The 114,256-nt window shown below is 59.6% G+C and carries 104 protein-coding genes and 2 pseudogenes (2 of these 106 cut by a window edge); 51 read left to right on the forward strand and 55 right to left on the reverse strand.

Going from position 1 to position 114,256, the window contains the following annotated elements:
* The 8 genes in view from xrtB to epsA are tightly spaced (at most 46 nt apart) and all read right to left on the reverse strand, a layout consistent with a single transcriptional unit that may run on beyond the window.
* Window positions 1-821: the 5' portion of an exosortase B gene (gene xrtB / locus U5L73_RS06275; RefSeq protein ID WP_322561541.1), read on the reverse strand. Its footprint begins 76 nt before the window's first position; 821 of the gene's 897 nt are visible here — the first part of the coding sequence; the start codon lies at window positions 819-821; its stop codon lies off the left edge, out of view.
* Window positions 822-829: 8 nt separating this feature from the next.
* Window positions 830-1,681, reverse strand: coding sequence for a chain length determinant protein tyrosine kinase EpsG (epsG, locus tag U5L73_RS06280; protein ID WP_322561542.1), 852 nt, complete (start codon window positions 1,679-1,681; stop codon window positions 830-832).
* Window positions 1,678-3,054 carry a chain length determinant protein EpsF gene (gene epsF, locus U5L73_RS06285; protein ID WP_322561543.1) on the reverse strand — a complete coding sequence of 459 codons (1,377 nt, stop codon included), beginning with the start codon at window positions 3,052-3,054 and terminating at the stop codon, window positions 1,678-1,680. Before epsF ends, epsG begins: the two co-directional genes overlap by 4 nt.
* 15 nt (window positions 3,055-3,069) lie before the next feature.
* The gene (gene epsE / locus U5L73_RS06290) at window positions 3,070-3,873 is read right to left on the reverse strand and encodes a polysaccharide export protein EpsE (protein ID WP_322561544.1); all 804 of its coding nucleotides are present in this window, start codon (window positions 3,871-3,873) and stop codon (window positions 3,070-3,072) included.
* Window positions 3,874-3,919: 46 nt separating this feature from the next.
* Window positions 3,920-4,888 carry an EpsD family peptidyl-prolyl cis-trans isomerase gene (locus U5L73_RS06295; RefSeq protein ID WP_322561545.1) on the reverse strand — a complete coding sequence of 323 codons (969 nt, stop codon included), beginning with the start codon at window positions 4,886-4,888 and terminating at the stop codon, window positions 3,920-3,922.
* 12 nt (window positions 4,889-4,900) lie between these two features.
* Entirely contained in the window at window positions 4,901-6,100 is a 1,200-nt protein-coding gene (gene epsL, locus U5L73_RS06300) for an XrtB/PEP-CTERM-associated polysaccharide biosynthesis outer membrane protein EpsL (protein ID WP_322561546.1), read from the reverse strand.
* Between the two features lie 3 nt (window positions 6,101-6,103).
* Window positions 6,104-7,525, reverse strand: coding sequence for an undecaprenyl-phosphate glucose phosphotransferase (locus U5L73_RS06305; protein WP_322561547.1), 1,422 nt, complete (start codon window positions 7,523-7,525; stop codon window positions 6,104-6,106).
* Window positions 7,518-8,321, reverse strand: coding sequence for an XrtB/PEP-CTERM-associated transcriptional regulator EpsA (epsA, locus tag U5L73_RS06310; RefSeq protein WP_322561548.1), 804 nt, complete (start codon window positions 8,319-8,321; stop codon window positions 7,518-7,520). Before epsA ends, U5L73_RS06305 begins: the two co-directional genes overlap by 8 nt.
* Window positions 8,322-8,652: 331 nt before the next feature.
* Here epsA and U5L73_RS06315 point away from each other — a divergent pair, with 331 nt between their 5' ends.
* The 3 genes from U5L73_RS06315 (at window position 8,653) to U5L73_RS06325 (ending at window position 11,906) form a co-directional block, all read left to right on the forward strand.
* The gene (locus U5L73_RS06315; RefSeq protein ID WP_322561549.1) at window positions 8,653-9,756 is read left to right on the forward strand and encodes an NDP-sugar synthase; all 1,104 of its coding nucleotides are present in this window, start codon (window positions 8,653-8,655) and stop codon (window positions 9,754-9,756) included.
* 25 nt (window positions 9,757-9,781) lie between these two features.
* Entirely contained in the window at window positions 9,782-11,230 is a 1,449-nt protein-coding gene (locus tag U5L73_RS06320; RefSeq protein ID WP_322561550.1) for a mannose-1-phosphate guanylyltransferase/mannose-6-phosphate isomerase, read from the forward strand.
* Between the two features lie 154 nt (window positions 11,231-11,384).
* Window positions 11,385-11,906 (forward strand): FxDxF family PEP-CTERM protein, encoded by a 522-nt coding sequence (locus tag U5L73_RS06325; protein WP_322561551.1) that lies wholly within the window; start codon window positions 11,385-11,387, stop codon window positions 11,904-11,906.
* Between the two features lie 83 nt (window positions 11,907-11,989).
* On the opposite strand, the gene U5L73_RS06330 is transcribed toward U5L73_RS06325, so the two are convergent.
* A complete protein-coding gene (locus tag U5L73_RS06330) occupies window positions 11,990-12,919 on the reverse strand; it encodes a polyprenyl synthetase family protein (RefSeq protein WP_322561939.1) in 930 nt (309 codons plus the stop codon).
* Between the two features lie 208 nt (window positions 12,920-13,127).
* Here U5L73_RS06330 and rplU point away from each other — a divergent pair, with 208 nt between their 5' ends.
* From rplU to proB, 4 genes are all read left to right on the forward strand, one after another.
* Window positions 13,128-13,439, forward strand: coding sequence for a 50S ribosomal protein L21 (rplU, locus tag U5L73_RS06335; protein ID WP_087496570.1), 312 nt, complete (start codon window positions 13,128-13,130; stop codon window positions 13,437-13,439).
* A gap of 11 nt (window positions 13,440-13,450) precedes the next feature.
* Window positions 13,451-13,708 (forward strand): 50S ribosomal protein L27, encoded by a 258-nt coding sequence (gene rpmA, locus U5L73_RS06340; protein WP_087496571.1) that lies wholly within the window; start codon window positions 13,451-13,453, stop codon window positions 13,706-13,708.
* A 73-nt stretch (window positions 13,709-13,781) separates the two neighbouring features.
* Window positions 13,782-14,870 carry an Obg family GTPase CgtA gene (gene cgtA / locus U5L73_RS06345; RefSeq protein WP_322561552.1) on the forward strand — a complete coding sequence of 363 codons (1,089 nt, stop codon included), beginning with the start codon at window positions 13,782-13,784 and terminating at the stop codon, window positions 14,868-14,870.
* A 79-nt stretch (window positions 14,871-14,949) separates the two neighbouring features.
* Window positions 14,950-16,086: a glutamate 5-kinase gene (proB, locus tag U5L73_RS06350; protein ID WP_322561553.1), complete on the forward strand. Its 1,137-nt coding sequence runs from the start codon at window positions 14,950-14,952 to the stop codon at window positions 16,084-16,086.
* 35 nt (window positions 16,087-16,121) lie between these two features.
* On the opposite strand, the gene U5L73_RS06355 is transcribed toward proB, so the two are convergent.
* The gene (locus U5L73_RS06355) at window positions 16,122-16,643 is read right to left on the reverse strand and encodes a CNP1-like family protein (RefSeq protein ID WP_322561554.1); all 522 of its coding nucleotides are present in this window, start codon (window positions 16,641-16,643) and stop codon (window positions 16,122-16,124) included.
* Window positions 16,636-17,262: an RNA pyrophosphohydrolase gene (locus tag U5L73_RS06360; RefSeq protein ID WP_322561940.1), complete on the reverse strand. Its 627-nt coding sequence runs from the start codon at window positions 17,260-17,262 to the stop codon at window positions 16,636-16,638. Before U5L73_RS06360 ends, U5L73_RS06355 begins: the two co-directional genes overlap by 8 nt.
* A 91-nt stretch (window positions 17,263-17,353) precedes the next feature.
* Between U5L73_RS06360 and U5L73_RS06365 the strand changes: the two genes are divergently transcribed.
* Both U5L73_RS06365 and U5L73_RS06370 read left to right on the forward strand, forming a co-directional pair.
* Entirely contained in the window at window positions 17,354-19,096 is a 1,743-nt protein-coding gene (locus U5L73_RS06365) for a proline--tRNA ligase (RefSeq protein ID WP_322561555.1), read from the forward strand.
* On the forward strand, window positions 19,093-19,737 hold the full coding sequence (locus tag U5L73_RS06370; protein WP_322561556.1) for a lytic transglycosylase domain-containing protein: 645 nt from the start codon (window positions 19,093-19,095) through the stop codon (window positions 19,735-19,737). Before U5L73_RS06365 ends, U5L73_RS06370 begins: the two co-directional genes overlap by 4 nt.
* Here U5L73_RS06370 and U5L73_RS06375 read toward each other — a convergent pair.
* Together U5L73_RS06375 and grxD are read right to left on the reverse strand one after the other, a co-directional pair.
* Window positions 19,734-21,608 (reverse strand): putative bifunctional diguanylate cyclase/phosphodiesterase, encoded by a 1,875-nt coding sequence (locus U5L73_RS06375; protein ID WP_322561557.1) that lies wholly within the window; start codon window positions 21,606-21,608, stop codon window positions 19,734-19,736. The genes U5L73_RS06370 and U5L73_RS06375 overlap by 4 nt on opposite strands.
* 71 nt (window positions 21,609-21,679) lie before the next feature.
* Window positions 21,680-22,006 carry a Grx4 family monothiol glutaredoxin gene (grxD, locus tag U5L73_RS06380; RefSeq protein ID WP_322561558.1) on the reverse strand — a complete coding sequence of 109 codons (327 nt, stop codon included), beginning with the start codon at window positions 22,004-22,006 and terminating at the stop codon, window positions 21,680-21,682.
* Window positions 22,007-22,121: 115 nt separating this feature from the next.
* Here grxD and U5L73_RS06385 point away from each other — a divergent pair, with 115 nt between their 5' ends.
* Entirely contained in the window at window positions 22,122-22,598 is a 477-nt protein-coding gene (locus U5L73_RS06385) for an FKBP-type peptidyl-prolyl cis-trans isomerase (protein WP_313875366.1), read from the forward strand.
* A gap of 168 nt (window positions 22,599-22,766) precedes the next feature.
* Complete coding sequence (gene leuA, locus U5L73_RS06390) at window positions 22,767-24,506, forward strand: 2-isopropylmalate synthase (RefSeq protein ID WP_322561559.1); 1,740 nt, start codon at window positions 22,767-22,769, stop codon at window positions 24,504-24,506.
* Here leuA and U5L73_RS06395 read toward each other — a convergent pair.
* The 5 genes from U5L73_RS06395 to prmC all read right to left on the reverse strand — a co-directional run bounded on the left by U5L73_RS06395 (window position 24,503) and on the right by prmC (window position 27,586).
* Window positions 24,503-25,663, reverse strand: coding sequence for a DUF4268 domain-containing protein (locus U5L73_RS06395; RefSeq protein WP_322561560.1), 1,161 nt, complete (start codon window positions 25,661-25,663; stop codon window positions 24,503-24,505). The genes leuA and U5L73_RS06395 overlap by 4 nt on opposite strands.
* Entirely contained in the window at window positions 25,660-26,061 is a 402-nt protein-coding gene (vapC, locus tag U5L73_RS06400) for a type II toxin-antitoxin system tRNA(fMet)-specific endonuclease VapC (protein WP_322561561.1), read from the reverse strand. Before vapC ends, U5L73_RS06395 begins: the two co-directional genes overlap by 4 nt.
* Window positions 26,061-26,294, reverse strand: a complete 234-nt coding sequence (vapB, locus tag U5L73_RS06405) for a type II toxin-antitoxin system VapB family antitoxin (protein WP_322561562.1) — start codon at window positions 26,292-26,294, stop codon at window positions 26,061-26,063. Before vapB ends, vapC begins: the two co-directional genes overlap by 1 nt.
* A 48-nt stretch (window positions 26,295-26,342) precedes the next feature.
* Window positions 26,343-26,681: a zinc ribbon domain-containing protein YjdM gene (locus U5L73_RS06410; RefSeq protein ID WP_322561563.1), complete on the reverse strand. Its 339-nt coding sequence runs from the start codon at window positions 26,679-26,681 to the stop codon at window positions 26,343-26,345.
* Between the two features lie 71 nt (window positions 26,682-26,752).
* Window positions 26,753-27,586, reverse strand: coding sequence for a peptide chain release factor N(5)-glutamine methyltransferase (prmC, locus tag U5L73_RS06415; RefSeq protein WP_322561564.1), 834 nt, complete (start codon window positions 27,584-27,586; stop codon window positions 26,753-26,755).
* Between the two features lie 189 nt (window positions 27,587-27,775).
* On the opposite strand from prmC, the gene U5L73_RS06420 reads away from it, so the two are divergent.
* Window positions 27,776-29,740: a methyl-accepting chemotaxis protein gene (locus tag U5L73_RS06420; RefSeq protein WP_322561565.1), complete on the forward strand. Its 1,965-nt coding sequence runs from the start codon at window positions 27,776-27,778 to the stop codon at window positions 29,738-29,740.
* Window positions 29,741-29,946: 206 nt separating this feature from the next.
* On the opposite strand, the gene prfA is transcribed toward U5L73_RS06420, so the two are convergent.
* A complete protein-coding gene (gene prfA / locus U5L73_RS06425) occupies window positions 29,947-31,068 on the reverse strand; it encodes a peptide chain release factor 1 (protein ID WP_322561566.1) in 1,122 nt (373 codons plus the stop codon).
* A 148-nt stretch (window positions 31,069-31,216) separates the two neighbouring features.
* The gene (gene hemA, locus U5L73_RS06430; RefSeq protein ID WP_322561567.1) at window positions 31,217-32,476 is read right to left on the reverse strand and encodes a glutamyl-tRNA reductase; all 1,260 of its coding nucleotides are present in this window, start codon (window positions 32,474-32,476) and stop codon (window positions 31,217-31,219) included.
* 76 nt (window positions 32,477-32,552) lie between these two features.
* On the opposite strand from hemA, the gene U5L73_RS06435 reads away from it, so the two are divergent.
* Together U5L73_RS06435 and U5L73_RS06440 are read left to right on the forward strand one after the other, a co-directional pair.
* Entirely contained in the window at window positions 32,553-32,822 is a 270-nt protein-coding gene (locus tag U5L73_RS06435) for a hypothetical protein (protein ID WP_322561568.1), read from the forward strand.
* Between the two features lie 45 nt (window positions 32,823-32,867).
* Window positions 32,868-33,530 carry an HAD family phosphatase gene (locus tag U5L73_RS06440; protein ID WP_322561569.1) on the forward strand — a complete coding sequence of 221 codons (663 nt, stop codon included), beginning with the start codon at window positions 32,868-32,870 and terminating at the stop codon, window positions 33,528-33,530.
* Here U5L73_RS06440 and U5L73_RS06445 read toward each other — a convergent pair.
* The 5 genes from U5L73_RS06445 to ugpB form a co-directional block, all read right to left on the reverse strand.
* Window positions 33,517-34,332 (reverse strand): glycerophosphoryl diester phosphodiesterase, encoded by an 816-nt coding sequence (locus tag U5L73_RS06445; protein ID WP_322561570.1) that lies wholly within the window; start codon window positions 34,330-34,332, stop codon window positions 33,517-33,519. The genes U5L73_RS06440 and U5L73_RS06445 overlap by 14 nt on opposite strands.
* Entirely contained in the window at window positions 34,329-35,363 is a 1,035-nt protein-coding gene (gene ugpC / locus U5L73_RS06450; RefSeq protein ID WP_322561571.1) for a sn-glycerol-3-phosphate ABC transporter ATP-binding protein UgpC, read from the reverse strand. Before ugpC ends, U5L73_RS06445 begins: the two co-directional genes overlap by 4 nt.
* A 49-nt stretch (window positions 35,364-35,412) precedes the next feature.
* Window positions 35,413-36,264, reverse strand: coding sequence for a sn-glycerol-3-phosphate ABC transporter permease UgpE (gene ugpE, locus U5L73_RS06455; RefSeq protein ID WP_322561572.1), 852 nt, complete (start codon window positions 36,262-36,264; stop codon window positions 35,413-35,415).
* Window positions 36,264-37,151: a sn-glycerol-3-phosphate ABC transporter permease UgpA gene (gene ugpA, locus U5L73_RS06460; RefSeq protein ID WP_322561573.1), complete on the reverse strand. Its 888-nt coding sequence runs from the start codon at window positions 37,149-37,151 to the stop codon at window positions 36,264-36,266. Before ugpA ends, ugpE begins: the two co-directional genes overlap by 1 nt.
* Before the next feature lie 62 nt (window positions 37,152-37,213).
* Window positions 37,214-38,533 (reverse strand): sn-glycerol-3-phosphate ABC transporter substrate-binding protein UgpB, encoded by a 1,320-nt coding sequence (ugpB, locus tag U5L73_RS06465; protein WP_322561574.1) that lies wholly within the window; start codon window positions 38,531-38,533, stop codon window positions 37,214-37,216.
* A gap of 199 nt (window positions 38,534-38,732) precedes the next feature.
* Between ugpB and U5L73_RS06470 the strand changes: the two genes are divergently transcribed.
* The 15 genes from U5L73_RS06470 to U5L73_RS06540 all read left to right on the forward strand — a co-directional run bounded on the left by U5L73_RS06470 (window position 38,733) and on the right by U5L73_RS06540 (window position 54,821).
* Window positions 38,733-42,683, forward strand: coding sequence for an FAD/FMN-binding oxidoreductase (locus U5L73_RS06470; protein ID WP_322561575.1), 3,951 nt, complete (start codon window positions 38,733-38,735; stop codon window positions 42,681-42,683).
* A 9-nt stretch (window positions 42,684-42,692) separates the two neighbouring features.
* Window positions 42,693-43,106 carry a DUF971 domain-containing protein gene (locus tag U5L73_RS06475; protein ID WP_322561576.1) on the forward strand — a complete coding sequence of 138 codons (414 nt, stop codon included), beginning with the start codon at window positions 42,693-42,695 and terminating at the stop codon, window positions 43,104-43,106.
* Between the two features lie 77 nt (window positions 43,107-43,183).
* Entirely contained in the window at window positions 43,184-43,915 is a 732-nt protein-coding gene (gene ubiE / locus U5L73_RS06480) for a bifunctional demethylmenaquinone methyltransferase/2-methoxy-6-polyprenyl-1,4-benzoquinol methylase UbiE (protein WP_322561577.1), read from the forward strand.
* 25 nt (window positions 43,916-43,940) lie between these two features.
* Entirely contained in the window at window positions 43,941-44,957 is a 1,017-nt protein-coding gene (locus U5L73_RS06485) for a Tim44 domain-containing protein (protein WP_322561578.1), read from the forward strand.
* Window positions 44,958-44,991: 34 nt separating this feature from the next.
* The gene (locus U5L73_RS06490) at window positions 44,992-45,540 is read left to right on the forward strand and encodes an SCP2 sterol-binding domain-containing protein (RefSeq protein WP_322561579.1); all 549 of its coding nucleotides are present in this window, start codon (window positions 44,992-44,994) and stop codon (window positions 45,538-45,540) included.
* On the forward strand, window positions 45,537-47,102 hold the full coding sequence (gene ubiB / locus U5L73_RS06495) for a ubiquinone biosynthesis regulatory protein kinase UbiB (protein WP_322561580.1): 1,566 nt from the start codon (window positions 45,537-45,539) through the stop codon (window positions 47,100-47,102). The genes U5L73_RS06490 and ubiB overlap by 4 nt, the downstream gene beginning before the upstream one ends.
* 52 nt (window positions 47,103-47,154) lie before the next feature.
* Complete coding sequence (locus U5L73_RS06500; protein ID WP_322561581.1) at window positions 47,155-47,478, forward strand: FmdB family zinc ribbon protein; 324 nt, start codon at window positions 47,155-47,157, stop codon at window positions 47,476-47,478.
* A gap of 18 nt (window positions 47,479-47,496) precedes the next feature.
* Entirely contained in the window at window positions 47,497-48,141 is a 645-nt protein-coding gene (locus U5L73_RS06505; RefSeq protein WP_322561941.1) for a DUF502 domain-containing protein, read from the forward strand.
* 48 nt (window positions 48,142-48,189) lie between these two features.
* Window positions 48,190-50,004, forward strand: a complete 1,815-nt coding sequence (gene aspS / locus U5L73_RS06510) for an aspartate--tRNA ligase (RefSeq protein WP_322561582.1) — start codon at window positions 48,190-48,192, stop codon at window positions 50,002-50,004.
* A gap of 75 nt (window positions 50,005-50,079) precedes the next feature.
* The gene (gene nudB, locus U5L73_RS06515) at window positions 50,080-50,580 is read left to right on the forward strand and encodes a dihydroneopterin triphosphate diphosphatase (protein WP_322561583.1); all 501 of its coding nucleotides are present in this window, start codon (window positions 50,080-50,082) and stop codon (window positions 50,578-50,580) included.
* The gene (locus tag U5L73_RS06520; protein WP_322561584.1) at window positions 50,577-51,326 is read left to right on the forward strand and encodes an endonuclease/exonuclease/phosphatase family protein; all 750 of its coding nucleotides are present in this window, start codon (window positions 50,577-50,579) and stop codon (window positions 51,324-51,326) included. The genes nudB and U5L73_RS06520 overlap by 4 nt, the downstream gene beginning before the upstream one ends.
* Complete coding sequence (gene clsB, locus U5L73_RS06525; RefSeq protein WP_322561585.1) at window positions 51,320-52,537, forward strand: cardiolipin synthase ClsB; 1,218 nt, start codon at window positions 51,320-51,322, stop codon at window positions 52,535-52,537. The genes U5L73_RS06520 and clsB overlap by 7 nt, the downstream gene beginning before the upstream one ends.
* An 84-nt stretch (window positions 52,538-52,621) precedes the next feature.
* Complete coding sequence (folE, locus tag U5L73_RS06530; protein ID WP_322561586.1) at window positions 52,622-53,341, forward strand: GTP cyclohydrolase I; 720 nt, start codon at window positions 52,622-52,624, stop codon at window positions 53,339-53,341.
* A gap of 4 nt (window positions 53,342-53,345) precedes the next feature.
* The gene (locus U5L73_RS06535) at window positions 53,346-53,768 is read left to right on the forward strand and encodes a BLUF domain-containing protein (RefSeq protein ID WP_322561587.1); all 423 of its coding nucleotides are present in this window, start codon (window positions 53,346-53,348) and stop codon (window positions 53,766-53,768) included.
* A gap of 216 nt (window positions 53,769-53,984) precedes the next feature.
* Window positions 53,985-54,821: a DUF429 domain-containing protein gene (locus U5L73_RS06540; protein ID WP_322561588.1), complete on the forward strand. Its 837-nt coding sequence runs from the start codon at window positions 53,985-53,987 to the stop codon at window positions 54,819-54,821.
* Between the two features lie 23 nt (window positions 54,822-54,844).
* Here U5L73_RS06540 and U5L73_RS06545 read toward each other — a convergent pair whose 3' ends face one another.
* From U5L73_RS06545 to gpmA, 5 genes are all read right to left on the reverse strand, one after another.
* Window positions 54,845-55,681: a MinD/ParA family protein gene (locus tag U5L73_RS06545; protein WP_322561589.1), complete on the reverse strand. Its 837-nt coding sequence runs from the start codon at window positions 55,679-55,681 to the stop codon at window positions 54,845-54,847.
* The gene (locus U5L73_RS06550; RefSeq protein WP_416221264.1) at window positions 55,681-56,475 is read right to left on the reverse strand and encodes a GGDEF domain-containing protein; all 795 of its coding nucleotides are present in this window, start codon (window positions 56,473-56,475) and stop codon (window positions 55,681-55,683) included. The genes U5L73_RS06545 and U5L73_RS06550 overlap by 1 nt, the downstream gene beginning before the upstream one ends.
* A 98-nt stretch (window positions 56,476-56,573) precedes the next feature.
* Complete coding sequence (locus tag U5L73_RS06555) at window positions 56,574-57,335, reverse strand: molybdopterin-synthase adenylyltransferase MoeB (protein ID WP_322561590.1); 762 nt, start codon at window positions 57,333-57,335, stop codon at window positions 56,574-56,576.
* Window positions 57,336-57,342: 7 nt separating this feature from the next.
* Window positions 57,343-58,779, reverse strand: a complete 1,437-nt coding sequence (locus U5L73_RS06560; RefSeq protein ID WP_322561591.1) for a S41 family peptidase — start codon at window positions 58,777-58,779, stop codon at window positions 57,343-57,345.
* Window positions 58,780-58,892: 113 nt separating this feature from the next.
* Window positions 58,893-59,636, reverse strand: a complete 744-nt coding sequence (gpmA, locus tag U5L73_RS06565) for a 2,3-diphosphoglycerate-dependent phosphoglycerate mutase (protein WP_322561592.1) — start codon at window positions 59,634-59,636, stop codon at window positions 58,893-58,895.
* A 104-nt stretch (window positions 59,637-59,740) separates the two neighbouring features.
* On the opposite strand from gpmA, the gene U5L73_RS06570 reads away from it, so the two are divergent.
* The 5 genes from U5L73_RS06570 (at window position 59,741) to U5L73_RS06590 (ending at window position 63,450) form a co-directional block, all read left to right on the forward strand.
* Entirely contained in the window at window positions 59,741-60,148 is a 408-nt protein-coding gene (locus tag U5L73_RS06570; protein WP_313875396.1) for a rhodanese-like domain-containing protein, read from the forward strand.
* Window positions 60,149-60,179: 31 nt separating this feature from the next.
* Window positions 60,180-60,473: a glutaredoxin 3 gene (grxC, locus tag U5L73_RS06575; protein ID WP_322561593.1), complete on the forward strand. Its 294-nt coding sequence runs from the start codon at window positions 60,180-60,182 to the stop codon at window positions 60,471-60,473.
* A 20-nt stretch (window positions 60,474-60,493) separates the two neighbouring features.
* Window positions 60,494-61,750, forward strand: coding sequence for an IS256 family transposase (locus U5L73_RS06580; RefSeq protein WP_322560989.1), 1,257 nt, complete (start codon window positions 60,494-60,496; stop codon window positions 61,748-61,750).
* Window positions 61,751-61,914: 164 nt separating this feature from the next.
* Window positions 61,915-62,370, forward strand: a complete 456-nt coding sequence (secB, locus tag U5L73_RS06585; protein ID WP_313875397.1) for a protein-export chaperone SecB — start codon at window positions 61,915-61,917, stop codon at window positions 62,368-62,370.
* Between the two features lie 54 nt (window positions 62,371-62,424).
* Window positions 62,425-63,450, forward strand: coding sequence for an NAD(P)H-dependent glycerol-3-phosphate dehydrogenase (locus tag U5L73_RS06590; protein WP_322561594.1), 1,026 nt, complete (start codon window positions 62,425-62,427; stop codon window positions 63,448-63,450).
* Here the strand turns inward: U5L73_RS06590 and cphA (U5L73_RS06595) are convergent.
* Entirely contained in the window at window positions 63,447-66,026 is a 2,580-nt protein-coding gene (gene cphA, locus U5L73_RS06595; RefSeq protein WP_322561595.1) for a cyanophycin synthetase, read from the reverse strand. The two genes, U5L73_RS06590 and cphA (U5L73_RS06595), sit on opposite strands and share 4 nt — an antisense overlap.
* Before the next feature lie 8 nt (window positions 66,027-66,034).
* Window positions 66,035-68,209, reverse strand: a complete 2,175-nt coding sequence (gene cphA / locus U5L73_RS06600; RefSeq protein WP_322561596.1) for a cyanophycin synthetase — start codon at window positions 68,207-68,209, stop codon at window positions 66,035-66,037.
* Between the two features lie 181 nt (window positions 68,210-68,390).
* Between cphA (U5L73_RS06600) and U5L73_RS06605 the strand changes: the two genes are divergently transcribed.
* From U5L73_RS06605 to U5L73_RS06615, 3 genes are all read left to right on the forward strand, one after another.
* Window positions 68,391-70,649 (forward strand): ABC transporter ATP-binding protein, encoded by a 2,259-nt coding sequence (locus U5L73_RS06605; RefSeq protein WP_322561597.1) that lies wholly within the window; start codon window positions 68,391-68,393, stop codon window positions 70,647-70,649.
* A complete protein-coding gene (locus U5L73_RS06610) occupies window positions 70,646-71,137 on the forward strand; it encodes a DUF1854 domain-containing protein (protein ID WP_322561598.1) in 492 nt (163 codons plus the stop codon). Before U5L73_RS06605 ends, U5L73_RS06610 begins: the two co-directional genes overlap by 4 nt.
* 158 nt (window positions 71,138-71,295) lie before the next feature.
* On the forward strand, window positions 71,296-72,267 hold the full coding sequence (locus U5L73_RS06615; protein WP_322561599.1) for a porin: 972 nt from the start codon (window positions 71,296-71,298) through the stop codon (window positions 72,265-72,267).
* Window positions 72,268-72,349: 82 nt separating this feature from the next.
* Here U5L73_RS06615 and U5L73_RS17290 read toward each other — a convergent pair whose 3' ends face one another.
* The 7 genes and pseudogenes from U5L73_RS17290 to U5L73_RS06640 form a co-directional block, all read right to left on the reverse strand.
* The gene (locus tag U5L73_RS17290) at window positions 72,350-72,565 is read right to left on the reverse strand and encodes a DUF1569 domain-containing protein (protein WP_416221265.1); all 216 of its coding nucleotides are present in this window, start codon (window positions 72,563-72,565) and stop codon (window positions 72,350-72,352) included.
* Window positions 72,546-72,698: pseudogene (locus U5L73_RS17295) on the reverse strand (DUF1569 domain-containing protein); the annotation flags it as partial. The pseudogene U5L73_RS17295 and the gene U5L73_RS17290, both read right to left, overlap by 20 nt.
* Before the next feature lie 147 nt (window positions 72,699-72,845).
* On the reverse strand, window positions 72,846-73,670 hold the full coding sequence (gene panC / locus U5L73_RS06620; RefSeq protein ID WP_322561600.1) for a pantoate--beta-alanine ligase: 825 nt from the start codon (window positions 73,668-73,670) through the stop codon (window positions 72,846-72,848).
* Window positions 73,671-73,676: 6 nt separating this feature from the next.
* On the reverse strand, window positions 73,677-74,579 hold the full coding sequence (gene panB, locus U5L73_RS06625; protein WP_322561601.1) for a 3-methyl-2-oxobutanoate hydroxymethyltransferase: 903 nt from the start codon (window positions 74,577-74,579) through the stop codon (window positions 73,677-73,679).
* A 104-nt stretch (window positions 74,580-74,683) separates the two neighbouring features.
* A complete protein-coding gene (locus U5L73_RS06630; protein ID WP_322561602.1) occupies window positions 74,684-75,532 on the reverse strand; it encodes a ScpA family protein in 849 nt (282 codons plus the stop codon).
* 62 nt (window positions 75,533-75,594) lie between these two features.
* The gene (locus U5L73_RS06635; protein ID WP_322561603.1) at window positions 75,595-75,801 is read right to left on the reverse strand and encodes a DUF3460 family protein; all 207 of its coding nucleotides are present in this window, start codon (window positions 75,799-75,801) and stop codon (window positions 75,595-75,597) included.
* Between the two features lie 60 nt (window positions 75,802-75,861).
* A complete protein-coding gene (locus tag U5L73_RS06640) occupies window positions 75,862-76,194 on the reverse strand; it encodes a hypothetical protein (protein ID WP_322561604.1) in 333 nt (110 codons plus the stop codon).
* Window positions 76,195-76,291: 97 nt separating this feature from the next.
* Between U5L73_RS06640 and nadC the strand changes: the two genes are divergently transcribed.
* Both nadC and nadA read left to right on the forward strand, forming a co-directional pair.
* On the forward strand, window positions 76,292-77,161 hold the full coding sequence (gene nadC / locus U5L73_RS06645; RefSeq protein WP_322561605.1) for a carboxylating nicotinate-nucleotide diphosphorylase: 870 nt from the start codon (window positions 76,292-76,294) through the stop codon (window positions 77,159-77,161).
* Window positions 77,161-78,264: a quinolinate synthase NadA gene (gene nadA, locus U5L73_RS06650; RefSeq protein ID WP_322561606.1), complete on the forward strand. Its 1,104-nt coding sequence runs from the start codon at window positions 77,161-77,163 to the stop codon at window positions 78,262-78,264. Before nadC ends, nadA begins: the two co-directional genes overlap by 1 nt.
* 18 nt (window positions 78,265-78,282) lie before the next feature.
* Here the strand turns inward: nadA and rbsD are convergent, their stop codons facing one another.
* The 6 genes from rbsD to U5L73_RS06680 form a co-directional block, all read right to left on the reverse strand.
* Window positions 78,283-78,687: a D-ribose pyranase gene (gene rbsD, locus U5L73_RS06655; RefSeq protein WP_322561607.1), complete on the reverse strand. Its 405-nt coding sequence runs from the start codon at window positions 78,685-78,687 to the stop codon at window positions 78,283-78,285.
* On the reverse strand, window positions 78,684-79,643 hold the full coding sequence (locus U5L73_RS06660; protein ID WP_322561608.1) for a ribokinase: 960 nt from the start codon (window positions 79,641-79,643) through the stop codon (window positions 78,684-78,686). Before U5L73_RS06660 ends, rbsD begins: the two co-directional genes overlap by 4 nt.
* A complete protein-coding gene (locus U5L73_RS06665) occupies window positions 79,643-80,668 on the reverse strand; it encodes a LacI family DNA-binding transcriptional regulator (RefSeq protein ID WP_322561609.1) in 1,026 nt (341 codons plus the stop codon). Before U5L73_RS06665 ends, U5L73_RS06660 begins: the two co-directional genes overlap by 1 nt.
* A 15-nt stretch (window positions 80,669-80,683) precedes the next feature.
* On the reverse strand, window positions 80,684-81,658 hold the full coding sequence (locus U5L73_RS06670) for an ABC transporter permease (RefSeq protein WP_313875413.1): 975 nt from the start codon (window positions 81,656-81,658) through the stop codon (window positions 80,684-80,686).
* A gap of 36 nt (window positions 81,659-81,694) precedes the next feature.
* On the reverse strand, window positions 81,695-83,272 hold the full coding sequence (locus U5L73_RS06675; RefSeq protein ID WP_322561610.1) for a sugar ABC transporter ATP-binding protein: 1,578 nt from the start codon (window positions 83,270-83,272) through the stop codon (window positions 81,695-81,697).
* A gap of 108 nt (window positions 83,273-83,380) precedes the next feature.
* On the reverse strand, window positions 83,381-84,334 hold the full coding sequence (locus U5L73_RS06680; RefSeq protein WP_322561611.1) for a sugar ABC transporter substrate-binding protein: 954 nt from the start codon (window positions 84,332-84,334) through the stop codon (window positions 83,381-83,383).
* A gap of 312 nt (window positions 84,335-84,646) precedes the next feature.
* Between U5L73_RS06680 and U5L73_RS06685 the strand changes: the two genes are divergently transcribed.
* Window positions 84,647-86,230, forward strand: coding sequence for a methyl-accepting chemotaxis protein (locus U5L73_RS06685; RefSeq protein ID WP_322561612.1), 1,584 nt, complete (start codon window positions 84,647-84,649; stop codon window positions 86,228-86,230).
* Here U5L73_RS06685 and chrA read toward each other — a convergent pair.
* The 6 genes and pseudogenes from chrA to U5L73_RS06715 all read right to left on the reverse strand — a co-directional run.
* The gene (chrA, locus tag U5L73_RS06690) at window positions 86,208-87,569 is read right to left on the reverse strand and encodes a chromate efflux transporter (protein WP_416221280.1); all 1,362 of its coding nucleotides are present in this window, start codon (window positions 87,567-87,569) and stop codon (window positions 86,208-86,210) included. The two genes, U5L73_RS06685 and chrA, sit on opposite strands and share 23 nt — an antisense overlap.
* Entirely contained in the window at window positions 87,566-89,179 is a 1,614-nt protein-coding gene (gene nadB, locus U5L73_RS06695) for an L-aspartate oxidase (protein ID WP_322561614.1), read from the reverse strand. Before nadB ends, chrA begins: the two co-directional genes overlap by 4 nt.
* A gap of 44 nt (window positions 89,180-89,223) precedes the next feature.
* Window positions 89,224-90,897: a SulP family inorganic anion transporter gene (locus tag U5L73_RS06700; protein ID WP_322561615.1), complete on the reverse strand. Its 1,674-nt coding sequence runs from the start codon at window positions 90,895-90,897 to the stop codon at window positions 89,224-89,226.
* 117 nt (window positions 90,898-91,014) lie between these two features.
* Window positions 91,015-93,189, reverse strand: a complete 2,175-nt coding sequence (gene metG / locus U5L73_RS06705) for a methionine--tRNA ligase (RefSeq protein ID WP_322561616.1) — start codon at window positions 93,187-93,189, stop codon at window positions 91,015-91,017.
* Between the two features lie 398 nt (window positions 93,190-93,587).
* Window positions 93,588-94,400 (reverse strand): crotonase/enoyl-CoA hydratase family protein, encoded by an 813-nt coding sequence (locus U5L73_RS06710; protein WP_322561617.1) that lies wholly within the window; start codon window positions 94,398-94,400, stop codon window positions 93,588-93,590.
* A 580-nt stretch (window positions 94,401-94,980) separates the two neighbouring features.
* A pseudogene (locus U5L73_RS06715) lies at window positions 94,981-96,999 on the reverse strand (FAD-dependent oxidoreductase); the annotation flags it as partial.
* Between the two features lie 138 nt (window positions 97,000-97,137).
* On the opposite strand from U5L73_RS06715, the gene U5L73_RS06720 reads away from it, so the two are divergent.
* A complete protein-coding gene (locus tag U5L73_RS06720; protein WP_322561618.1) occupies window positions 97,138-97,674 on the forward strand; it encodes a PadR family transcriptional regulator in 537 nt (178 codons plus the stop codon).
* A gap of 1,284 nt (window positions 97,675-98,958) precedes the next feature.
* Here the strand turns inward: U5L73_RS06720 and U5L73_RS06725 are convergent.
* Window positions 98,959-99,570: an FMN-dependent NADH-azoreductase gene (locus tag U5L73_RS06725; protein ID WP_322561619.1), complete on the reverse strand. Its 612-nt coding sequence runs from the start codon at window positions 99,568-99,570 to the stop codon at window positions 98,959-98,961.
* Window positions 99,571-99,685: 115 nt separating this feature from the next.
* Here U5L73_RS06725 and U5L73_RS06730 point away from each other — a divergent pair, with 115 nt between their 5' ends.
* Window positions 99,686-100,621 (forward strand): LysR family transcriptional regulator, encoded by a 936-nt coding sequence (locus tag U5L73_RS06730; RefSeq protein WP_322561620.1) that lies wholly within the window; start codon window positions 99,686-99,688, stop codon window positions 100,619-100,621.
* Window positions 100,622-100,634: 13 nt separating this feature from the next.
* On the opposite strand, the gene U5L73_RS06735 is transcribed toward U5L73_RS06730, so the two are convergent.
* The 3 genes from U5L73_RS06735 to U5L73_RS06745 form a co-directional block, all read right to left on the reverse strand.
* Window positions 100,635-100,844, reverse strand: a complete 210-nt coding sequence (locus U5L73_RS06735; RefSeq protein ID WP_322561621.1) for a hypothetical protein — start codon at window positions 100,842-100,844, stop codon at window positions 100,635-100,637.
* 18 nt (window positions 100,845-100,862) lie between these two features.
* Window positions 100,863-101,276 carry an excalibur calcium-binding domain-containing protein gene (locus U5L73_RS06740; protein WP_322561622.1) on the reverse strand — a complete coding sequence of 138 codons (414 nt, stop codon included), beginning with the start codon at window positions 101,274-101,276 and terminating at the stop codon, window positions 100,863-100,865.
* Window positions 101,277-101,367: 91 nt separating this feature from the next.
* Window positions 101,368-102,645 (reverse strand): patatin-like phospholipase family protein, encoded by a 1,278-nt coding sequence (locus U5L73_RS06745; protein WP_416221266.1) that lies wholly within the window; start codon window positions 102,643-102,645, stop codon window positions 101,368-101,370.
* 140 nt (window positions 102,646-102,785) lie between these two features.
* Here U5L73_RS06745 and apbC point away from each other — a divergent pair, with 140 nt between their 5' ends.
* The 9 genes from apbC to U5L73_RS06790 all read left to right on the forward strand — a co-directional run.
* Window positions 102,786-103,877 (forward strand): iron-sulfur cluster carrier protein ApbC, encoded by a 1,092-nt coding sequence (apbC, locus tag U5L73_RS06750; protein ID WP_322561624.1) that lies wholly within the window; start codon window positions 102,786-102,788, stop codon window positions 103,875-103,877.
* A gap of 15 nt (window positions 103,878-103,892) precedes the next feature.
* Entirely contained in the window at window positions 103,893-104,840 is a 948-nt protein-coding gene (locus U5L73_RS06755) for a LysR family transcriptional regulator (RefSeq protein ID WP_322561625.1), read from the forward strand.
* 110 nt (window positions 104,841-104,950) lie between these two features.
* Window positions 104,951-106,492 (forward strand): methyl-accepting chemotaxis protein, encoded by a 1,542-nt coding sequence (locus tag U5L73_RS06760; RefSeq protein ID WP_322561626.1) that lies wholly within the window; start codon window positions 104,951-104,953, stop codon window positions 106,490-106,492.
* A 139-nt stretch (window positions 106,493-106,631) separates the two neighbouring features.
* Window positions 106,632-108,260, forward strand: coding sequence for an OFA family MFS transporter (locus U5L73_RS06765; RefSeq protein WP_322561627.1), 1,629 nt, complete (start codon window positions 106,632-106,634; stop codon window positions 108,258-108,260).
* Window positions 108,261-108,287: 27 nt separating this feature from the next.
* Window positions 108,288-109,031, forward strand: a complete 744-nt coding sequence (mobA, locus tag U5L73_RS06770) for a molybdenum cofactor guanylyltransferase MobA (RefSeq protein WP_322561628.1) — start codon at window positions 108,288-108,290, stop codon at window positions 109,029-109,031.
* A gap of 157 nt (window positions 109,032-109,188) precedes the next feature.
* Window positions 109,189-111,480, forward strand: coding sequence for an FdhF/YdeP family oxidoreductase (locus tag U5L73_RS06775; RefSeq protein ID WP_322561629.1), 2,292 nt, complete (start codon window positions 109,189-109,191; stop codon window positions 111,478-111,480).
* Complete coding sequence (locus U5L73_RS06780; protein WP_322561630.1) at window positions 111,477-111,734, forward strand: HTH domain-containing protein; 258 nt, start codon at window positions 111,477-111,479, stop codon at window positions 111,732-111,734. The genes U5L73_RS06775 and U5L73_RS06780 overlap by 4 nt, the downstream gene beginning before the upstream one ends.
* Window positions 111,724-112,533 carry a formate dehydrogenase accessory sulfurtransferase FdhD gene (fdhD, locus tag U5L73_RS06785; protein WP_322561631.1) on the forward strand — a complete coding sequence of 270 codons (810 nt, stop codon included), beginning with the start codon at window positions 111,724-111,726 and terminating at the stop codon, window positions 112,531-112,533. Before U5L73_RS06780 ends, fdhD begins: the two co-directional genes overlap by 11 nt.
* A gap of 83 nt (window positions 112,534-112,616) precedes the next feature.
* Window positions 112,617-114,256 carry the 5' portion of an ABC transporter permease gene (locus tag U5L73_RS06790; RefSeq protein WP_322561632.1) on the forward strand. The gene runs 877 nt beyond the window's last position, so the window shows 1,640 of its 2,517 coding nt (coding positions 1-1,640); the start codon lies at window positions 112,617-112,619; the stop codon falls past the right edge of the window.

The raw sequence follows: 114,256 nt of genomic DNA on the forward strand, positions 1-114,256 counted from the left end.
ATGATCAGCAACAACGCACTTAAAAACAAAACCATGCCCGCAAAACCGTGCAAAAAGCCCTGGCCTGCCTCGTCGCCAAAGTGGTAGGTGATCAGGCTCAGCGCCATGACGCGGATCACATTGGCGGTAAATGAAATGGGCACGATTAATATTGCAAGGCCTACGTTACGAAACAATGAATCGCGCCGCACCAGGTTCAAATACAGCAGGCCCAAGGCCTCCAGGGTCAGCAGGGTGTGCAGGCCGGCGCAGGCGTCTGCCACCAGCAGCATGTATTGCCCGATTTGCAAAATCACACCACTGCGGCCAATCGGGTAGCCCACCCAAAACAACACATGCTCGGCCACATAAGACACAGCCATTTTCATGGGCATGGTGACGGTGTCCACCACCGCGCCGGGCAGCGGCACCATAAACAACATAAAGAACAAGGCAAACCACTGGGCCTTGAGCGCCTTGGGGCCGAGGTTGAGTAATGCAATACCAATCAGCAGCCAAATGACCGAGCCGATTTCAAAAATCAAAATGTCTTGCGAGCGGCCTAGCGCATACAGCAGCAGCCCGAGCACAAATAGGGGCCAACCCCAGGCGCTGGGTTGCTCGCCGTGGCTGGCTTCCAGCATGGCGGGCCAGTTGCGGTAAATCAGCCAGCACGATATGCCCAGCACGATGGGCCCGTGCATTTGCTCGTCTTTTGCCCAGATGCCGGTAAACAAGTCATACAGGCTGGGCAGGTACAGCACCGCCAGCCCCAGCACGGCAGGTAGCCAGGCCAGCAGCTGCGCAGGCAGCGCGGGTTTGCCTGGGTTAACAGGGTTCATGGCAGGGCTCATGCGTCGTTAAGCACCGAGCCCACCAGCGCAACACCGCTGTCTTGCAGGCGGCGGGCCAGTTGGGTGGCGCGGGGCACCAGGCTCACATGCTGGCGCGCCACCAGCAGGGCGGCACCGGCGCGGGCGGCGGTGATTTCGGCATCGGCAAAGTCGCTGCCGGCGGGGGTGTCGATGATGATCACATCAAACTGCTGGCAGGCTGCGCGCAGCAAGTCGCCAAACGCGGGGCGGCCTAGCAGCTCTTGCGGGTTAGGCGGTGTGGCGCCTGCGGGCAGCACGGCCAAGCCAGGCAAGCCGGGTATGAGCTGTGCAGACTCCAGGCCCGCGCGGTTGGCCAAAATGGCCGATAAGCCCGCACTTTTGCCCAGCTTAAACAAGGCCTGTTGCCCGCGCTCGGGCTTGGAGCGCATGTCTGCATCAATCAGCAATGTGCGCTCGCCTTGTTGGGCAAACACAATGGCTAGGTTGGCGGCTACAAAGCTGCGGCCTTCGCCATTGCCGGGGCTCACGATGGCCATGACTTTGCGGGCGGGGTCGGTGTTAAACCAGCGTAGCATGAGCTGGCTGCGCACGGCGCGCAGGTTTTCGCCCACGCGGCTAAACGGCTTGTAGGCGGCTACCAGCTCGGGGCTAACGGTTTGGTCTTGATCGCTGAGGTACGAGTAGTCAAACTGCTTGCTGAGGGCAAAGTCGATGTCGTCTTTGCTGAGCACCTTGAGGGCGAGGGCGGCCTCGCCAAACTGCACTTGGTCTTTGCGCTGGCGCTCGACGACGCGGGCTGCGTCTTCTACCGTCAGGCGGCCGGTGGCAACCAAGATGTCGCCAATGGTTTTGGTGCTGTTGTTCATGCCCGTACTCCAATGGCGGTGCGTTTAAACATGCCCGATGCCGAGCTGATGGCGCCCAGCACGGGTAGCTCCAGGGCCTCGACCAGGTCGTCGGTAGAGCGCACACGGCGGTTCATCAGCTCTAGCAGCAGTGCCAGGCCCACACCCAGCAAGGTGCCCAAAAACACAGACACCAACACGTTGATCAGCACCCGGGGTTTAGAGGGAGAGGGTGGTGGGCTTGCGGGGTTGAGCACCGCAATATTGGTTTGGTTGGTTTGGCTCTCGATGTTGGTTTGCGAGGCGCGTTGGCTCACGATCTCAAAGGCGCGCTGGGCGGACTCGATGTCGCGGCGCAGCACATTGAGCTCGTCGCGCTGTTTGTTGAGCTCCAGCACACGGGCCTTTTGGGCAGCCAGGGCGCCTTGCAACTGGGCCTCGCGCTGCTTGCCCACTTGGTAGGTGGTGTCGATAGACGCGGTGATTTTGCGGGTCTCGGCGTCGAGCTGGGCCTTGAGTGTGGCGAGCTCGGCTTCGCTGCGCAAAATTTGCGGGTGGTTTTTGCCAAGGTTGCCGCTGGTCTCGGTAATGCGGGCTTCGAGGCGGGCAATGTCGGCTTTCAGGCCGTTGATGAGCGGGCTTTGCATGACCTCGGCCACGGTGTCGGCCTTGGTGTTTTGGCGCTTGCTTTGGCTGTCGGTGGTCATGGCTTGCACGCCGGTGAGCTGGCTGCTGGTCTCGTTGAGCTTGGCGGTTTCAAAGTCCATGCGCTCGTCGGCCGAGGTAATGCCGTTGGCCTGCTGGTAGTCGCTCAAGGCTTGCTGCGCAGCCTCGAGGCGGCCACGGGCGGTTTTGGTTTGCTCTTCAAAAAACGCTGCAAACTGGCGGGCAGGGGCTACACGCAAATCAAGGTTCACATCCATATACGCTTGGGCAAACGCGTTGGCAATGGCAGCTGCAAACTCGGGGTCGGCGCCGGTGTAGTTGATGTTGATGACGTTGCTCTCGCGGCTGGGCTTTACGTCTAGGCTTTTTTGCAACGCAGAAGCCAGCCAGTCGCGCAGCAGGCCTTTGCCTTGGGTGGCTTCTTGCCACTGGGCTTGCACGGCGGGGCTGCTTTCCATGCGCAGGTTTTTGACCACGGCTTGGGCTACGCGGTCGCTGTTGATGATGTCGACCTGGGTGGCCATGTAGCCGGGCGCCATCATGCCTTGCAGCATGAGGCCGCTGACGGGGTCGGGCGAGCGCACATCGACCACCACCGCCGCACTGGCGGTGTATTGCTTGGGCAGGTACAGGCTCACGGCCACGGTGGTGGCCACGGTGAGCGCAAAGGCCAGCAGGGCGATCATCCAGCGGGCCCGCAGGATGAGCAGAAATTGTTGGAGTGTCATGGTCTGGGGGCCGGTTTAGAAAATGCTTTCTTTGACGTAGAGCACGTCATTTGCCTGCACAGCGTCGGTCAGCTGGGGCTCGATTTGTTGCACGCTGCCGTTGGGCAGTTTGCGGTGCAGGCGCAGGCGCTTTTCAGAGCCACGGGCATTGGGGCCGCCGCCTTGGGCTAGGGCTTGCATGATGGTCATGTCGCGCTCAATGCGGAACGAGCCGGGGCGCTGCACTTCGCCATAAATAAAGAACACCGGTGCGCGGTGCACATAAATGGTGTCGCCGCCCTGCAGCAGCAAGTTGTCTTGGGTTTTGTTGCCCAAGAAGATGTTGGGGATATCAATTTCTTTGCGGAAGGGCTTGCCGTCGCGCACGCCACTCACAACCACTACGTCGTCGCCGCTGTTGGTGGCGCCGCCGGCGTTGGCCAGCATGTCGCTCAAGCGGGTGTTGACGGTCTCTAGCGGAAAGCGGCCGGGGCGCGCCACTTGGCCCAGCACCGAGACCTGGTTACCACGGATCTGGATGAGTGCAATGTTGACCTGCGGCTTTTGAATAAAGCCACCGCTTTGCAGCGCGTCGGCAATTTTCTTTTCCGCTGCGGCAACCGACAGGCCACCCAAGGGCACAGCGCCAATCAGCGGGTAGGTGATAACGCCGCTCTCGGAGACGCGGGTCTCGATGGTGAGGTCGGGGTTTTGGAACACTTGCACCCGGATGGTGTCGCCCGCGCCCAGCGGGTAGTCGGCTTTGCCGTCTTGCGCATGGGCCGCAAACGCACCCAAGGCCAGCAGGCCGGCGGTCAGGAGTTGGAGAAGCTTGTTCATGGTGGGGGAAACCTCGGGTGGCAGAGTGTTACAGGGCCGCGGGGGCTTATTTCAGGCCGGAGACGCCTTTGTCGATGACGGCTTTGGCCTTGTCATCCACAGCGGGGGCGAGCACGGGCTCTGCGGGCATTGCGGGTGCCGCGGCAGCGGCGGGGGCTGTTGTGGCTGCAGCGGCTTTGTCAAATTCGCCCATGTAGCTGATTTTGGTGTTGCTGCGCAGCTGCTTGATGTTGGCGGCCACGGCCTCGCCGGCGCGCTGGTTGGTCAAAAACTGCTCGATGCGGGGCAGTGCAGCCGCCTCGGGCACCGCCGCTTGCTGCGACGAAACCACCCGCACCATGGTGACGGCCTGGGGTGCCTCGATCACGGTGGCTTGGCCGTCTTTGAGGGCGTGGATTTTGGGCAGCACGTCCAGCGGAATTTGCTCTGCCGCGCGGGTGGCACCACCGCCGTTGAACTGGATGTTTTTGGCCTTCAAGGCGGCGGCCATGTCTTCGGCGCTCTTGCCGGCGGCTACCATTTCTTTGAGGGTGGCGGCTACGCCGGGCGCGTTGGGGGCCACAATTTCTTGCACATTGAAAATGCGGCGCTCGCTGAACAGCTGGGGGTTGCTGGTGTAGTAGTTTTTGATGTCTTCAGGGGTGGGTTTGGCCACACCGGCGCTGATTTGCTGAATATAGGCACGGGCCAGGATGTCGCGGCGGGCGGCTTCGATTTGCGAGACGACGTCGGGCGAGCGGTTGAGCTTGTTTTCGGTGGCCTGGTCAACCGCAAGTTGCTGGTCGATCAGTTTCTCTAGCACTTCGCGGCTCATGGCTTGCACTTGCTCGGGGTTGGCGCCGTTGGTGTTGGTGCGGCTCAAAACCTGGTTGATTTGGTGTACCGAGATTTCTTCGCTGCCGACTTTTGCGGCCACTTGGGTGGCGACTTTTTTGTCTTGCTTGTCGCCGCAGGCGGCCAGGGTCAGGGCGATGGCGGCTGCCAACACGGTGGCGGTAAAGCGTGTGGTGTTCATGGTGCGGTCCGGTTAGTAAGTGAGTTGTGCGGTAAAGAACAGCATGGTGCTGTCGTAATCGAGGTTGGCCTGGTTCGCGCCACGGCTGCTGTGCTGCACGGAGGCGCTGAGGGCCAGTTGGTCGAGGGCTTGCCAGTTCACCGACAAGGTGGTGTCGCGGGTGATGTCTTGGCGGTTGCTGCTGGCCGTGGTGCTGGGGCTACCCAGGTAGCTGCGTTGCGCCCAGTCGTTTTTCAGGCGCAAGCCGACTTTGGGGCTGATTTGCCAGCCGGCGGACACGCTGAGTTTGTCGGTGCTGCTGTAGTTGCTGTTGCTGGTGGCATAGGCATCGAGCGTGTGGCTGATGCTGGTGCTGAGGCTGGTTTTGCCGGTCAAGGCCCAGTCCACACCGGCGCCGAAGTTAAAGCCGTTGTAGTCGCGCTGGCTGTAGCGGGGGTGGGTGCGGTTGATGTGGGTCAGGTTGGCGTTGACCGTGCTGCCGGTGCCCATGAGCCAGCGCAGGCGCAGGTCGTTGTCGAGCTGGGTGTATTGGTCGTCAAATGCGCCGGCGTTGGGCACCGCGCGGTTAAGGTAGCCGCCTTTGTTGGTGCGCATCACGTAGCTCAGAGCGCTGCCGGTGGCAAACTGGTAGCGTACGCCCGCGTCTACCGCGTTGGTGGTGAAGTCGCTGCCGGTGATCAGGCCGGCTTGGTTTTCTTGCCGGGTGGTGCTGGCACCGGCAAGCAGGCGCCAAGGCCCGTCGAGCGCGTAGCTGGCGTCAAAGCGGGTGGTGGTGTCCAGCCGCAGGTTGCGCTGGCGAGAGCTGTTGGAGTCGGCAAAGCTGTTGAGGGTTTCGCGGCGGTCGGTGCTCAGTTTGCCGGTTACCTTGGGGGTAACGGCCCACTCCCAGGCGGCGGCATAGTTGTTGGCTGTGAAGTTGAGGTAGCTGAAGTTTTGGTAGCTGTAGTCCACCAGGTTCAGGTTTACCGACAGGGTTTGCAGGCTCTGGCGGGTGTTAAACCCGAGGCCCACCGTCGTGATGCCGATGGTTTCAGCGCCGCTGCTCTTGCCGATGGTGTTTTGCAGGTTAGTGCTGGACGGCAGGCGGAAGAGGTTGCTGTCGGTTTGCACCGTGTAGCCGGCGCTCAGGGTCAGCGGGTCTTGCTGCGAGAAAACCGGGGCCGAGCCCAGCAGTGCCAGGCTGGCTGGCAAGAGTAAAAAATGGCTGCGCATGGGTTAATAGGCCCGTTGGTCTTTGGCCACCAAGCGCACGGTGCGCAAGATGATGTGAATGTCTAGCCGCAAAGACCAGTTGCGGAGGTAGTCGAGGTCGTAGTCGATACGGCCTTGCATTTTGTCGAGGGTGTCGGTTTCTCCGCGGTAGCCGTTGACCTGCGCCCAGCCTGTGATGCCGGGTTTGACCTTGTGGCGGACCATGTAGCCCTTGATGAGTTTGCGGTACAGCTCGTTGTGAGCCACTGCATGGGGGCGGGGGCCCACAATGCTCATGCGGCCTTGCAGCACGTTGATGAACTGGGGCAACTCGTCCAGCGAAGTTTTGCGCAAAAAGGCCCCTAGGGGCGTGATGCGGCTGTCGTTTTTGGTGGCTTGGGTGACAACGCCGCCGTCCTCAGTAACGCTCATGGAGCGGAATTTGTAGACCAGAATTTCTTCGCCATCCAGGCCGTAGCGGCGCTGCTTGAAGATGATGGGCCCGGGCGAGGTGAATTTGACGGCGGCCGCAATCGCCAGCAACACAGGTGCAATCAGGGTCAGAATGCCGATCGAAAACACAATGTCGCTCAGGCGTTTGACGATACCGTTGGTCCCGCGGAAGGGGGTTTCGCAAACCGAGATCACAGGCATGCCGCAAACGGCGCTGGGCTGACCTTGGATCAGGTCTGTGACAAACATGTCGGGCACAAAGTAAATAGAAGCGGTGGTGTCTTTGAGCTCGTCGAGCACCTGCAAGATCCGGGGCTGGGACGCCATAGGCAGCGACAGGTAAATGACCTGAATGCGGTTGCACTTGGCAAGGTTGGCCAACTCATCGAGTTTGCCGAGCAGCGGGACCGGGGCGCTGGCGTTCAGGCGGTCGGTGCTGCGGCTGTCGACAAAGCCGGCAAGCTCGACCCTGGAGTAGGGGGAGCTTTTGAGTTTGTCGGCCAGGGCCAGGCCCTGCTCGTTCATGCCGACGATCAATGCGCGTTGCTTGGGGCCTTGCAGGCTGATGATGAGCGGGGCAGCAAAGCGCAGGCCAAAGGTGAGCGCAATTTCAGTTGCAGGCGCTGCCCACAGCCAAGCGGTCAGGGCTTGCAGGTCGAACTGGCGGATATAGCCGGTGGCGTAGCCGGTGAGCCCGAGCAGGGCAGCGATCCAGGCCCAGTTAAAGCAGATGTCGAGCAGGCTGCCCGCTTTGCTGGCTTGCAGGCGGGGCTCGCCGGGGAAGGTGAGTGCAAACGCGAGCACTGCTAGCAGCAGGTAGGCGGGTGGCACGCTGCCTTCAAACCAATAGGCCAGCATCCAAAGCGAGCCTACCAGCGCGGTGGGGCACAAGCAGGTCTCGAGGATGCCAAGCAGGTTGTCACGGCCCATAGAGGCGTGCTCGGCGCTGCGGTTGAACTCTGCCGCTGAAAAAGTAATGTGGGCTTTAGACATGGTTGACCCATGCCCGGAATTTGCCCACTGCTTGGGCGCGGTTGGAGACGTCGAGTTTCTTGAAAACTCGCTGCATGTGGTTTTTGACGGTGAACGCGCTGATGTCAAGAATGCTGCCGATTTCGGGGTTGGTTTTGCCCAGGGCGACCCATTTGAGGATCTCGGCTTCGCGCTCGGTGAGGACATCGGGCTCGGGTGTGTTGTTTTCCGCTGCGCTGCTCACAAGTGCGGGCGAGGCGGAGCCGGATTGGTGTGGCAGGTGTTCGACTTGGCGCAGCGCTGTATCTATATAGGGCAGGACCATGGCCATGGCGTTGCGCTCGATGTCGGTGAACTGGCTGCGGGCGCTGAACACGACATACAGGCAGTCATGGCTGCCGCGCTCGTCGGTGATGCCGTGAATGGTGGCACTGCGCATTTTGAGCAATGCGCCGCCCAGCGCGCTCTTCAGGCTGAACTCGTCGAGCGAGAAGCCGGACTCGCCCGCGTTGAGGCTGAAAGGCTTTTTGCCGAATTCGCCCCAGCGCTTGAACAAGTTCACCAGCAGCGGCGACAAGAGCTCCGAATGCGCTGCCTGCGAGCGCACACCCGACAGGGCTGAAATGATGTCGTGCTGCACATGGCCGCTGCTGAAGTCGCCCCAGGCTGCAATCAGGATGTCGTGCGGCAGGTATTTCTGCATGTCGCCCTGCAGCCAGATGAGCATGTCGAAATGGCTGCGCACCTCCACCGAGTGGGTGACCACGCGGTGGTAGTGATGGAGATCCTCGGTAGAGAGCGAGGGCAGCAAAGACATTTTTTGTAACTAAATAACCGAGGGTTATTGCTAGGGTGACAGCGAAGCCGCGATGTTACGTAGTCCGAATGACTAGGCACATCCCCCAAATGGGTGAATTCGCTACTTTTTGACAATCGAAGTTCGATCGGCGTGAAAAAATTCACACTTACCCGGAGAATTTTGGCTTTTGTGTGGGTTTTGTATCACTTCGCGAGGCGGTGATTCACTGTCGTACCAAGCTAAGAGGCAAGGGAATGGGCCCGAAAGAGCTATGCCCGACCTATTACACTTTTGGGCTGTACAGCGCGCGCTCTGTGGAGCGGGTTACATCAGATCACGGGAGTAAAAAATGGCAAAAGGAATGATCCTGGCTGCAGGCCAGGGCACACGGGTCCGCCCGCTCACCAAAGACTTGCCCAAACCGATGGTGCCGATTTTGGGCAAGCCGGTGATGGAGTATTTGATCGAGCACCTGGCCCGGCACAACATCCGCGAAATCATCATCAATGTGGCCTACCACCACCAGCGGATTGAGCAGTATTTTGGCGATGGCAGTCGCTGGGGGGTGGAGATTGCCTACTCCTACGAAGGGGTGCGCGAGCATGGCGACATATTGCCCCGCCCGATGGGCTCGGCTGGCGGTTTGCGACGGATTCAGGATTTCAGCGGTTTTTTTGACGAAACCACCTTGGTGCTGTGCGGGGATGCGCTGATCGATCTCGACATTACCGCCGCCATTGCAGAGCACAAAGCCAAAGGCGCGCTGGCCAGTGTGGTGGCACTGGAGGTGCCGCTGCAGGAGGTGGAGAACTACGGCATGGTGGTGGCAGACGAAGATGGGCGGATTCGCTCGTTTCAGGAAAAGCCGAAGCCGGAGGACGCCAAGTCCACCTTGGCCAGCACTGGCATCTACATCTTTGAGCCCGAGATCCTGGAGAAAGTGCCCAAGGGCAAGGTCTACGACATTGGCTCGGAGCTGTTTCCGCAGCTGGCGGCAGATGGCTCGCCGTTTTATGTGCAGAACCGGCCATTTCACTGGATTGATATCGGTCGGGTGAGCGACTATTGGACGGTGCTGCAGCGGGTGCTCAAGGGTGAGGTAGAGAACATGCCGATGCCCGGCAAAGAGATTAAGCCGGGTGTGTGGGTGGGTTTGAACACCAACATCCCATGGGACAAGGTGCGGATTGAGGGGCCGGTGTATATCGGCTCTAGCGTCAAGATCGAAGAGGGGGCCACGATCATCGGGCCGGCCTGGATCGGGCACGGCAGTGTGATCCGCTCGGGAGCGCGCATTACCCGGGGTGTGTTGTTTGAGTACACCCGTATTGCGCCGGATATGCACTTCCACGAAATGATTGTGTCGCGCTTGTATTGCGTGAACCGGCACGGCGAGACGCTGTACGCCGGGGATGACACCTCCCGCATGCGCTGGGGCGATGCGCGGGCCTGATTTTTTTAATTTTGAAAGTTTGACTATGTTGATTCAACCAGTAGTTTTGTCGGGCGGCTCTGGCACCCGCTTGTGGCCTTTGTCCCGCGAAAAATACCCCAAACAGTTGTTGCCCTTGATTGGCGACGATTCGTTGTTGCAGGCTACGGTGCGCCGGGTCGAGGGCATAGCCGGCGTCGAGCTGGCGGCCCCGATGGTGGTGTGCAACGAGGAGTACCGTTTTGTGATTGCCGAGCAGATGCGCCTGATGGGCAAGCCCGGTACTGTGGTGCTGGAGCCTTTGGGGCGAAATACGGCTCCAGCCCTTACTATTGCTGCGCATGCCGCTATTAAAAACGGAGCAGATCCTGTGTTACTGGTGATGCCGGCGGACCATGTGATCATGAATGGCGCGGCGTTTCGGGCGGCGGTAGTGAAGGGTGCACAGTTGGCGCAAGCCGGTGCGGTAGTGACCTTTGGTATTACCCCGGATGCCCCTGAAACGGGCTACGGCTATATCCAGTCGGGGGCAGATTTTGGGGTTGATGGTGCCAAGCAAATTGCGCGTTTCGTGGAAAAACCCGATTTGAAGACCGCACAAGCGTATCTGGACGAGGGCACTTACTCGTGGAACAGTGGCTTGTTCATGATGAAGGCGTCGGTGTGGCTGGCGGCCATGGAGCGCTGCCGCCCCGATATTGCCCAAGCCTGTGCTACCGCGTGGAGCGAGGGGCGCACAGACGGTGAGTTTGTGAGGGTGGGCAAAGAGGCTTTCAGTGCTTGCCCCAGCGACTCGATTGACTATGCCGTCATGGAGCGCCTGGCAGGCCAGGGTGGCGCGGTGCCGGCTGGTTTGCCGACAGGGGTGGTGCTACCGCTCTCTGCCGGTTGGTCGGATGTAGGTGCTTGGGAAGCGCTGTGGAACGTGCTGCCCAAAGACGACGCAGGCAATGTGGCCCAAGGCGACGTGCTGATGCAAGACAGCCGCAACACCTTGGCCTTGTCTGAAGGGCGGCTGATTGCGTGTGTGGGTGTAGACGATTTGATTGTGGTTGAGACTGCGGATGCAATTTTGGTCGCCCACAAAAACAAAACCCAAGATGTGAAGAAAATTGTGGACCGCCTGAAGCAGGCCGGCCGTAGCGAAGGGCAGGCACACCGCAAGGTATTCCGCCCATGGGGCTGGTACGACAGCATTGACCATGGTGAGCGCTTCCAGGTCAAGCGCATTGTGGTGAAGCCGGGTGCGGCTTTGTCGCTGCAGATGCACCACCACCGCGCTGAGCACTGGATTGTGGTGAGCGGCACCGCCAAGGTGACGGTGGGCGAAAAAACCTTGCTCTTGTCTGAGAACCAGTCCACCTACATTCCGCTAGGGGCCACACACCGTCTGGAGAACCCGGGCAAGCTGGAGCTCGAAATGATTGAGGTGCAGTCGGGCAGCTACCTGGGTGAAGACGACATCGTGCGATTTGAGGATGTGTACGGTCGTTGACGATAGGGTGGGTCAAAAAGTGTGACTTTTTTCACGTTTTTGACGATCTTGTAGTCGGATCGGACTATCGATTGATTGGCGGATGTTTTTGATAATGTGAGCGCGAGCAACGGCTAATTCTGTCGCTGTCGCACTCAACATTACAGGGATAAACATGAACTTCAAAAAAACTAGCTTGGCTTTGGCCATTGCTGTGTCCGCCTTGGCAGCCGGTTCCGCACAGGCTGCTACCAAAAACGCTGGCTTGATCAGCGATAGCTACTCCACCGTTTTCAATGTCGCCCCAGGCGTTTCTTTTGCTGACACCGTTAACTTCTCTATCGCTGGACCTTCCACGCTGACTGGTACAGCTGCGAGCTTGACTTTGAGTTTTGGTACCCTGAGCTTGCTGGATATCGCTGGCTTGACAGTGAACGTGTGGAATAACATCCACCCGTTCGGCTCTACCAACTTTGGTTCTTTTGCAGGCGGCACTGGCTCTTACACCTTTAACTTGCCTACCGCAGGTAATTACCACGTAGACATCACTGGTACTGCAACTGGCGTTTTTGGTGGCAATTACGGTGTGGGTCTGCAAGTGGCTGCTGTTCCAGAACCAGAAACCTACGCCATGCTGTTGGCCGGCTTGGGCGTGATGGGCGCGATTGCCCGCCGCCGTAAGCAAGCTGCTAAATAAGCAACTTCGCTACATGAAAAAGGGCCTGTCGAAAGACAGGCCCTTTTTCTTTGGGTCAGTGTGTGTGGGGGCTCAGTGAATACTTAATGGTTGCGCTCTAGCAACTGGGTTGCAAGGTGAATGAGGCAAGCAGAGTACTCGTTAGGTGGTAACTGTTTGGCAGCTTCAATAGCTCGTTCTGCCTCGCCCCGAGCAGATGCCTTGGCAACATCGAGCGCCCCGGTTTTGTGCACGATAGCGACGACCGCGTCCAGCATGCTCAGGTCGCCGGTTTCAATGGCGGTTTGAATGGTGGCGCGCTCTGCGTCGGTACCCCGCTGCATGGCGGCAATTAGGGGGAGGGTGGTTTTGCCTTCGCGCAAATCGTCGCCTAGGTTTTTGCCCATGACAGCCGCGTCACCAGCGTAATCGAGCACATCGTCAATCACTTGAAACGCGGTGCCCATGGCTTGACCGTAGGAGGCGCAGGCCTCCTCTTGTTCAGGTGTGGCGCCCGACAAAATGGCGCCGACGCGGGCACTGGCTTCAAAAAGTTTGGCAGTTTTGGAGCGGATGACTTGCAGGTAGCCGGCTTCATCGAGCGCAGCGTTGTGCATGTTCATGAGCTGCATCACTTCGCCTTCGGAGATGATGTTGGTGGCGTCGGCCAGCACCTGCATGATGCGCATGCTTTGGGCTTCGACCATCATCTGAAAAGCGCGGGAGTACAGAAAGTCTCCTACCAACACGCTGGCGGGGTTGCCAAAGCGCGCGTTGGCGGTCGGGGCGCCGCGTCGCAGCTCGGATTCGTCCACCACATCGTCGTGCAGCAGGGTCGCGGTGTGAATAAATTCGACCACGGCGGCCATATTGAAGCGCTGGGCACCTGTGTATCCTAGAGCGCCGCAGCACAGCAGCAGCAAGGCAGGGCGCAGGCGCTTGCCACCGGCAGAAATGATGTACTGGGATACGCTGCCCACCAAGGGTACGCCGGAAGCCAATCTGTGGGCGATGACCCCGTCAACTTCGCGCATGTCGGGTTCGACGATGGAGAGCCCCGTCGAAGAAGCAGGAGTAGAGACTTGCAAGGCGTTAGACCGGTTTGTTTTGAGCGATTATAGAGACGCTCGTCAGGGCCCGCTCTGCATGGTCTTGCTGCGTTATGACGTATAGCAGGGAAATGTTATACTCTTAAGCTCTGTAAAAATTCATTTGCAGAATTTCCTAGTCGAAGAGGTCAACATGTACGCGGTCATAAAAACCGGCGGCAAGCAATATCGTGTTGCTGCTGGCGAAAAAATTAAAGTAGAACAGATTGCTGCGGACGTAGGCCAAGAGATCGTGATCGACCAAGTTTTGGCAGTCGGAAACGGCGCTGAACTGAAAGTCGGCACACCCTTGGTGTCCGGTGCGACCGTTACGGTCACAGTAATTTCCCACGGAAAGCACGACAAAGTGCGTATCTTCAAGATGCGTCGTCGTAAGCACTACCAGAAACGTCAAGGTCACCGTCAGCAGTTCACCGAACTGCAAATCGGCGCGATCAAGGCTTAAAGGAATAGGTCATGGCACAGAAAAAAGGCGGCGGCTCTACGCGCAACGGACGTGATTCCAAGCCAAAGATGCTCGGTGTGAAGGCTTTCGGCGGTGAGTTGATCAGCGCTGGTTCCATCATCGTGCGTCAACGCGGCACCAAGTTCCACGCTGGCGACAACGTCGGCATGGGCGTGGACCACACTCTGTTTGCACTGGTGGACGGCAAAGTGTCATTCGCAGTCAAGGGTGCGTTGAACAAACACACAGTGAGCATCACTGCAGCGTAATCTGCACTGGCTCCCCCGAGAAACCCTGCGCCTTCCGCGCGGGGTTTTTCATTTCTAACCTCGGTGTACGACCATGAAGTTTGTTGACGAAGCCTACATTGATATCTCCGCGGGAGACGGTGGCGCGGGTTGCGTTTCCTTCCGGCATGAGAAGTACAAAGAATTCGGCGGCCCCAACGGGGGCGACGGTGGCCGCGGCGGCCACGTGTTCGCAGTAGCGGACCCCAACCTGAATACCTTGGTGGACTACCGCTTTGCGCGTCGTTACGACGCCAAGCGGGGCGAGCATGGCATGGGCTCCGACATGTTCGGTGCTGCCGGTGATGACATCACCCTCAAAATGCCGGTCGGCACCATCATTACCGACGCTGAAACCGGCGAAGTGCTGTTTGAATTGTTGCAGCCGGGCGAGGTGATTACCATTGCCAAAGGCGGCGACGGCGGCTTCGGGAATATGCGTTTCAAGAGCGCGATCAACCGGGCTCCACGCCAGAAAACCCCAGGCTGGCCTGGCGAAAAGCGCAACTTGAAGCTAGAGCTCAAAGTGCTGGCCGATGTCGGCTTGCTGGGCATGCCGAATGCGGGCAAATCTACTTTCATTTCAGCGGTCTCGAATGCGCGCCCGCGTATTGCTGACTACCCCTTCACCACGCTGCACCCCAACTTGGGCGTGGTGCGCGTCGGCCCTGAGCAGAGCTTTGTTGTAGCCGATTTGCCCGGTTTGATTGAAGGCGCTGCGGAGGGTGCAGGCCTTGGACATCAGTTTTTGCGGCATTTGCAGCGCACCCGCTTGCTTTTGCACGTGATTGATATGGCGCCTTTCGATGAAGGCGTGGATACCGTTGCGCAAGCGAAAGCCATCGTCAATGAGCTTAAAAAGTACGACGAAGAGTTGTACAAAAAGCCCCGCTGGCTGGTGCTGAACAAGTTGGACATGGTCCCCACGGATGACCGGGTCGCGTTGATCAAAGATTTTGTCAAACGCTACAAGTTCAAAGGGCCGGTGTTCGAAATTTCTGCGCTGACCCGTGAAGGTTGTGAGCCTTTGATCAAAGAGATTTACAAGCACATCAAGGCGCAGCAAATCGCTGAGATGCCGCACGTTGAGGTCGATCCGCGTTTTGCACCGGGATCGACGGATTCAGACGCGCCGGCTGAGTGAATCTGATCTTCGGATCTTTTGGTTTTTGCTACGATATTTATAGCTGCTCGCGCATATTCCATCAGGGCTACAGTCATCAATGAATCAAAAATTCAGCTCATCTGTTCTGCGTGATGCACGTCGTGTCGTGGTCAAAGTTGGCTCCAGTCTGGTCACCAATGATGGCCGCGGTTTGGATGAGCAAGCGATAGGTGAGTGGTGCCGCCAATTGGCGCATTTGATTCGTGATGGTCGTGAGGTGATCATGGTGTCGAGCGGCGCCATTGCCGAGGGCATGAAGCGCTTGGGTTGGGCAACTAGGCCCAAGGCGGTTCAGGAGCTGCAAGCGGCTGCGGCTGTGGGGCAGATGGGCCTGGCGCAGATGTACGAGACCAAGCTCCGTGCCAACGACTTGGGCAGTGCCCAAGTGTTGTTGACCCATGCCGACCTTGCCGACCGTGAGCGCTACTTGAATGCCCGGTCGACTTTGCTGACACTGTTAAAGCTGGGCGTGGTTCCGGTGATCAACGAGAACGACACGGTCGTCAACGATGAGATCAAGTTCGGCGACAACGACACCTTGGGTGCGCTGGTGGCCAATTTGGTGGAGGCGGACGCTTTGGTCATCCTCACCGACCAAAAAGGATTGTTTACTGCAGACCCACGCAAAGACTCTGCCGCCGCTTTTGTGAGCGAAGCGAAAGCTGGGGACCCGGCCTTGGAGTTGATGGCAGGCGGTGCCGGGAGCAGCATTGGCCGTGGCGGAATGCTGACCAAAATTTTGGCGGCCAAGCGGGCTGCTGGTTCTGGCGCATCGACCGTGATTGCCTGGGGGCGTGAGCCAGATGCCTTGATCCGCCTGACGCAGGGAGATGCGATTGGCACCCTCCTGATTGCCCAGACCCAAAAGAACCAGGCCCGCAAGCAGTGGATGGCAGACCATCTGCAGATGCGCGGCGCCGTGGTGGTGGATGCCGGTGCGGCTGCCAAAGTGCGGGATGAAGGCAAGAGTTTGCTGCCTATTGGCATGCTGCAGGTCGAAGGCGAGTTCTCGCGTGGCGATGTGATCGCCGTGCGCGACGAAACCGGCTTTGAGATCGCCCGCGGACTGGCCAACTACGCCAGTGCCGAAGCCCGCCTGCTGTGCCGCAAGCCTTCTGCAGAGTTTGAGCGCCTGCTCGGTTATGCGGCAGAGCCAGAAATGCTCCACCGCGATAACCTGGTACTCACCCGCTAAGGGGCAGGTCAGCCCGGGCTGCTTGGCAGCTGTGGCTATTGCTCGCTGGGCGCCCGGTAGTTCGGCGAGTTCTTTCCGAATTTCAGCGCATTGAGAATCTCGGCTTTGCTGCCTGCGACCCGCGTGTCGCATGCGGCTTGGCGGGCAAATACGCGGGCGTGGGGGGAAGGCATGTTGTCCATTACATCGCGCCAGACGGGGGTGCTCACCGCCGACCAGTTACCGGAAGAGCCTGCCCGGGCATAGGTTTTGACCTCACCGGTGAGGCAGCGTATGCCTTCGTATACCGCGTTGCTGGTGCCGCTGGCGTTGGTCATCACCGCGACATAACGCACCACGCCATCGCCCCCGACCATAATGGTGGACGGATCAATCCCCACTTTGACGGTTACAAAGTTGGGCATATCCAGGGGCAGCACCTTGGATGTTGAAAACGCAGGAGCAGGAGGTTCTTTCTCCTCGGTCCAGTCAGGGTTGTCCAGTGTGTTCTGGGCGCCAGCAAAGCCCACGCACCCTCCGAAAATCAGGAGGGCCAAAGCAGATCGCAAGTTAATCATGGTGTGTCGGTGCATTGGTCCCCGGATCCGGCTCGAAAGACGCCCCGGGTGGCAATTCCATATGGTTAGGCTGCAGGCGGTCGAAACCGCTATCCGCATCACGCGTGCGGTTTCCGCCATGCCGCAGATAGCGGTTGCGACTTTCGTGACGCGGCAGGTACCGAGCAAGCTCAGTGAGGGCCATCTCGTAGACGCCGCGCTTGAACTCCACCACGGCGTCCAGCGGGACCCAATAGTCATTCCACCGCCAGGCATCGAATTCCGGGTGGTCGGTGGCACGCAGGTTTAAATCCCAGTCGTGACCCACCAGTTGCAGAAGAAACCAGATCTGCTTTTGCCCTTTGTAATGTCCGCGAGCATCTCTGCGGACAAATCGGTCCGGCACCTCGTAGCGCAACCAGTCGCGGGTACGGGCAACAATGCTTACATGCTCCGGTTGGAGGCCCACCTCTTCATGTAACTCCCGGAACATGGCCTGCTCGGGAGTTTCCCCCCGATCAATGCCACCCTGCGGAAACTGCCACGAGTGTGTGCGTATGCGTTTGCCCCAAAATACCTGATTTCTCTGGTTGAGCAGGACGATGCCGACATTGGGCCGAAATCCGTCCCGGTCAAGCATAATCAAACCCCAATTTTTAAACTTCATTCATTATGCACAGCGAAAGCGGTGCATCAAGGTCTGAAGCTCCCTGTAGTTCACCGAGCGACCCATGAAAGCCTCCCAATTTCTGATTTCCACCCTCAAAGAAGCACCCACCGATGCCGAAGTGGTGAGCCACCAGCTCATGATGCGTGCGGGCATGATCAAAAAGCTGGGTGCTGGCATTTACAACTACATGCCCATGGGACTGCGGGTCATCCGCAAGGTGGAAGCCATCGTTCGTGAGGAAATGAACCGGGCTGGCGCCGTCGAATTGACCATGCCTGTTGTTCAGCCTGCGGAGCTGTGGCAAGAGACAGGCCGCTTCGACAAGATGGGGCCTGAGTTGCTGCGCATCAAAGATCGCCATGACCGCGACTACGTGGTTCAGCCCACCAGCGAAGAAGTGGTCACTGACATCGCCCGCCAGGAAATCAAGAGCTACAAGCAGCTGCCCAAAAACCTGTACCAGATCCAGACCAAGTTCCGTGACGAGCGCCGCCCCCGCTTCGGGCTGATGCGTGGCCGCGAATTCATCATGAAGGACGCGTACAGCTTTGACCGCGATCAGGACTCCGCCAAGGCCAGCTACCAAGTCATGGCCAAGGCGTACCGCCGCATCTTTGACCGCTTCGGGTTGACCTACCGCGCCGTTGCGGCAGACAGCGGCGCCATCGGTGGGGATTTGAGCGAAGAGTTTCAGGTGATCGCAGCCACCGGAGAAGACGCCATCTTGTATTGCCCGACCAGTGAGTACGCTGCCAATATGGAAAAAGCTGAGGGTTTGGCGCCTGCGGCGCCCAGAGCGTCTGCGCAAGCTGCTATGGAAAAAGTAGCAACGCCCGGAAAGAGCACCTGTGAGGATGTGGCTGCTCTGTTGGGTGTGGCACTGAACACGACCGTGAAGTCCCTGGTGCTGGCGACAGACGAGAAAGATGAGCACGGCGCGATCAAGAAGACCCAAGTCTGGCTCTTGCTGCTGCGCGGTGACCATGACATGAATGAAGTAAAGGTCGGCAAGTTGCCGGGCCTGGCCGAGTTCCGTTTTGCCACGGTGGGTGAAATTGAAGAACACTTTGGTTGCAAGCCCGGTTACTTGGGCCCCATTGGCCTGAAGCAGCCGCTCAAGATCGTGGCGGACCGTGATGTGGCGGTCATGGCCGACTGGATTTGTGGCGCCAACGAAGAAGGCTTTCACATCCGGGGCGTCAACTGGGGGCGCGATCTGCCGGAACCCGACATGGTCGCGGACCTGCGCAATGTGGTGGAGGGCGATGCCTCGCCCGACGGCAAAGGCGTGCTGGCGATTGAGCGTGGCATCGAAGTCGGCCACGTGTTTTACCTGGGCACCAAGTACAGCAAGGCGATGAATGCGACCTTCCTGGATGTCAACGGCAAGCCCCAGTTCATGGAAATGGGCTGCTACGGCATCGGGATCACCCGCCTGCCTGCCGCGGCCGTTGAGCAGAACCACGATGACAAGGGCATCATCTGGCCCGACGCACTGGCACCGTTTACCGTGGTTTTGTGCCCGATCAATCCGGATCGCTTCCCTGATGTGAAGGCAGCCGCCGACAAGCTTTACGAAGAGTTGTTGGCTGCGGGTGTGGACGTAATTCTGGACGATCGCAATGAGCGCCCCGGCGCCATGTTTGCGGACTGGGAGCTGATTGGCGTGCCGCACCGGGTGAACATTGGTGATCGCGGTTTGAAAGAGGGTGTGGTCGAGTACCAGCACCGCCGCGAAAGCGCGGCCACCAGCGTGGCGGTAGCCGATATTGCTGCGCTGTTGCTGGGCAAGTTGAAGGCATGAATAGGCCGGTAGCCGCATCCGGCATTACCCGCCGGATCGGGCTGCAGCGCTTGTTTTTATCCGGCGGATTGCTATCGTTTTCGCAGCAGAAGGCTTGGGCAGGCAGGCAGCTCGAAGAACCTTTGGTGGACTCGGTGCGCACTGCGCTGTCGTCTGCCATCTCCAACTCGGCGCCGCCGATTCCCGAATTTCAGGACACTGAGTCGCGTTTGAATTACTTGCGCTGGCTGGGTGCCATGAGCGAGCGGCTCAAAAAGAAAAAGCCGGAGTGGGATGTGCGGCGGGAGTTTTTGCAGACCGTCTGGTACGAGAGCAAGCGTGCTGGTCTGGATGTGTCGCTGGTGATGGGCCTGATTCAGGTGGAGAGCAACTTTCGCAAGTTTGCCGTGAGCAGCGTGGGCGCCCGGGGGTATATGCAAGTGATGCCCTTCTGGACACGGGTGCTGGGCGACGGCGACGCGGGCAAGCTGTTTCACATGCAAACCAACCTGCGTTTTGGCTGTGTGATTTTGCGTCATTACCTCGAGCGCGAGCGGGGAGATATGTTTTTGGCGCTGGGGCGTTACAACGGCTCTCGTGGCAAAGCGCCCTATCCCAACGCCGTCATGGCGAACAAGCGCCTATGGGATTGGGCTGGTTAAGCCCGGGCGCGCCAATAGGCCTCAAAATCATCGGCGGGCATGGGGCGGGCATAGAGATAGCCTTGCCCTTGGTCGCACCACATACCCCGCAAGGCTTTCGAGGTGGCTTCGTTTTCCACACCTTCTGCGGTCACTTTCAGCCCCAGACTGTGGGCTAAGTGGATGATGGCGCTGACCATGGCGACGTCTTTTTCGCCTTGCAGCAAGCGGCGAACAAAGGACTGGTCGATTTTGAGCTTGTGAACCGGAAACCGCTGCAAGTACGACAGGTTGGAATAGCCTGTGCCGAAGTCATCAATCGCCAGCCGGATCCCTGAGGCCTGAATCCGCGAGAGGGTCGCAATGAACTTCTCGGTGTCTGCAATCAGCGTGGACTCGGTGACTTCAAGCTCCAACTGGCCGGGGTCCAGACAGGTGGTCTGCAGGGCGTGGGCGATTACCGCTTCAATATTCCCGCGACTGAATTGCACCGGTGAGAGGTTGACCGACACGAACAGCGGGCCTGCGCCCATGGTTCGCCATGCCTGCATCTGGCGGCAGGCCTCGTTGAGCACCCACTGGCCGATATCGACAATCAGGCCGGACTTTTCTGCCAAGGCAATAAACAGCCCCGGCGACACCATCCCCAGCTTGGGGTTTTGCCAGCGGACCAGTGCCTCTGCCCCGATCAGCGATCCGGTGCGCAGGTCCAGCACCGGCTGATAGTGCAGCACGAATTCTTCTTGCGCAACCGCTTGGCGCAAGCTGGAGATCAGGTGAAGGCTTTCAGTGATGCTGCTGCGAATGTCTTCGCTGAAGATCCGGTAGGTGTTGCGGCCCGCTTTTTTAGCCTCGTACATGGCGAGATCCGCATGCCGCAACAACTCGTCAAAAGTGGTGCCTTGGGCGGGGTAAATCGCCACACCTATCGAGCACGATGCCAGCACCTCTTCGCCCCGCAGGCGAAAGGGAGCTTGCATTTTGAGGAGCACTTGTTCGCTCACCAGCGCGATATCGTCGGCGCTGGTGAGTTCGGTCAGACCGATCAGAAACTCATCTCCGCCCTGGCGGCACACCACGTCGCTTTGCCGCACTGTCTCGCGCAGGCGCTGGGCGACCTGAACCAGGAAATCATCGCCCGCGGAATGACCGGCCGAGTCATTCACATCCTTGAAGTTGTCCAGATCCACAAACAGCAGGGCGACATGGGTGCCGTTCAGTGCGGCTTGCCGCATGGCGTCGGTCAGCAGAGCATTGCCCAACAAGCGGTTGGGCAAACGTGTCAGCCCGTCATGCTGCGCAAGGTATGTGAGGTTTTTTTCTGAGGCATGGAACCGCGCAATCTGGGAGCGCAGGCGGACCAGTGCGTTTTGCATGTCGTAGGTCAGAAACCAGATCAGAAAGCCGTTCACCAGCAATATCGACAGGCTGCCCGAGAGCCGGTCCATATCAGTACCCGGGGTGACGCCGGTTCGCCAGCCGTACAGCGTGCCCAGACCGAGGGCCAATACACACGCCAGCATGAGTGCCAGTAGTGCCCAGAAGTGCCGGGGCTTGAGCAACTGGCCGGCGCCGACCAGGATGACCGGGTAACCAAGGAGCGATGAGTCCCGCAGGCCATCGCTGAACCACATGATGCTGAACAAAGACAGTGTCGCGGTGCTCAGCACCAGCCCTGCAGCGGTTTCATGATGGCCCCGGTAGTTCAACCACTGGCAGGGCGGCATCATGGCCGCACCCACACTAAGTGCAATCACCACATCCCAACGGGACTGCGTGCTGTACTGGATCGCCGTGCCCGTGAAGGCAATGAAAACCAGCAGCCCGAATTGAAAAACCCGACGGCTGCGAATCTCGATGTCTTCGATCTCGTCGGTGAACGCGGTAAACACGGCAGACTCCCTGCAACACGCAATAATCCTGCAGTGCCCGGTCTAAGGTGCCGGGCTGTCCGCAGGTGAAATTAGCCGGCTAGGGTGCCCAGCACTTGCACCAGTTCGCCGGATTCGTACATTTCCATCATGATGTCCGAGCCGCCGATGAACTCGCCCTTGATGTAGAGCTGGGGAATGGTGGGCCAGTTGCTGTATTCCTTGATGCCTTGGCGAATGCCGTCGTCTTCCAGCACGTTCACGGTATTGACGGTTTTGGTGTCCACGCCACACGCCTTGAGGATCTGGATAGCCCGGCCGGAAAAGCCGCACTGCGGGAAGCTGGCGTTGCCTTTCATGAAAAGCAGGATGTCGTTGGATTTCACCAGTTCGTCAATACGTTGTTGTGCGTCGCTCATGTCAGTACTTCCAAGTAGATAGTTAGATGTCCCGATTATTTCACCATCGCATTTGCCTGTCGCCCGTACGGGCGAACGATGCGCCTCTATGACCGCTTTTTAGGATAATCGGCGCATGAACATCACCAAAAACACCGCAGTCACCCTGCAATTCAAGATTTCCGACACCACCGGCAAGTTGCTGGACCAAAGCCAGGAGCCCATCGCTTACCTGCACGGCGGCTACGGAAACACCTTCCCCAAGATCGAAGAGGCGTTGGAAGGCCAGGCTGCCGGTTTTGCCACCACCATCGAGCTTGCACCCGCCGATGCGTTTGGTGAGTACAACGAAGCGCTGTTGCAAACCATCCCCAAGACTCAGTTTCCCCCGGGCGTCAAGGTCGGCGGCCAGTTGGAAGGTCGCTCGGAAGACGGCCAGAGCATCGTCTTCAACGTGGTAAAGATCAAAGGGCCGGTCGTGCATTTGGATGGCAACCACGCTTTGGCCGGCAAAACGCTGCGTTTTGCGCTGAAGGTGCTGGAAGTGCGTGCTGCCAGCGAAGAAGAAGTGGCACACGGCCATGTTCATGGTGCGCACGGGCACCACCACTGATTGCGAGCTTTAACTAGCCAGACTTTTAGAATTTCTCGAAAGTCTATTTTGTTGGCACGATCTGCCAATAAATTTCAAAAATAGGCAAATTGCGCAATCGGCTGCCTGACCTGCGGGGCTAAGATACCAATATAGATATTGGTGTCATGCCCTTCAGGAGTTTTTGCCGTGTTGTCCAACCCCGCTACCAAATACCGCGCCTTCCCTGCCATTGACCTGCCTAACCGGCAGTGGCCCACGCGCAGCATCACCCAGCCACCGATCTGGATGAGCACGGACCTGCGGGATGGCAACCAATCCCTGTTTGAGCCCATGAATGCGGAGCGCAAGATGCGCATGTTCCGCACGCTGCTGCAAGTGGGCTTTAAAGAGATCGAGGTCGGCTTCCCCAGCGCCTCGCAAACCGACTTCGACTTTGTGCGTGAGTTAATCGTTGGCGGCCATGTGCCGGACGATGTGACCATCGAGGTGCTCACCCAGTCTCGCGAGCACTTGATCCGCCGCACCATCGAGTCGCTCAAGGGCGCGCGCCGCGCCATCGTGCACGTGTACAACGCCACTGCCCCCGTGTTCCGGGACGTGGTGTTCGGCATGAGCAAGCCCGAGGTCAAAGAGCTGGCCGTGTCGTCGGTGCGTTTGATCAAAGAGATCACTGCCACCATGCCCGAAACCGAGTGGGTGCTGCAGTACAGCCCCGAGGTGTTCACCAGTACCGAGCTCGAATTTGCCTGCGAAGTGTGCGATGCCGTTACCGCCGAGTGGGGCGCTACGCCCGCCAACAAAGTGATCCTCAATTTGCCGGCTACCGTGGAGGTGTCCACCCCCAACATTTATGCCGACCAGATCGAGTGGATGCACACCCATTTGACCCGCCGCGACAGCGTCATTTTGAGCCTGCACCCGCACAACGACCGCGGCACCGGCGTGGCGGCTGCCGAGCTGGGCATGATGGCCGGCGCCGACCGCGTCGAAGGCTGCTTGTTCGGTAACGGCGAGCGCACCGGTAATGTGGACCTGGTCACCCTTGCCCTCAACCTGTACACCCAGGGCGTGAGCCCCGGCCTCGATTTCTCGGACATCAACGCGATTGCCCGCACCGTCGAGTATTGCAACCAATTGCCTATCCACCCACGCCACCCGTATGTGGGTGACCTGGTGTTCACCGCGTTCAGTGGCTCCCACCAGGATGCCATCAAGAAAGGCTTTGCCGCCCAGAAGGCTGCCGGCCCGGATGCGATGTGGAATGTGCCCTATATGCCCATCGACCCCGCCGACGTGGGCCGCAGCTACGACTCGGTGATCCGGGTCAACAGCCAGTCCGGCAAGGGCGGTGTGGCGTATTTGATGGAGGCCGAGTTCGGCGTGGTCATGCCGCGGCGCCTGCAGGTCGAGTTTTCGGGCGAAGTGCAAAGCTACACCGACAGCCATGGCGGCGAGATGAGTGCGCAAAACATTTGGGACCTGTTTGACGCCACTTACCTGAACGCGGCAGATGCCAAAGTGCGCTACGTCGAGCACCACCTGTTTGACCACCCCGGCCAGACCGGCAAGGCCCATGTGCAGGGCATTCGCATCGGCGTCGAGGTGGACGGCCAGCCCATGCTGCTCAGTGGCGAGGGCAACGGCCCCATCGACGCAGCAGTGCACGCCCTGCAAACCATTGGTGTCAAAGTGCAGGTGCGCAGCTATGAAGAGCGCAGCACCAAAGCCAGCACCGACGCGGGTGATGCACAAGCCTGTGCCTTCTTGGAGCTGGTGGCGACGAATGGCGACACCGGCAAGGGCGGCGAGCGTTTCGGTGTAGGAATGGACACCAACATCGTGACCGCTTCCGTCAAGGCCTTGATCAGCGGTGTGAACCGCTTGGGGCTGGTGGATGTGGGGGCTGCGGAGTCGGTGGCCGCTTAACGCAGTGCGACACGCAGAGCGGGAATCTGCGTGTCGAACGCCTTTTCAAGCCGTTGAATGTGGTCCACCACCCAGGCAATCATGGCTGGCCAGCTTTCGCGGTTGTGCCCATCGTAAGCTTGGCAGTATTCGATGATGGAAACCTTTTTGTCATCCATGCGTCGCCATGCCAAAGGTGCGCCAAATAGCTTTTCCAGTTCGCTCGCGTGCGCGAGCAGTAAATCAAAAAGTGATTTGTTTTGCTCTTTGGAAGCGCGGTTCAACACGAAGTTAACTCGCACTTCGTCTCTATTGAAAATCATGGAGTAATGGACTCCGCTTAAACCAGAACCGGCGTTGAGCCAGTGGTCTCTGGATGGACCAACATTGCTGTATAGCGCTACTTTGGCTTGTTCAAGCGCTTCCAAGGTTTGATGCCAAAACTCCGTACGCAGCTTGTGGCGATTGGCCTGGCCACGCTCTAGTGACTGCTCCTCGACCTCTTTCTCTGAAATACCAATCATCAACTCCTCTGCTTCCGGCAGCGGGATCAGCTGTTCCACGGTGAGAAACAGGTCGCTGCCGTCCTGGAAAGGTGTCGCCTTGAAGCACTTCAGGAGTACGCGGTGTTTGAGCAGCCACAATACGGTGGATGTGACTTCTTTTCTGAACTCCGCAGCCACCATGATGATGCGCTGGTCCATGCCAGGGTTAAGCACTACATCGTCAAAATCTTCCTTGCCCAAAAACTCACAAATCTGGGTCTGAGCGTCTTGGCCGGGTTGGTGCTTGTCCAAATAGCGTTGAAAAATCTCAGCAATCTTTTGTTGTGACAGCGTGGAGCAGTAAGACGCATATTTGAGCGATTGCCACACTACGTTTCGACCAGAGTCATCCAGCTTGTTTTCAATGATGACCAGCCCGCCAGCCTTGTCGATAGCCAACAAATCCAGCCGCTCTTTGGTGTCATCGAAGCCGTCAAACTCTTTTTGAATGATGAGCAGATCCTCACCCAGCGCATCAGGTTGATTGGCGAGCCACTCTTGAAGGTGGTTGCGCTCAGAGAAGCCCAGATCAGCAAATCGCACTTGCTTCAATTTGCTGATCCGGTTGGTGCCGTGGTTGATTCTGTACATTGAATGGCTCGTGGTTTGAAAGCGTTGGTTGGATGAATTCAAGAAACCCAGTTTTCCAACTGCAGCGCCGGTACGCGTTCAAATTCGCGCAAGTTGTTACTTACAAGTACCAAACCTTCGCTGCGCGCGTGCGCTGCGATGTGCAGGTCATTCACGCCGATGGGTGTACCTGCTTTTTCCAGCGTTGCGCGGATCTGGCCATAGTGCTGGGCAGCTTTGGGGCCGTAGCTCAAAATTTCCAAGCGGCTGCAAAAGTCTTCCACGACCGCCAGGGTTTTTTCAGGTGCGCTGCTTTTCTCGGCACCATGCAATAGCTCCGCGAAAGTGATGGAAGAGATGGCCAAGTGCCCGGCATGGGCATTGAAATGCTGCAGCGCCGCCATCGGCTTGCGCTTGATGACGTAGATGGCGATGTTGGTGTCCAGCAGGTACTTCAGCATCACAGGCTTTCGCGCTCAGCTTGCTCCTGGCTGGCGCGCTCGGCCAAAAAGTCGCTGGGTACAGGTTCCGAGTCGATAAAAAAGCTGTCCCAGGTGTTTTCTACCGGTGTGATGATGCGCTCCAGTCCGCGCGCCCTGACGCTGACGCGCTTCACCGAGGCGGGCAAGCGCATGTCAGCCGGGAGTCGAATCGCCTGGCTGCGGTTGTTGGTGAAAACGGTGCTGGTGGACATGATGCGCCTCCTCGGATTGGGATATGGCGCATTGTATATGGCAGGGGCTTATGCCTTTCTCAGGTAGCAGGCCTTGAGCATGAAGCTGCCGCCGTCCATCTTGCAGTCCACCTCGTGGTCGCCGCCCACCAGGCGGATGCTTTTGACCTTGGTGCCCTGCTTGAGCACGGTGGAGCTGCCTTTGACTTTCAGGTCTTTGATCAGCACCACCGCATCGCCGTCCTGCAGCACCTGACCGTTGGAGTCTTTGACGACTGCGTTGTCTTCATCGTCCGCCGCTGCAACAGCCTGCGGCCATTCAAAGCCGCAGTCGGCGCAGACAAAGTTGCTGCCATCGGGGTAAGTGTTTTCAAGTGTGCACTGGGGGCAGGTGGGTGTTGTGGGCATTTGTGTTTTTCTAATTGCTATCAATTAAATAGCTGGTAGCGCAGTATTTACGGGCGCTAGAGCTTAATTTCTTATAAATCTGGGTCAATCCACTGGCCACCGCTGCAGCGCTCGATTCCGGCCAAGTCTTGGCGGCTTTGCACGTTGGCGAAGCCTGCAGCCTCCAAGAGCGCCCGCACGTCAGCGGCTTGGTCATAGCCGTGCTCCAGCAGCAGCCAGCCGCCAGGCTGAAGGCGGGTAGTAGCTTGGGCGATGATGATACGGATGTCCGCTAGCCCGTCATCGCCGGCGGTAAGGGCTTGGCGTGGCTCAAAGCGGAGTGTGGGCAGGTGTTCGTCGTCCTCGCGGATATAGGGTGGGTTGGAGACGATGGCCTGAAACACGCCCTTGGTGCCACTGAGCCAAGAGCCTTGGCTGAAGGTCACCGCCAACCCCAGCCGCTGTGCATTGGCTTGTGCGACGGCAAGTGCGGCGTGGCTGTAGTCCACCGCCTCCACCTGCAGCGCGGGCCGCGTAGCCTTGAGCGCCAGTGCGATAGCGCCGCTGCCGGTGCCCAGGTCCACCACCCGGGCTTCAGGCTTGGGCGTCGTCACATCCAGCGCCCAGTCAACCAGTGTTTCGGTGTCAGGGCGGGGCACCAAGACATCGGAGTTGACCTGCAGGTTGAGCCCGTAGAACTCCTTGTGGCCCACGATGTAAGCCACCGGCTCGCCCGCCAACCTGCGTGCGACATAGCCCTGCAGTGAGGCGGTGACCGCTTCGCTCACCAAGTCCGTGTCGTGCGCAAGCAACCAGGCCCTCCCTGCCCGCGGCTGACCCAGCGCGTGCAACAGGAGCAGGCGGCTGTCTGTCAGATCCAAGCCCTGGGTTTGCAGGCTGGCGATAGTTTGCGATATGGAGGGCATATTTGCTCTAAATTTGATAGCGAATGGTGCAGGGGAAACAGGGGCTAAACGCCTAAAGGTCCCAAAAACCGGCTTATTCTGCTTTGCGTATTTGGAGCAAACAAAGCACATTGAATTCACAAAAAAATACAGGTCCGTGTTGGCCGGAGCACGCGTTGGTGAGGCGCATTTTTTCAGGAATCCAAGTGTATGAGCCTGCTATTGTCTTCCGGCACGTCTGGTCCCTGGTCGGGTCGCCAAAGTTTTTCCCTCAATACCAAAATATGCGCAGCAGCCACCGCCTTGGTGGTGGCCAGTCTTGCCATCACCGCCACGGTGATTGGTTTCCGCAGCAGCGCCACCGCCGAGAGTGCCACGATGGAGTTGGCCCGCACGTCGGCGCGAGAGGCGGCGGGCTCTGTCCAGTCGCGGATCAAGGCCAATTTGTACTCGGTGATGGGGCTGGCGGGCGCTATGGCAACGACCAAGGCGGGCAATCTTCCGCTCCTGCGCCCGCAAATCGATGCGATGGTGAAGTCCACCCTGGTCAGTTCGCCGGATTTTGTGGACGCGGCAGTCACTTGGGAGCCGAATGCCTTGGATGGCAAAGATGCTGAATTCGCCGGCAAAGCGCCCGAATACGACGCCACCGGTCGCCACATGCCCTACTGGACCCGAAAACCGGGCGGCGCCTTCCATGTCGACCCCATCGTGTTTGATCCTGCGCCGGGGGCGAACGACTGGTACGACATACCCAAGAAAACGGGCAAAGTGTTCTTCACAGAGCCATACGTGTACCCCATTGAGGGCAAAGACGTATTGATGGCCTCGCTGGTGTCGCCGATTTTGGTGGACGGCAAGTTCCTCGGCACCGCCAGTGCCGATTTCGCCTTGACCCAGCTCAGCACCATTTTGGCGGAGGTGAAAGTGCTGGGTGGGGGCAGCATTGCACTGATCTCCAATGGCGGCCTGTACGCCACCAACCCGGGCGCCGCTTTGGTGAACAAAAAGGCCGAAGACATCCCGGCTGCAGGGCTGGAGGCCGTGCAAAAAGGCCAGGCGTATGAGTACACTGACAGCAGCAACGTCAACCACCTGTTGCAGCCGGTTGCGATTTACCCCGACACGGCGCCATGGGCTGTGCGTATGAGCTTTCCGGACAGTGTGGCGACTGCATCTTCCCGGCAGCTGACCTTCTACACACTGGGCGTCGCACTGCTGTGCGCACTTGCCACAGCGGTCATTCTGGTGACCGTGGTGTCGCGCTTGATGCAGCCCCTGTGGGCCCTGAGCCGGGCCATGGCCGAGGTATCCAGCGGCGAAGCAGATTTGCGTACCAAAATCGCGGTTCAGGGCAACGACGAGCTGGCCGCCATCGGCAATGGCTTCAACCAGTTTGTGGCCAAAATTCACGGCGTCTTGGCGCAAGTGCGTGGCAGCGCTGACAGCGTGGCCAATGCCAGCGCCGAAATTGCCCAAGGCAACAACGACCTGAGCGCCCGCACCGAGCACCAGGCCAGCGCGCTGGAGCAAACCGCTGCCAGCATGGAAGAACTCAACAGCACCGTCAAGCAAAACGCCGACAACGCCCGTCAAGCCAATCAGCTGGCCATGAGCGCCTCCACGGTCGCAGTGCAAGGCGGCGAAGTAGTCAGCCAAGTGGTGGACACCATGAAGGGCATCAATGACGCCAGCCGCAAGATCAGCGACATCATCAGCGTGATCGATGGCATCGCTTTCCAGACCAACATCCTCGCGCTGAACGCGGCGGTGGAGGCCGCCCGTGCCGGGGAGCAGGGTCGAGGCTTTGCGGTAGTGGCTAGCGAAGTCCGCTCACTGGCCGGCCGCAGTGCCGAAGCGGCCAAGGAAATCAAGAGTCAGATCAACGCCAGTGTCGAACGGGTAGAGCAGGGCACCGCCCTGGTCGACAAAGCAGGTGAAACCATGACCGAGGTGGTGTGCAGCATCCGCCGCGTGACCGACATCATGGGGGAGATCAGCGCGGCCAGCAACGAGCAAAGTGCCGGTGTGGCGCAGGTGGGTGAGGCGGTGACTTCGATGGACCAGGCAACCCAGCAGAACGCCGCTTTGGTGGAAGAGATGGCTGCTGCGGCCAGTAGCTTGAAGAGTCAGGCCAACGATTTGGTACAGGTGGTGGGGGTGTTCAAGCTCTGACTTTTTCGAAAGTCTAGGTGCTTTGGGGCGTGACTGAGCGTTTTGGCGGCAGATCGCTTTGCTCCGTGTTTTTCGGAGGCGTATGCATCAGGCACCGGGAGTTGGGGCGGCTGGGCGTTTTGCGCAGGTCAAGGAGGAGCCCGCAAAGCGGGCGGGGGACACGGAGCAAAGCGTCCAGCCGCCCCAACTCCAACCCGTAAGCAAACTCAATTCAAGCTGTTTTCCAACGCTGCCAGTTGCTGTGCAGCTTCATAGGCTTGCAGCGCTTCGACCACATCGTCCAAATCACCCTCCATCGCCCGGTCTAGCTTGTAGAGCGTCAAGTTGATGCGGTGGTCGGTCAGGCGGCCTTGCGGGTAGTTGTAGGTGCGGATGCGGTCGCTGCGGTCGCCGCTGCCAACCAAGCTCTTGCGCTCGGCCGCATCTTTGGCGGCGCGTTCGGAGCGGTCTTTTTCGTGGATGCGGGCGGTCAGCACCTTCAGGGCCTGGGCCTTGTTGCTGTGCTGGCTGCGGCCATCCTGGCATTCCGCCACGATGCCGGTGGGAATGTGCGTGATACGCACCGCCGAGTCGGTCTTGTTGATGTGCTGGCCACCGGCGCCGCTGGCGCGGTAGGTGTCAATGCGCAGATCCGAGGGGTTGATCTTGATGGCTTCCGCCTCGTCTTGCTCGGCCAATACCGCAATCGTGCAGGCGCTGGTGTGAATGCGGCCTTGTGTCTCCGTAGCTGGCACACGCTGCACGCGGTGGCCACCAGATTCGAATTTCAGCATGCCGTAGGCACCGCAGGAGCCGGCGCTGGTGGTCGTGCTGCCTTCGATGCGCAGCACCACTTCCTTGTAGCCACCCAACTCGCTTTCAGACGCGCTCATGATTTCGGTGCGCAGGCCCTTGGCGTCGCAGTAGCGGGTGTACACGCGGGCGAGGTCCGCTGCGAACAGGGCCGATTCGTCACCCCCCGTACCGGCGCGGATTTCCACAAACGCAGGGCGCGCATCGTCCGGGTCCTTGGGTAGCAGCATGCGCTGCAGCTCGGCCTCTAACTGGGCCATCTCGGCAGTGGCACCGTCAATTTCCTCCTGCGCCATGGCGAGCATGTCGTCATCGCCCGCTGCGTCGCTTAGCATTTCCTGCCCTGTGGCCAGATCCGCTTCGCGCTGCTGGAAGCGTTCCCAACGCCCCGCAACCGCCGCCACATCGGTGTGCTCTCTTGAGAGCTTGAGGAACTGTTCCATGTCTTTCATGATGTCCTCGCGCGAAAGCAAAAACTCCAGCTCCCCTTGGCGATCTTTGTATTTGGCAAGCTGTTGGCGAAGAAACGGTTTCATGAGTGGCTAAATGGTGAGGCGATTAATGCGACGACAGTAGAAGCGGGGTCGAAGCGAGAAAACAAAATGTGGCTGTTTCGCTCCCCTCTCGCCCAGCGGGGCGAGAGGGGCTGGGGGAGAGTGGGGTGAACCTAGTCTGTGACCCCAGCTAACGCTTATTCCGCAAGAAAAAGTGCGAAATCGCGTGGCCTGCCCGTTCACGGGCCGCCGCGTCACCGGCATGCAGCTCGGCCATGGCGCCATGCAGCATCTTCTGGCTCAAGCCCTTGGCCAGAGCTTCAAGCACCGCATCCACATCCTCGCCCTTGGCCAGCATTTTGCGGGCACGGGCGAGTTCGGCGGCGCGCCATTCTTCGGCTTGGGCGTTGAGCTGCTGGATCAGGGGCACGGCGCTGCGCTGGTCCACCCAGTGCATAAAGCTTTGTACCCCGGCGTCCACAATGGCTTCGGCTTGGGCCACGGCGGCTTGGCGGTTGGCCTGGGCGGTTTGCACCACGCCAGCCAGGTCGTCCACGGTGTAGAGGTACACGTCGCCCAGCGCTTTGACTTCGGGTTCAATGTCGCGCGGCACGGCGAGGTCGACCATGAACATGGGGCGGTGTTTGCGTTTTTTGAGCGCGCGCTCCACGGCACCCAACCCGATGATGGGCAGGGTGCTGGCGGTGCAGCTGATGACCGCATCAAACTCGTGCAAGCGCTCGGGCAGGTCGGCCAGTCGCATGACTTCGCCGCCGAAGCGGCTGGCCAGCTTTTCACCCCGCTCCAGCGTGCGGTTGGCAATGGCTATGGCTTTGGGGTTCTTGGCCGCAAAGTGCGTGGCGCAAAGCTCGATCATTTCGCCCGCACCCACAAACAGCACCTTGACCTTGGCCAGGTCTTCAAACAAATTACCGGCCAGGCGCACGGCGGCGGCGGCCATGCTGATGCTGTGCGCGCCGATCTCGGTGGAGGTGCGCACCTCTTTGGCGACTGCGAACGAGCGTTGGAAGAGTTGCGAGAGCATGGTGCCCAAAGCGCCTGCCTCGTCCGCGGCTCGGACAGCGTCTTTGAGCTGCCCCAGGATTTGCGGCTCGCCCAGCACCATGCTGTCGAGGCCACTGGCCACGCGGAACGCATGGCGGGCGGCTTCCTGGTCTTCCAGACGGTAAGTGTGGGAGCGCAGTTCGTTGGCAGAGATGCCGCCACTCTGGGCCAGCCAGGCGAGGGTATGGTCTAGCGCAGCTTCATCGCCGGCACAGTAAATTTCTGTGCGGTTGCAGGTGGAGACGATGGCCGCTTCCGGGGGGCGTGCCATGCTCTGGCGCAGCCCTTGGAGCTGCGGTGCAATCTGGTCACTGGCGAACGCAAACCGGCCCCGCATATCCAGCGGTGCGGTGGTGTGATTGATGCCTAATGCCCAGACTGCCATATGTTTAGACGCCGATTATAAAATCCAGCGTATACCTACCCCGCCAAAGCCTCGATTGGCCTTTGCAATGACCGCCATGGGCCCACTCGATCTCCTGAACTACCTGTTAAATTTTGCGGCCCCCGCCTTGTTCGTGGGTTTGTTGTTGGCCCTTCTGGCGCCACTTTTGTATAGAAAAGTGCCGTTGGCGCACGGTCTCAGAGCGCAGGTAGCTATCAATTTTGTAGCGGGTCTGGTGGCCTTGGTGGGTGGGCTCGTGTTCTTCGGGCGCGACGGCAAGATGCTCAGCTATGCCGCCATGGTGCTGGCCTGTGCCGCCAGCCAGTGGTGGGCTATGCGCCGCTGAAGCGCTGCGGCCTCTTTTTTCTGTTTCTTTTTTCCCCGGAGTTCTATGTCTTTACGGTTCAAGGCGGTTTTGTTTGACCACGACGGCACCTTGGTCGATTCCGAGGCGGTGCACCACGCTTTGTGGAATCAGGTGCTCCAGCCCTATGGCGTAGAGATTCCGCGGGATGTGTACATGCAGCATTACTCCGGCGTGCCCGCATTGGCCAATGGGGAGGATGTGCGGCAGCGCTACGGCCTGTCGCCCAGTGCCGAGGCCCTGGCAGAGGCCAAAAACGGCGCGGCAGCGGTGTATCTGCAAACCCACGCCTTTCCGCTGATGCCCGGTGTGCGCGAATCACTGGCCCGCCTGAACGCTGCCGGTCTGCGCAAAGGCGTGGTCACCGGCGCGCGCATGTTTGCCATTGCCGGCACCTTGCGCTCGCACGCCTTGGCGCCGGAGTTTGAGGTGGTGGTATCTGCCGATGAGGTGGTGCACAGCAAGCCTGCCCCCGATTGCTACCTGCTGGCACTGCAGCAGATGGGCTTGCAAGCCAGCGAGGCCGTGGCATTTGAAGACACCGAGCACGGCGTGGCGTCTGCCATCGCGGCCGGTGTGGCGTGTGTGGCTATTCCGACCCCGATGTCAGCCGCCCAGGATTTCAGCTCGGCGACTGTGGTGGTGCGGGACATGGCCGCCGCAGTGGACTGGGTGCTTAAACGGGGCTGAACAAGTCCACCCGGTCGGTGATGATGCCGTCGGTGTGCAGGTCTATCAGCCGCTGCGCGGTGGGCTCATCGTTCACCGTGTAGCTCAGGGTGCGCATGCCTGCCGCTTTGGCTTGGTTCACAGTGTGGGTGTCCCAGAGCTTGTGGTTGCACACAATGGCCTGACAGCCCAAGCGGATGGCGGTCTCCAGCCAGCCGCTCCAGAGGGTATCGAGCAGCAGCCCACGGGGCAAGGTGGGGGCAGAGTGCTGGGCACCTTCCAGCGCTTCGGGGCTGAAAGAAGTCAACAGTGGCGGCACCGTTTGCCCGGCCCACAAGCCGGCGGCATGGCGAGCCACTACTTCTCCGGTATGGCGCTCGGTGCCCGGCGTGGGCTTGATCTCGATATTCAAGAAAAAGCCGTTGGCGATGCAGAACTGCGCAATGCCATCGAGTGTGGGAATAGGTTCACCCGCATACGCCCGGCTGTGCCAGCCGCCCGCATCGAGCTGACTGAGCGTGTGCCAAGTGTGGTTGCCGGCAATGGCTTCAGGTGCTGCATCTTTGATAGCTATCTGCGCAATCTGCACAGGGGCTAGAGCCTTGTTGGGTGCGTTGGTGGTGCGCGCCAGGGTGGCGTCGTGCAGCAAAAAGGGCACGCCATCCGCGCTTAGCTTCACGTCGCATTCGAACATGCGGTACCCATGTTGGGCGCCCAGGCGGAATGCCGCCAGGGTGTTTTCCGGTGCCAGCTTGCCGGCACCACGGTGCGCAACCCAGCGAGGGTAGGGCCACAAGGGCAGTGCCGGGGCTGGGTGGCTCATGCGTCGATCCGTTTGCTGGTAGCAGCGTCGAAGTGGTGGATGCGGCCTGCACGCGGTGTCACGTGCAAGGTGCTACCCAAGGCCGGCACAGCGGCTGACTCTTCGATGCGGATGATGACGGTCTCGTCAGCGTCCGCGGCATTCAATTTGTGCGCCCACTTGCCGTAAATTAGGCGCTCGGCGCCCAGCATTTCTACTGCTTCGACCTGCAATGCCCAGCCTCCGGGGGTGATGTCTAAATGTTCGGGGCGAATGCCAGTGATGACGCCTGCTTTGGCGTCCGGCGCGTTTTTGAGCAGGTTCATGGGCGGCGAGCCGATGAAGCTGGCCACAAAGGTGCTGGCCGGGCGGGTGTAGACCTCTTCGGGTGTGCCGAACTGCTCCATCACACCGCCGTTCATGACGATCATGCGCTGGGCCAGGGTCATGGCTTCGACCTGGTCGTGCGTCACAAACAGGCTGGTGATGCCCAGCTCGCGGTGCAGCTTCTGGATCTCCAGGCGGGTCTGGGCGCGCAGTTTGGCGTCTAGGTTGGAGAGCGGTTCGTCAAACAAAAATACCTGGGGCTGGCGCACAATGGCGCGGCCCATGGCCACACGCTGGCGTTGACCGCCTGACAGAGCCTTGGGTTTGCGCTCAAGGTAGGGGGCGAGTTCGAGGATCTTCGCCGCTTTGTCGACACGGCGCTTGATCTCGTCCATCGGCACATTGGCGATCTTCAGGCCGTAGGCCATGTTCTCGAACGCGCTCATGTGCGGGTAGAGCGCGTAGTTCTGGAACACCATGGCGATGTCGCGCTCGCTTGGTTCTAGGTCGTTGACCACGCGCCCGCCGATGGAAATTTGGCCTTCGCTAATTTCTTCCAGCCCGGCCACCATGCGCAATAGCGTGGATTTGCCGCAGCCGCTGGGGCCGACGATAACGATGAATTCACCGTCCTGAATTTGGGCGTTCACCCCGTGGATGACTTGGTTAGCCGTTTTGCCGCTGCCGTAGCGCTTGATGATGTTGTGGAGTTCGATGGAAGCCATAAATTACCGTAATTGGGGTTGTAAGAGAGGACGTCGGGGTGGCGAGGACTTATTTCTCGGTGTCCACCAAGCCTTTGACGAACCACTTTTGCATCAACATGACGACGAGTGCCGGGGGAATCATGGCCAACATGGCCGTTGCCATGACGATGTTCCACTCGGTTTGCGCATCGCCACCAGAAATCATTTGCTTGATGCCGATCACCACGGGGTACATGTTTTCTTCAGTGGTGACCAGCAGGGGCCAGAGGTACTGGTTCCAGCCGTAAATGAACTGAATCACAAACAGGGCGGCAATGCTGGTGCGGGACAAGGGCACCAGAATGTCCTTGAAAAAGCGCATGGGTCCTGCGCCATCGACCCGGGCAGCTTCGACCAGCTCTTCAGGCACTGTCAGGAAGAACTGCCGGAACAAGAAAGTGGCAGTTGCCGAGGCAATCAGGGGCACCGTAAGGCCCGCGTAGCTGTTGAGCAGGCCCAAATCTGCCACCACCTGGTAGGTCGGGCCGATACGCACCTCGACCGGCAGCATCAGGGTCACAAAAATGGCCCAGAAGAAACCCATGCGGAACGGGAAGCGGAAGTACACAATGGCAAACGCCGAAAGCAGCGAGATCGAGATCTTGCCCAGCGAAATGACGAGGGCGGTGATCAGGCTGACCATCATCATGCCGCCTACAGCGGCCTTGGAGCCCGTGCCTTCGCGACCGCCCAAGAGGGCTGTGCGGTAGTTGTCCCAGAGATGGGCACCGGGCCACAAGGGCATGGGGGATTGCACGATGGCGTCTGCCGTGTGCGTGGAGGCGACAAACGTGATGTAGACCGGAAAGGCCACGACCAGCACGCCGAGGATGAGGATGGCGTGGGACAAAAAGTCCAGCCAGGGGCGTCGTTCGACCATCAGTAATTCACCTTTTTCTCAACAAACCGGAATTGCACCACCGTCAGGGCGACAACAATGACCATGAGCACCACTGACTGGGCTGCGGAGCCTCCCAGATCCATGGCTTTGAAACCGTCGAAATACACCTTGTAGACCAGGATCGCAGTGTCTTTGCCGGGGCCACCTTTGGTGGCTGCGTCCACGATGGCGAAGGTGTCAAAAAACGCATACACGATGTTGATCACCAGCAAAAAGAAGGTGGTTGGCGACAACAGCGGCAGTTGAATTGTCCAGAACCGGCGCCATGGCCGGGCACCGTCCATGGAAGCGGCTTCAATGAGCGACTTGGGGATGGATTGCAAGCCTGCGAGAAAGAACAGAAAGTTGTATGAAATTTGCTTCCACACCGCAGCCATGACGATAAGCGACATGGCGTGGTTGCTGTTGAGCAGCGGATCCCAGGACATGCCCAGCTCGCGGATGCCGTAGCTCACGATGCCGATGCTGGGGGCAAACATGAACAGCCAGAGTACGCCCGCCACTGCGGGGGCTACAGCGTAAGGCCAGATCAAGAAGGTGCGGTATACGCCGGAGCCTTTGACCACACGGTCCGCAAAGATGGCCAGGGTGAGAGACAACGACAAGCCCAGTACCGCAACCAAAATCGAAAAAACAGCCGTTACTTTGAACGAGGCAAGGTACGAAGCATCGTTCCACAGGTTACGGAAGTTTTCGAGCCCTACAAACTCTACCGAGGTACCAAACGCATCACTTTGCTGCACAGATTGCAGCAAGGCTTGGGCTGCCGGCCAGAAGAAGAAGATAGAGATAACAGCGACCTGCGGCGCAATTAGCACCCATGGCAGCCACGCAGATTTAAAAACGACGCGTTTTTCAGCAGCCATATGTTCCGATCAGAAATGCAAAGTGGCGGCATAAGCCGCCACTCGGTGGAAGTTGAAAAAGATTACTTGTTGGCTTTTTCGAAACGTGCCAGCAACTCATCGCCGCGGGTCACAACCGAGTCGAGCGCTTCTCTGGCGGTTTTCTTGCCAGCCCAGACTTGTTCGAGTTCTTCGTCCTCGATAGAGCGGATCTGCACATAGTTACCCAAGCGGATGCCGCGCGATTTGTCAGTGACCTTGCGGATCATCTGGTTCACCGCCACATCAGTGCCGGGGTTTTCTTTGTAGAAGCCCGATTTTTCAGTCAGCTGGAACGCGGCAGTCGTGATCGGCAGGTAGCCGGTACGCTTATGGCTGGCTGACTGCACTTCGGGCTTGGACAGGAAGTCAAAGAATTTGGCAATGCCTTTGTATTCTTCGGCCTTTTTACCGGCCATGACCCACAGGCTAGCGCCACCGATCACGGTGTTTTGCGGCGCGCCGGGGACGTCTTGGTAGTGCGGCAATTGGGCCAAACCGAAGTTGAACTTGGCGTTTTTCTTCACGTTGCCGTAGAAGCCGCTGGATGTTGTCATCATGGCGCATTCGCCGGACACGAAGCTGGCTTCAGGCACGTTGCCGCGGCCCTTGTAGACGAAGATGCCTTGCTTGGCCATGTTGGACAGGTTTTCAATGTGGCGCACATGCAGCGGCGAGTTGATGCGCAGGCGCGCATCCATGCCGGCCAAGCCGTTTTGCTTGGTTGCGAATTCCACGTTGTGCCATGCCGAGAAGCTTTCCAGCTGGGTCCAACCTTGCCATGCGATGGACAGCGGGCACTTGTGGCCGTTGGCTTTGAGCTTGGCTCCCGCTAGGGCGACTTCCGCCCAGGTGGATGGTGCCTTTTCGGTATCCAGGCCAGCCGCTTTGAAAGCGTCTTTGTTGTAGTAGAAAACAGTTGTGGAGCTGTTGAACGGGAAGCTCAGCATCTGTCCATTGGGCGCGGTGTAGTAGCCTGCCACTGCGGGTACGTAGGCCTTGGGGTCAAACTTGTAGCCCGCGTCGGTCATAACCTTGCCCACGGGCACGACGGCGTTTTTGCTGGCCATCATGGTGGCGGTGCCGACTTCAAAGACTTGCAAGATGTGTGGAGCATTGCCGGCACGGAAGGCGGCGACAGCGGCGGTCATGGACTCGTCGTAAGTGCCTTTGAAGGTCGGGAGAATCCGGTATTCCTTTTGGCTGGCGTTGAATTCTTTCGCCAGATCATTCACCCATTCGCCATTCACGGCGGTCATCGAGTGCCACCATTGGATGTCGGTTTGGGCCTGTGCTGGTGCTACGACGGAAAACGCTGCAGCGGAAACAGCAGCGATCGACAATGCTCTGCGGGTGATAGACATAGAACTTTCCTGTAATGCGAAAGAAGCGACTTTAGGGGCGCTTCATTTCAATTTTGTGTCACGTCGATTACACACTACGGTTCTTGACCGGACGGTCAGGGGTTTCCATTAGAAAAGCCCGTGTATAGGCGGTGCGGTACCATCGCAAACCTACCAAAATAGGCCTTTCTGGGGCCCATGGCAGCAACTACACACCCTGATGAACGCTCCCACCTCGCTCAATCACCTTCTCAGCGTTGCCCAATCGGGCGCGCACGCGCAAGAGCGCATCCGTGAAATCCCGTACAACTACACGTCTTTCTCTGACCGGGAAATCGTGATCCGTTTGCTGGGTTCTCAAAGCTGGGAGTTGTTGAACCAGCTGCGTGGCGAGCGCCAGACCGGGCGTTCAGCCCGGATGCTCTACGAGGTGCTGGGCGATGTCTGGGTGGTGCAGCGCAACCCCTATCTGCAGGACGACCTGCTGGACAACCCCAAACGCCGCGGCCAACTGGTCGATGCCTTGAACCACCGCCTCTCGGAAGTCGAGAAACGCCGTACCCCAGAGGCTGACCCCGAGCGCGACGCCATGGTCGGCCAGCTGCTGGTGGCTGCCCGCGCGGCGGTTAAAGCGTTTGACGCGGCGTTTGTGGAAGTGGCTGCCCTGCGCAAAAAGACCCAGAAGCTGCTCTACAAACTTACCGCCAAGGACAACGTCAAGTTTGATGGCCTCTCACGCGTGAGCCACGTTACCGATGCGACCGACTGGCGTGTGGAATATCCCTTTGTGGTGCTGTGCCCCGACTCGGAAGAGGAAATGGCCCGCTTGGTCAAAGGTTGTATTGAGTTGGGGCTGACCATCATCCCCCGTGGGGGCGGCACCGGCTACACCGGCGGCGCGATTCCGCTCACCTGGAAGAGCGTGGTCATCAACACCGAAAAGCTCGAAGCCATGACCGAGGTGGAGATGAAACGCCTCCCTGGGCTGGATCGCGACGTGGCCACCGTGTGGTCCGAGGCCGGTGTGGTCACCCAGCGCGTGGCCGATGCCGCCGAGCGCGGTGGTTATGTGTTTGCGGTGGACCCCACGTCTGCCGAGGCCTCGTGTATTGGCGGCAATATCGCCATGAATGCAGGCGGCAAAAAAGCGGTGCTCTGGGGCACTGCGCTGGACAACCTGGCCAGCTGGCGCATGGTGACGCCGCAGGCCGAGTGGCTGGAAGTGACCCGTATCAACCACAACATGGGCAAGATCCATGACGTGGACGTGGCCAGCTTTGAGCTGCAGTACTACAAGGCCGACGGCAAAACACCCATCCGCAAAGAGCGCCTGGATATTCCTGGCGCCACCTTCCGCAAAGAAGGCCTGGGCAAGGACGTGACCGACAAGTTCCTGAGTGGCTTGCCCGGCATTCAGAAAGAGGGCTCGGATGGCCTGATCACCAGCGCGCGCTGGGTGGTGCACAAGATGCCCGCCCACACTCGCACGGTGTGCCTCGAGTTCTTTGGCAATGCCAAAGACGCGGTGCCCAGCATCGTGGATATCAAGGACTTCATGTTCGCCGAGCAAAAACGCAGCGGCGTTTTGCTGGCCGGACTGGAGCATTTGGACGACCGCTACCTGAAAGCGGTGGGCTACGCCACCAAGAGCAAGCGCGGCGGCTTCCCCAAAATGGTGTTGTTCGGCGATATTGCCGGCGACAACGCGGACGATGTGGCTCGTGTTACCAGCGAAGTGGTGCGCCTGGCCAACGGCCGCAGTGGCGAAGGATTCGTGGCCATTAGCCCCGAGGCCCGCAAGAAATTTTGGCTGGACCGCAAGCGCACGGCTGCCATCAGCAAGCACACCAACGCGTTCAAGATCAATGAAGACGTGGTGATCCCGCTGCCCCGCATGGCGGAGTACACCGACGGCATCGAGCGCATCAACATTGAACTGAGCCTGCAGAACAAGCTGGCCCTGTGTGATGCGCTGACCACCTTCTTTGAACGCAGCGATCTGCCCTTGGGCAAGACCGATGACGCCAACGACATTCCATCGGCCGAGCTTCTGGAAGACCGTGTGGCCCAGGCATTAGACTTGGTGGCGCAGGTGCGCAGCCAGTGGCAGGGCTGGCTGGATGGGGTGGAAACCTTGTTCCCTCAGCTGCAAGACCACAGCCTGCGCGCCAGCTGGAAGACACAAATCCGCACGCCGCTGCAAGCCATCTTCACCGGCGCGGCGTTTGATGCCATCCTGGCGGAGTGCACTGCCATCCACAAGCGCGTGCTTAAAGGCCGTGTCTGGGTGGCCTTGCACATGCACGCCGGCGACGGCAATGTGCACACCAACATCCCGGTTAACAGCGACGACTACGACATGCTGCAAGCCGCTCACGGTGCGGTCAAACGCATCATGGCGCTGGCCCGCAGCCTGGATGGCGTGATCTCCGGCGAGCACGGCATCGGCATTACCAAGTTGGAGTTTTTGAGCGAAGCCGAGCTGGCGCCCTTCATTGCCTACAAGGCCAAAGTGGACCCTGAAGGCCGTTTCAATAAAGGCAAGTTGCTCCGAAATCAGGAGCTGCCCGCGCAGCCTGGAAGCGGGTTCGCGCCGCATTTGACTGCCGATGGCTCTGCAATTTACGCTGACTTGACCAACGCTTACACGCCTTCGTTCGGCCTGATGGGGCACGAGTCCTTGATCATGCAGCAGAGTGATATCGGCGCCATCGCCGATTCGGTGAAAGACTGCCTGCGCTGCGGCAAGTGCAAACCGGTGTGTGCCACCCACGTGCCGCGTGCCAACCTGCTCTATAGCCCGCGCAACAAGATTCTGGCCACCTCATTGCTGGTCGAGGCCTTCCTTTATGAAGAGCAGACCCGCCGCGGCATCAGCGTCAAGCATTGGGAAGAGTTTGAGGACGTGGCCGACCACTGCACGGTCTGCCACAAGTGCGAATCGCCCTGTCCGGTGAAGATCGACTTTGGCGATGTGACCATGAACATGCGCAACTTGTTGCGCAAGATGGGGCAGAAGTCCTTCCGCCCCGGCAACGCGGCCGCCATGTTCTTCCTGAACGCCACCAATCCCGAGACCATCAAGCTGATGCGCTCAGCCATGGTGGGCGTGGGCTTCAAGGCCCAGCGACTGGCTAACCAGGTCTTGCGCCTAGCTGCCAAAAAGCAAACCGCCAAGCCGCCAGCCACGGTGGGCACTGCGCCCATCAAAGAGCAGGTGATCCACTTTATCAACAAGAAGATGCCCGGCGGCTTGCCCAAGAAGACGGCCCGAGCCTTGCTGGACATTGAAGATGCGGATTACGTGCCCATCATCCGCAACCCCAAGGCTACTACGGCCGAGACCGAGGCGGTGTTCTACTTCCCCGGCTGCGGCTCGGAGCGCTTGTTCAGCCAAGTGGGTTTGGCCACCCAAGCCATGCTCTGGCATGCCGGTGTGCAAACCGTGCTGCCACCGGGCTACCTGTGCTGCGGTTACCCCCAGCGTGGCAGTGGCCAGGCGGACAAAGCCGAGAAGATGATCACTGATAACCGGGTGCTGTTCCACCGAGTGGCCAACACGCTGAATTACCTGGATATCAAGACGGTCGTGGTGAGCTGCGGTACTTGTTACGACCAGTTGCAGGGCTACGAGTTCGACAAGATCTTCCCCGGCAGCCGCATCATCGACATCCATGAATATTTGCTTGAAAAGGGCATCACCCTGGTTCCAGAGGGCAGCGCGGGTGCGGGCTATCTGTACCACGACCCTTGCCACAGCCCCATGAAGCTGCAGGACCCGATGAAGACGGTCAAGGCCCTCGTGGGCGACGCAGTTTTGAAGAATGACCGCTGCTGCGGCGAGTCCGGCACGCTGGGTGTGACCCGCCCGGACATCTCCACTCAAATCCGCTTCCGCAAGGAAGAGGAGTTGCGCAAGGGCGAAACTGCATTGCGAGCCCTGACTGTGCCCGAGGGACAGTCGGCCAAGGCAGAAGGTAACGTCAAGATTTTGACCAGCTGCCCGAGCTGCTTGCAAGGTCTGAGTCGCTACGGCAACGACCTGAACAACGGCTTGCTGGAGGCCGACTACATCGTGGTCGAAATGGCCAACCAGATTCTGGGCAAGGAATGGTTGCCCGAGTACGTGCAAACCGCCAATGCCGGTGGCATTGAGCGCGTGCTGGTCTAAGGGGGCGCAATGGCAGGTTTGACCGCTGGCGCGCCGACCCCGCAAGACCTCACCGTGCACGGCCAGAGCCGTGTGCTGGAAGTGGGCTTTTCTGATGGGGCGCGTTTTCGCATTCCGTTTGAGCTGATGCGGGTCTACTCGCCGTCTGCCGAGGTGCAGGGCCATGGCCCGGGCCAAGAGACCCTGCAAACCGGCAAGCGCGACGTGGAGTTGGAAGCGCTGGAGCAAGTAGGCAACTATGCGGTGCAGCCCCGTTTTTCCGACGGACACGACACCGGCATCTACACCTGGGACTACCTGTATTTTTTGGGTTCCCAGCAGACGCGCCTTTGGCAGGATTACGAGGACAAGCTGAAGGCCGCGGGCGTAGCGCGCGATGCAGTCATGGCACCTAAAGGCGGCCACGGCTGTGCCAGCCACTGATCCCAGCCTGATTGCTATTGTTTCAGGAGCTACCCGCGCATATTCCATGAGCGCTGGAGCCCAATTGGACTAAAACTATGAGTACTACCCATTTCGGTTTCAAGTCGGTCGATGAATCAGAGAAAGCCAGCCACGTGCGTGGTGTGTTCGATTCCGTTGCCCCCAAATACGACTTGATGAACGACCTGATGTCCGCCGGCCTGCACCGCGCCTGGAAAGCCTACACCGTGCTGGTGGCCAACCTGAAGGAGGGCGACAAGGCGCTGGACATTGCTGGCGGCACCGGCGACCTCGCCATGGCATTCTCCAAAAAAGTCGGCACGTCCGGACAGGTGGTGCACACCGATATCAATCAGGCCATGCTCTCCACCGGCCGCAACCGCCTGCTGGATGCCGGCATCGTGTTGCCCACGCTGGTGTGCGATGCCGAAAAGTTGCCTTTCCCGGACAACTATTTCAATGTGGTCAGCGTGGCCTTCGGATTGCGCAACATGACCCACAAAGACGTGGCTTTGGCAGAAATGCAACGGGTGTTGAAGCCCGGCGGCAAGCTGTTGGTGCTGGAGTTTTCCAAGGTGGCACCCCCCTTGGAGAAGGTGTACGACTGGTACTCTTTCAAGGTGTTGCCACGTTTGGGCAAGCTGATCGCGGGTGATGACGCCAGTTACCGGTACTTGGCGGAATCCATCCGGATGCACCCGGGCCAGCAAGAGCTAAAGACCCTGATGCACAAAGTGGGCTTTGGTCATGTGGACTATCACAATTTGACTGGCGGTATTGCCGCCTTGCATGTTGGAATCAAGTGCTGAAGACAGTTACACCCAGGAGATAACTATGAAATTGTGGGCATTGGCATTGACACTCGCGCTATCCCTTTCGGGCTTTAACGCAGAAGCCGCCAAACGCCTGGGCGGAGGGAAGTCGTTCGGTAAGCAGTCCAGCAACGTCACCCAGCGGGATTCAACGGGTGCATCACCGGCAACACCGGTAGCCCCTTCGCAAAACGTCAACAGCGCAGCGGCGAAGCCCGCTCCTGCTGCAGCGCCCGCTCCTGCTGCAGCGCCCGCTGCGGCGCAAGCGCCTAAGCGGCCTTGGGGCGCCATGTTGGGTGGCTTGGCAGCAGGCTTAGGGCTGGCTTGGTTGGCGAATTCACTGGGTTTCGGTGAGGCGTTCGGCAACATCTTGATGTTCGGCCTGCTGGCATTGGGCGTCATGATGCTGGTGGGGTGGTTGATGCGCAGCCGTAAAACTGCCGTTCAACAGGCCTCGCCGTTTGCTTTTCAGGGCGCAGGGGTACCCGCAGGTCCGGCGCCGGTGCAGGATTTGAAGCAGTACCGTGCCGAGAATGTCGGCAACGACGCATCGGCCCGCCCATGGGAGCGAAACCATATGGGCTTTGAGGCGCCTCAGGCTTCCAGCGGTTCGATGATCGGCTCCGCGCTGATGGGCTCCCAGAATTGGGGCGTGCCTGCAGGGTTTGATTCCGAAGGCTTTTTGAAGTCTGCCAAAGCGAATTTTGTGACGCTGCAGGCAGCCTGGGACCGGTCGGACGTGGCCGCCTTGCGCGCCATGATGACCGACGACATGACCCGCGAAATTCAGTCCCAGCTCGCCGAGCGGGAAGCGCACACCGGTACTGGTGCCAACCACACCGATGTAGTGATGATTGACGCCCGTTTGCTGGGCATCGAGGAGTTGCCTGACGAGTACATGGCCAGCGTGGAATTCTCCGGAATGATTCGCGAAGAGTTGTCGGCAGGCCCTAGCCCGTTCCGCGAAGTCTGGAACATGACCAAGGCCAAAAACGGCAGCAGCGGCTGGTTGGTGGCAGGGGTTCAAGCCCTGCAGTAAAGCCGGTCATTTTTCAGGCAGATAATGGGGGACTATGGCAACACAGTCCCCTTTTTCTATGCTGGAAGGCCTCTTCCAGAACCTTCCCTTTCCACTGACGCCGCCTGCTTGGGCGATTGAAGAAAGCCACCGTCGTGTGGTGCTCTTGCTCAATCACGTGCTTCAGCAGGAGCCCCAGGCTACCGAGCGTTTGGCGCGACAAAAAGGGCGCGTCATTCACGCGCAATGGCGTGAGTTCACCTTCCGGGTTCAGGCGACGGCAGCGGGCCTGCTCGATCTGGCAGACGCTGAAGCCACCCCCGACCTTTCTCTGACCATCACCGACGACTCCCCCTTCGCAATTGCGCGGGCGGTCATGCAAGGTGCCAAACCCTCAGTGCGGATCGAAGGTGATGTGCAGTTAGCCGCTGAAGTCAACTGGCTGGCAGACCATGTGCGCTGGGACGTGGAGGAGGATCTCTCCAAGATCATGGGCGATGCACCCGCGCACATGTTGATGCAAATCTGCCGTACCACCGGCCAGGCTCTGCAGCAGTTCGTGTCCAAACGCGCGCCAGCGGGTTCGGCCGGCACCACGCCATGAGCCGCTTCGGCCGCGGGTTTTTTATCGTTTGGGTCGTCCTGCGCTATGGGCTCGACGAGCTGGTGCTCACCAGCTTCCAGAAGCCTTGGCTGCGCCTGCTGGCCCGCATTGTGTCGGTTGGTCGTTCTCTCGATGAGCCCCGTGGTCAACGCCTGCGTGAAGCGCTGGAGCGTTTGGGCCCGATTTTTGTCAAGTTCGGTCAGGTGTTGTCGACCCGCCGCGATTTGTTGCCGCTGGATATTGCCAATGAGCTGGCCAAGCTGCAAGACCGGGTGCCCCCATTTGATTCAGCCATCGCGGTAGCCACGATTGAGCGTGCACTGGGCAAGCCGGTGTCGGAATTGTTTGTGTCGTTCGAGCGCACTCCTGTAGCGAGTGCATCGATCGCCCAAGTACATTTCGCAGTATTGCGGGACCGGCAGGGGCGGGAGCGCGCAGTAGCCGTCAAGGTACTGCGCCCTGACATGTTGCGGGTGATCGACAAAGACTTGGCACTCATGCGCATGATGGCCGGTTGGGTCGAGGGGCTGTCAGCTGATGGCAAGCGCCTCAAGCCCCGCGAGGTGGTGGCAGAGTTTGACAAATACCTGCACGACGAGTTGGACCTGGTCCGTGAAGCCTCCAGCGCGGCGCAGTTGCGCCGCAATATGGAAGGCTTGGATCTTGTGCTTATCCCTGAAATGCACTGGGACTATTGCTCCACTGAAGTGCTGGTCATGGAACGCATGGTGGGTGTTCCCATCAGCCAGATCGATGCCCTGCGTGCAGCAGGGGTGGACATTCCCAAGTTGGCGCGTGACGGCGTGACGCTGTTTTTCACTCAGGTGTTCCGCGATGGCTTTTTCCATGCGGATATGCATCCGGGCAACATCCAAGTGAGCTTGGCGCCTGAGACCTTCGGGCGCTATATTTCATTGGATTTCGGAATTGTTGGCACCCTCACCGAGGTCGACAAAGAGTATCTCGCACAGAACTTTGTGGCGTTTTTCCGCCGCGATTACAAGCGCGTGGCGGAGCTGCACATTGAGTCTGGTTGGGTGCCTGCGGCGACCCGGGTAGATGAGTTGGAAGCGGCGGTGCGGGCGGTTTGCGAGCCGTATTTCGACCGGCCACTCAAGGAAATTTCGCTTGGCATGGTGCTGATGCGGCTTTTCCAGACCTCGCGACGATTCCAGGTCGAGATTCAGCCGCAGCTGGTGTTGCTGCAAAAAACCTTGCTCAACATCGAAGGTTTGGGGCGAGACCTCGATCCGGAGTTGGATTTGTGGGCCACGGCCAAGCCCTTTTTGGAGCAGTGGATGCTGCAGCAGGTGGGGCCGCAAAAATTGCTGCACGAGCTCAAGGCCCAGGCGCCCCGTTATGCCAAGTTGTTGCCGGAGTTGCCCGGTTTGCTTCACCTGTACTTGCAGCGGCCCAACTCCGGCAATGACGCGTTGATCCGCGAGCTGTTAGTGGAGCAAAAGCGCACCAATCGTTTGCTGCAGACGCTGGTGACCATCGTCATCGGGTTTTCTGTGGGGCTGGTGGTGCTGCAGCTTTGGGCGCGCCTCCGGTGGTTCTGACAGCGCACCTATAATTGAGAGTTTTGCAACTTCAGGTCTGAGCTCTACTTCCATGCCCATTTACGCCTATAAATGCGAGTCCTGCGGGTTTGCCAAGGATGTATTGCAGAAAATCTCTGATGCACCCCTGCAGGATTGCCCTCAGTGCAGTGCCCCGGCATTCAAAAAGCAATTAACCGCCGCCGGTTTCCAACTCAAGGGTTCTGGCTGGTATGTGACCGATTTCAAGGGTGGCAGTGCCCCCGCAACCGGTGTGGCGCCTGCCGCCCCGGACAGCGGAGCACCCAAAACCGACGCGAAAACGGACTCCAAATCGGAGGCGCCGGCCGCAGCACCTGCGCCGGCCGCGGCATCGACACCGTCTACTTCCACCTGAACCGGAGCACCTGTGCCCATTAAGAAATACCTGCTTACCGGCCTGATGGTGTGGTTGCCGTTGGCGATCACGATCTGGGTTCTTTTGTGGTTGGTGGGTTTGCTGGACGCTGTGTTCGCTGGCTTTTTGAGTGGCGTATCGGCGGTCGCGCCGACCAGCAGTGCGCCGACCATTGAGCGCCTGCACAGTATTCCCGGTTTAGGGGTGGTTTTGGTGTTTGCGGCCCTGTTGGTGACGGGCGCTTTGGTATCCAACGTCGCAGGACGCTGGTGGGTCAAGCAATGGGACAAGTTGTTTACCAACATTCCGATTGTCAAATCCATTTACAACAGTGTCAAAAAGGTGTCGGACACCTTGTTCTCCAGCAATGGAAATGCGTTTCGCACCGCCCTGCTGATTCAATACCCCCGCGAAGGCAGCTGGACGATCGGTTTCCAGACCGGTACGCCGGGCGGAGAGGTAGCCTCGCATTTGGGTGACGCTTTTGTCAGTGTGTACGTCCCGACCACGCCCAACCCCACCAGCGGTTTCTTTCTGATGTTGCCGCGTAAGGATGTCATTGAGCTCGACATGAGCGTGGACGAAGCGTTGACTTATGTGATCTCTATGGGCTCTGTAGCCCCCACTGCACTCCCCGCGAAGCCGGGTAGCGCCCCTCAATAACCCTATTACTAACCCGTCGCAGGCACTGCGACGAATCGAAAGCACTCTATGGCTATGCGTACTCACTATTGCGGTCTTGTGACCGAAGCCCTGTTGGGCCAAACCGTTACCCTGTGTGGCTGGGTGAACCGTCGCCGCGACCACGGTGGTGTGATTTTTGTCGACGTGCGTGACCGCGAAGGCTACGTGCAAGTAGTCTGCGATCCCGATCGCGCCGACATGTTTAAGGTGGCTGAAGAGATCCGCAACGAGTTTTGCGTGCAAATCAAAGGCCTGGTGCGTGCTCGCCCTGAAGGCACCACCAATGATGGCCTCAAGAGCGGCAAAATTGAAGTGCTCTGCCACGAGCTGACGGTGCTGAATGCGTCGGTCACACCTCCGTTCCAGCTCGATGAAGACAACCTGTCCGAAACCACCCGCTTGACCCATCGCGTGTTGGATCTGCGTCGCCCCTACATGCAAAACAACCTGATGCTGCGCTACCGCGTAGCCATGGAAGTTCGCAAGTTTTTGGACGCCAACGGTTTTGTGGACATCGAAACCCCGATGTTGACCAAGAGCACACCCGAAGGCGCGCGCGACTACCTGGTGCCCAGCCGTGTGCACGATGGCCAGTTCTTTGCCTTGCCTCAGTCGCCCCAGTTGTTCAAGCAGTTGCTGATGGTGGCGGGTTTCGACCGCTACTACCAGATCACCAAGTGCTTCCGCGACGAAGACTTGCGCGCTGACCGCCAGCCCGAATTCACCCAGATCGATATTGAAACCTCGTTCCTGACCGAAGAGGACATCCGTGACATGTTCCAAGGCATGATCACCACCGTGTTCAAGAACACCATTGGTGTGGACCTCGGTGAATTCCCGGTCATGACCTACCAGGACGCAGCCCGCTTGTACGGCTCCGACAAGCCGGACTTGCGCGTGAACCTTGAGTTTGCCGAGCTCACCGACGTCATGAAGGATGTGGACTTCAAGGTCTTCTCCGGCGCCGCCACCATGAAGGGCGGCCGTGTGGTGGCCTTGCGCATTCCCGGTGGCTCGGTGGAAGGCGGTGGTATCAGCCGTGGCGAAATCGATGCTTACACCGAGTTCGTCAAGATCTACGGAGCCAAGGGCTTGGCCTACATCCGCGTGAACGACCTTTCCAAGGGCCGTGATGGTCTGCAAAGCCCTATCGTGAAAAACATCCACGATGCGGCTTTGGCAGCTGTGCTGGAGCGCACTGGTGCCCAGAATGGCGATTTGATCTTCTTCGGTGCAGACAAGGAAAAGATTGTCAACGACGCGATCGGTGCCCTGCGCCTGAAGGTCGGGCATAGCGAGTTCGGCAAGAAGAACGGTTTGTTCACTGCCGGCTGGCGTCCGATGTGGGTGGTCGACTTCCCCATGTTCGAATTCGACGAGGAAAACGGGCGCTACACCGCCGTGCACCACCCGTTCACAGCTCCCAAGGCAGGCCACGAAGACTGGATGGTCACCGCGCCCGAGAAATGCATCTCGCAAGGGTACGACATGGTGTTGAACGGCTGGGAAATGGGTGGCGGCTCTGTCCGTATCCACCGCGCCGACGTGCAGCAAAAGGTGTTCGATGCCCTGAAGATCACACCGGAAGAAGCCCAGCTCAAGTTCGGCTTCTTGCTGGATGCCTTGCAGTACGGCGCGCCTCCTCACGGTGGCTTGGCCTTCGGTTTGGACCGTATCGTGACCTTGATGACCGGTGCAGAGTCCATTCGTGACGTGATTGCTTTCCCCAAGACCCAGCGTGCTCAGTGCTTGTTGACCCAAGCGCCGAGCCCGGTGGACGAAAAGCAGCTGCGCGAACTGCACATCCGCTTGCGCAACGTGGATTTGGCCAAAACAGCCTGAAACGTGGTGGGCTCGTCAGCGGGTCGTGCACAATGAAAGGGCGCCTTTATGGCGCCTTTTTTCATTGCGAGGCTCATGACGTTGCCGTACAAAATTCCTCAGTCGGTCTTGGTGGTGATTTACACGCCACAGCACGAGGTACTGCTGATACGCCGTGTGGAGCCCGACCCCTTGGCGCCACCCTTTTGGCAATCCGTGACAGGCGCCAAAGACTTTCCAGAGGAGAGCTGGGCCGTCACAGCAGCCCGGGAGGTCTGGGAGGAGACGGGCCTAGACTGCCGATCCGGCGGGCCCTTCGAGTACGGGCTGGTCGATTGGGAGCTGGAGAACATTTATCCGATTTATCCCCGCTGGCTGTACCGATACGCTCCCGGTGTCACGCACAACACCGAGCGGGTGTTTGGCTTGGGTGTTCCGCACAAGCCCGAAATTCAATTGAGCCCGACGGAGCACACGGCTAGCTGTTGGCTGCCGATGGCCGATGCAGCGGATCTCTGCTTTTCTCCTTCCAATGCGGAGGCCATCTTGATGCTGATGCACCGGGATCGGCTGCCATTAGGGCGGAGCGAGGCATGACAAAGTTGCGCGTTGTCACTTACAACATCCACAAGGGTGTACAAGGTTTTGGCCCGATGCGCCGTTTGGAGATTCACAACCTCAGCCATGCGATGGCCGGCATGGAGGCCGATGTGCTGTGTTTGCAAGAAGTTCGCAAAATGCACCACGGTGAATCCCGGCATTTTCCGCATTGGCCAGAGGCGCCTCAAGCCGAATTTCTCGCTCCTGAGGGCTACCACGCGGTGTACCGCACCAATGCCGTCACTCGCCATGGTGAGCACGGCAATGCCTTGCTGTCACGATGGCCGGTGCTGACGCACCAACACGAAGATATGTCTGACCACCGCTTGGAGCAGCGGGGTCTTTTGCATGTGGAGTTGGATGTCGCGGGCCGCAGTGTGCATGTACTGGTGGTCCATTTGGGGCTGATACGGACGAGCCGTGCACGTCAGCTACAGCAGCTGGCTCGCTATGTGGAGCGTGAGATACCGCGGCACTGCCCGTTACTGGTCGCGGGCGACTTCAATGACCTCGGGCCTTGGGTGGCAAAGCAACTGGCAGGTTCTGAACTGCAGGCCCCTGTGGCCCGTCGATGCGCCACCTTTCCCTCCCGGTTGCCGCTGGTGCAATTGGATCATGTGCTGGGCCGGGGCCTGTTGCCTGCGGTGTCGCATGTGCCGCGCGGCCCGCAGTGGGCGCGCATGTCAGACCATCTGCCCTTGGTGACGGAGTGGAACTTGCCCCCGGAGTGGCCGGTATGCTGAAGCCCCCAGAGGTCAAGGCGGGCCATGTACTGCATTTGCTATGTGGTGGTGATGAGTTTTTTCCGGCGCTGGTGGGGGCCATCGATGCTGCCCAACACGAGGTGCGGCTGGAGACCTACATTTTTGATTTCAACGGCCAAGGGGCCGATGTGGCCGAGGCCTTGGCCCGCGCAGCGGAGCGTGGGGTCGCGGTATTTGTGGTGATGGATGGTGTGGGTACCCCCTATCTGCCCGCCCATTGGTTGGAGCGCTGGCGCCAGAGTGGAGTGCAATGGCACCGCTACGCGCCCTTCGGCTACCTAGGGGTGATGATCCCTGGCCGGTGGCGGCGTCTGCATCGCAAATTGTGTGTGGTCGATGGACAGCGGGCGTTTTGTGGTGGTATCAACATCCTGGACGACAGGCTCGACCCTCACTTCGGCGCACTCAGTGTCCCGCGACTCGACTACGCCGTGGCGGTGACAGGCCCTTTGGTCGCGCAATGCCATGCGGTGATGGCCCAGTTTTGGGCCCGCCTGCAAGCGACCCGGCAGTTGGAGTCTCTTCAGTGGACCCGCGTCCGCCAAAGCTGGAAGGCCTTTCGGCTTTTGCCTCCGCTAAGCGATGCGCCGGGCGCTTCCAAAGGGGATGATGGCAGCGTGCTGGCAGCCTTGCTCTTGCGCGATAACGTGCGCAATCGCACGACGATTGAGCGGAGCTATCTCAAGGCGATTGGCTCTGCCCGCGAACACGTGGTGCTGGCGAATGCCTATTTCCTGCCCGGTGGTCGATTGAGGCGGGCACTAATCCATGCGGTGAAACGTGGGGTGCGTGTGCGGGTTGTGGTCCAGGGTCAGTACGAATATTTCATGCAGTACCACGCGGCCCGCCCGGTGCTCAGCCTTCTTGCTGCACGAGGAGTGGAGATCTGTGAATACATGCCCGGTTTTCTGCATGCCAAGGTAGCGGTGGTTGACGGTGTGTGGGCCACCATCGGGTCGTCCAACCTCGACCCTCTGAGCTTACTTCTGGCGAGAGAAGCCAATGTGGTGGTGCATGACGAGAAGTTCGCCGGCCGCTTGTCTGGCGCCTTGGAGCAGGTGATTCAGGGTCACACCCGGCCTTGGGATCTGACGGCAGATGCCCATCGCCCGTGGTTTGAACGGGTCTTTGATCGGATGGCTTACGGGGCGATGCGCCTGATCTTGCTATTTAGTGGACGGCGCTATTAAATATATAGCGCTAGGCGTAATGTTTATCAGGGCATTTTGCTAAAAACATTAAAAGCCAATCGCTGTTACCATGACGAGACTTTCATGACACCAAAATCCCTTATGAGCTCTACAGACGCGCTGGAAGGAACTCCGCTTTCCACCCAAATCCGCCAACGATTGAAAGCTGCTCGCAAGCGCTTTCACGCAAACGACAACATCTCTGAATTCATTCAGCCCGGCGAGCTCGAGACGCTGCTGGATGAGGTCGAAGTGCAAATGCGCGGTGTGTTGAACAGCTTGGTGATTGACATTGAAAATGACCACAACACCGACAACACCGCGCGGCGTGTGGCCAAGATGTACCTCAATGAGGTGTTCCGCGGCCGTTATGTGCCGGCGCCCACCATCACTGAATTCCCCAACGTCGGTCACCTCAATGAGTTGATGATCGTCGGGCCCATCACGGTCCGCAGTGCATGCAGCCATCACTTTTGCCCGGTGATCGGGAAAATCTGGATCGGTGTGATGCCCAATGAGCACACCAATGTGATTGGTTTGTCCAAATACGCGCGCTTGGCCGAGTGGATCATGGGACGTCCCCAGATCCAAGAAGAGGCTGTGGTGCAGCTCGCTGACCTGATCCAGGAAAAGACCCAGCCCGACGGTTTGGCCATCGTGATGGAAGCCAGCCACTATTGCATGGCTTGGCGCGGCGTTAAGGACATGGACAGCAAAATGATCAATTCGGTTATGCGTGGCGTCTTCTTGAAGGACCCCAACCTGCGCCGCGAATTTCTCTCCCTCATTCCCCAGAAAGGCTAATGCCATGTTGGTTCGTTTGCTTTACGCTAGCCGCGCGATTGACTCCAACCCTGATGCGATCGATGCGATCCTCGCGCAGTCTCGCAACTACAACCCGACTTGCGGCATCACCGGCATTTTGTGCTACGGGGGCGGTATTTTCTTGCAGGCCATTGAAGGCGGGCGCATGGCCGTCAGTGAGTTGTACGGCCATATCCAAAAAGACACCCGTCACAAAGACGTCGTGCTGCTGCACTACGAGGAAATCACGGAGCGCCGCTTTGGTGGCTGGACGATGGGACAGGTCAATATGTCCAAAATCAACACCAACATTCTGCTGAAGTATGCAGAGCGCCCCGAATTGGACCCTTACTCGGTTTCTGGCAAAGTGTCTTTGGCACTTTTGGAAGAGCTCATGGCCACCGCGTCCATTATTGGGCGTGCCTGAACTTCGTTTGGCGCATGACGCTGGACAGGCCCCTAGGTGGGCTTGTCTCTGCGTTGATCAACCTATCGGGATGCCCGCTGCCGAGCCGGCCTGAGGGCACCGCACTGTTCACTTGAGGCGGTTGGGTAAAGGCGCTAATCCTTGCCCGGCTGCTGCACTTGCAGGCCTTTCTTCTTTCTAAACGCTCAGTGTGCAGTTGATGGCTCAGGACTTCTTATGGGTGTGCTGATCGGTTGTGATTTTTCCAGTAGCCCATCCAAGCGCAAAGGGATCGTGTGCGCCAAGGGGGCGCAGGCTGGCGGTCGGCTGGTACTGCACGGTTTAGAGAAGCTCGCATCTCTAGACGAGTTCTCCGCTTACCTTGAGCGTGAACCCTCATGGCTTGGTGCCTTCGATTTGCCTTTTGGCTTGCCGCGTGAGTTGGTCGCGGCAATGGGTTGGCCTCTGGATTGGGAGGCTTGTATAAAGCATTACGCAGCCTTGGGTCGTGACGACATCCGTGCAGCTTTTGTTGCGTTTTGCGACGCGCGCCCTGTGGGTGGTAAGTTTGCCCATCGCGCGACCGATCTTCCCGCGCAGTCCAGTCCCTCCATGAAGTGGGTCAACCCACCCGTAGCGTTCATGTTGCATGCCGGCGTACCCCGCCTGATGAGCGCCAGTGCGTATTTCCCTGGCCTGCAAATACGACCAGCAAGGGCCGATGCCGATCTCCGGGTTGCGCTGGAGGCTTACCCCGGCTTGATCGCGAAAGCAGTGTTGGGGAGCCGAAGCTACAAGAGTGATGAAAAAGCCAAGCAAACACCCGAACGTTTGATTGCGCGCAAGGATCTGGTCACCGCGCTCGAAATGGGGCAGACCCGATGGGGTGTTCGTCTCAAGCTCAGCCACGCCCAGCGTGACGCTTTGGTGGATGACCCGAGCGGTGACAGCTTGGATGCCGTGCTCTGTCTTGTTTTAGCTGCCTGGGCAGAGCTGCGCTATGGGGCAGGGGCACCACTCTACGGCTTGCCGCTCACCATGGATCCGTTGGAAGGCTGGATAGTCTCAGCCTAGGTTGCCCCAGGCCAGAGCAAGCCTCATCCGGCTTTGAGGCCCACAGTTTCCTCAACTTTGACTGCCAGTTGAGAAATTGCAAGCGCAGCGGGACTGCCGGGCATGGCCTGTAGCAACAACTGGCGTCGCATGATTGCCTGGCGTACTGCGGGGTCCGCTGGGATGTCTCCCATGTGAACCAATTTCACGTGTTTACCTGTATCTGTGGTGACGAAGCGATCCAAGACCTGTTGAAGTTGGGTGGTGATTGCGCGCCCATCGCCCAAGCGAGCTGTCTGGTTGATGACAAGACGGATGGTCTGTCGTTTCTGTTGCCCCACCAGTACCTTGATGGTGGCATAGGCATCTGTGAGGGATGTCGGTTCTGGCGTGGCTACTACCATCACTTCCGCAGCAAGAGAGACCGCGAATAGCACCACGTCAGAAATTCCGGCGCCGGTATCGAGGATAACAACGTCGTAATGCGGTACCAAGCCATTCATGATCCGCAGGAAGTCTCCGCGTACTTCGGGCGTGAGGCGTGAATATTCCACCATCCCCGATCCGGCTAGCAGTACTGAAAAGCCTCCTGGGGCACGAATAATGGCTTCTTCCAATTTCGCCTTGCCTGTGAACACATCATGCAAGGTGATTTTGGGGTAGAGGTTTAAAACCACATCCAGGTTGGCGAGACCGAGATCGGCATCGAGCACCAAGACCCGCTGGCCTCGTTTGGCCATGGCTGCAGCCAAGTTGGCAGATACAAAAGTTTTACCGACGCCGCCTTTGCCGCTGGTAACCGCGATGACCTTGCCAGATGGTTGCGTTGGCAACCCGGTGTTGCCTTCGGCAGGGTGGGGTGGGTTTAATACGTCAGACATCAGAATACCCTCTGCATGGGGCCTGCACCCGTATTGTTGGGTGGTTCATTTGAAACGCTTTCAATCCACGCAGGATCGCCCAAAGACAGGTGACCGAACAAGAGATTTTTTTCTTCGGCACTGACACAGATCTCTTGTTGTTGGTCAAGGAAGATACGGTTGCGCCCCTCTTTTTTTGCACGATAGAGTTGCAAATCTGCACGCTCCGACCATAGTGCGCCGGTAGATCGCACCCATTCGGGGGCGTAAGCACCACCAATACTCACCGTTACTTTGATACTGAGGCCCGGTGCAATTTGAACAGACAGATTTTCAATCTGTGCCCTGATGCGCTCTGCAACGACCTTGCCGTAACCTGTGTGGCAACTCGGCAGCATGACAGAAAACTCTTCTCCGCCCAATCTGGCGACCGTATCCATCGGTCTGACACATCCAGTCAAAGTTTTGGCAATGACTTGGAGCACTTGGTCGCCAGCCTGGTGGCCGTATGTGTCATTCACTTTTTTAAAGTGATCAATGTCGAGCATCAACAAAAGAGCTGGCTCTCCTGAGCGGGCGACCACATCAATAGACCGCTCCAGAACTCCCGAGAAATGGCGCCTGTTAGCCAGTCCGGTCAGCGGATCTCTCAGGGATAGCTCGCACAGGCCATCGATAACAGCCTGCAAATAAGCTTCAGGGGAGTCCTCTGCTGATGGGAGGGACACGGTAGCGTCGTGCTCCAAAAGCGCTCGTGCGTTCTCTAACCGCAAATGATGCAGCTGCAAGGCAGGGGAGGGGTTTTGTTTTTCCACGATCAGGTTTTGGCGTGTTTTAAAGTCTAACAGGAAGCGTTGATTTCCCCGCTCTCTACGGCGAACGCCTTGGAGTTAAAAAGACCTGCTATCTCAGGCTAATTGTGGCCACTGGAGGTTCCGCAAACAGTGCAAGCCAGATTACGGGGCAGTCGCATATCGCTCCATTCCATCGACAATGCATCCAGCAACAAAATTTGGCCCGTTAGGGTGCCCGGAACTTGAAGCAGCAGTTTGAGCGCTTCAGCCGCTTGCATGGCGCCGATGATCCCCACCAGAGGTGCAAAAACACCCATAGTGGAACATTGAGTTGCGGGCGGCGCGTCGTCGGGTGGGAACGCGCACGCGTAGCACGGGGCCTCATGGGTGCGATGGTCAAAGACGGTGATTTGCCCGGCAAACCGGATGGCTGCTCCGGAAACGAGCGGCACTCGATGGCGGACACACGCCGCATTAACTGCTTGGCGGGTTTCGAAATTGTCACTGCAGTCCAGCACCACATCCATCTGCGCCACATGGGCCAGCAGCCAGTCGGTATCAGCTCGAATTTGCAACGGGTGAACGCGGGTCAGCGGGTTGATCGCGGCAAGACTGCCGGCCGCAGAGGTAACTTTAGGCTGGCCAATCGCATCTGTTGAGTGAATGATTTGCCGTTGCAAATTGGTAAGGTCAACAACATCGGGGTCTGTCAGCGTGATCTGACCAACTCCCGCAGCCGCGAGATACAGGGCAGCGGGGGCACCCAGTCCGCCCGCACCCACTATTAAGACATGACTGTCGCAAATCCGGGTCTGTCCCTCGATCCCGATTTCATCGAGCAAGATGTGCCGCGAATATCGCAGCAGTGCGTCGTCCTGCATCCGCCGGTCAGTTGTCTTTGGCTTCTTCTTTACGTTCCACCTGGGTCTTGCTGACCAGAACAGGCTTGCCCTTCAGGTGGTTGATGGCCTGCATCAGCTGGAAGTCTTTGTCAGAACCAAACTCAGGCACTCTACGCTCGGAGGCGGGTTTGCGTGACTCTTCCTCTAAGCGCTTCAATGCCTCCTCACGGGCTTTTTCTCGAGCGGCGTCTTTCTTCTCTTCGCCTTGTCCGCTGGAGAGGTGCTTTTCCAAATCAGCCTCGCGCATGCGCAATGCCGCGAACGGACTGCCCTCTTCGGTTTCATCCACCATCAAGTCGGGCACGATGCCCTTGGCTTGAATTGAGCGTCCGCTGGGCGTGTAATACCGCGACGTCGTGATTTTTAGACCGGTGTCAGGGCCCAGAGGCCGGAAGGTTTGTACCGAACCTTTACCGAATGACTGGCTTCCCATGATCGTGGCGCGTTTGTGATCTTGCAATGCGCCCGCCACTATTTCACTGGCGGATGCCGAACCCTCATTGACCAAAACCACCACAGGCACTTTCTTCAAGGCAGCAGGCAATGTTTTTAATGCCTCTGCGCCTGACAGGCCGCGAATATCACTGGCGGCAGCCCGCAGGACCTGTTTGCTTTCCGGGGTCTGGCCGTTGGTGGATACCACTGTCACGTTGTCGGGCAAGAAGGCCGCCGACATGGCTACCGCAGCAGTCAGCAGGCCACCGGGGTCGTTGCGCAGATCCAGCACCAAGCCTTTGATTTTGGGGTCTTGCTTGTAGATTTCGTCCACTTTCTTGGCGAAATCTTCGAAGCTGCGCTCTTGGAATTGACTGACGCGGATCCACGCGTAGCCGGGCTCCACTATTTTTCCGCGAACTGATTGCTGCTTAATTTCCTCTCGAATGATCGTGACAGGAAATGTGCGGTTTTCATCCTTGCGGAAGATGGTCAAGAGGACCTTGGTGTTGGGCTCTCCGCGCATCCGTTTCACGGCATCGTTGAGCGTCAGTCCCTTGACGGCGGTGTCGTCGATTTTGGTAATTAAATCGTTGGTCTTGAGGCCGGCGCGGAAGGCAGGCGAGCCCTCGATGGGTGATACGACTTTGACAAGTCCGTCTTCTTGGGTAATCTCGATCCCCACTCCGACAAATTTGCCCGAGGTACCTTCTCTGAATTCCTTGAAGGCTTTCTTGTCGAAATACTGTGAATGCGGATCCAAGCTCGCAACCATCCCCGTGATGGCGTCGGTGATCAGCTTTTTCTCGTCTACAGGTTCCACATAGTCACTCTTGACCATTCCGAACACGGTCGCAAGCTGCTGTAGCTCTTCCAGCGGCAAGGGCGCGAGTGAGTTCCGTGCGACGGTTTGCAACGAAACGGTGGTGAGTGCACCAGCAACAACCCCTAATGCAACCCAGCCGGTGATTTTTAGTTTGTGACCCATAGTTTTTCCTGTGCCGTCTCAATATACACCTTGGAGTTGCAACCCTCGTACCAGTTCCGCGAAGACCTGCAAAAACGCCCGCGGTGCGGGCGTTTAGTGAGAATCTCCGGGAATCAGGCCTTGCCCTGGGATGCAACTGCTGCCGCTGCCTTGGCTGCTGCCTCCGCATCGCCGAGGTAGTAGTGGCGAATCGGCTTGAGGTTTTCGTCGAGCTCGTAAACCAATGGAATTCCATTGGGGACGTTGACGCCGACGATGTCATTGTCAGAAATGTCGTCCAAGTACTTGATCAATGCGCGGATAGAGTTGCCGTGCGCTGCCAGCACGATACGCTTGCCTGCCTTGATGGCGGGGGCAATCGACTCATTCCAGAACGGCATGACACGGTCTACCGTGTCTTTCAGACATTCTGTAAGCGGGATTTGTTCTGCGGGTAGTTTGGCGTATCGGATATCTGAGCGTTCGCTACGTGGGTCTGTGGCTTCCAGCGCAGGTGGCGGGGTGTCGTAGCTCCGGCGCCATACCAAGACTTGCGCGTCGCCGTACTGTTTGGCCATGTCGGTTTTGTTCAAGCCCTGCAAGGCGCCGTAGTGGCGCTCATTGAGGCGCCAGCTGTGCACGACCGGCAGCCATGTGCGGTCCATTTCATCGAGGGTGTGCCACAAAGTGCGGATGGCGCGCTTGAGCACGCTGGTGTAGGCCACATCAAATTCATACCCCTCAGCTTTAAGCAGTCGGCCTGCATTTTTCGCTTGCTCAACCCCTGTAGGTGTGAGGTCTACATCGGTCCATCCGGTGAAGCGGTTTTCGAGATTCCAAGTGGATTCGCCGTGGCGTACGAGGACTAATTTGTACATGGATGTGCGTTCAAACGTTGATAAAACCGGCCGGAGTGTCCGTCAGCTGGAGGAGCTCCATTCTAAAATGGTGGTTCCGAGCCAAGTAACCAAGAAGGAACAAAGTGAAATTTTTTATCGATAACTGGATGCTGATCGCGATCGCACTCTCGTCCGGCGGCTTGCTGCTGTGGCCCGTGTTCCAAGGTGCGACTGCAGTGGGCATTGACTCCGGCAAGGCCATTCAGTTGATCAACCGTGAGAAAGCCAATGTGGTGGATGTGTCTGATGCTGCCGAGTTTGCTGCTGGTCACATCGTCGGCTCCAAGAATCTCCCGCTCGCTGACCTCGAGGCGAAGCTCGCAGGCGCCGTGAAAAACAAAGGCTTGCCTTTGGTGCTGGTTTGCCAGAGTGGCGCTCGGTCTGCCAAGGCAGTCAACATTGCCAAGAAACTGGGTTACGAGCAGGCCCAATCGATGCAGGGTGGGCTGAAAGCGTGGAAATTGGCTAACCTTCCGGTTGAAAAAGCCTGATTCGGGCTGACGATTTAAAGGAATTAGCTCCATGCAAGCCGTGAAGATGTACACCACCGCTGTCTGCCCTTATTGTGTGCAGGCCAAGCGCATTTTGAAATCTAAAGGCGTTGACACGATCGAAGAGATTCGCGTCGACGCCAACCCCGATGAGCGCATGAAAATGATGGAGCTCACCGGACGACGCACGGTGCCCCAAATTTTCATTGGCGATACCCATGTGGGCGGTTGCGACGATTTGATGGCGCTGGACAGCAGTGGCGGCTTGCTGCCTTTGTTGGGCGCTGTAGCCGAGCCTGTCAGGAATTTTGTGTGTGAGGCCTAACATGTCACTAAGGAACATGAATGCCGAGCAAGACACGCAAGCCCAAAGCAGCACAGGTGCTGCCCACCATCCCCAAAGAACTCATTGACCAGTTTGTTAACGGCCCCATGAGCGCGGAGGCGGTGAATGCCGCTTCCATGGCGTTCAAGAAGGCGCTGATTGAGCGCGCCTTGGGCGCAGAGCTCACCCACCATCTGGGCTATGCCGCTGGTACGGACAAGCCCAGCGAGGGCAAGAACCATCGCAACGGCGCCTCCGGCAAGACTATCCTGACCGAGGATGGCCCTGTGCGCATCGAGGTGCCACGTGACCGCTCGGGCAGCTTCGAGCCCCTGCTGATCCCCAAGCACGAGCGCCGTTTCACCGGCTTTGACGACAAGATCGTGGCCATGTACGCACGCGGCATGACGGTGCGTGAGATCCAGGGCTTCCTGGCCGAGCAGTACGGCACCGAGGTCTCGCCGGACCTGATCAGCTCGGTCACGGATGCGGTGATGAGCGAGGTCACCGCCTGGCAGGCACGCGCCCTGGAGCCGATGTATCCGGTGGTCTTCTTCGATGCCCTGCGGGTCAAGATTCGCGAGGACGCAGTGGTGCGCAACAAGGCCATCTATCTGGCGCTGGGTATACGCCCAGACGGCACACGAGACATCCTGGGCCTGTGGATCGAGAACACTGAGGGCGCCAAGTTCTGGATGAAGGTGTTCAACGACCTCAAGACGCGTGGCGCCAATGACATCCTGATTGCGGTCACCGATGGCCTCAAGGGCATGGCCGAGGCGCTGGGCACGGTGTTCCCGGCCACCACGCTGCAGACCTGCATCGTGCACCTGATTCGCAACAGCCTGGACTACGCGTCATGGAAGGACCGCAAGGCGCTGGCAGCGGCCATCAAGCCCGTGTACACAGCGCCTAGTGCAGAAGGCGCCCTGGCCGAATTGGATGCGTTTGAGGAGGGGCCGTGGGGCAAGAAGTTTCCGACCGTTGTGGCTGCATGGCGGCGGGCCTGGGACAAGGTAATCCCGTTCTTCGCCTTCCCCGCGCACATCCGGCGGGTGATCTACACCACCAACGCAATCGAGAGCGTCAACGCCAGGCTGCGCAAGATCATCAAGACACGCGGGCACTTCCCAACTGACGATGCGGCCACCAAACTGATCTGGCTGGCTCTGCGCAACATCACGGCCGACTGGGACCGCGCGGGCAGAGATTGGAAGGAGGCTATGAATCAGTTCGCGATTCTCTACGACGACCGATTCACCAAGCAGTTCAATTAAGATGAAATTCGCTTGCCCATTACCGTGGGCGAGTATCCCCGCCTCACACACAGAAATTCAGACACTCCCCTGTAGCCTGACATAATTCTCACCAACGAATTCTGTTTTCGTAGCCCGTCGGCATTGTGCCGGCGGGCTTCTGTTTATCTAGAGAGACCTCAGACATGGCTGACCAAGATCCCGTTTTCCAGATTCAACGCGTCTACCTCAAGGAGGCGTCGTTGGAGCAACCGAACTCTCCTGCGATTCTGTTGGAGCAAGAGCAGCCATCCGTAGACATCCAGCTCGGCGTTGAGGCAGCTCCTGTCGCAGACGGCGTTTACGAAGTGTGTGTGACTGCCACCGTGCAGACCAAAATCAAAGACAAAACCGTTTTCTTGGTAGAAGCCAAGCAGGCAGGAATTTTTGAGATTCGCAACCTCGGCCAGGAACAACTGAGCCAGATCATGGGCATTGCTTGCCCTCAAATCGTGTACCCCTACTTGCGCGGTAACGTGGCGGACTTGATTCAACGCGGTGGTTTTCCGCCGGTCCACCTCTCGGAAATCAACTTCCAGGCCATGTACGAGCAGCAGCAAATGGAAGCTGCAGGCGCTGCTGCAGGCACTTTGCCGCAATAACGTGGTTCAGAGAGGTTTTGGCCTCTCGCCCACGTTTTATCAGCGCAAGTAGCTATGAAAATCATAGTAATCGGCGCAGGAGCCTGGGGTACGGCGCTCGCCATCAGCGCTGCCCGCAATGAACGGCAGGCGCACGCAGTGACCTTGTGGGCGCGAGATGCCGTTGCGGTGGAGCAGATGGCGGCAGAGCGCATGAACCAGCGCTACTTGCCCGGTTACGGCTTTCCGCCGGCTTTGGATGTCACAAACGAAGACATTTCCACGCTATCGGCTCCACCCAGTGGTCGAGGCTTTGATCTTGTGATCATCGCTACGCCCATGGCCGGGTTGCGGTCGACCTTGCAACAAGTGGCTCGCACGCAATGCACTGTGGCTTGGTTGTGCAAGGGATTTGAAGCGCCCTTGGAGCCGGGTGCGCCCGGTTTGCTGGGGTACGAGGTTTTGCAGTCCGTAGCCCCCCATTCGCAAGCGGGGGTATTGAGTGGACCTAGCTTTGCCCAAGAAGTGGCAGCCGGACAGCCGACCGCTTTAGTTGCCGCCAGCCCGAATGAGTCGGTGCGGCGCCTGCTGGTCGAGGCCTTTCACAGCCCTGAACTTCGTGTGTATGCCAATGAAGACGTTGCAGGGGTAGAAGTTGGCGGCGCAGTGAAGAATGTGCTGGCAATTGCAACCGGCTTGTGCGATGGCCTTCATCTCGGGCTGAATGCACGTGCCGCTCTGATCACCCGTGGATTAGCAGAAATGACCCGGCTTGGCATCGCACTCGGTGCGAAAGCAGAAACCTTCATGGGCCTGAGCGGCTTGGGAGATTTGGTCCTTACCGCCACGGGGGATCTGTCGCGCAACCGCAAGGTAGGCCAAGCCTTGGCAGCCAACAAAACGCTGGAGCAGGCTGTGGCGGAATTGGGCCATGTGGCCGAAGGTGTTTACAGCGCGCGTACCGTATGGCAGCGCGCCAGCACCTTGGGTGTATCGATGCCGATCACCCAGGCGGTGGTGGGCTTGCTGGACGGGCAGTTAAAAGCCCCTCAGGCAGTCGCTGCGCTGATGGGCCGGGGACCGGTTTCCGAGGCTTACTAAGCGCAGCTATCGCTGGCCACTTTGGCGGCAATGTGGGCCATGGCCTCTTCGACCTGATCGACCAAAACCAGGCACAACTCTCCGGGCTGGAGTTTGTTCATGGCTGAGTCGATCGCAAGAAACTCACCGAACACCTCGGATTGTTCTTTGGTTCGCTTAGCGTTGACCAAGCCTTCGCGCAGCAAGGCTAGGACCTCGCCATCATTGCGGCCCCGTTGACATTGGTCTTCGAACATCACGACTTCATCGAATGCATCGCCAAGGATTTCCGTTTGTTGGCGGATGTCCTGGTCGCGGCGGTCACCAGCGCCACTGATCACTACGGATCTGCGAGTAGCTGGCAAGGCTTGGACGGCTTGGACGAGCGCCAGCATCGCATCAGGGTTGTGTCCGTAATCTGCGATTACCGTTGCACCCCGGTACTTGAACAGGTTGAACCGCCCAGCAGCGTTGTGGCTGTCATTGGCGAAATTGGCCAAGCCTTTGCAGATCACATCCCACGAAATACCCAAAGACCAAGCTGTTGCCACGCTGGCCATCACGTTGTCGACCTGGAAGCCAATGGCGCCGTTCAGGGTGATGGGTACTTCACTCAGTGCGATCGTTTGCAGCGTGTCGCCCTTGCTGGCCACAATGTTTCCGCCTTGCACGTAGACGACGGCTTGACCTTGTGCACGGTGGGTGGCCATCACCGGATGGGTAATGTCCGCCGCAAAGAAAATTACTTCTCCTTTGCACTTGGGTGCCATCTTCGCCACGATCGGGTCTGCGGCATTGAGCACTGCGGCACCGGTGGGCGCCACGTTTTGAACAATGACACGCTTGAGCACGGCCAACTCGTTGACGGTCGTAATGAAGTTCAAGCCGAGATGGTCGCCACAACCGATGTTGGTCACCACCGCCACGTCGCAGTGGTCAAAAGCCAAGCCTTCCCGAAGAATGCCACCGCGTGCCGTTTCCAACACGGCGGCATCGACGTCCGGGTGCAGCAACACGCTCTTGGCACTCTTGGGGCCGCTGCAGTCACCTGTATCGATGCAGTCGCCGTTGACGTAAACACCGTCGGTATTGGTCATGCCGACTCGCATGCCGTTTTGATTCAGCAAGTGAGAAATGAGGCGCACCGTTGTCGTTTTACCGTTGGTGCCGGTCACAGCCACGATGGGAATGCGACCGTTCTGGCCTTTTTTGAACATGCTGCCGATGATGGCTTCACCCACTGCCCGGCCTTTACCAAAAGAGGGCGACAAATGCATGCGCAAGCCAGGTGCTGCGTTGACCTCCACAATGCCGCCGCCTTGCTCTTCCAGTGGGCGGAGAATGGTGTCACACACCACGTCAACACCGCAGATATCCAAGCCCACCATGTGAGCGGCAGCGATGGCGCGAGCGGCAACTTCCGGGTGCACATCATCCGTCACGTCTGTGGCGGAGCCACCGGTCGACAGATTCGCGTTGTTGCGCAAATTCACCCGTTGGCCTTTGGCGGGCACCGAGTCTGCGTTGAAGCCTTGGTTCGCGAGGGTCGTTTTCGCGATTTCATCAAAGCGGATCTTGGTGAGCGAGGTGGAATGCCCCGAGCCACGCCTTGGATCGGCATTCACCTGTGCCACCAGTTCCGCAATGGTGTGCACCCCATCGCCCACCACTTTGGGCGGGTCCCGGCGGGCTGCCGCAACCAATTTGTCGCCTACCACCAATAAGCGGAAATCATTGCCCGGCATGAAACGTTCCACCAGAACGTCATCGCGGAATTCTTTGGCGACCTCAAAAGCCCGGATCAATTGTTCCCGGCTGGTGATGTTGACGGTGACGCCTTTGCCCTGGTTGCCGTCGTTGGGCTTGACCACTACGGGCAATCCGATGTCCTGAGCTGCAGCCCACGCGTCATCCGCATCGACCACAGAGCGCCCACCGGGCACCGGCACACCCGCTGCAGACAACAGCTTTTTGGTGAGTTCCTTGTCTTGCGCGATGGCTTCAGCGATCGCGCTGGTCACATCCATTTCAGCGGCTTGGATACGACGTTGCTTGCTGCCCCATCCGAGGCGCACCATGCTGCCTTCGGTCATACGGCTGTAAGGGACGCCACGTGCCACTGCTGCGTCCACAATGGAGCCTGTGCTAGGCCCGAGGCGGACATCTTCATCCAGCTCTCGCAGGGCTTCGAGGGCAGCTTGTAAGTCAAAGGGCGTGTCGTGCAGCGCGGAGTTGCAGAGCTTTTCTGCCCACTCCAACGCCAAGTGCCCGACTTCCTCTTCGCTGTATTCCACAACCACTTGGTAAACGTGTTTATCGACCGTGGGTGTGGTGCAACTGAAGGTCACCGGGCAGCCGGCTTGTGCTTGCAGACCCAAGGCGACCAACTCCAAAACGCGCGCCAAAGAGACGCTCTCCAAGTGCCCCACCGGTTGAAATGGGCTGACCTCCGGAAACCGCGCCCGGAGTTTGGCTTCAAAGCCCGGGATGGAGGACACGGCGTCTTCCTCTGGGGTGCAAATCACCACTGACTGGATGGCAGTGTGATGGCTCCACAAGTTAGGGCCGCGTAATGCGCGAATGCGAGTGACTTCCATAACTAAGCTCAGTAGGGTGTTTTCTTGGGGGTGGACTCGAAGGTGCGCAAACCGGCGCCAATCAACTCTACCGGGATGTCGAGTGCCCAGGCCGCGCCGATCGCTGCCATGACCATTTCTGGCTTTTCCGCCTTCGCGGGCTTGAGGGTTGAGAGTGGGATCATCGAAATATCCTGATCGCCTTGCGCCAGGACAATCTCGCCGGCGCGCAGAAACACGGTTCGCCCGCCTTTGCTGCGGTGCGTCTGTACAGCGGGTGCTGTCTCATCCAGGGCATAGAAAATGACCTTGCCGTCACACAGCTTAGCCAGCTCTACCACTTGCGCGTCTGCCGCATTGAGCACCGCAGTTCCGCTGGGCAGCACGACATCCACTTGCGTTCGCGCTACTTTGTAAGCCTGCTCCGCGTCCAGAATGTCGAACTCCACCAAGTCTTGGGTACTGCTGATGTCCGTCACCAAACCTACGGCACAACGGTCGTATGCCAAGCCCTCTGCCAAGATCATACGGCTGCTGTTTTCAAACACTGCCGCTTGCACCGAGCGGTTGATCAGCACGCGCTGGCTCGGCTCCCAGTGGGCACTATCGCGACTGTCAATCTGGCGCCCATCAAGGTACAAGCCCTCGCTGCACGCCAAGCCCACATGCTTGCCACTGATGTGAACCAGCCATGCAATCAGGCGCGCAAGCCGGCCTGTGTGTTGGGTGCCGGTGACTCCGATGACGGGAATCCGGGCTTCCGCGTCCGGCGTGAACAGATGCTCCACGATAGCTTTGCCGACATTGCGTGGGGTACCCACTGCTGGCTTGATGTGAAACAGCAAGCCAGGGCTGGCATTGACCTCGATAACTGCCCCGCGCTGGCTCTTGAGGGGCTTGGAGCAATCCTCCAGCACCATATCAATGCCGGCAATATCAAGGCCCACCACCCGAGCAGCCAGTGCCGCAGCGGCGGCCACTGTGGGGTGCAATTCGTCGGTCACGTCCCATGCAACGTTGCCATTGCGCTGGATCAAAACACGTTGCCCGCTCGCCGGGACCGACTCGGGGGTAAGCCCGGCACGGCGCAACACCAGTTGGACCTCAGGGCTTTTGTCGGGTTCTATGGGGGAGAGCGGCAATTCTTCAGCTTCGCCACGGCGGGGGTCGCTGTTGATTTGGGTGTTCACCAATTGGGTGACTGTGGATTGGCCATCGCCTGTGACCCACGCAGATTCGCCACGGGCTGCTGCAACTACCTGTTTGCCCACCACCAACAGGCGATGCTCATCGCCGGGGATGAACTTTTCGACAATCACACTGCCGCTGCTCTGCTCTTTGGCCACATGAAAGGCAGTCTCGACACTCGCTTGGTCGGATAGGTCCAATGTGACACCCCGTCCGTGGTTCCCGTCGTAGGGTTTGACGGCGACGGGCAAACCGATGTCTTGAGCCGCTTCCCAGGCTTTTTCAGGGGAGTTCACCAAAGTGCCCTCCGGCACCGGCACACCGCAAGCCTTCAGCAGGCTTTTAGTCAAATCTTTGTCACTGGCGATTTCTTCAGCAATGGCAGAAGTCTGGTCGGTTTCTGCTGTCCAAATCCGGCGTTGGGCAATGCCGTAACCCAGTTGCACCAAGTTGCCCTCGGTCAGGCGGATGGATGGAATACCGCGATCGGTCGCCGCGTCCACAATGTTGGAGGTGCTGGGCCCGAGACACAGGGAGTCGACCATGTCGCGCAATTCGGTCAGTTGGGCTTCGAGGGCGTAGGCGGTGTCGTTGATCGCTGCCATGATCAAATCACGGGCCACCACTAGCGCTTTGCGCCCGATTTGCTCTTGCCGGGTACGGAAAGCTATTTTATAGACCCCGGGCCTGGACATCTGGCGCGCTTTGCCAAAACTGGTCTGCATCCCGCTGAGGTTTTGAATCTCAAGGGCTACATGTTCCATGATGTGGGCCGCCCATGTTCCCTCACGCAAGCGCTCCAGAAAGCCGCCGCGCACCCCGGGGCTGCATTTGTGCTCAATCAAGCCAGGTAGCCAAGTAGTCAAGCGCTCGTAGAAGCCGGGCAGGGTGTTGGAAGGGAAGTCTTCCAGCTCTCCGATGTCCACCCAAGCCTCGATCACCGGGCGATAGGTCCAGATATTGGGGCCACGAAGGTGTGTGACCCGCAGGATTTCAATATTTTTCTTGGCTGTCATGGCTTATTGGAAAAGAGCGGTCCACCATTGTTACGCGCGATGCGTTGAATATTTTCGCTCACAGAAGCGGCTCGCTTCGACTGCTGTGCGCTTGCGCGTAGTATCGACGGCCTGAAGATGGGCGGCCCGTTAGACCTGCCACTTTGAAAAACTGACTCAAATTCATTCTTTTTTGCGATCCATGACTTCCGAAGCCTCTGCTTTTTCTGCGCTATCCGGCGATTTGCCCTTTGCCTGGCGGGAAGCGGTTCAAAAACAACTCCGTCCCCATGAGAACGTCTTGGCTGCGCTGGAGGTTGACCTCGACCAACAACTGCACTTTGTGAAGGGGCTGGTGCTGCTCACTAACCAGCGGTTGCTCGCCTGTGAGGGGGCAACGCAGATTTGGTCTGCTTGGGATTTGCAGGCCGGCCAGACACTGCTGCACCACGATCATGCTGGTGTGGGGCACCTGAACCTGATGGACGCCAGCGCATTGCGCGGCAGCTGGCGGTTTACCTTGGGGCAGAACCTGCAGGCGATTCGCTTGGTCGATCAATTCCATTCCCAGCTGGAGAGCACCGTGTCCGGCAAGCCTCTTGCCCAAGCGCTCACCCAAGTGTGCCCGAGTTGCAAAGCGCCGCTGGACCCTGAGCAGGAAGAGTGCCCGGTGTGTACAAAAGTGGTTCACACGCCGCCCAGCACTTGGACTTTGTTCCGCCTGTGGCGGTTTGCGCGACCCTACCGCGGGCAGCTCCTCCTCGGCTTTTTCCTGACGCTGTTGGGCACTGCGGCCAATCTGGTTCCGCCGTATCTGACGATGCCCCTGATGGACAACGTCTTGATCCCGTTCCAGAACGGTCAAAAAATTGATCCTATGTTGGTGGGCATGTACATGGGCGGCTTGCTCGGATCGGCAATGCTGGCGTGGGTGCTGAGTTGGGCCAAGACGTACATCCTTGCGCTTGTTTCGGAGCGTATTGGCGCCGACTTGCGCACGACGACCTACGAACACCTTTTGCGCTTGTCGCTCGAATACTTTGGTGGCAAGCGGACCGGGGATTTGATGTCGCGCATTGGCAGTGAAAGTGACCGGATCTGCGTGTTTTTGTCGCTGCACCTGCTGGACTTCGCGACCGATGTGATCATGCTCACGATGACCGCCATCATCCTCTTCTCCATCAACCCTTGGTTGGCGGTAGTGACCTTGGTGCCGCTCCCCTTCATTGCCTGGATGATCCATTTTGTGCGGGATCGCCTGCGCACCGGGTTCGAGAAAATCGACCGTGTGTGGGGTGAGGTCACCAATGTGCTGGCCGACACCATTCCCGGTATCCGGGTAGTGAAGGCGTTTGCACAAGAGACCCGCGAAGCCAGCCGTTTCCGCGAGGCCAACAAGCACAACTTGATGGTCAATGACCGCATCAACAAAATCTGGTCGCTGTTTTCACCCAGCGTATCGTTTCTGACCGAGTTGGGCCTGTTGGTGGTGTGGGCGTTTGGTATCTGGCAGGTGTCCAAGGGTGAAATCACCGTGGGCGTTTTGACCGCATTCATTGCCTACATCAGCCGCTTTTACGGGCGCTTGGACTCCATGAGCCGTATCGTGTCGGTGACTCAGAAGTCTGCCTCTGCAGCCAAACGGATCTTTGACATTCTGGACCACGTATCCAGCGTGCCAGAGCCGGTGAACCCCGTTCCGATGGGCAAGGTCCAGGGCAGCATTGAGGTGCGCGATGTGGGCTTCCGCTACGGCAATCGCGAGGTCAACCGCGGCATCAATCTGAAAATCGCCCCTGGAGAAATGGTGGGTCTCGTGGGCCACAGTGGTTCCGGTAAAAGCACGCTGGTTAATCTGATCTGCCGTTTTTACGACGTATCAGAGGGCGCGATTCTGGTGGACGGTGTGGACATCCGGTCGTATGCCATTTCGGACTACCGCCAGAACATTGGCCTCGTTTTGCAAGAGCCGTTTTTGTTTTTTGGCACGATTGCGGACAACATCGCATACGGCAAGCCTGATGCGACCCGTGCGCAAATCATCGCAGCAGCCCGAGCGGCCCATGCCCATGAGTTCATTTTGCGTTTGCCCCAAGGGTATGACTCTATGGTGGGTGAGCGCGGCCAAGGCCTTTCCGGTGGTGAGCGCCAACGTATCTCGATTGCGCGTGCGCTGCTGATTGACCCCCGGATACTAATCCTCGATGAGGCCACCTCGTCAGTGGACTCAGAGACCGAGAAAGAAATTCAAAAGGCGCTGGAGAACCTCGTGCAAGGCCGCACCACGATCGCCATTGCGCACCGCTTGTCGACCCTGCACCGTGCGGACCGCTTGGTCGTGCTGGATCGCGGCAAGGTGGTGGAGGAGGGCACTCATGATGCGCTGATGGCGACCGAGGGCGCGTACTTCAACCTCTACCAAGCCCAAGCCCGCAACAACCTGATTGAGGAGGCCGCATGAGCGCGCTTTACACCGTGACCGCCAGCCGCTTTGCGCTGGAGCGCACCCCTTTTGGCAAGCTGGTGCTGACCAATGCAGCAGGGGAGCGCTTTGAAGGCGTGGTGCCCGTGCGCGCTTTGCCGATCCAGTCGCCCGAGGACGGTATCTCGATCGTGAGCCAGGACGGCAAAGAGGTGGGCTGGGTGGATCTGCTTGCTGATGTTCCGCAACCCGCGCAAGACCTGATCCGCGCGGAATTGGCCACCCGTGAATTCATGCCGGTGATTGAGCGGATCGTATCGGTGACCAGCTTTTCAACTCCATGCACTTGGTCGGTAGAAACCAACCGCGGGCCGACAGACTTTGTGCTCCGGGGTGATGAGGACATCCGCCGGATTGGCAAAGGCAACGCCTTGTTGATCGCCGACGCACATGGCATTCAATACCTGGTGCGGGACCAGTTTGCTATGGATGCCCAAGGCAAAAAAATTCTCGATCGCTTTCTGTGACCGTGCCGACAGCGCAATGGCTTGAACCGGTGGTGGTGCACCGTTTCATCAAATCCTCATAGGCGTTGCACGAATTTGTCGCATTGACTCTTCAGACTCCGGCACCTGTTGCATCAGTTCGGATGCAGCGTAAAAAGTGCATCAATCTGGAGTTTGAAATGTTGAATAAATCTGTCGTTGCGATCGCAGTTGCAACCCTTGCAATGGGCGTTCAGGCGGGCGAACTGGCTACTGACAAAGACGTGAAGTTTGAGGTCAACGTGGACGTTGGCACCTACCACGTCAGCAAGCGCAATGCAGCTGGCCGTGACATCAATGAAGTGATGGGCAAGGGTCTGAACCAAGTCGAAATCAAGGCCACCAAGAACATCAATGAAGACATCTCCATCTTCGGTGAAATCGAAGTGGACTACGACCCCGTTGTCGACAATTCCAACTTCGTGTCTGACGACACCCGCGTAGGCATTGCCAGCAAGAAGTATGGTCGCTTCTCTGCAGGCCAGTTCGACAACTACATTGAAGACAACGTGATGGAAGTGTTGGGCGTCGGTCACGGCGAGAACGGCTTCATGACTGAGCCGGGCTCTGCCAACAAAGGCCGTCACTTGCAATACAGCCACAAACTGGGTGACCTGGCTTTTGCGGTCGACTACACCTCTGCCATTGGTCCCGCAACCAACCCAGAGAACTCTAATGGTTTTGCCTTGGCAGCCAGCTACAAATTCGGCAGCCTGACATTGGCAGGCGGCTGGAGCGAATTCGCCAAATACAAGGCCGATAGCTCCAAAAACCAAGGCGAACTCAATACCGACCGCTATGCCACCGGTTTGGCCGTCACTTACCAAATGGGCAACCTCGGCTTGAAGGGCCTGGTCGCTGAAGTGGAAAGCACCACCAAAATCAAGACCAGCTACACCGGCGTGGCATTGACCTACGTGATGGGCCAGTTCGATTTCGGCGTATCCATGCAAAAAGTGAAGCCAGAGAACGCGAACGGCCGCGATGAGTGGTCCGCAGGTGTTGGCTACACACCTTTCAAGAACATGCAGTTCTATCTGGACTTCGCCGGTTTGGCTAAACCCAAGGGCGAAGGCGACGTGGTGGAACTGGGTCTGAAGTACACCTTCTAAGCGCTTTTAAGGATTCCAAGGTTTTATGCCCGGGCGTAAGCCCGGGCTTTTTTCATCCTGGCCTTGCCGCGCGAGTGGTGACTCAGGCTTTGAGTTTGAACCCCGATAGGTGCTGCGCCAAATGCATAGCATGCGCTTGCTCATATTCCGGTTTGCTGAGTGTGCCGTAGGCAAAATGAGGTTGTAGCGGTGCCGTCCAGGCGGTAAACGCGGCCATAGCATTTTGTAGCCGGGCCAGTGACGCGGCCACAGGGGCGTCTGCCGTCAGCGGGGGACGCAACGGGTATGGGCTCCGCAAGGTGGTGGATCATCCGGCCCCGCCATCGAAAAAAGCGAAAGGCTGCCGCGCCAGCCGTATTTTGGAATATGGCTGATTTGGGCTCCGTGAATCCGGTCATGGAGAACTCAATGCTCTGCGCGCAATGCCCGAGGGTCTGGCTCCAAGATCACACGGCGTTGGAGTCCAGCGGTGCAGCACTCAAGCGATGGAGCTCGTCTGCCGCTTGTTGCAGGGTACTGAATTGCAAGCCCTAGTCTTCGCCCGCAGCGCACCCTGTCAGTGTGCCGCTGGCCGCCAATCAAATTTCCATGTTGTCGATGAGGCGTGTGCTACCCAAGCGGGCGGCCGCCAGCACCACTTTGGCATCGCCTGCCTGTGGGGCCTGTAAGTCTGACTGGCGGCGCACTGCCACGTAGTCGGGCATCCAACCGGCGGCGCGCAGCGCTTGCATGCCGTCGTTTTCCAGCCGCGTGAGGTCGATATCGCCGGAGCGCACCGCGTTCACGATGCCGCGCAAGATGCTGGACAAAAGCAAAGCCTCTTCCCGCTGTGCCGGAGTCAGGTAGCCGTTGCGGCTGGAGAGCGCCAAGCCTGCCTCGTTGCGCTGCGTCTCACCGCCGACCACGTCGATCGGCAAAGCGAACTGCTTGACCATATTGCGGATCACCATCAGCTGCTGGTAGTCTTTTTTGCCGAACAGGGCGGTACGCGCTTGGGTGACTGCCAACAACTTCATGACGACCGTACACACCCCTATGAAAAAGCCGGGGCGGAAGTGGCCTTCCAGAATATCTGCCAACTCAGTCGGGGGGTGCACCTTGAATGTTTGCGCCTGAGGGTAAAGCTCGCTCTCTTGGGGGGCAAACACAATATCGCAACCCGCCGCTTCCAGGTGTTGGCAATCTGCTTCGAGGGTCCGGGGGTAGGTGTCGAAATCCTCGTGCGGTGCAAATTGCAGCCGGTTCACAAAGATGGTGGAAATCGTCACGTCGCCCAGCGGCTTGGCCTGGCGCACCAAGGCCAAGTGGCCGGCATGCAAGTTGCCCATGGTGGGGACGACGGCTGGGTGACGATACTGGCTGAGTGCCTCGCGTAGCTCAGAAATAGTGTGAATCAGTTGCATCGTTTCTCACCACGCGTGAACAGCGTCTTCCGGAAAGCTGCCGTTTTTGACTGCGGCCACATAGGCCTCCATGGCTCCACGGATACTGGTGGCTTCCAGCATGAAGTTGCGCACGAACTTCGGGTTCTTGCCCAGGTTTACCCCCAGCATGTCATGCAGCACCAGTACTTGACCGGCGGTGCCCTTGCCGGCTCCGATACCGATGGTGGCGCACTGCGGCAACTCACGCGTCAGCTCGGCAGACAAGGGGGCTGGCACCATCTCCAGCACCACCATGCTGGCACCTGCATCTTGCAGTTCGTGGGCCTGCTTTTTCATGATGTCGGCAGCCGCATCACCGCGGCCTTGCACCCGGTAGCCGCCGAGGGCGTGCACGGTCTGCGGCGTAAGGCCCAAATGGGCACACACCGGAATGCCGCGCTGCACCAAGAACTGCACGACTTCGGTGGTCCATCCACCGCCTTCGAGCTTGACCATGTGGGCACCGGCCTGCATGAGCATGCTGGCGCTGCGGATGGCTTGTTCTTTGGATTCTTGATAGCTGCCGAAGGGCAAGTCGCCAATCAACCATGCGGTGCCTTGGGCACGGCGCAGGCCGCGGGCCACGCTCTCGGTGTGGTAGGCCATGTCTTCGAGGGTGACGCCCACGGTGCTGTGGCGTCCCTGGCAGACCATGCCGAGGGAGTCACCCACCAAAATGCATTCCACGCCTGCCGCATCCGCCACCGCCGCAAAGGTGGCGTCGTAGGCGGTGAGCATGGTGATCTTTTCACCCCGTGTGTGCATTTCCTGGATGCGCGGCAGACTGATAGGCTTGCGCGTAGACGGAGGCGATGCCGGGGGCAGCGTGCCATACGGAGTCGCGTTGGTTGCGCTAGAGGCTTGTTCACCGGTCGGGTTCAGGGCCATGTAGGACTCCAAAAATCGGGATTACAAATCGGGCTTGCCGAGGGTTTGGCGAAAGTGGGGCGAATACTAACCGCAGTTACGAGCCCTGAAATAGAGAGCCCGGTTCAGGTAGGTGCATAGGCCAAGCGCACATAGATCGGCGCGAAGGCCTCCGCCTGGGTGATTTCGATCAGTGTTTCCTTGGCCAGCTCCAGCAAGGCGATGAAGGTCACCACCAGCACCGGCGTGCCTTGGGTCGTGTCAAACAAGTCTTCGAAGCCCACGAAACGCTGCCCCTGCAGCTTTTTGAGCACGATGCTCATGTGCTCGCGCACCGAAAGCTCTTCGCGGCTGATCTTGTGGTGCTGAACCAGCTTAGCCCGCTTCAAAATATCGCGCCACGCGCTTTGCAGCTCTTCCACTCCTACATCGGGAAAGCGGGGTTTGAGACTTTGCTCGATGTAGACGTTGGCTTTTAAAAAATCGCGTCCGTATTGCGGGATCGCGTTCAACCGGGCGGCGGCAAGCTTCATTTGCTCGTATTCGAGCAAGCGGCGCACCAGTTCTGCCCGGGGGTCTTCGGCTTCTTCGCCCTCAGCCACCTTCTTGGGCGGCAGCAACATGCGTGATTTGATCTCAATCAGCATGGCCGCCATCAGCAGGTACTCGGCCGCCAGCTCCAGGTTGCGCTTGCGGATTTGCTCCACATAAACCAAGTACTGCTTGGTCACACTCAGCATCGGAATGTCGAGGATGTTGAAATTCTGTTTGCGGATCAGATAGAGCAACAAGTCCAGCGGCCCTTCGAAGGCCTCCAGAAACACCTCCAGCGCATCCGGCGGGATATAGAGGTCCTGCGGCATGGCGAACAAAGGCTCGCCGTACAGGCGCGCCAACGCTACTTGGTCCACCACCTCGGGCATTTGCCCGAGTTCGGCGACTCCGGTGGATTCGCCGGTGGTGTCGATTGTCATTTAGCTATCAAATCAGGAGCTGCCGGCGCATATAAAACGTGCGCTAGAGGCTGATTGGGCACTTAATCGTGCTTGGTCTGGTAGACGTAGGGCTTTTGCGCGACCTGGGCGCTGCGGAAGCCTTTCCAGGCCATGCGGTCCACGACTTTGTCCCACAACAGGGAGCGGCCCTTGCGCTGCTCGGCTTCCAGCGTGGGTTTGGCGACCTTGAGTTGGTTGATGAACTGGGTGGCTTCAGAGCGGTAATCGGGGCGGCGGAAGATGTTCATGGCGGGATCCTTAATGGCGGCATTTTAACGGCAGGGACACCAGACTCCGGCGAGCAGCCCTTACTGGGTGGTCCACACCTGATCCGCATGAGGGTGCGGAGCCAAGAGTTGCGGGAGGGTGCGCTGGTTCATGCTGCTCTCCACCACCATCGTGTGCGCAAACATGGTGGGTTGCATATCGTAAGCACTCGCCTGCTGGAGAGCGCGGCGCCGGCGCATCCGCAGAGCCACCAGGCCGATGGCCAGAGCCAACGCGACCGCGATCAAGGCCCAATGCAGTTCACTCAGGCCCCACACCACGCCGGCAAGTCCCGTTTGGCTTGTTTGGGCGAAAACTGTGGCATGCCCAAAGACAAAGGCTGCAGCGAAAAGGGCATTCAAACGGGGAGTCATGCAGGTTTTCCAAAAGGCCAAGTGCGAAGGGGTGGCATTTTGGCACGCTTGTCCCCCTAGTCATCCCGCGCAAGGGTGGCCGGTTATCCTCTGGCGTATGAGCACTTTTGATCTTTCCTTCGCAGACATCGCTGCCCTGGCGCAGACCGATGTGGCTCGCGCCTTGTCTGAAGACGTGGGCACCGGCGACTTGACCGCCTCTTTGATTGACCCCACCCGCCGCGCCCGTGCACGGGTTTTGGCCCGCGAGTCGGCCGTCATATGCGGTGAGCCCTGGGCCACAGCGGCTGTGCGCGCCCTGGACCCGTCGGCCGCCATCATCTGGCACGTACGTGAAGGGCAGCGCTGCCTGCAAGACCAAGTGGTGGTCGAGATAGAGGGCAACGCCCAGGCGCTGCTGACCGCGGAGCGCACCGCCCTGAACTTTTTGCAGTTGCTCAGCGCGGTGGCCACCAAAACCGCCACCTTTGTGGAGGCAGTGAACGAAGTGCCGGGTAACCGTGCTGCCATCGTGGACACCCGCAAGACCATTCCCGGCCTGCGCCTAGCGCAGAAATACGCCGTCAAAACGGGTGGCGGTACCAATCACCGCATTGGCTTGCACGACGCGGTGCTGATCAAAGAAAACCACATCGCCGCCGCTGGTGGCGTGACCGCCGCGTTGCAGCGCGCAACCCAGTTCGCCGCCACTGCCAAGTTCATTGAGGTGGAGGTCGAAACGTTGGAGCAACTGCGCGAAGCGCTGGACTGCGGCGCCAAGATGGTGCTGCTGGACAACATGACGCTGACTCAATTGATGCAAGCGGTGGCAATCAACGCCGGCCGCGCGATTCTGGAAGTGTCCGGCGGTGTGAACCTGGACACGGTGCGGGCGATTGCCGCCACTGGTGTGGACCGCATCTCTATTGGCGCGCTGACCAAAGACGTCAAGGCCACCGACTTCTCCATGCGATTTGAGGACCTGTGATGAGCGCCAGTGATGTGATCGACGTGGAGTACGAGCAACCGGCTTGCTCCACCAAGCATGCCTGGGCCCGGGTTCCCGTAGAGCCCACCCCGGATGAACGCAGCGCGCTCAAAGACAAGATCAAGCGGCTACTGAAAGAAAAGAACGCAGTCATGGTGTCGCACTACTACGTACACCCCGACCTGCAGGATCTGGCCGAAGAAACCGGTGGCCTGGTGAGCGATTCGCTGGAGATGGCCCGTTTTGGCCGGGACCACAGCGCGCAAACGCTGGTGGTGTCAGGCGTGAAGTTCATGGGCGAGACCAGCAAAATCTTGTCGCCTCACAAGACGGTGCTGATGCCTGATCTGGATGCTACCTGCTCGCTGGACTTGGGCTGCCCCATTAGCGAATTCAACGCGTTTTGCGAAACCCACCCCGACCGCACCGTGGTGGTGTACGCCAACACCAGCGCTGCCGTGAAGGCACGTGCCGATTGGCTGGTGACCAGCAGTTGCGCGCTGGACATCGTGCGCGCGCTCAAAGACAAAGGCCAGAAGATTCTGTGGGCGCCAGACAAGCACTTGGGTGGCTACATCCAGCGCGAAACCGGTGCCGACATGGTGTTCTGGGAAGGCGCCTGTATCGTGCACGACGAGTTCAAGGCCTTTGAACTGGAAGCGCTGATCCAAGAGCACCCGAAAGCCAAAGTGCTGGTGCACCCCGAGTCGCCCCAAGACGTGGTGGCCCTGGCCCACGCCGTGGGGTCAACGAGCGCCATCCTCAAGGCCGCGCAGACACTGGACGCCGACACCTTCATCGTTGCTACTGACAACGGCATGCTGCACAAGCTGCGCACGCTGAACCCCGGCAAGACCTTCATCGAAGCGCCCACCGCCGGCAACAGCGCTACCTGCAAAAGCTGCGCCCACTGCCCCTGGATGGCCATGAATGGCTTGGCCGGCGTCGCGCGCGTGCTAGAGCATGGCCTCAATGAAGTCCATGTGGATCACAAACTGATTGACCGCGCCCGTTTGCCGATTGACCGCATGCTGGCATTTACCGCGGCGCTGAAGAGTGGGCAACCTGTGGGTGGCTTGATTCCGAATATCGGAGCGGCCTGAGGTCGGGCCTGTAGTGCGCTAAAAAGTCACGCCCGACACCAGCACCATGTTGGCGTAGGGCGTGCATTCCCCGGTGCGAATGACCGCGCGTGCACGCTGGCAGAGCGCTTTCAGTTCGGCATGGCTGATGGTTTGGATATCAAATCCGGTACGGTTTGCACACCAAGCAGGCAGTGATTTGTCGTCACCCTGCAAGGCTTCGTGGGCGATGTAGGCGTGCTCCACCTGCAGCTCCGACAAGACCGCGGTCAGCGTTTGCTCCAGCGAGGGGACGCCGGGGCACAAGGCCAAATCAATCCGCTGGGGCGCATCTGGACCTGTCGGAATCGGCAAGCCCGCATCGCCCACGACCACCATGTCACCGTGTCCCATGCTGGCTACCAGCATCGAGATCTCTGCATTCAACAACACACTTCGTTTCATAAATTTTGCCAATGGGGCGCAGTCAAAGCGACCTCGGTTTGAGCCCGGCTAGGGATGGATGTTTGCGCGCCCGCGGTTTGTACACACAAACTGGCCGCAGTCATGCCCTGGTGCACGCAATCCGCAAATGGCAGACCCCTGGTCCACGCGGCCACCAAGGCGCCCAAAAATGTATCGCCTGCTGCGGTGGTGTCGACCACGTCGACCCGGGCTGCGGGGTGGTAGGTCACCGCGTCACCGTCTGCAGCGATTGCGCCTGCGCCGCCCAAGGTCAGCACTACCCGGCGGATACCCCACTGCTGAAAATGCCGAATGGCTTGCACGGCGGCATCGTGGCTGGCACCTACATCCAGCCCGCACAAGGCGAGCGCCTCGCTCTCGTTGAGTACCAGCAGGTCCACTAGCGCCCACAAGGCTCCGGGCACCACTTCTGGCACCGGCGAGGGATTCAGCACCACCAGGCAACCGCTGGCCCGCGCCCATTGGGCGGCCTTGAGCACTTCCTGTACTGGCGACTCGAGCTGCAGCACCAAGGCATAAGCGCCACGCAAGACAGGCGCAAGGCCCGTAGCATTCCAGCGGAACGCCTGGTTGGCGCCACCCGCCACCACAATGCGGTTCTGCCCTGAGGCTTCCACCAGCACCATCGCCACGCCTGTGGGCTGGTGTGGGTTGGTCTCCACTGCCAGGGTATCGATGCCGTCGGCTTGCAAACTGTCCAGGAGCGCGAGCCCGTGGGCATCGGCGCCTACGCTGCCCACCATGCGCACGCGGGCGCCTTGCCGGGCACACGCCACGGCTTGGTTGGCGCCCTTGCCCCCGGGTGAGTAGCGCAGCGCATGAGCCATGACGGTTTCACCGGCCACAGGTGCGTCGCTCACATCGACACACATGTCCATGTTCAGGCTCCCGAGGCAGACGACGATCGGGGGCTCACTTTGCATATCGACCTGCATTACGCCACCTTCTGCGGGGTGCGCGGTGCCGGCCCGGACGAAGCGCGCACCACCAGCGTTGGCTGCAACAACACTTGCCGCGATTGCTCCCGTTTGCTTTGGATGCGCTCGAGCAGCATGTCCACCGCCATGACACCCATGCGGTGCTTGGGTTGCACGACGGTGGTGAGGGCGGGGCTGGTGAAATGGGCCAACTCGATATCGTCGAAGCCGACCAGCGACATGTCTTGCGGAATACGGACGCCAGCTTCATGCGCGGCACTCAGGGCACCAATGCCCATCAGGTCGTTGCACACAAACACAGCGGTCGGCTTAAGTGGGGACTGGAGCACCTGTTTCATGGTGTCACAGCCGCCCTGGCTGGTGAAGTCACTGTGCCAGACCAGCTGATCGGCGTCTGCTGCAGCGCCGGCTTTAGCAAGCGCATTACGCCAGCCTTGTATACGCTGTGCGCTGGAGTTCAGGTCCTCAGGACCCGCGATACACGCGATCCGCGTATGCCCGAGGGCCAGAAGGTGTTCGGTGGCCAGCATGGCGCCTTGCATGTGTGCGGTTTCAACCAGGTCGCATTGCACATGGCTGATTTCGCGGTCAAGCAGCACGGCCGGGATCGTCAGCCCTTGTACCAAAGCCAGCAACTCGCTGTCGTTGCCGGTGGAGATGATGATGAGCCCGTCGATCCGCTTCTCGCTCAGCACTTGCAGATACACGCTTTGGCGGTGTGGCTCGTCATCGGTGTTGCACAGAATCAGGGTGTAGCCTGCACCAAAACAATGGTCCTCCACACTGCGCACAATTTCTGCAAAGTAGGGGTTGGTGCAGTTGGGAATCAACATGCCCAGTGTTTTGGTGGAGTTGCTTTTCAGGCTGCGGGCCACGGCGCTGGGCACATAGCCCAAATTGCGGATGGCTTCTTCCACCTGCTTGCGTGCGGACTCGCTGACAAAGCGGGTGCCATTCACCACATGCGAAACGGTGCTGATGGACACGTTGGCCCTGCGGGCCACGTCTTTGATGGACGACATGGTGGTGGGCTTGCTTTAGTGGCTGGAGGAACGGCGCTGACGTAGCGTGTCAATAATAACGGCCACCACAATGACGCAGCCTGTCACGATGCGCTTGCTGGGGTCGCTGACCCCCACCTGCGCCAAACCGGCTTCCAGCACCGCAATGATGAGTACGCCAAACAAGGTGCTGATCACCGAGCCACGCCCGCCCATCAGGCTGGTGCCGCCGATCACCACCGACGCAATCACTTGCAGCTCAATGCCCGAGCCGGCGTTCGGGTCCGCCGCCTCTAGGCGAGCGGCTTGCATCAGCCCGGCCAAGCCGGCCAACACACCAGTCATGGCAAACACGGCCACCCGGATCGGGCTGGGGTTAATGCCTGCCAAGCGCATGGCCTCTTCATTCGTGCCAATACCGACCACATAGCGGCCAAACACGGTGCGCGACAACACCACTTGCGCCACGATGACCAGTGCAATCGCAATAAAAAACGCGGCAGAGACACCGGCCACCCAGGGCTTTGCCAGCTCGGAGATGGCGCCGCCCACATACTGGGTGCGCGAGTCTGTCATCACATAGGCGCCGCCGCGTACGGCTTCGAGCATGCCCAAGGAAACGATAAACGACGGCAAGCGCCAAGCCACCGAGATCAGGCCGGTGACTGCGCCGCAGGTCAGCCCCACCAGCAAGCCCAATGCAGACGCAGGCAAGGGGCCCCAGTGCCACACCAGAATGGCATTGGCCGTGGCCGCTGCAGACAGCGCAAGCACTGAGCCCACAGACAAATCGATGCCGGCAATGATCAACACAAACGTCATGCCGATGGACATCACCAACAGGGCCGGGATCTCGTTGGCAATCGCCACGAAGGTGGCCTTGCTCCAGAAATAGTCACTCAGGGTGGAGAACAAAATCACCATGCCGATCAGCACGGCACACAGGCCCAGGTAGGTGCCCATGGCGCTGCGCGAAGTCGCAGTGTTTGGAGGAGTGGAGGCGGTTGTCATATCGTGAGGGGGTAAGTGGTGAGAGGTTGGCGCTCTTTAGGCGCAGACGGCGGCTTCTGGGGTATCTGCGCCGGTCTCGCTGAAGGCAGCATCGAGCAGCGACTTCTCGCTCCATTGGCCGCGCTCCAGCACGGTGACCAAGCGCCCATGGCTCATGACACCGATGCGGTCGCACATCTGCATCAGCTCCCGCAAGTCGCTAGAGACCATCAGCACCGCTTTCTGGGCCTGGGTCATGGCTTCGATTTCCGCGTAAATGTCTGCGCGTGCGCCCACATCCACGCCGCGGGTGGGTTCGTCCAGCAAAAGCACTTCGCAGTTCTTATGCAGCCAGCGCGCAAAAATGACTTTTTGCTGGTTGCCGCCGCTCAAGGTGCCCACCGCTTGGTCCACCGAATGGCTGCGCACTCGCAGGCGCTTCACCATGTCCGAGGCCAGGGTGCGCTCCTTCCACAGGTGCAGCCACCCCCGGCGGGACACGGTGTTCAATGCCCCTAGCGAGGTATTGACCGCAATGGACTGTGTGAGCAACAGGCCCTGCGATTTGCGGTCTTCCGTCACCAAGCCAATGCCCGCTGCAATGGCCGCCTGCGGCGAGCGCCAGCCGGGCGCCCGCACTTGGAGGGCCGGCCGATGGGGATTGGCAGCCACGGTGATTTCACCCGTGTCCGCCCGGTCTGCGCCAAATAGCAGCCGTACCAGCTCGGTCCGGCCACTGCCCACCAAGCCGGCAAGGCCAAACACCTCGCCGGCGTGCAGATGTAGGCTGATCGATTTCACGGCGGTGCCGCGTCCCAGGCCATCGGCCTTGAGCAAACACGACCCTTGGGGACGACGTGGCTTTTGCATGTCCTGCTCCACAGCCCGCCCTACCATGAGGGCGATGATGTCGTCTTCGGTTACCTCGTGCATGGGGCAGGTTTTGACCAGCACCCCATCGCGCAACACCGCCAGGGTGTCGGCAATTTTGCGCAACTCCTCCAGACGGTGCGATACATAAATAATCGCGACACCCTGCGCCTTGAGGCGTTCAATTTGGGCAAATAAATGTTGTGTTTCTCGCGGCGTCAGCATGGCCGTGGGTTCATCCAGAATCAGAATCTTGGTGCCGTCCTGGAGGTTGCGTGCAATCTCCACCATTTGTTGCTGGCCGATACCCAGCTCGGAGACCAGGCAGTCGGGCGCTATGCCCTGAATACCAATTTTTGCCAGCTGCTGGCTGGCCGCTTGGTGCAGTGCTTTGCGGTCAATCCAGTGGGCGCACCAGCGCCCGCGGTTCGGCAAGGCGTCGATCAACAGGTTTTCTGCCACTGTCAGCGTGGAGACCAGACTCAGCTCCTGCATCACCATGCGCACGCCTGCGGCTTCGGCCTCACGGCGATTTTTGGGTGCGAAGCTACGGCCGGCCAAGTGCATCGTGCCCTCAGTGGCATCGACCAGACCCGCCACGATTTTGGACATGGTGCTCTTGCCCGCACCGTTTTCTCCGGTCAGCGCCAACACCTCGCCGGGACGCAAGCTCAGGCTCACCCCGCTGAGCACATTGCTCGCATAGCGCTTGGTGATGCCCTCCACCGTGAAGATGGGAGCGCCTTGTAGTCCGGGGGCTGTCATGGCTGTGCCTTGCTGAAATGGGAGGTATTTAAAGTGTGACGATTGATCCCCGATCGGCCAGCGCCTTGGCGTGTGCCCATCGGGGTGTGCCCTCAAAGGGCCGTCAATTTACTTGCTGGCTTTGGTGACCAGCACCACATCGGTCTGGATGGCAGCAGGCATGTCGGCTTGCTTTTTCTTCTCGGCCAGTGCCTTCAGTGCAATTTCGATACCGAATACCGCTTGCTTCGCACCAAACTGGTCGGCAGTCGCCAGCATGCGGCCATCGGCCAACATAGGCTTGACGGCACCGATGTTGTCGTAGCCCACAACCTTGACCTGGCCTTCTTTGCCGGCGGCCTTGACGGCAGCCACTGCACCCAGCGCCATGTTGTCGTTGCCGACCAACAGGCCCTTCAAGTCGGGGTGCTCACGCAGCATGCCGGACGCCACGGTGTTGCCCTTGTCGATTTCCCAGTTGCCGGACTGCACGCCCACCACGGTGGCGCCCACAGCCTTCATGGCGTCCTGGTAGCCCAGGGTGCGCTGCTGCGCATTGAAAGTGGTGGAAACACCTTCAATGATGCCGACCTTGTCACCCGCCTTCAGGCCTTTGCCCAGATAGTCGCCCACCAGCTTGGCACCGGCGCGATTGTCAGGACCAGCGAATGGAATTTGGATGCCCTTTTCTTTTTGGGCAGCTGCGTCGAGTTGGTTGTCGATGTTGACGACCAAGATGCCCGCATCGATAGCGGTCTTGAGCACGGGTACCAGGGCCTTGGAATCAGCGGGCGCAATCACAATCGCGTCCACTTTCTGGGCCATCATTTGCTCGATCATGCGGATTTGCGCCGCAGTATCGGTTTCGTTTTTGATGCCGTTGGACACCAAGCTGTACTTGGCCGCGTTGGTCTTGGCATGGGCCTTGGCGCCGTCTTCCATGGTGCGGAAAAATTCATTGGCCAGCGACTTCATCACCAAGGCGACCTTGGGTTTGTCAGCGGCAAGGGCGGGACTTGCAAAAAAACCCGCCATCAGGCTTAAAGCCAGGGTGGTTTGTACGGTACGGCGATTCAATTTCATGGTCTATCTCCTCTGAGTTGTTAACTTTTCATGCGTAGCAGAAAGGAACGCTGGAGGTCCCATGGCCTCGCCAAAGTACGTTTCTGCTCTTAAATGCTAACGTAGCAAACGTTTGCGCAAACGTTTTTCTCATTGGGAGAAACCCTAGCTGTGTGCAAAGCGCATCTGGCCTGAAAAGGCTAATTGCTCATTGACTGAACCGCCGCTCCTCCTCAAAACCCCAGATGTAACAACGTCATAAAACCTTCACAAACTAGTCATTCAATCGGGTGGATCCGCCCCGTCCGGGGTGCTTGTTTCCCAGAGGTTGTCATGCGCGTGTCCACCCGGCTGTTTGTGTTGGTTGCCAGTCTGGCGGCTTTGCTATTGGTGATTGGTGGCTTTAGTGTCTACGGTGCTCGGCAGTCCAACGATGCCTTGCGCTCGGTGTACCAAGAGCGCACCGTGCCTGCGGTGACGCTGGGGCAAATAGATGCCCTGACCTTCAGCAGCCGCATGCATGTGGCGCAGGCCTTGGCCAACCCTTTGCCGGATGTGATTGCCTCCAGCGTCAAAGAGATCGCCGCCAACCAAAAGCAGATTGCCGACACTTGGGCGCAATACCGCGAGCATCCGCTCCAGGGTGAAGCCGAAACCCTAGCCGCTGATTGGGAAAAAGCGTTCAAGGCCTATGACGAGCAAGGCCTCAAGCCCGCCGTGACCGCTTTGCTAGAGAACGACATCACCACCGCCCAGGCTGCCATGGTCGAGAAGATGACGCCCTTGTCTGCGCCCGTGAACCGTAGCATTCAGGCGCTGCAACAACTCCAGATCGAGGGCGCTAAAACTGAGTTTGAGGCCGCAGGCGGCCGTTACCGCACCCAGTGGTGGGGCAGTGTGGGCCTGATCGGTTTCGGGCTGCTCTGCGCCATCACGTTTGGTTGGAGCACGGTGCGCAACATCACCGCGCAACTGGGCTGTGAGCCGGCGCAAGCCAACGAGGTCGCGCAGCGCCTGAGTGCGGGTGACTTCAGCGCGGATCTGCGTACCGCCGCAGCACCTCACAGCCTGATGGCGCAGCTGGGCGAAATGCAACACAGCCTGAGCGAGGTGGTGGCGCGCGTGCGGCACTCGTCTGAGGCGGTATCGGGCGCGAGTGTAGAAATCGCCACCGGCAACCACGATCTCTCCAGCCGCACCGAGCAGCAGGCCGGCGCCATTCAGCAGACTGCTGCCTCCATGGAGGCACTGGGCGACACGGTGCGGGTGAATGCCCAACGCGCAGCGCGCGCCGATGCGCTGGCCCGAACGGCCTCAGACGCTGCCAGCCAAGGGGGCGAAGTGGTCGCCAATGTGGTGAGCACCATGCAAGAGATCAACGACAGCTCGCGCCGCATTGTGGACATCATCAGCGTGATTGACGGCATTGCATTCCAGACCAATATCCTGGCGCTGAACGCTGCCGTAGAGGCCGCACGCGCCGGCGAGCAGGGGCGGGGGTTTGCGGTGGTGGCATCCGAGGTGCGCTCGCTGGCCGGGCGCTCTGCGGCGGCGGCCAAAGAAGTCAAAAGCCTGATCGACGCGAGCCTGGAGCGGGTGGAGCGTGGCAATTCGCTGGTGGCCCAAGAAGGGCAATCGATGTCGCAAGTGGTGGGCTCTATCCGCCATGTGACCGACATCATGGGCGAGATCAGCGCCGCCAGCTCCGAGCAGAGCACAGGTGTGCAGCAGGTCGGCCAAGCGATTGCGCTCATCGACCAGACTACGCAGCAAAACGCCGCCATGGTGGAAGAGATTGCCGCAGCCGCCAGCGGCCTGCGGCACGAGGCGCAGCAGTTGGTGGAGTCGGTGGCCTTCTTCAAGCTGGGCCATCAGAGCCCGGCGCTGCGGGCGCCTACAGTGCTCGCACTGCGCTAAGCGCCAGGCCCAGCAGGGCGCAGGCGGCAAGCACTTGCATCACGCTGAGTTGGTATTTGAAAAGTGCCACGCCCGCCGCAATGGCTATGGCGGCAGACACTGCGTCAAACGGGCCGGCAAAACCTTGCGGCCACAGCAGGTGGTAGCCGAAGAACAGCGCCAAGTTCAAGATCACACCCACCACGGCCGCGGTAGTGGCGGTGAGCGGTGCGGTGAAGCTCAATTTGTTGTGCGTGGTTTCCACCAGCGGGCCACCCGCCAGAATGAACACAAACGAGGGCAAAAAGGTGAACCAAGTCACCAGTGTGGCCGCCACGGCTCCCGCCAAAAACAGCTGGTCGGGCCCGAACACCGCCTTCACATAGCCGCCGACAAAACCCACAAAGGCCACCACCATGATCAGCGGGCCCGGCGTGGTTTCGCCCAGGGCGAGGCCGTCCATCATCTGGGTGGGGGTGAGCCAGCCGTAATGCCCCACCGCCCCCTGAAACACATAGGGCAGCACCGCATACGCCCCGCCGAAGGTCAGTAGCGCAGCCTTGGTAAAAAACCAGCCCATCTGGGTGAGCGTGTGGTCCCAGCCGAACTGCAAGGTCAGCCAGCCCATGGGCAGTGCCCACAGCGCAGCACCAGTTGCCGCCACCACGCCGAGCCGGCTCCAGCCGAAGATGGCGTGCGCCGGTGTGGGGGTGTGGTCATCAATGATGGCCAGGCCTTGGCTCGCCTTGGCAGCACCGTGTCCGCCGCCCAGCTGAAACCACTGGGGCGCCCAACGCCCGCCGGCCCAACCGATGGCAGCCGCACAAAGCACGATGAGCGGGAAGGGCAGCTGCAAGGCAAATATGGCCACAAACGATGCCGCTGCAATTGCCCAGAGTGCGCCGTTTTTGAGCGCGCGCGAGCCGATGCGGTGGGCCGCTTGCACCACGATGGCGGTGACCGCCGGCTTGATGCCATAGAAGATGCCTGCTACCCAAGCCACATCGCCATAAGCGATGTACACCCACGACAAGCCCACCAGCATGAACAGCGAGGGCAGCACAAACAAGCCACCCGCCACTACGCCGCCCCAAGTGCGGTGCATGAGCCAGCCGATGTAGGTAGCCAGCTGCTGCGCCTCCGGGCCGGGCAGCACCATGCAGTAGTTCAGAGCGTGCAAAAAGCGTTTTTCGGAAATCCACCGCCTGCGCTCCACCAGCTCCTGGTGCATCATGGCGATCTGGCCTGCGGGCCCGCCAAAGCTCACACACCCGAGTTTCAGCCAGAACCAAAATGCTTCCCACCATCCCGGCGGTGCGGGAGCCTTTTGGAGGGGGGCTGGCGTATGTGCCACGCTCAGGGTGACAGCGTGGTGGGAATCGCCCGGGGCAGCATATCGGGGTAGTCGCGGCTGAAGTGCAGGCCGCGGCTCTCGTGGCGGGCTTGGGCACTCTTCACAATCAGGTCGGCCACTTGTACCAGGTTGCGTAGCTCCAGCAGGTCGCGGGTGACATGGAAGTGAGCATAGAACTCGGCAATCTCATCCTGCAACAAGGCAATGCGGTGCGCCGCGCGCTCCAGCCGCTTGTTGGTGCGCACGATGCCCACGTAGTCCCACATGAAACGGCGCAGCTCGTCCCAGTTGTGGGAGATGACGACGCTCTCGTCCGCATCGGTCACGCGGCTGTCGTCCCAGGCGGGCAGCTGGCGCGGTGCCTCTGGGTTGCCATTGGCGAGTTCGCTTGCTATCAAAGCAGTAGCAGATCGCGCAAACACCATGCACTCCACCAGCGAATTCGATGCCAAACGGTTCGCGCCGTGCAAACCGGTGCAAGCAGTTTCACCCACGGCATACAGGCCCGCCACGTCGGTGCGCGCATCCAAGTCGGTCACCACGCCACCGCAGGTGTAGTGGGCGGCCGGCACCACCGGAATGGGCTGCTTGGCCATGTCGATGCCCAGCTCCAGGCAGCGGGCGTAGATGTTGGGAAAGTGCTCTTGGATAAAGCTCAGCGGCTGGTGCGAGATATCGAGGTACACGCAGTCAAAGCCGCCCTTCTTCATCTCGAAGTCGATGGCGCGGGCCACCACATCGCGCGGCGCCAGCTCGGCGCGCGGGTCGTGCGCCGGCATAAAGCGGGTGCCGTCCGGCAGCAGCAGGCGGCCGCCTTCGCCGCGCACCGCCTCGGTGATCAAAAAGCTTTTGGCGTGGGGGTGAAACAGGCAGGTGGGGTGAAACTGGATGAACTCCATGTTCTGCACCCGGCAGCCTGCGCGCCAGGCGGCAGCAATGCCGTCGCCGGTGGCGGTGTCGGGGTTGGTGGTGTACAGGTACACCTTGCCCGCGCCGCCGGTCGCCAAAATGGTGTGCGGAGCTTGGAAGGTGAGCACCTCGTCGGTGTCGTCGTCCAGTGCGTACAGGCCCACGCAGCGGTTGGGGCCAGCTTGGCCGAGTTTGGCGGTGGTGATCAGGTCGACCAGCGTGTGGTGCTCAAACAGCGTCACATTGGGGCTGGCTTTGACTTGCTCGATCAACGTCTGTTGCACCGCCGCGCCGGTGGCGTCGGTCACATGGACGATGCGGCGCGCGCTGTGGCCGCCCTCGCGGGTCAGGTGCAGCTGGCCGGCGTGGCCCGCTTCTTCCGAAAACGGCACGCCCAGCTTTTGCAGCCAAGCTATCGACTGGGGTGCGTTTTCCACCACGAACTGGGTAGCTTTGAGGTCGCACAGGCCAGCGCCAGCCACCAGGGTGTCGTCCACATGGGCGGCAAAGCTGTCGTCCTTGTCCCACACGGCGGCAATACCGCCTTGGGCCCAGCCGCTGCTGCCTTCGCGCACTGCGCGCTTGGTAAGGATGGCCACGCGGTATTGCTGCGAGAGCAGCAGCGCCGCACTCAGGCCGGCAAGGCCGCTACCGACGATGAGCACATCAAAGTGCAAAGGAGTGCTCGTGGTGAGGGTCGAAGTCATGCAAAGAGGTTCGGAAAGGTGGAGAAGGTTGCGGGGAGCGGTACTCAGGTGGACTGCACGTCCCGCACTGCAAGTTCGATGGCCTGTGCTAAGTGAGGGATCAGATTGTCGGAGCCCAAGGCGTCGACTACACCGCAGCGTTGCAATATGTCGCGGGGCTGGAACGCCAGCCCGCAGGCGATTAAGCGCACTTGCCGCTTGCGGCAGGTCAGTAGCAAATTTTGTACAGCCTCGGTGCCCGAGGAGTCGATATAAAGCACGTTTTTGAAGTCCACCACCAAGACTCGCGTGGGCAGATGGTCTTCCATGTGTTCAATCAACTTGACAGCCCCGAAGAAAATGGCCCCGTGCAAGCGGTGTGCTTTCACAGCGTCCTGGCGTCCGGCGAGTAGCGGGTAGTCTTGAGCGCTGGCGGTTTCACAGCGCGACAAGCTGGAAATTCGGTAGATAAACGTCAAGCACGCAGCTACCAGGCCCACTTCTACCGCGACCGTCAGGTCAAAAATCACGGTGAGCAAAAACACGGCCAGCAAGGTGGCACGGTAGGGCAGCCGGTAGTGACGCAGATGCAAAAACTCGCGCCATTCGCCCATATTCCACGCGACAAACATCAGGATGGCGGCCATAGCGGCGAGCGGAATGTTCTTGGCCAGCGGGGCTGCAATCAGCACCACCAGCAGCAGGGTGGCCGCATGGACGATGCCTGCGACCGGGCTGTTTGCACCGCTCTTGATGTTGGTGACGGTGCGGGCAATCGTGCCAGTGGCAGGCATGCCACCAAAGAACGGCGTCACCAGGTTGGCAATCCCTTGCGCCATCAGCTCTTGGTTGGGGTCATGGCGGTCACCAATCATGCCGTCGGCCACGCGGGCGCAGAGTAGCGATTCAATAGCGCCCAACATGGCCAGCGTGGTCGCTGGAATGAACAAAAAGCGCGCCGTTTCCCAGCTGAAGTCCGGCAGTGCAAAGCCCGGGAGTGCGGAGGGCACACCGCCAAACCGGCTGCCAATCGTCTCAACCTCCAGGCCGGTCAAGCTCACGACCAAGGTTGCCCCCACCAGTGCAAGGACCGCACCCGGCACCAGTGCACATTTGGCAGCCCATGGTTTGGTAGCTGCCCAGCGCGGCAGCCCGAACTGCCACACCACGATCAGCAGCAGACTGGCTAGCGCCAGGACCGTCGCTTGCCAATTAATGGTGGAGAGTGACGCGCCCAGTGTTTGCAAAATTCCGAGAAAACTGCCGGGCATGGGGCCCGTGTTCAAGCCCAGAAAGTCTTTCACTTGCGACAGCGCGATCAGTACTGCAATGCCATTGGTGAATCCGATGACCACCGCCACCGGAATGAATCGCACCAAAGTGCCCAGGCGGAAGAAGCCAAAGGCAAACAGCATGACTCCTGACATGGCGGTGGCGATCACCAAATTGGCATAGCCATAGCGCTCTACGATGCCGTACACAATGACGATAAAAGCGCCCGCCGGCCCCCCGATCTGGACCCGGCTGCCCCCCAGCGCGGAAATCAAAAAGCCCGCGATGATGGCGGTAAACAGACCCGCCTCTGGCTTGAGCCCGCTGGCTATCGCAAATGCCATAGCCAAGGGGAGTGCGACAACACCTACCGTCAGGCCCGCGCCAATGTCGCCTGCCATGCGCTGCCGGTTGTAGCCTTGCAAGGCTTCGATGATCCGAGGACGAAACAGGCGGCTGGAATCCATGGTGTGCACTCGCGAGTAGGTCTACACGGTGCGCCGGACAACAGTCTCACTGCGGATCCAATAGATCATGCGCTGAGACTGGTGTGGACGACGCCTGCTGAGAGGAGCAACGGTGGTTTAGTGGATGCGCATGCCGGGCTTGGCGCCGGGCCAGGGGTTCAAGATGTAGATACCTGGCTCAGCCCCCTCGTCGGCATGGCTCGCTGCCATGACCATGCCCTCGCTTATTCCGAACTTCATCTTGCGCGGTGCCAAGTTGGCCACCAGCACGGTGAGCTGGCCCACCAGCTCCTCGGGCTTGTACATGCTGGCAATGCCGCTGAACACATTGCGCGTGGTGGGCTGGCCCTCGGCGTTCTTCTCACCCACATCGAGGGTGAGGCGCAGCAGTTTGGTGGAGCCCTCTACCGCGTCGCAGTTCACGATTTTTGCAATGCGCAGGTCGATCTTGGCGAAGTCGTCAATGCTGATGGTGGGGGCCAGGGCCTCGCCACCGGGGGCGTTGGGGTCAGCCGGCACAGCGGCGGACGCTGACTTTGCTACTTTTTTAGGAGCTGCTTGCGCAGGTTCTACGGGGGCTAGAGGCTCTTTTGGCTCAAAAAGCGCCTCCAGTTGCTCGGGGGTGACGCGTTGCATCAGGTGTTGGTAGGGCTGGATGGCTTGCACATCGCCGGCCACGGCCCAGGTGTCCATAGGGCGACCCACAAAGCTTTGCACCGCTTGCGCCAAGCCTGGCAGCACAGGGGCCAAGTAACGGCTCAATGCGTCAAACGCGTTGATCAGCACCGAGCACACTTGGTGCAGTGCCTCGTTGTTAGCCACGTCTTTGGCCAAGTCCCAAGGCTTGTTCTGGTCCACATAGGCGTTCACCTTGTCGGCTAGCAGCATGACTTCGCGGGTGGCCTTGCTGTACTCGCGGGCTTCATATTGCGCGGCCAAACCATCCGCGGCACTACGGATTTCGTCAATGAGAACCATACCTTGCTTGCCAAAGTGGTGGGTCAATTTGCCGTCAAAGCGCTTGGTCAAGAAGCCGGCGGCACGGGAGGCGATGTTGATGAACTTGCCAATAAGGTCGCTGTTCACCCGCAGCATGAAGTCTTCGGCATTGAAGTCGATGTCTTCATTGCGCGCGCTCAGCTTGGCCGCCAAGTAGTAGCGCAGCCACTCGGCGTTCATGCCCAGGCTCAGGTACTTGAGCGGGTCCAGGCCGGTGCCGCGGCTCTTGCTCATCTTTTCGCCATTGTTCACGGTCAGGAAACCGTGCACAAACACGTTGTTCGGCGTCTTGCGGCCGCTGAACTTCAGCATCGCCGGCCAGAACAGGGTGTGGAAGGTGACGATGTCTTTGCCGATGAAGTGGTACTGCTCGGTGTCTGCGGCAGCCATGTACTCGTCAAAGCTGCGCTGATCAGGATTGGCCGTGCGTGCCTTGGGGCCGCCTTTGTCAAACCAGTTTTTCAGCGATGCCAGATAGCCCACAGGCGCGTCCAGCCACACATAGAAGTACTTGCCCGGCGCATCAGGAATCTCAATGCCGAAGTAGGGCGCGTCGCGCGAAATGTCCCAGTCGCCCAGGCCTTCGCTCTGCGTGCCATCCGGGTTGGTGCGCACGCTGAACCACTCTTTGATCTTGTTGGCCACTTCGGGCTGCAGCTTGCCGTCTTGCGTCCAGCTCTCCAGAAACTCTACGCAGCGCGGGTCAGAGAGCTTGAAGAAGTAGTGCTCCGAGTTTTTCAGCTCGGGCTTGGCACCAGACAGGGCCGAGAACGGGTTGATCAGGTCGGTGGGCGCATAGACCGAGCCGCAGACTTCGCAGTTGTCGCCGTACTGGTCTTTGGCGTGGCACTTGGGGCACTCGCCTTTGATGTAGCGGTCCGGCAGGAACATGTTCTTCTCGGGGTCGAAGAACTGTTCGATGGTGCGCACTTCGATCAGGCTGCCATCGGCGCGGTCGCGCAGGTCGCGGTAGATCTGGCGGGCCAGCTCGGTGTTTTCGGGCGAGTGGGTGCTGTGCCAGTTGTCAAAGCTGATGTGAAAGCCATCCAGATATTGCTTGCGCCCGGCGGCGATGTTGGCCACGAACTGCTCGGGCGTGACACCGGCTTTTTCGGCCGCAATCATGATGGGCGCGCCGTGCGTGTCGTCCGCACCCACAAAGTTCACCGCATTGCCCTGCATGCGCTGGAACCGCACCCAGATGTCGGCCTGGATGTATTCCATGATGTGACCGATATGGAAGTTGCCGTTGGCGTAGGGGAGGGCGGTGGTAACGAATAGTTGGCGGGGCATGGGGAGTCGACTTTCACAGAGGGACCGGTGATTTTAGTCGGGGCGGGGATGGCCGTTGTGCATCCATGTTTTGTGGTGGGATCAGGCAGGCCGGACGTTTTGCTACGTGTCCCCCGGCCTTCGGCCTCCTCCTTGACCTACGCAAAACGCCCAGCCCGCCTGATCCTGCGCGGATGGTTCTAGGCACGTTGCGAAAACAGCCAGTCTCCCCACTCTTTAATTGAGGTGACTTGTTAACTAGGGTAAGTCCACCTCGCCTCACTTCGCAGCAGCAGGTTGGGGGTGCGTGCCGCAGCGAGGTCAAGGAGGAGCCCGCCGAAGCGGGCGGGGGACACGAGCGGAGGTACGTACCCCCAGCCTGCTGCGAGCCCAGCAAAGACGCAAGCGCGATAAGAAGCTCAGTCCTTAAACACAGGCGCCCGCTTCTGCATGTTCGCCGTCATCGCCTCAGTGAGGTCTTGGCTCATCAGCATGGCGGCGTTCCAGGTGGCAATGTAGTTCAGGCTGTCGGCCACGCTGTGGTCGCGGGCGTAGGTGATCATTTCCTTGGTGCCGCGGATCGACAGAGGGGACTTGCCCGCGATGGTGGCGGCAATCTCGTGCACACCGGCGTACAGCGCCTCGCGGCTCTCGAACACGCGGTTCACCAAGCCGATCTGCTTAGCTTCATCAGAATCCATCTTGCGGCCTGTGTAGGCCAGCTCGCGGGTAATGCCGTCGCCCACCAGCTTGGGCAGGCGCTGCAGGGTGCCCACGTCGGCGGTCATGCCGATGTCGATTTCCTTGATGGTGAAGTAGGCGTCTGCACTGGCATAGCGCATGTCGGCGCAGGTGACGAGGTCAATGCCGCCACCAATGCAGCCGCCGTGGATAGCCGCCAGCACCGGCTTGCGGCAGCGCTCCAGGCTGGTCAGTGTGTCTTGCATGTCCAGGATGACACGACGCATGGCTTCGCGGCTGCGGCCATCGCAGTCGTTGGCAATTTGGGCGCTCATGCCCATCATCATTTGCAGGTCGATGCCCGCGCAAAACAACTTGCCTTCGCCTTGCAGCACGGCCACACGCGCCTCCGGCGTACGGTCCACCCACTCAAAGGCCTGGCGAATCTCTTGCCACATGGTGGCGCTCATAGCGTTGGCTTTGTCGGGGCGGTTCAGGCGCACGGTGGCAATGTGCGCGTCCAGCGTGACGCTGAGGGTTTCAAATTGCATGGTGTCTCCTGTTTATGAGTGTTTTAGGCTACTAGCCCCCGTGGAATATGCGCGAGCAGCTAGCAAAACCATAGCGTAACGCTGCCGATGATCAGGCCTTGGCTGGCTTCATCATGGCCATATAGGGCGCCAGTCGCTTGCCCATCTCGTCACCCAGCGCCTGCAGGCCGCTCATGGGACGCACCATCACCTCAAAGTCGGTGATCTTGCCCTCGGCGTCGAACTGCACCATGTCGATGCCTTTGAGTTCCTTGCCGTTGACCTTGGCGCTGAACTCCAGCACCAGGCTCAGTCCGTCGGCACTGGCTAGCTCGCGGTGGTAGTGGAAGTCTTCAAACACCTGCACCACGTTGGTCAAGATGACTTGCACTGCCTGCGCGCTGGGGTAAGGCGTGTGCGCCATGGGCGAGCGGAACACCGCCTTGCGGTGCAGGATGGTGGGCAGCTCGGCCAGGTTGTTTTCGGCAATCATCTGGTGCCACAGCTTGAGGCTGGCGGCCACCGGGGCGGGCAGGGTTTGGGCCAGTGTGGGGGCAGCACCAGTTTGTGCAGCCTTGGCAGGTGCAGCGCCAAACGCCAGCGCCAGTTCGGTGCCTTGTTTGATGGCGCGCTTGGCGTCGAGCTCGGCGGCCACATCGGCGCCGCCGATCAGGTGCACGTTCACGCCTGCGGCTTGCAGGTCAGCCTGCAGTGCGCGCTGTGGGTCCTGGCCTGCACAGACTACTACGTTGTCCACCGGCAGCACCATGTCCTTGTCGCCCACGGAGATGTGCAGGCCCGCGTCGTCCACCTTGCGGTAGGTCACGCCGTTGATCATTTCCACCTCGCGGTTCTTGAGCGAGGTGCGATGAATCCAGCCGGTGGTCTTGCCCAGGCCGTCGCCTACCTTGCTGGTCTTGCGTTGCAGCAGGTAGACCTTGCGCGGCGTCTTCTCAATGTGCGCGGGCTTCAGGCCACCGGCGCTGGCATATGCAGTGTCCACACCCCATTCGGCAAAGAACTTGGCCTGGTCCAGGCTGGGGCTGGTGCCTTCGTGCAGCAAGAACTCTGCAGTGTCAAAGCCAATGCCGCCCGCGCCAATCAGCGCCACGGTTTTGCCTACCGGCTTCTTGTCGCGCAGCACGTCCAGGTAGCCCAGCACTTTGGGGTGGGTGATGCCTTCAATCTCGGGCATGCGCGGTGTCACGCCAGTGGCCAGCACCACGTGCTTAAAGCCTGCGGCCGTCAGGTCTTGGGCGCTCACTTTCTTATTCAGCTGCAGTTTCACACCGGTCAGCTCGATCTGCTTGCCGAAGTAACGCAGGGTCTCGTAGAACTCTTCCTTACCGGGCACTTGCTTGGCCACGTTGAACTGGCCGCCGATTTCGCTGGCTGCGTCAAACAAGGTGACGTCAAAGCCGCGCTTGGCCGCTTCGGTCGAAAACGCCAAACCGGCGGGGCCAGCGCCCACCACCGCAATGCGCTCTTTGCTGGGGGCGGGGCTGTCCACCATCAGCGTCTCGTGGCAGGCGCGCGGGTTCACCAGGCAGCTGGTGATCTTTCCGCCAAAGGTGTGGTCCAGGCAGGCCTGGTTACAGCCGATGCAGGTGTTGATCTGGTCGGCTTTGCCCTCGGCCGCCTTTTGTACAAACAGCGGGTCGGCCAGGAAGGGGCGGGCCATGCTCACCATGTCGGCTTGGCCGCTGCTAAGGATTTGCTCGGCCACCTCAGGCGTATTTATGCGGTTGGTGGCGATCAGCGGAATTTTCACCTTGCCTTTGAGTTGCTCAGTCACCCAGGCAAACGCAGCGCGTGGCACCTTGGTGGCGATGGTGGGAATGCGCGCCTCGTGCCAGCCGATGCCGGTGTTCAAGATGGTGACGCCAGCAGCTTCCAGCGCCTGCGCCAGTTGCACCACTTCTTCTTTGGTAGAGCCGCCTTCCACCAGGTCCAGCATGGACAGGCGGAAGATGATGATGAAGTTGGCGCCCACCCGTGCGCGCGTCTTGCGCACAATCTCCAGCGGGAAGCGGATGCGGTTTTCATACGAGCCGCCCCACTCGTCGTCGCGCTGGTTGGTTTGCTTGGCAATGAACTCGTTGATCAGGTAGCCCTCGGAGCCCATGATCTCCACGCCGTCGTAGCCCGAGCTTTGGGCCAAGGCTGCGGCATTGGCGTAGTCCTCAATGGTCTGGCTCACTTCTTCCGTGGTCAGCGCATGGGGGCGGAAGGGACTGATAGGCGCCTTGAGCGCGCTGGGTGCCACCAACTCAGGGTGGTAGGCGTAGCGGCCAAAGTGCAGGATCTGCATGCAAATCTTGCCGCCTGCGGCGTGCACGGCGTCGGTCACCACCTTGTGCTTGTCGGCTTCTTTTTGCGTGGTCATGGCCGCACCGCCGGGCATGGGGCGGGCGCGGTCGTTGGGGGCAATGCCGCCGGTCACGATCAGGCCCACGCCGCCCTTGGCACGCTCTGCGTAAAAGGCGGCCATGCGGGTGAAGCCGTCTTTGGCTTCTTCCAGGCCCACGTGCATGGAGCCCATGAGCACCCGGCTTTTCAGGGTGGTAAAGCCCAAATCCAGAGGGGCGAGCATGTGGGGGTAAGTGAGCGTGGCAGTCATGGGTGTCTCCTGTTATGTGTTCGGGTGGCCGGCCGTTACCAAGGCACGCGCGGCTATGCAACCAGTTGCAGTGTAGAAGTCTAGCCAAATTTATGCAACTGGTTGCATAGTTAGAGGGCTGCCCTTAGACTCGCCCGCATGTCGCTTGCCCATGCCGTGCTCACGTCGCTGATCGAAAAACCTTCCTCCGGCTACGAGTTGGCGCGCCGCTTTGACAAGTCCATCGGCTACTTCTGGCACGCCACCCACCAGCAGATTTACCGAGAGCTGGCCCGCATGGAAGAAAAAGGCTGGATCGTCTCGGACAGCGCGCCCGACGCCGGAGCGACCCGCAAGCGGGAGTACAAGGTGCTGCCTGCCGGTCGTGCCGAGCTGGTGCGCTGGACCAGTGAACCTGCCGCGCCCACCGATTTGCGGGACGAGTTCACCGTCAAAATCCGCGCCGATGCCGCTTTGAATGAAGTGGACTTGAGTGATGAATTGCGCGCCCGCATCGCCCAGCACACCGAACGCCTGGCCCACTACCGCGCCATCGAAGCCCGCGACTTTGCACGGGGCGATGCCATGCCGCGCGCGAAGCGGCTGCAGCACCTGATCCTGAAGAAGGGGATCATGTACGAGGAGGGGAGTATTGCCTGGGCGAGGGAGGCGTTGGAGGTGTTGGAAGGTGGCTAGCGAAGCAGACATGAATGCATGCTTCGACGACTGCTTTGCCGCGAAAGCCGCCTTTCGTGGGCGTGCTCCAGTGGGCTATAGTTTTCGAAGGTTTAACCCATTAACCGTTCGTTGGGTATCCAACATTCCCACATGGCAATCGCTCAGCGCCTTAAGCTCCCAGCTTCGTACAGTTTTGCCGCTTCTGCGGATTCGAACTTCATCGCCGCCCTTGGGCGGAATGTGGTGATCGCTAACACGCGAACGCTGCGTAAAGTCGGATCGTCACACCCCGTCTCACACCCATCAGATGCTTGCTTTAACGCCAACGGCACCCTATTGGCAGTCAAGAGTACATCTGGCCGTATAGTTGTGTTGTGTTCGTCGGATTCTGAGGTGCTCTGCGATCACGCAAATCAGCGAGACGGTGAAGGCAGTGAATTGCACTTCTCGCCCTGCGGAAAGTTTCTAATAGATGGCTCGTGGGACGGCGCGATATGCGTACGCGAGGCACTTCGGCCGAGCGTGGTTGATCAACTCCAGTTTCCCGGTGAGATGATCACTGGAGTCTCTCCATCAGGCAACTCCAAGCTGTGGCTGGTCACCCACCAGCCGCGAACCCCACCGGGAGCAAATACCCACGACCCAGCCCACCTGACGGTCTGGGACTGGCCATTAGTCAAACCAAAAAAAACAATTAGGCCATCACTAGCCAATATTCAGTCCTGCGTACTGTCCCCTGATGGAAAACGAATTGCACTCGTCGGCTTCGACGATTCGCTCTCTTCGCGAGTTCTCCAGGTCCTTTCAATTTCTGGAGAATGCCTCTTGCGCTTGCCAATCGAACTGGGCGGGACAAGTGCAGTGCTACGGTGGTCGCCCGACGGGGAGTTCATTGGGTCCGTGCAAAAAGGACGAATTGCAGTCTATAGCAGTGCCGATCTTTCAGAGTCGGCGTCCTACCCTTACGAGTACCCGTCTGACATTTGCTTTGCCAGTGATCGCTCGTTCATCGCTTTTGGGACATGGAGTTTTGGCGTTCTGGAGCGTAAAGGCGCAGATGTACTGAATAGGTAGGCAACGATTTCTAACCGTCGCCCACCGCAACACTCATAGCGCGGGTTCGAAGTGGGTGCTTCATGGCAATTTGAATGACTGTAATCTGGAAATCTGACCGGCCGCTTCCAGCCTCAAGCCGTCCCAACGGCTGCCTGCACAAAATTCATAGAACCCAAAACAACAAATCCCGGCAGAGCCGGGCTTTGTAGTTTGTGCAGTACCCAGCGGGTAATGCATAGAGGCTGATTAGGCAGCCAGCTTGGCAATGCCATTCGCAGCTTCTGCCATCGCTTCTGCCTTCTTGGCATCGCCCATGGCCAGGCCCTCGGCGCGGACAAAGCGCACGTCGGTGATGCCCAGGAAGCCGAACACGGTTTGCAGGTAGCTTTCTTGGTGCTCGGCAGCGCGGCCCCAGTCGTTGGTGGAGTACACGCCGCCACGGGTGGAGGCCACGATCACGGTCTTGCCGCCGGCCAAGCCCTTGGGGCCAGCTTCGGTGTAGGTAAAGGTGCGGCCGGCTTGGGCAATGCGGTCGATCCAGGACTTGAGTTGGCTGGGCACGCTGAAGTTGTACAGCGGGGCGCCCACGACGATCACGTCAGCGGCCAGGAACTGGGTCACCAGCGCCTCGGAGATGGCGTTTTCGCGCTTTTGCACGTCGGTTTGCTCAGCGCCAGCGGGAGCGCGGAAGCCCAGGGAATCGGCAGACAGGTGGTTGGGGGTGTCCACGGCCAGATCCAGGTATTCGACGGTGGTGTCTGGGTGGTTGGCAATCCATTGGGCCACGGTGTCCTTGGTCAGTTGGCGGGACACGGAGTGGGCGCTCAGGATGCTGGAGTCAATGTGCAAGAGTTTCATGGCAGGTCCTTCAAGAGGGGTAGTTCGATGGCACTAGTGTCTTTGAAAGGCTAATGATTGATAAGACCGCATATTTGCGTTAGATTGTTCTAAATTTGGAACAATAAGGGCGCTTATGCAAGACACCAATGACATGCTGTACTTCGCGGAGGTGGTAGAGCGTGGCGGTTTTGCGGCTGCGGGCCGGCACTTGGGGCTGCCCAAGTCCAAGCTGTCGCGCCGCGTGGCCGAGCTGGAAGAGCGCCTGGGCGTGCGCCTGCTGCAGCGCACCACCCGCAAGCTCTCGCTCACAGAAGTGGGCGAGGTGTACCTGCGCCACTGCCTAGCGGTGCGCGATGCGGCCGAGGCCGCTGCCGAAGCAGTAGAGCAGGTGCAGACCGAACCGCGCGGCACCATCCGCGTGGCCTGCCCGGTGACGCTGGCCCAGAGCACCGTGGGGCCCATCATGGCGCTGTTTTTAGCGCGCCACCCGTTGGTGAAGGTAGATATGCGCATCAGCAACCGGGTGGTGGACTTGGTGGAAGAGGGCATAGACGTTGCCTTGCGTGTGCGCCCTTCGCTGGATGACAGTGGCAGTTTGGTAGTGAAGAAGCTGGGCGAGTCCAGTGCCGTGCTGGTAGCTAGCCCGCAGCAGTTGGAGCGGCAGGGGCAGCCCACGTCTATCAATGACTTGTCGCGTATGGACACCATCGCCATGTCAGCTATCGATGGCCGCGCCAGCATGGTGTTGCTAGGGCCGGACGGAGCCACACACACCTTGGTGCACCAGCCGCGCTATGTGGCGGATGACCTGCTAACGCTCAAATTTGCCGCTCTGCAAGGCACTGGCTTGTGCTTTTTGCCGGATTACATGTGCCGCCGCGAGATAGAGCAAGGCCGGCTGGTGCATGTGTTGCCGGGCTGGGCGCCGCCGCGCGGCCTGTTTCATGCGGTGTACCCGTCACGCCGCGGCATGGTGCCAGCGGTGCGGCGGTTTTTGGACTTTCTGGGCGAACACACGAGCAACGAGGGCATGCCCGTGTTGCCGCAGGGTTGCCCGTCTATCGAGTGAGGCATGTGTTCGCTCAGTCCGGAACGCTGATTCCCATTTCAAGGAGCTTTTTGGCATAGCTGTCGCGCCGCTTAGCGGCCTTGGCCGCGGTGTCAATGGCCGCTGCAATAGCTTTGGGGCCTTTTTTCTCTACCGCTTTGATCAGGCTGTATTTGTGCACTGCTTCGGCTTCTGCGCGGCGGTAGGTGGCAATCAGTTCAGCGTAGGGGTGGGTTGGGTGCACAAGTATCTCTAGTTTGTTTTATTGGCACCATTGCTCTTCGCAAGGAATGCCGTCGTTGTCCCCATCCATTTTGACGCCCGGGCATTGGGCTAAAAAGAACTTGGCTTCACTGCAAGAGCTCATCTGGCTGCAATGTTTTCTACCATCGCACCGAAAGTTGGAGCTAGGTAGGGAATTCGACTGGGGAGCGGCTGGGCTGGGCAGCGCCTTTGCTGGTCCAAGGGCTTGTGCCTTCTCTTGTGGCGGCTGCTTCTGACGAGCCGCATTCAGCTCATCCACGGTTGGTCGCTTTTGACCCGTGGTGGTTTCACAAGGGATCTGTTGGATTTGAGTGACGCCGTTCGAAATGCATTTGTAAATCTGCGTCGCAAGCGCCGAGTTTGCCCAGAGGAGCGGGATCAGCGCGACGGCGCATAAGAGATGTATGAGCATAGGGTCTGGAAGGCTAAGGCACTCGTGACAACGAGTGCTGGTCCGGGGTGCCAGAGTGTTTTGGGAGGCAGAGCCCTATTTTTGCCTGTTTTCAGCGTAACCGGAGCGGGTCCAGCCGGTGTTCGACAAATTCTGTGTCGCCAGGCTCCGGGTCATTGTTGGCGGGGTCGTTCCAGCCGAAGAATTTGCAGACCTCGGCGCGCTGTCTCTGGGCATCTGCGTAGCCCAGCGCCATCAGCTCCGTGGTGTAGCCGCTCTCGAACAGCAGGTAGCTCGCGAGCGCGGCGCCTTTCACATCAGCCTTGGCCGACGACACGCCCACGCCGCCCAGCATGGTGCGCACCGCGTGCGGTAGGTCGCCCACATGGCGCGAGGCCACGGCATCGAGCCGCTGGCTAGGCGCAATGACCAGTAGCTCAACCGGCCTTAACGAGCTGCCTTTGCGCAATTCTTCAGGAACTAGTTTGATGGTCTGGTTGATGCGCTGCACCCGCTCTACATCGACGGCCAGTGCATCCAAAAAGATGTTGGACAAGGCGTGACCGGCGATCTGGGCGATGCTGGGGTAGCTGCTGGTGGTGTGCAGGTGGGCTTCTTCTTTGGGCTCATGCATGCGCCCGGCGCCGATCACCAGTATGCGTTCTGCTCCTAAATGGATAGCGGGTGCCACCGGCGCACTCTGGCGCATAGAGCCGTCGCCAAAGTACTCGTCCCGCCCGTTAATGTGCAATTGGGTGGCGGGAAACACAAACGGGATCGCGCTGGAGGCGAGCAAGTGTGCATGGGTGATCCGGTCCCGCACGGCGAATCGCTGGGTGCGGAACCAAGGCATCAGGCGCCTGTCACCTTCAAAAAAGGTCACGTGATCGCCGGTGCTGTAGCTCGACGCGGTAACCGCCAGCGCCTGCAAATGCCCTTGGCGTACCAGTTCCGGTAGGCGCTCTAGTGGCACTAGCCCCCGCAGAAGTTCGCCCAGCGGGCTGTTGTCCAGCAAGGAGCGCGGCTTGACGCGGCGCCATTTGGCAAGCACCCAGCCCAGTGATAGCAGGGTCATCCACGTCGCGCCCGAGCGCAGCATGCTGAGGTGGTCTGCGCGGTACACATCGTGCGCGTGGAAGTTTTGCCAGGTGTGCGCGATTTTGCGGACCGTGCCATCGAAATCATCCGACCCGCAGGCCAGGGCCGACGCATTGATTGCCCCGGCAGAAGTACCGGCAATGATCGGAAAGGGGTTAGGTTGCCAGCCTGCGCCGCAGGCCAAGCGCAGGTCGGCAATCGCCTCGAGAACGCCCACCTGGTAGGCGGCGCGGGCGCCTCCCCCGGTCAGCAGCAAGCCGGTCATGGGTACGGTGGACGGGGGAGCACTCATGCTGTTCATTATGAAAAGCCCACCGCACTTGTAAATAGAAAAGTGTGCGGGGTTAACCCTTGATGGGTGGCACAGACTTTGCACCTTGCGCAGCGGCGGGTATGCCCCCTTGGATAGACTCGCCCGATTCAGGAGTTTTTATGGCGTTTACCGAACAAGACATTACCCAGGCCCTGCAGAGCCTGATTGACCCAAACACCGGCGCCACGTTTGCCAGCGCCAAAGCCTTTAAAAACATCAAAGTACAAGGCGCTGATGTGCAGCTGGACCTGGAGCTGGGTTATCCCGCCAAGAGCCAATGGCCCGCGCTGGTGGAGCTGGTGTCCCAGGCCGCGCGCACTGTGGCTAGTGTCGGTGCCGTCACCGTGAGCCCCAAGCTCCACATCGTGCCCCATGCGGTGCAGCGTGGTGTGCAGCTGCTGCCGGGTGTGAAAAATATTGTGGCTGTGGCGTCTGGCAAGGGCGGTGTGGGCAAGAGCACCACCGCAGCCAACTTGGCCTTGGCATTGGCGGCTGAAGGCGTAAGGGTAGGTTTGCTTGACGCCGACATTTACGGCCCCAGCCAGCCCATGATGATGGGTATTGAAGGCCGCCCCGACACCACCGATGGCAAAACCATGGAGCCTATGGAGAACCATGGTGTGCAGGTCATGTCGATCGGTTTTCTGGTGGATGGCGACCAGGCCATGATCTGGCGCGGCCCCATGGCCACCCAAGCACTAGAGCAGTTGCTGCGCCAGACCAATTGGAAAGACCTTGATTACTTGATCGTTGACATGCCGCCTGGCACAGGCGACATCCAACTCACGCTCAGCCAGCGGGTTCCTTTGACCGGCGCAGTGGTGGTCACTACGCCGCAAGACATCGCCTTGTTGGATGCCAAAAAAGGCATCAAGATGTTTGAGAAGGTGGGTGTGCCGATTCTGGGCATTGTCGAAAACATGGCGGTACACGTGTGCAGCAACTGCGGCCATGTAGAGCACATTTTCGGGGCTGATGGCGGTAAAAAAATGGCAGCTGGCTACGGCATGGACTACTTGGGCGCTTTGCCGTTGGCCTTGCACATCCGTGAGCAAGCAGACAGCGGCACCCCGACCGTGGTGGCAGCGCCTGACAGCGAAGTGGCTGGCCTCTACAAAGGTATTGCCCGCCAGGTAGCCATCAAAATCGCGGCGCAATCGAAAGACTTCTCAAGCAAGTTCCCCACCATCACCATCAGCAAAAACAGCTGATCGGGCGGCGTTGGCATGAATCTGCTCTCGTCGCTGCGCTACCTGGTGGCTCTGGATGAGCACCGGCATTTCGCGCGGGCAGCCCAAGCCTGCCACATCACCCAGCCCGCACTCTCCAATGCTCTCAGGGCCTTGGAAGAAGAGTTTGCGGTGGTCATCGTGCGGCGTGGCAGGACTTTTGTGGGCTTCACCCCCGAGGGGGACAAGGTTCTTGATTCGGCTCGCCGCATGCTGCATGAGCACAAGGTTCTTGCGCAGTCCCTGCGCAGCACCGCAGATCAGCCTGCCGGTCGTTTTGTGGTGGGGGCTGTGCCGACCGCTGTGCCTATTGCGGCACGGTTCGCAGCCATGCTCCATGCCCGGCACCCGGAACTGATGCCCGTGGTGCTCTCGCTGAGTTCCAGTGAGCTTGAAAATCGGCTGGAGAGCCTGTCGATTGATTTGGCATTGGGCTACACCGAGCGGATGGATTTGCGGGCGGTGCAGCTCACGGCGTATCCGCAATACAACGAACACTACTTTTTGTTACGAAAATCCCGCGCGCCAGATGCGGTGGAATTGCAGATCACGGCGCCGGAATCATGGCTACAGGCGTCTGAGGTTTCCCTGTGCCTGTTGACCCCTGATATGCACAACCGCACGATCGTAGATGCCGCCTTTGCGGCGGCGGGTTGTGCCCCTAAGGTGGTGATGGAAACCAACTCCATTTTGACCATGGCCCTCAGCGTAGTGGCGGGCCAGGTGTGCAGCGTCATGCCCGGCGCACTGGTGTCCACTGTGCGGGGCTATCGGGAGCTGGAAGCAGTGCCTTTGGTGAGTCCACAAATACTTACCCCCATCAGTTTTATGGCACAGACCGCAGTTCGGCCATCGCGTGCGATGGAAGCCGCACTGCAGTTGGTGCAAGACAGTACATGGTTGCGCCAGGTGGCGACGCATACGGGACTTTTAACCCCCTTTTAGTTTGATTTGAATCAAGAAATTTGGTGTACAAACTGTGACTTTCAAAGTCACAAAACTTGCGGGGTCATTAGGTGTTGGACCGGCCACTGCAGTCACAGAGAGTTGCCCCCATGCGCTTGTTCAATGGCCCTCAGCGGCGTGTCAATGCCGCCGCCCGCAAATTCGCCTTAAGCCTGAGCGGCAGCTTTTCGCTCGATCCGCACACGCGGATTGATGTGCAAGGGCGCTCCACGCCAGCTTTGCGCAACGGTGCTCGCACCCTCAACATGGACTTTGTGCTCGCCGATAGTTTCACCAGCGAAACCGGCTTGGTTGCTACGGTGTTTGCAAGAGATGGCTACGATTTTTTTCGCGTCACTACCTCGATTCGCAAGCAGGACGGTGAGCGTGCGATCGGTACCCCGCTGGACCGCTCACAGCCGGCGTACACCGATGTTTTGCAAGGCCGTGCCCATACCGGCTACGCCATCGTATTCGGCAAGCAATATCTCACCCGCTACGAGCCGATCAAGGATGGTCAGGGCCAAGTGATTGGCGTTTTGTTTGTGGGTTTGGACGTGACATCGTCCCCCGGCATGGGGCTGTCAGCAGCGATGGCGTGGCGCGTATCGGCGGTCTATGGTGTTGCTGCGTCGCTCTACCTTGCTGCAAACGGGCAGCTTGAAAATCTCCAAGAGATGGGTATGAGCGGATTCATGCTGGCCCTGTTGTGGGTGACGACATATAGCCTGATGAACTACTACGTGGCCCAGCCGCTGAAAGCGGGGCACTCTGCATCCCAGCGGATGGCCTCGGGTGATTTGACACGGCAGGTTCATGTCGGCAGCAGCGACGACATCGGGCAAGTGCTCATGGCCATGAATAGCATCAATGTGGGCTTGACCCTGTTGATCGGCAAAGTGCGTAACGCTTCTGATGTGGTGGCCATGGGCACCAACGAAATCGCTGATGGCAACGTCGATTTGGCCAACCGCACCGAAAAGCAAGCCGGCGAGGTCAACGCCGCCGCCAGTGCGGTGCATCAACTCACCAGCACCGTAGCTCAAACGGCGGAGCAGACTCACAAGGTGAATCAACTCGTCACCAGCGTGGCGGGCGTTGCCAGCAGTGGAAGCCAAGTGGTGCAGGATGTGGTGAGCACCATGGGGCAGATATCGACCAGTGCCAACAAGATCAACGACATCATCGCCCTGATTGAAGGGATCGCTTTTCAGACCAATATCTTGGCCCTTAATGCAGCGGTTGAAGCCGCTCGCGCTGGCGAGCAAGGGCGGGGGTTTGCGGTTGTGGCCTCCGAGGTACGCAACTTGGCCAAACGGTCGTCGACCGCGGCACATGAAATCAAAGACCTGATTGCAGCCTCGGTGAGCAATGTCTCCGCCGGTAGCCAGCTGGTAGAAAAAACCCGTGAGTCCATGGAGGAAATCACCTCGTCCATCGCCGAGGTGGTGCGCTATATCGAGGGCATCGCCCGTGCAAGTCACGAGCAGAGTGCCGGTATCGAAAGCGTGAACCGCAGCATCTCCGAGATTGACCAAATGACGCAGCAAAACGCCGCGCTGGTCGAAGAGGCCGCTGCTGCGGCCATGCGTATGCGCGATCAATCGCACACGTTGACGGATGCCGTCAACACATTCAAGACCCCCTCGTAATTGCTGCGTAGCAGCATTTACTTTTTGAATCAATGCATGTGATGAATCCATTGGACTCATCCGGCTTGAACGGTGACACTGCGCCCGCCCCGTTGGACAGCGGTGAGTCAGTGTTTCTCTAAACCCCCAAGGAGACTTAATGTCTGGAATTCTCGACAAAGAACGGATCATCGCTGGTCCCGGCTTTAACCGCTGGCTGGTACCGCCGGCAGCGCTTGCCATTCACTTGTGTATCGGCATGGCCTATGGCTTTTCCGTGTTTTGGTTGCCACTCTCCAAAGCGCTGGGCATCAAAGATGCCATCAAGTGCGGCCCCGAAGTAGGTTTTTGGGCACAACTGTTCACGACCAGCTGCGACTGGCAAATCTCCACCTTGGGTTGGATGTACACCCTGTTCTTCGTGTTGCTGGGTTCCAGCGCTGCGATCTGGGGCGGTTGGCTTGAGCGTTCGGGCCCCCGCAAGGCAGGCGTGGTGTCGGCGGTGTGCTGGTGCGGCGGTATGTTGATTTCCGCCCTCGGTATCTACACCCACCAGTTCTGGCTCATGCTGCTGGGCTCTGGTGTTATCGGCGGTATCGGTTTGGGCTTGGGGTATATCTCCCCGGTGTCCACACTGATCAAGTGGTTCCCGGACCGTCGTGGCATGGCCACCGGCATGGCGATCATGGGCTTTGGTGGCGGTGCCATGATCGGCTCGCCGCTCGCGGCTGACCTGATGAAGTACTTCGCCACTCCCACCGACATGGGCGTGATGCAGACCTTTGTGGTGATGGCGCTGATCTATTTTGTGTTCATGATGGCAGGTGCCTTCGGCTACCGCGTGCCTGAAACCGGCTGGAAGCCAGCAGGCTGGACCCCCCCACCTGCGCAGGTGAACAACACCATGATCACCCAAAAGCACGTGCATGTGAAAAAGGTCTGGGGTATTCCTCAGTTCTGGCTCATCTGGATGGTGCTGTGCATGAACGTGAGTGCCGGTATCGGCGTGATCGGTATGGCGTCACCCATGCTGCAAGAAGTGTTTGGCGGCAGCTTGATCGGTGTGCAAGCCAAGTTCGGTGAGCTCGACAAAGCCCAACTGGCAGCCATCGCCACCGTAGCGGCCGGCTTTACTGCGCTGCTCTCGTTGTTCAACATCGGCGGCCGCTTCTTCTGGGCCAGCTTGTCCGACAAGATGGGTCGCAAGATCACCTACATCGTGTTCTTCGTGTTGGGCGGCCTGATGTACTTCAGCGTTCCCGGCAGCGCAGCCGCTGGCAGCATCGTGCTCTTTGTGGGCGCTTTCTGTGTGATTTTGAGTATGTACGGCGGCGGCTTCGCTACCGTGCCTGCGTATCTTGCTGACTTGTTTGGTACCCAAATGGTGGGTGCGATCCACGGCCGTCTGTTGACTGCTTGGGCTACCGCTGGTGTGTTGGGCCCTGTAGTGGTGAACTACATGCGCGAGTACCAATTGGGCTTGGGCATTCCCCGCGAGCAGGTGTACAACCAAACCATGTATATCCTGGTGGGCATGTTGGTGGTGGGCCTGATCTGCAACCTGTTGGTTCGCCCTTTGGACAACAAGTGGTTCATGACCGACGCTGAGTTGGCTGCTGAAAAGAAACTGGCCCACGAACGTGCTGCCGCTTCTGAAGTCGGCACTAGCACCGGCGGTGCAGATGCAATCCCGACTTGGGTAGTGGCATTTGCTTGGGCGGCTGTGGGTCTGCCTTTGGCATGGGGCGTTTACCGCACCTTGCTGAGCGTGGTCAAGTTCTTCGCTTAACGTTCCTGATACCCTCTTAGGAACGCTATGACACCATCCGGCCTCCCTCTGCAGGCCTCCGCCGCGGCGGGGGGGCGGGTGCTGTCAGGCGCAGCCCCTGTAGCGGCGGCCGCTGCTCTCACGCTGTCCGACATTACCGGATTAGTGTTGGCAGGCGGCCGCGGCATGCGCATGGGGGGTATCGATAAGGGCTTGCAGCCCCTCAACGGTGTGCCGCTGGTTCAACTGGCCATGCAGCGCTTGGCCGGGCAGCACGCAGGTGTGCTGGCGGGTGTGGTGGTCAACGCCAACCGCAATATAGATACCTATCTCGCTCTGGGTGAAACCACATTTGGTGCCGGGCGGGTGCAGGTGGTAGCAGATAGAGAGACTGATTTTTCGGGCCCCTTGGCCGGCTTTCAAGCAGGGCTGGACGTGTGCTCCACGCCGTTGATGCTGACCGTGCCTTGCGACAGCCCATTCTTCCCCTTGGATTTGGCCCATCGCCTCTTGGTTGCACTGCTGCATACCGGCGCCGACCTCGCGGTGGCAGTGGCCCCAGAGAAAGGGCGCGATGGCCTGGTGGCCTTACGCAGCCAGCCTGTATTTTGTTTGATGCGCACTACCTTGGCCCCCCGACTGCACGACTATCTGCTCAGTGGCGGTCGCAAAGTAGATGCCTGGGCTGCCAGCGTCCAAAGAGTGCAAGTTGCTTTCAACGCGCCGGGCGATGACCCGCGTGCTTTTACCAATACCAATACGCTGGACGAATTGCGCCAGCTCGAAGGTTGATGTACACGCTCGATGACATCGCCATTTCAATATTTGCAGGTGCGCTGGTCAGCGCAACGATGCCGGACCGCGTGATTGAAGGCCCTATTAGGCCTCTAGAGCCCTGCAGGCGCGACACGCCTGTAGGGCAGTAACAGTGTGACTTACGGAGTACCCCATGAGCGAACAAAAAATTGAGTTGTACGACGGCCCGGCCGGTGGTTGGGGCGCATTGCGCAGTGTCGGTAAAGCGCTGCTGCGCCAGGACATTCCGGTCAAAGGCGCCAAAACGCTGCTGTCGGCAAACCAGCCGGATGGTTTTGACTGCCCGGGCTGCGCCTGGCCCGACCGCAACCACGGCTCGACCTTTGAGTTTTGCGAAAACGGCGCAAAGGCCGTGGCCGCAGAAGCCACCGCACGCCGGGTCACGCGCGACTTTTTCGCTCAGCACAGCGTGGCCGAGCTGGCTTTGCAAAGCGACTTTGCCTTGGAAGACCACGGCCGATTGACCGAGCCCATGGTCTACGACGCGCAGACCGACCACTACCGCCCTATCAGCTGGGACGACGCCTTCGGCCTGATCGCCAAGCACCTCAACGCCTTGCCGGACCCTAACCAGGCGGCGTTTTACACCTCCGGGCGTGCCAGTAACGAGGCGGCGTTTTTGTACCAGTTGTTTGTGCGCCAGTACGGCACCAACAACTTCCCCGACTGCTCCAACATGTGCCACGAGCCCAGCGGCACCGGCATGCGCGAGAGCATCGGCGTTGGCAAGGGCACCGTCACGCTGGACGACTTCACGCAGGCCGAGGCTATTTTTATCTTCGGCCAGAACCCGGGCACCAACCACCCGCGCATGCTGGGCGAGTTGCGCCAGGCGGCCAAGCGCGGCGCGCGCATTGTGAGTATCAACCCGATGCGCGAGCGCGGGCTGGAGCGCTTTGCCGACCCGCAAGACAAGCTGGAAATGGCCACCCTGGGCGACACCGCCATCAGCAGCCACTACTTCCAGTTGCGCATAGGCGGCGACTTTGCTTTCGTCAAAGGCATGATGAAAGCCTTGGTCGAGTGGGATGACGCCGGCCGCCAAGTGCTGGACCATGCATTTATCGCTGAACACACCACCGGCTTTGACGCCCTGCTGCAAGACCTGCGCGCTGAATCCTGGGAGCTGCTGGAGAAAGAGTCCGGCTTGAGCACCGAGCACATGCGCAGTGCGGCGGATGTATACGCCAAGGCAGGCAGCACCATTGCCTGCTGGGGCATGGGTATTACTCAGCACCAGAATTCGGTGGCCACCATCCAGATGATCGTGAACCTGCTGCTCATGCGCGGCAACATTGGCCGCCCCGGTGCTGGCCCGTGCCCGGTGCGCGGCCATAGCAACGTGCAGGGCGACCGCACCATGGGTATCTGGGAACATCCTCCCAAATCGCTGTTACAAGGTCTGGAGCGCGTGTTCGGCTTTACACCTCCGCAGGAGCCGGGCCTTGGCACGGTAGACACCATTCGCGCCATGCTGGACGGGCAGGTCAAGGTGTTCTTTGCGCTGGGCGGCAACTTCGCCGCCGCCACGCCCGACACGGTGCAGACCTGGAAGGCGCTTCGCCAGTGCGACCTGACAGTGCATGTCACTACCAAGCTCAACCGCAGCCACATCGTGCACGGCCGGGACGCCCTGATCCTGCCCTGCCTGGGTCGCACCGAGATGGATATGCAAGCCGGCGGCCTGCAAGGCGTGACCGTGGAAGACTCGATGAGCATGGTGCACATCTCCATGGGCATCAACCCGCCAGCAGCCCCTGATTTGCTGTCGGAGCCGGCCATCTTGGCCCGCCTGGCGGCAGCGACCTTGGGCGCACGCAGCCAAACCCCGTGGTTGTGGCTGGTAGAAGACTACAGCCGCATCCGCGACAAAATCGCCGAGGTGTTTGTGGACTTTGCCGACTTCAACACCCGCGTGAGCGTGCCCGGCGGCTTCCGCCTGCGCAACACCGCGAGCGAGCGAGTCTGGATCACAGGGCCCGGCAAGGCGGTGTTCAAGACTCACGCGGTGCCGGTGGATACCCCCTTGCACCAGGCGCGCCAGCGCAAGGGCGATGCCAAAGTGTTCGCCCTGATGACCACCCGCTCCCACGACCAGTACAACACCACCATTTATGGCAACGACGACCGCTACCGCGGCGTATTCGGCCAGCGCCGGGTGGTGTTCGCCAACGAGCAAGACATTCGCGATCTCGGCATGAAAGCCGGGGACCTGATCGACTTTGTGACCGAGTGGGCCAGTGGCGATGAGCGCCGGGCCGAGGGTTTCAAGCTGGTGGCCTACAACATCCCCCGGGGTTGTGTAGGGGCCTACTACCCCGAAACCAACCCTCTGGTTCCACTGGACTCGGTGGCTATTAACGCGGGCACGCCGACCTCCAAGTGCATTCCGGTGCTGATGCTGCCCCACAAGGCCGCCGCGTGATCTCAGACTTGCAGCAAACCTTGCTGCTGGCGCTGTACCGCGAGGGTAAGCCAGTCTCGCTGCCCAAGCTGGGCAAGCAGCTGGGCTTGAGCGGCAGCGTGGTCATGCGCGCACTCGCCACTTTGGGCGATGCCGCCATTGCCGGCCAGCCTGGGCCGGGCTGGGTCCGGCTGGACATGGCCGATGCCCGCTGGACTGCCAGCCTGACCGAGGCCGGGCGGCTGCAGTGTGCGGAGTACGACCATGCAGCCTGACGAATGGCAGGCACCGCTGCGAAGCTGTGTCGTGGACCGCTGGCCACAAGACGGGCAAACCACCGATGTGATTGCCGCCGAAGTGCCGGTGGCGCTGGAGTTCAATGGCATTTCGCACGCGGTCATGCTGGCCACCCCACAGGACCTGGAGGCCTTTGCCCTGGGTTTTGCCCTGACTGAAGGCATTTTGGACACTGCGGCCCAGTGCTACTGCATCGAGGTGGAAGCGGTGCAGACCGACGCGGTGCAGGGCCTCGCCGTCAAGCTGGAGATTGCTGCCTCGTGTTTCCAGCGGCTCAAGTCGCAACGGCGCAGCCTCACAGGCAACACCGGCTGCGGGCTTTGCGGGGTAGAAAGCCTTGCGGCCCTCGGGCCCGCACTGCAGGTCATGCCGCCGCAACCGTGGCTGGCTGGCTTGACGGTCGAGACGCTGCTGCGCGCTTCCCGCGCGCTGCCCGATCACCAACCGCTGAACCGGGCTTGCGGCGCGCTGCATGCGGCCGCGTGGGTCAGCCCGGAAGGCGAGCTGTTGGCCGTGATGGAAGACGTGGGCCGCCACAACGCGCTCGACAAGCTCTTGGGCCAGCGCGCCCGCGATCCCCGATTGCAGGGGCCCGGCTTTGTGTTCATGACCAGCCGCGCCAGCCATGAGCTGATCCGCAAATGCGTGCGCATGGGCGTGGGCGCCATGGCCGCTATTTCTGCACCTACCGACTTTGCGGTGGACGTTGCCACACGCAGCGGCCTGCAGCTGTGGGGCTTGGTGCGCGGCCAGCGGGCGGTGCGCTACACCCGGTAAAGCGCCTCAGAGGCCTTGCGAGCAGCGGGGGAGCAGGGTCTCAGGAATAATCCCTAGGTGTTCTGTGGTGCAGGGAGGCCGTTTTGAAATTATCTTTTTTTGCGCTCGGTTGGCGCACTTTGTGGCGCGATGTGCGCTCCGGCGAACTGCGTTTGCTGATTCTGGCCGTCACCCTGGCGGTGGCCGCACTCACCGCTGTCGGTTTCTTTGCGGACCGGCTGCAGGGCGGCTTGCAGCGTGATGCGCGGCAACTGCTCGGCGGCGATGCGGTGATCTCCAGTGACAACAAGCCGCCTGCGGCCTTTGAAGAGCGGGCACGTGCACTGGGCTTGCAGGTGGTGCACACCTTGGGCTTTCCCACTATGGCCCGCGCCAGCGATACCCAAGGCGGCGCTGCCAAACTGGTAGCCCTCAAAACCGTCGAGGCCGGCTACCCTTTGCGCGGCACCTTGCGTATCAGCCAGTCACCCGACACCCCTGATACCCCCACCCGTGACATTCCTGCTCCCGGCCAAGCCTGGGTCGATGCGGCATTGCTCGATGCCATCGGCATTCAGGTGGGCGACACCCTTTTGCTCGGCGATTCGCAGCTCAAGGTGGGGTCTATTTTGGTAACTGAGCCTGACCGCGGTGGCGGTTTTATGAACTTCGCCCCCCGGGTGATGGTGAACGAGGCTGATATTGCGGCCACCGGCCTGATCCAACCTGCCAGCCGCTTGAGCTACCGCATGGCCGTGGCTGGCCCTGAGGCGGCAGTCAAAACCTATGTGGAGTGGGCGGACGATCAGGTCAAAAACGGCGTGCGTGGCGTGCGGGTGGAGTCGCTGGAGAGCGGGAGCCCTGAGATGAGCCAAACCCTGGACCGCGCTAACAAGTTTTTGAGCCTGGTCGCCCTGCTGGCGGCATTGCTTAGCGCGGTAGCAGTGGCGCTGGCAGCGCGCGCCTTTGCCGCCAACCACTTGGACGACTGCGCCATGCTGCGGGTGTTGGGCCTGTCGCAGCGCACCATTGCCAGCGCTTACGCCTTCGAGTTTGCGCTGGTAGGCCTGTTTGCCAGCCTTTTGGGGGTGGCCGTGGGCTTTGGGGTGCACTATTTGTTTGTGGCCTTGCTGGCCGGGCTGGTGAGCGCCACCTTGCCGGCGGCATCCATCTGGCCCGCGCTGCTCGGTATTGGTATGGGCTTGACGCTGCTGATGGCCTTCGGCTTGCCGCCAGTGCTGCAGCTGGCACAGGTGCCGGCCTTGCGGGTGATTCGACGTGATGTGGGCAACCTGCGCCCCGCGTCTCTGAGCGTGCTGGCAATTGGTGTAGCCGGCTTTGCCGCCTTGCTGCTCACCGTGAGCAGCGATTTGACCTTGGGCCTGATTGCCGTGGGCGGTTTTGCCGGTGCGGTGTTGGTGTTTGCCGGCTTGGGCTGGCTGGCTGTGAAGTTGTTGCGTAAAGCCGTGAATGAGAGCACCGCGCCGCGCTGGCTGGTGCTGGCCACGCGCCAGATCTCGGCCCGCCCCATGTACACCGTGGTGCAGGTGAGCGCCTTGTCGGTGGGCTTGTTGGCGCTTGTGCTGCTGGTGCTGTTGCGCACCGACCTGATTGCCAGCTGGCGCAAAGCCACCCCGCCCGACGCACCCAACCGTTTTGTGATCAATGTGATGCCCGAGCAATCGGATGCGTTCCAAAAAGCACTGGTGGACAAGGGAGTGACCAAGTTTGACTGGTTCCCGAT

The organism is Rhodoferax sp., assembly GCF_034520025.1.
Taxonomy (GTDB): Bacteria; Pseudomonadota; Gammaproteobacteria; order Burkholderiales; family Burkholderiaceae_C; genus Allorhodoferax.

Bases quoted from the DNA above. Each gene is read 5' to 3' on its own strand.
- epsG (WP_322561542.1), bottom strand. From the start codon at position 1,681: ATGAACAACAGCACCAAAACCATTGGCGACATCTTGGTTGCCACCGGC.
- epsF (WP_322561543.1), bottom strand. From the start codon at position 3,054: ATGACACTCCAACAATTTCTGCTCATCCTGCGGGCCCGCTGGATGATC.
- epsE (WP_322561544.1), bottom strand. From the start codon at position 3,873: ATGAACAAGCTTCTCCAACTCCTGACCGCCGGCCTGCTGGCCTTGGGT.
- U5L73_RS06295 (WP_322561545.1), bottom strand. From the start codon at position 4,888: ATGAACACCACACGCTTTACCGCCACCGTGTTGGCAGCCGCCATCGCC.
- epsL (WP_322561546.1), bottom strand. From the start codon at position 6,100: ATGCGCAGCCATTTTTTACTCTTGCCAGCCAGCCTGGCACTGCTGGGC.
- U5L73_RS06305 (WP_322561547.1), bottom strand. From the start codon at position 7,525: ATGTCTAAAGCCCACATTACTTTTTCAGCGGCAGAGTTCAACCGCAGC.
- epsA (WP_322561548.1), bottom strand. From the start codon at position 8,321: ATGTCTTTGCTGCCCTCGCTCTCTACCGAGGATCTCCATCACTACCAC.
- U5L73_RS06315 (WP_322561549.1), top strand. From the start codon at position 8,653: ATGGCAAAAGGAATGATCCTGGCTGCAGGCCAGGGCACACGGGTCCGC.
- U5L73_RS06320 (WP_322561550.1), top strand. From the start codon at position 9,782: ATGTTGATTCAACCAGTAGTTTTGTCGGGCGGCTCTGGCACCCGCTTG.
- U5L73_RS06325 (WP_322561551.1), top strand. From the start codon at position 11,385: ATGAACTTCAAAAAAACTAGCTTGGCTTTGGCCATTGCTGTGTCCGCC.
- U5L73_RS06330 (WP_322561939.1), bottom strand. From the start codon at position 12,919: ATGCGCGAAGTTGACGGGGTCATCGCCCACAGATTGGCTTCCGGCGTA.
- rplU (WP_087496570.1), top strand. From the start codon at position 13,128: ATGTACGCGGTCATAAAAACCGGCGGCAAGCAATATCGTGTTGCTGCT.
- rpmA (WP_087496571.1), top strand. From the start codon at position 13,451: ATGGCACAGAAAAAAGGCGGCGGCTCTACGCGCAACGGACGTGATTCC.
- cgtA (WP_322561552.1), top strand. From the start codon at position 13,782: ATGAAGTTTGTTGACGAAGCCTACATTGATATCTCCGCGGGAGACGGT.
- proB (WP_322561553.1), top strand. From the start codon at position 14,950: ATGAATCAAAAATTCAGCTCATCTGTTCTGCGTGATGCACGTCGTGTC.
- U5L73_RS06355 (WP_322561554.1), bottom strand. From the start codon at position 16,643: ATGATTAACTTGCGATCTGCTTTGGCCCTCCTGATTTTCGGAGGGTGC.
- U5L73_RS06360 (WP_322561940.1), bottom strand. From the start codon at position 17,262: ATGCTTGACCGGGACGGATTTCGGCCCAATGTCGGCATCGTCCTGCTC.
- U5L73_RS06365 (WP_322561555.1), top strand. From the start codon at position 17,354: ATGAAAGCCTCCCAATTTCTGATTTCCACCCTCAAAGAAGCACCCACC.
- U5L73_RS06370 (WP_322561556.1), top strand. From the start codon at position 19,093: ATGAATAGGCCGGTAGCCGCATCCGGCATTACCCGCCGGATCGGGCTG.
- grxD (WP_322561558.1), bottom strand. From the start codon at position 22,006: ATGAGCGACGCACAACAACGTATTGACGAACTGGTGAAATCCAACGAC.
- U5L73_RS06385 (WP_313875366.1), top strand. From the start codon at position 22,122: ATGAACATCACCAAAAACACCGCAGTCACCCTGCAATTCAAGATTTCC.
- vapC (WP_322561561.1), bottom strand. From the start codon at position 26,061: ATGCTGAAGTACCTGCTGGACACCAACATCGCCATCTACGTCATCAAG.
- vapB (WP_322561562.1), bottom strand. From the start codon at position 26,294: ATGTCCACCAGCACCGTTTTCACCAACAACCGCAGCCAGGCGATTCGA.
- U5L73_RS06410 (WP_322561563.1), bottom strand. From the start codon at position 26,681: ATGCCCACAACACCCACCTGCCCCCAGTGCACACTTGAAAACACTTAC.
- prmC (WP_322561564.1), bottom strand. From the start codon at position 27,586: ATGCCCTCCATATCGCAAACTATCGCCAGCCTGCAAACCCAGGGCTTG.
- U5L73_RS06420 (WP_322561565.1), top strand. From the start codon at position 27,776: ATGAGCCTGCTATTGTCTTCCGGCACGTCTGGTCCCTGGTCGGGTCGC.
- prfA (WP_322561566.1), bottom strand. From the start codon at position 31,068: ATGAAACCGTTTCTTCGCCAACAGCTTGCCAAATACAAAGATCGCCAA.
- hemA (WP_322561567.1), bottom strand. From the start codon at position 32,476: ATGGCAGTCTGGGCATTAGGCATCAATCACACCACCGCACCGCTGGAT.
- U5L73_RS06435 (WP_322561568.1), top strand. From the start codon at position 32,553: ATGGGCCCACTCGATCTCCTGAACTACCTGTTAAATTTTGCGGCCCCC.
- U5L73_RS06440 (WP_322561569.1), top strand. From the start codon at position 32,868: ATGTCTTTACGGTTCAAGGCGGTTTTGTTTGACCACGACGGCACCTTG.
- U5L73_RS06445 (WP_322561570.1), bottom strand. From the start codon at position 34,332: ATGAGCCACCCAGCCCCGGCACTGCCCTTGTGGCCCTACCCTCGCTGG.
- ugpC (WP_322561571.1), bottom strand. From the start codon at position 35,363: ATGGCTTCCATCGAACTCCACAACATCATCAAGCGCTACGGCAGCGGC.
- ugpE (WP_322561572.1), bottom strand. From the start codon at position 36,264: ATGGTCGAACGACGCCCCTGGCTGGACTTTTTGTCCCACGCCATCCTC.
- ugpA (WP_322561573.1), bottom strand. From the start codon at position 37,151: ATGGCTGCTGAAAAACGCGTCGTTTTTAAATCTGCGTGGCTGCCATGG.
- ugpB (WP_322561574.1), bottom strand. From the start codon at position 38,533: ATGTCTATCACCCGCAGAGCATTGTCGATCGCTGCTGTTTCCGCTGCA.
- U5L73_RS06470 (WP_322561575.1), top strand. From the start codon at position 38,733: ATGAACGCTCCCACCTCGCTCAATCACCTTCTCAGCGTTGCCCAATCG.
- U5L73_RS06475 (WP_322561576.1), top strand. From the start codon at position 42,693: ATGGCAGGTTTGACCGCTGGCGCGCCGACCCCGCAAGACCTCACCGTG.
- ubiE (WP_322561577.1), top strand. From the start codon at position 43,184: ATGAGTACTACCCATTTCGGTTTCAAGTCGGTCGATGAATCAGAGAAA.
- U5L73_RS06485 (WP_322561578.1), top strand. From the start codon at position 43,941: ATGAAATTGTGGGCATTGGCATTGACACTCGCGCTATCCCTTTCGGGC.
- U5L73_RS06490 (WP_322561579.1), top strand. From the start codon at position 44,992: ATGGCAACACAGTCCCCTTTTTCTATGCTGGAAGGCCTCTTCCAGAAC.
- ubiB (WP_322561580.1), top strand. From the start codon at position 45,537: ATGAGCCGCTTCGGCCGCGGGTTTTTTATCGTTTGGGTCGTCCTGCGC.
- U5L73_RS06500 (WP_322561581.1), top strand. From the start codon at position 47,155: ATGCCCATTTACGCCTATAAATGCGAGTCCTGCGGGTTTGCCAAGGAT.
- aspS (WP_322561582.1), top strand. From the start codon at position 48,190: ATGGCTATGCGTACTCACTATTGCGGTCTTGTGACCGAAGCCCTGTTG.
- nudB (WP_322561583.1), top strand. From the start codon at position 50,080: ATGACGTTGCCGTACAAAATTCCTCAGTCGGTCTTGGTGGTGATTTAC.
- U5L73_RS06520 (WP_322561584.1), top strand. From the start codon at position 50,577: ATGACAAAGTTGCGCGTTGTCACTTACAACATCCACAAGGGTGTACAA.
- clsB (WP_322561585.1), top strand. From the start codon at position 51,320: ATGCTGAAGCCCCCAGAGGTCAAGGCGGGCCATGTACTGCATTTGCTA.
- folE (WP_322561586.1), top strand. From the start codon at position 52,622: ATGACACCAAAATCCCTTATGAGCTCTACAGACGCGCTGGAAGGAACT.
- U5L73_RS06535 (WP_322561587.1), top strand. From the start codon at position 53,346: ATGTTGGTTCGTTTGCTTTACGCTAGCCGCGCGATTGACTCCAACCCT.
- U5L73_RS06540 (WP_322561588.1), top strand. From the start codon at position 53,985: ATGGGTGTGCTGATCGGTTGTGATTTTTCCAGTAGCCCATCCAAGCGC.
- U5L73_RS06545 (WP_322561589.1), bottom strand. From the start codon at position 55,681: ATGTCTGACGTATTAAACCCACCCCACCCTGCCGAAGGCAACACCGGG.
- U5L73_RS06555 (WP_322561590.1), bottom strand. From the start codon at position 57,335: ATGCAGGACGACGCACTGCTGCGATATTCGCGGCACATCTTGCTCGAT.
- U5L73_RS06560 (WP_322561591.1), bottom strand. From the start codon at position 58,779: ATGGGTCACAAACTAAAAATCACCGGCTGGGTTGCATTAGGGGTTGTT.
- gpmA (WP_322561592.1), bottom strand. From the start codon at position 59,636: ATGTACAAATTAGTCCTCGTACGCCACGGCGAATCCACTTGGAATCTC.
- grxC (WP_322561593.1), top strand. From the start codon at position 60,180: ATGCAAGCCGTGAAGATGTACACCACCGCTGTCTGCCCTTATTGTGTG.
- U5L73_RS06580 (WP_322560989.1), top strand. From the start codon at position 60,494: ATGCCGAGCAAGACACGCAAGCCCAAAGCAGCACAGGTGCTGCCCACC.
- secB (WP_313875397.1), top strand. From the start codon at position 61,915: ATGGCTGACCAAGATCCCGTTTTCCAGATTCAACGCGTCTACCTCAAG.
- U5L73_RS06590 (WP_322561594.1), top strand. From the start codon at position 62,425: ATGAAAATCATAGTAATCGGCGCAGGAGCCTGGGGTACGGCGCTCGCC.
- cphA (WP_322561595.1), bottom strand. From the start codon at position 66,026: ATGGAAGTCACTCGCATTCGCGCATTACGCGGCCCTAACTTGTGGAGC.
- cphA (WP_322561596.1), bottom strand. From the start codon at position 68,209: ATGACAGCCAAGAAAAATATTGAAATCCTGCGGGTCACACACCTTCGT.
- U5L73_RS06605 (WP_322561597.1), top strand. From the start codon at position 68,391: ATGACTTCCGAAGCCTCTGCTTTTTCTGCGCTATCCGGCGATTTGCCC.
- U5L73_RS06610 (WP_322561598.1), top strand. From the start codon at position 70,646: ATGAGCGCGCTTTACACCGTGACCGCCAGCCGCTTTGCGCTGGAGCGC.
- U5L73_RS06615 (WP_322561599.1), top strand. From the start codon at position 71,296: ATGTTGAATAAATCTGTCGTTGCGATCGCAGTTGCAACCCTTGCAATG.
- panC (WP_322561600.1), bottom strand. From the start codon at position 73,670: ATGCAACTGATTCACACTATTTCTGAGCTACGCGAGGCACTCAGCCAG.
- panB (WP_322561601.1), bottom strand. From the start codon at position 74,579: ATGGCCCTGAACCCGACCGGTGAACAAGCCTCTAGCGCAACCAACGCG.
- U5L73_RS06630 (WP_322561602.1), bottom strand. From the start codon at position 75,532: ATGACAATCGACACCACCGGCGAATCCACCGGAGTCGCCGAACTCGGG.
- U5L73_RS06635 (WP_322561603.1), bottom strand. From the start codon at position 75,801: ATGAACATCTTCCGCCGCCCCGATTACCGCTCTGAAGCCACCCAGTTC.
- U5L73_RS06640 (WP_322561604.1), bottom strand. From the start codon at position 76,194: ATGACTCCCCGTTTGAATGCCCTTTTCGCTGCAGCCTTTGTCTTTGGG.
- nadC (WP_322561605.1), top strand. From the start codon at position 76,292: ATGAGCACTTTTGATCTTTCCTTCGCAGACATCGCTGCCCTGGCGCAG.
- nadA (WP_322561606.1), top strand. From the start codon at position 77,161: ATGAGCGCCAGTGATGTGATCGACGTGGAGTACGAGCAACCGGCTTGC.
- rbsD (WP_322561607.1), bottom strand. From the start codon at position 78,687: ATGAAACGAAGTGTGTTGTTGAATGCAGAGATCTCGATGCTGGTAGCC.
- U5L73_RS06660 (WP_322561608.1), bottom strand. From the start codon at position 79,643: ATGCAGGTCGATATGCAAAGTGAGCCCCCGATCGTCGTCTGCCTCGGG.
- U5L73_RS06665 (WP_322561609.1), bottom strand. From the start codon at position 80,668: ATGTCGTCCATCAAAGACGTGGCCCGCAGGGCCAACGTGTCCATCAGC.
- U5L73_RS06670 (WP_313875413.1), bottom strand. From the start codon at position 81,658: ATGACAACCGCCTCCACTCCTCCAAACACTGCGACTTCGCGCAGCGCC.
- U5L73_RS06675 (WP_322561610.1), bottom strand. From the start codon at position 83,272: ATGACAGCCCCCGGACTACAAGGCGCTCCCATCTTCACGGTGGAGGGC.
- U5L73_RS06680 (WP_322561611.1), bottom strand. From the start codon at position 84,334: ATGAAATTGAATCGCCGTACCGTACAAACCACCCTGGCTTTAAGCCTG.
- U5L73_RS06685 (WP_322561612.1), top strand. From the start codon at position 84,647: ATGCGCGTGTCCACCCGGCTGTTTGTGTTGGTTGCCAGTCTGGCGGCT.
- nadB (WP_322561614.1), bottom strand. From the start codon at position 89,179: ATGACTTCGACCCTCACCACGAGCACTCCTTTGCACTTTGATGTGCTC.
- U5L73_RS06700 (WP_322561615.1), bottom strand. From the start codon at position 90,897: ATGGATTCCAGCCGCCTGTTTCGTCCTCGGATCATCGAAGCCTTGCAA.
- metG (WP_322561616.1), bottom strand. From the start codon at position 93,189: ATGCCCCGCCAACTATTCGTTACCACCGCCCTCCCCTACGCCAACGGC.
- U5L73_RS06710 (WP_322561617.1), bottom strand. From the start codon at position 94,400: ATGCAATTTGAAACCCTCAGCGTCACGCTGGACGCGCACATTGCCACC.
- U5L73_RS06720 (WP_322561618.1), top strand. From the start codon at position 97,138: ATGTCGCTTGCCCATGCCGTGCTCACGTCGCTGATCGAAAAACCTTCC.
- U5L73_RS06725 (WP_322561619.1), bottom strand. From the start codon at position 99,570: ATGAAACTCTTGCACATTGACTCCAGCATCCTGAGCGCCCACTCCGTG.
- U5L73_RS06730 (WP_322561620.1), top strand. From the start codon at position 99,686: ATGCAAGACACCAATGACATGCTGTACTTCGCGGAGGTGGTAGAGCGT.
- U5L73_RS06740 (WP_322561622.1), bottom strand. From the start codon at position 101,276: ATGCTCATACATCTCTTATGCGCCGTCGCGCTGATCCCGCTCCTCTGG.
- U5L73_RS06745 (WP_416221266.1), bottom strand. From the start codon at position 102,645: ATGAGTGCTCCCCCGTCCACCGTACCCATGACCGGCTTGCTGCTGACC.
- apbC (WP_322561624.1), top strand. From the start codon at position 102,786: ATGGCGTTTACCGAACAAGACATTACCCAGGCCCTGCAGAGCCTGATT.
- U5L73_RS06755 (WP_322561625.1), top strand. From the start codon at position 103,893: ATGAATCTGCTCTCGTCGCTGCGCTACCTGGTGGCTCTGGATGAGCAC.
- U5L73_RS06760 (WP_322561626.1), top strand. From the start codon at position 104,951: ATGCGCTTGTTCAATGGCCCTCAGCGGCGTGTCAATGCCGCCGCCCGC.
- U5L73_RS06765 (WP_322561627.1), top strand. From the start codon at position 106,632: ATGTCTGGAATTCTCGACAAAGAACGGATCATCGCTGGTCCCGGCTTT.
- mobA (WP_322561628.1), top strand. From the start codon at position 108,288: ATGACACCATCCGGCCTCCCTCTGCAGGCCTCCGCCGCGGCGGGGGGG.
- U5L73_RS06775 (WP_322561629.1), top strand. From the start codon at position 109,189: ATGAGCGAACAAAAAATTGAGTTGTACGACGGCCCGGCCGGTGGTTGG.
- fdhD (WP_322561631.1), top strand. From the start codon at position 111,724: ATGCAGCCTGACGAATGGCAGGCACCGCTGCGAAGCTGTGTCGTGGAC.